The following is a 100,813-nucleotide window of genomic DNA, read 5'->3' as shown; positions in this document are numbered from 1 at the left end:
GAGTTTATATTTTCAATTATTGGGAAAAGGGACTTACTTTTTTAGTAATAAAATACTTTACTCTTGGCGGAATTTCGGCGTAAATAACCCGGTTCAGCGGTCCTTTATCAACCTTATTAGTTCTATTGATGTCCAAACAGCTAGATCATATTGTCTCAGAAGGGATACATATGAAATCTCGAATGAATCAATTCATATTAATATTCTGTTTTGTCTCTGTTGCTTTTGGGCATGATTCCTATAATAAAGGAGATATAGAAGATTACACCAAATTGAAATATAAAGCTGCCATAGCGACGCGTACGGAAGATCCACCGGAAATAGATGGTCGCATCGATGATGCAGCCTGGGAGAAAGCGATTCTAGTGGATGAATTTCTCCAGTTCGAGCCATACAATTTAGAAGCTCCAACAGTTCGGACAGAGTTCCGCGTATTGTACGATGATGAATATCTCTACGTTGCCTTTGATAATTTTGATCCTAATCCTGAAAAAATAATGGCCCGGATGGCTCGCCGTGATGATTGGGAAGAGGGATTTGAATTTAATTCGGATTGGGTTGGTTTTGGAATTGATTCAAGAAATGATGACAAAACAGGATACTGGTTCGCGGTAAATGCAGCCGAGGTTCAGGTGGATGTAGCTATATCGGGAGATGGTTATGACGGATTTGATGGAACATGGAATGCAGTTTGGGATAGTAAGGTTGCTCTGCATCAGCTAGGGTGGTCTGCGGAGATCAGGGTACCATTCAATGTGTTTCAATACAGCAAGGAGCGTATTCAGGAGTGGGGCGCTACTTTTCAAAGGGGTTACTATAATAACCAGGAAGAAATTAATTGGCCTGGAAGAGCAAAAGGTGTTCGGGGCATCGTCCCCCATTTTGGTGTTTTAAAAGGCATTGAGGATATTCCTCAACCAAGAAATATTGAACTTGTGCCCTACCTTTTATCAGGAAAAACGAAGAAAGATGCTACTGAGAGTATTGAGAATATTGGTTTAGATACTCGTTATAACCTTAATTCCAATACTACCCTGAATGTGACCTTTAACCCTGATTTTGGTCAAGTTCAAGCTGACCCGTCCGTGCTCAACCTATCGGCCTTTGAAACACGATTGGATGAACGGCGTCCATTTTTTGTTCAGGGAGCAAATTTCTTTAAAAGCAGGCTTAATCTATTTAACTCGCGGCGAATCGGTAGGAGACCAGATTATTATGCACCTGATTCAGGTACCATTATAGATCGGCCCAATGAGACCACAATTCTTGGTGCTGCGAAAATCTTGGGAGAAACTTCATCAGGATTGCGCTATGGTATTATCGATGCAGTCACAAATCGTGAATATGGTACGCGTGAGTATGAGGTTAATGGAAAAAATGAGAAAGACAACTTTTTACTGGAACCTTACACCAATTACTTTGTGGGTCGGGTTGAAAAACCTGTGATAAATGAGCTATCAACCATTGGAATTATGGGAACAGACCTGCGCCGTCAAGGTGAATCAGATAAAGCCAGCGTTCTGAATTTTGACTGGAGTTTAAAATTAATGGAAAATAAGTTATCATTTACAGGTCAAGCAGCCAATTCTATTACTTCTGATAAAGCAGGTTATGGTGGCCGTTTCATTCTGAGCTATCGTGATCCCGTATGGTGGGAGCTCAGTTCCTGGGGTAGCTTTACCGATAAAAACTTTAATGTGAATGATATGGGATATCAGCAACGAAATAATAACTGGCATGCAGGCTTGCGGGGATCAATTCGACGGGATTATCCTAAAAGTATTTTTCTTAAACAGTCTATCAATCTAAAACTGAGTCTGGGTGGCTTAGGTGATGGATTAATTACTCGACAAAACATCGAAATTGAACAAGACAATGATTTCTCAAATTATTGGGGGCTGGGTTGGCAAATTGAATACAATCCGGAAGTATTTGAAGATGATGACCTTTATCGAGATTCACGTGCGGTGATTATTAAGGATGAAGCCTGGCAATCCTTTAATATTTGGTTTCGAACGGATCGACGGAAAAAATTTATCGTGAGACCCAGGGTTGATTTTAATCGAGGATCAATCCGAGGAATGGGGACTCGTTATGCACTGGAGCTCAAACTGCGACCCACGGATAATATTAATTTGTCGGTGAACACGTCTAAAGAAAATTATCCAGGGTCCATGCAATGGGTTGGTATTGTTGAAGATCAAAGCGGAGTAAATATTATTTATGCCAATACACAACGAGAGGCATTAAATACTGAATTGCGGTTGAATATTGCATTCTCTCCAAAAATGACTTTTGAAGTTTATTATCAGCCATTTAAGGTTGAGATGGATTATGTGGATTACAATCGACTGGTGGAAGAAAAATCGCTAAATGTTTTCCCTTATCAATATAACGAAGATAAAGATTTTCGGATCAACAATCATGTTGGCACCTTTGTATTTCGATGGGAGTATTCACCGGGGAGCCTTATCTATGCTGTCTATAACCTGAATAATAACGGCTATTATTCTTTTGAAGACAAAGTCTGGGACAATTCACAATCAAATTCGTTATTCTTAAAACTTGATTATTTCTTCCAGATTTGATTTTCTGTTTACTCGATTAAATCTAAATAAATAGCCACAGGCAATCTAAGAGGGATAAAGTCAATGAATAACTGGATGAAGTACTTTGCAGTCTACTTATGGGATAGCTACATTTCTTAATGTGATTGATTTGTATGGAGTCTCAATTGGAAAAATTGGAAATTCGATAGAAAATGATATTATTTCATTTAGCTTTCAACCAATAATGCTAGATGATTTTGTTGACGCTTAGTTAAACACTTAGTGGTCGCTCAGGATAAGTACATAGAAGAATACCAAAGCGGCTCATAACCTGTTTGGTAATGTAATTTAATTGTAAATATGGCTACCCAGATATTTGACTCCATTATCACAATTTAATGTGACTATTCGTTTACCTGGTCCAATCTCTTTTGCAAGCTTGATTGCCGCTACTACATTCAATCCAGTAGATGCTCCACCGAAAATACCTTCTTCTTTAGCAAGGAGCTGACACATCTTGAAAGCTTGCTCCTGATCAATCGCTCGTATTTCTTTTAGCTTAGAGCGGTCTAGAAACGGTGGTTCAAACCCAACACCAATGCCTTCAACTCGATGTGGACCACCTTTTCCAGTTGTAAGGAAAGGGGATTGCAAAGGTTCAAACGCAATTATTTCTGCTTGTACATTTGATTTTACTAGTCCGTCAAAAGTTCCCATCAAAGCAGCTCCAGTTCCTACTGCAGCACAAAAAATATCAAGTTCTCCATCAAGCCTCTTGGCAATTTCTATACCTAAGGGTATATATCCAATTCGAACGTCCAGCGAACCAAATTGGTCGGCATAGTATGTTTTAGGTTTTTTCGCAAGCTCATAAGCCCGGTTTTTCATTCGTTGGATTAAATCTGGAGTGATAGTACCATCCTCACTTTTTTCAACCAGTACCTCGGCACCAAAAGCTTCCATTGCTTGTTGTTTGCTTTTTGAAAATGCATCAGAAAAGACCGCAATGAATTTTAGGCCAAGAACAGCTGAGATAAAGGCCAAAGCTGTCCCAGTGCTCCCACCTGTGTATTCGATGACAGTATCCCCGGGAGCTACATCTCCTCTTTCAACGGCACGCGTTAGAACAGATAATGCCATACGATCTTTGTATGATCCAGTGGGATTTCCTCCCTCAAGTTTTAGCCAAACTTCAGCTGAGTCCTTGGGAACAATTTTTTCTAATCGGACAAGGGGAGTGTTTCCTATTGCAACAAGAGCGTTTATTTTATCTTTCATTGTATCTTTATTTTATTAACATATGACGTATAGTAGATAATTATAATAGATATCGCAACATCAACCCCTCACTTATTAGCGGGGTATTTTGTTTAAAGGCATACCAAGCTTCATGTTCTCCAGCTAATTGACTTTACCGCTATCTCTCCTTAGTTTGGCTCCGGAGAGGTAGTTTTCCCATTATGCTTTCACATCAGCTTTCTCAACGACTTTCCCAACCTCAATCTAGAAAGTGATAGGGGTATGGTCAGGATGCAAGAGGGAGAGATATAGTTGGGTATTATTTTATGGCATTAAGAAGTTAATGAAGGGGTTAACTGAAAGGCTCGTTTATGAAAGAAAGTTATGATTTTGTGATTATTGGTGCAGGGTCTGCCGGCTGTGTTCTGGCCAACAGACTGAGTGCCGATGGTCAAAATAGCGTATTGATCTTGGAAGCCGGTCGTGATGATAAAAAGCAGGATATTCATATTCCTGCTGGTTTCCCGAAACTTTTCAAAACTGAATTTGACTACGGTTATATGACGACGCCCCAGGCAACCATGAATGAACGGGAACTGTATCTACCCCGCGGAAAAACCCTGGGGGGTTCCAGCAGCATAAATGCCATGATTTATATCCGTGGGAATCGACAGGATTATGACGAATGGAATTCCATGGGCAACGAAGGATGGTCCTACGATAAGGTTCTTCCATACTTCAAAAAAGCAGAAAACCAGGAAGTGATCCAAAATGAATACCATGGTGAGGGGGGTCCACTGAATGTGACCAACCGCAATTACACCAACCCGCTTTCAGAGATTTTTGTTAAAGCAGCTCAGGAATTAGGATATGAGCTCAATCCGGATTTTAATGGGGCCAAGCAAGAGGGATTTGGTTATTACCAGGTAACCCAAAAAAACGGTGCTCGCTGCAGTACGGCTGTGGCTTACCTGCACCCGGCTGCTGACCGCAAAAACTTAACTATTGTGGTCAATGCCCAGGTAGAGCGTATCGTGATGGAAAACGATCGGGTGACCGGAGTGATATACCACCAAAACGGACAAGCAGTCCAAGTAGACGTTAATAAAGAAGTAATCCTGAGTGCAGGAGCCTATAATAGCCCCCAGATCCTGATGTTATCTGGCATTGGTGATGGAGAAGAATTACAAAAGCATGGGATACCGGTATCTAAACATCTTCCTGGAGTGGGAAAGAACCTCCAGGACCATATGGTGTATTTCACAATTTTCAATTCGAGCTATAAGGGGTCTCTTGATTCGGCTGAGAACTTCCCCGTGGTATTCAAAAACCTGTTAACCTACCTGCTGTTCAAAAAAGGACCATTCAGCAGTAATATTGGCGAAGCAGGTGGGTTTATCCAGTCTTCCCCGGACCAACCTGCGGTTGACACCCAATTCCACTTTGGACCCGCTTATTACGTAGAACATGGTTTTAACAACCCTGAAAAAGGCAACGGGTTTTCTATTGGAGGTGAATTACTGAACCCCACCAGTAAGGGAACAGTTAGATTGTCATCCTCTGATTTCCAGGCTAACCCCATCATTGACCACAATTACCTAAGTACTGACGATGACGTAAAAAGATCTATTTGGGGATATAAGGTCACAGAGCAAATTGGGTTAACTGAGGCCTTCAAACCTTATCGATCCGGTTATTATATTCCGGAGAAACCCCTGACCGATGATAGCGCTATCGAAGATTTTATTCGGGAAACCGGAGAAACCCTTTACCATCCCACCAGTACCTGTAAAATGGGTATAGATGACATGGCAGTGGTTGATTCAGAGCTAAGGGTGCATGGCCTTACGGGATTACGGGTAGTTGATGCATCGGTAATGCCCAATGTAATTCGCGGCAATACCAATGCTCCCACCATCATGATAGCCGAGAAAGCTGCCGATATGATCCTGAATTAAGGATAATAAAAGATTAATAGCTATAGAATGACTACTTATAATATTAACTCATAGTATGGGTGGGTTAGTTATGATATCCAGTGATGATTATTCTGACATGGAAACAAATGTTGATGAGATATAAGCAACAAAATTCTTTTAGCTTAAGCCTGGGGAGGATGAGAGGAGAAAAACATTTATCATTATATTTATTTTACTTAATACCGCATGAGTCCTGAGCAGTCAATTGAATATCAACGGGAAATATTTGCTGCAATGCAGAAGAACACTTTTTGGGCCTGGTGGAATTTTTCCCGGTATTACAAGAAGTGGAGAAATACCTGCTCGGTCACCCATAAATTCTGATCAATTGATAAAAATAAAATATTTGCACAGACTTATTTCTCAAGACTCATGAAACCAATTTTTTTAACCCACCTGATTTTTTTACTGAGTGTTGTAGCTGCTCAACCGCCTAAAAGCACCAAAACTAACTTAATCATTGTTTATCCTGATCAAATGCGGGGTCAGGCCATGGGATTTGTTGAGCAGGAACCTGTTCAAACACCATATATAGATCAATTTGCTTCCCAAAGTTTAGTTCTCACTGAAGCGGTGAGTAATTATCCCATATGTAGTCCAACCAGGGCCAGCCTCATGACAGGGCAATATCCTCAAGGCCATGGAGTATGGGGTAATTGTAATACCATAACAGCGCCATTTGGTTATGAATTGGAAGAAGCTGCCCAAACCTGGTCTGATATCCTTAAAAACCAAGGCTATAGTATGGGCTACATAGGTAAATGGCATTTAGATAGCCCCTATGAACCTTATATCAATACTTCAAACAATGCTGGCAAAGTTAAATGGAATGAGTGGACGCCACCGTCTCGGCGGCATGGATTTGATTATTGGTATGCCTATGGTACTTATGATCAGCATAACAAACCCATGTATTGGACCACAAGTGCGAACAGAAATTCCTTTAATTATGTCAATCAATGGGGTCCTGAACATGAAACGGATCTTGCTATCAAATACATAAAAAATGAAAAGAAGAACTATAGAGATCCGAGTCAGCCTTTTGCTTTGATGGTATCTATGAATCCGCCCCATATGCCTTATGCTGCAGTGAAAGACCGATACAAAGCTATTTATGCAGATATTCCTCTGGAGGACTTAATTCAAAGACCTAATATCCCAGCAGAAGGGACCAAGTGGGGAGATTATTATAGAAAACATATTCGAAATTATTATGCCATGATAACTGGCGTGGATGAACAATTCGGTCGAATCCTCACTGTTTTGGAAGAAACGGGATTAGAGGACAATACGATTGTTCTTTTTTCTTCAGACCATGGGAACTGCTTGGGTATACACGACCAAATATCTAAGAACAACCATTACGAAGAATCAATGCGTATACCACTTATCATTCGCTGGCCAGGGAAAATAAGCGCTAGGCAGGATAATCTCTTAATTTCTACTCCGGATGTTTTCCCCAGTCTGCTTGGTCTGTTAGGTTTAACTGAAGAGATATCAAATGATATAGGTGGTACTGATTATTCACCAATATTTTTGACGGGGGAAGGTGAACGGCCGTCCTCGCAACTTTACATTTATTCACCACCTGGTAATAAAGATATGGGTAGAAGGGGAATAAGAACACACCGGTATACGTTCATGATGAGTAGAATTGAAGGCGAAACTGATCAAATTGAACTTTACGATAATCGTTCTGATATGTATCAACTCAGGAATATCAGCGATCAGAGGCAGGATATAATTGATGATCTATATGCTGAATTAAAAATGTGGCTGAAAAAAACCGATGATCCGTGGATTAAGCATATACAATAATCGATTTACGCTATAGTAGTATGTATTTATGAAACACAATTCAGGAGATTACATGAAGCCAAGAATAAGCATGATTACTTTGGGCGTAAGTGATCTGGATAAATCAATCAAGTTCTACAAAGAAGGTTTAGGCTTTCCCAGAATGGAGTCTTCACCAGAAATTGCTTTTTTTACGCTTAATGGTAGTTGGTTAAGTTTGTACATACGTGAATCTCTTGCCGAAGATGCAACTGTCTCACCGGAGGGAAGTGGATTTAACGGTTTCACTTTGTCTCATAATGTTGCATCGGAATCTGAGGTAGATCAAATAATTGAGCACTCAGTATCAGTGGGAGCAATACTAGTTAAAACACCACAAAAAGTATTTGGGGGGGGTTATTCTGGTTACTTCAAAGATCCAGATGGTTACCTATGGGAGGTTGCTCATAATCCCCACTTTTGGGTAGGACCTGAGGATGAACATGATTAACAAGTTGCTACGCTGGGTGGCAGTCCCATTATGTTTTTCAACCCAAATCTCTACCCGGGAAATGATGAGGGGATGGTCATGATGAGAGAGGTTCATACATTATTGAGTAATATATTAAATGTGTGGTAGGTACTCTCTCACAAATACTGACTATGTCAAAGAAAGCTATAACTTGGATGTGAAACCAAGATATAACATTGCACCTTCTCAAGAAATTCTCGCTGTCATTGATAAACCACAAATGCTGAAATGGTGTTATTCACCATCGTGGGCTAAAAAGCCAATGAACTTGATTAATGCTCGTTCGGAAACATTGAAAGAAAAACCATCATTTAGAGAAGCCAAAAGATGTGTGATTGTTGCTGATGGCTGGTATGAATGGAAGAAGGAGGCTCAGAGTAAAACACCCTTTTACCATCATTTAAATGGACAGGTATTTCATTTTGCAGGACTATATAATTCAGAAGGTTGTTTGATTGTTACAACAGAAGCTTGTTCAAAACTTTCACACGTACATCACAGAATGCCAGTTTTACTTGAAGATTTGGAAATTAGAGATTGGTTAGGAGGAAAAGATGTCTTTGCATCACCCCTTTCAAATCTTATACATACATATCCTGTCACAAAATATGTAAATAATCCAAGAAACGACGACGAGAATTGCAGCAAAGAGTTAACATAATCTGTGTAACCTATTTTCATTTCAACATTATGCTGTTCAACCTAATTCTCAATCTCCACATGGAAAGTGATGGAAGGATGGTCAGGATGAAAAAGGCAAACACATTATATCAAGTTGGTGGATAGCTGGTAGTTATGTTGTATACTTTTTTTACATCACTAAATAAGAGGAAACAATGAACAAAAAACGGTTATTCATTACATTACTTATAGCCATATCTTCTGCCTTACTCGGATCCGAAACTACTAAGTACGTTCGATATACATATCAAGGTCAAGAATCCTACGGAATCCTGGAAGGAGAAACTGTACGAGAGTTGGACGGGGATATTTTCTCTGCGTCGACTCCTAGTGGAAAAACCCTAAAACTCTCCGAAGTTCACCTTCTAGCACCCTGTAAACCGTCAAAGGTCATCGCTGTGGGCCTAAACTATCGCAGCCATATTGGTAACAGGCCAGTACCTGAGTATCCCGGTCTTTTTGCCAAGTACCCTTCCTCAATCATTGGGCATGAAGAAAGCATTATAATGCCTTCAGACGCCACAGACTTGCATTATGAAGGTGAACTGGTAATTGTGATTGGAAAGAAAGCGAAAAATATTTCTGTGTCTGAAGCACCTAACTACATATTTGGCGTCACAGCTGGGAACGACGTGAGCGAGCGGAAGTGGCAACAAGCTGATTTGCAGTGGTTGAGAGCAAAAGCTTCAGATACATTTGGTCCAGTAGGGCCTGCAATTGTCACAGGATTAAATTATAATGACCTACTGCTCCAAACACGCTTAAACGGTGACTTACGGCAGTCAGAGCGCACGAAAGACCTGGTTTACAATGTTGAAACAATTGTTAGTTACATCAGCCGTTACGTTACCCTCCACCCAGGGGATCTCATTTTTACAGGAACGCCTGGATCAACAAAACCGATGAAACCTAATGACATTGTAGAAATTGAATTGGAAGGTGTTGGAGTTCTCCGGAACAAAGTGGTTGTATCACAATAATAGCAAGTAGATCAAAATATAATTCTTAGGGGAAATTACATTTCAATAATACACATGCATAATTGGGTACTATACTAATGAATCCTATAATAAGAAGCGTAACCATGAAAAAACTAAAAACAATTGGCTTCATTCTTTGTTTGTTGGTGTCTGTTTTTCCTATTCAGGCACAGCAAACCTTGATCCGTGCTGGTCGGCTCATTGATACACACAAGAAATCGAGCAAAAAAAATGTAGATATTCTGGTGGAGGGAAACCGGATTATCAAAGTCGGGAAAACACTAAAATCTAATTCAGCCACCGTTATTGATTTGAGCGACAAGACAGTGTTGCCAGGACTAATTGATGGTCACACACACATCTGCTTAACCCCTGATTATAGTAGTAATCCACCAGTTCTTTATAAAACAAATACTTACCGCACCATGGAAGCCTATAAAGCGGCTAAACGAATACTGAATTCAGGTTTTACTACGATAAGAGATGTTGATAATGAGGGTGCAGATATGGCGGACATCGCTGTCCGTGATGCAATTAACGAAGGTATGTTTGTTGGGCCCCGGATATTTGTATCTGGCTGGGCCATCAGCATCACCGGCGGGCACATGAATCTTACCGGTTTGCGACCATCTATAGATAAGAAAGTCGAACAGTTAGCCATCATTGCCGATAATTCTGATGATATGGTCGCTGCGATTCGTGATCAGCGTAAATCTGGAGTGGACTTTATAAAAATATATGCCACAGGGACATTGAGGCATATCAATCGAGAAACCTTGGAACCCCTATCTCAGCTAAGCACAGAAGAAGTTGAGATTATGGTGAATGAAGCGCGCAGGTGGAATATGGATGTGGCCGCCCACGCCTATGGTGGTACCGGCGCATATCATGCTGTAAAAGGTGGCGTTCACAGTCTTGAGCACGGATTGTTTCTGGATGACAAAACAGTGGAACTTATGGTCCAAAACGGAACATTTTGGTGCCCGACTATGACTGTTTATTTCCCAGATGAAGACGCAAGTGAAGCGGATATTCGATTTCATAATCGTATTGTAGCCGAACATAAAAAATCCTTTAAGCTTGCCATGGATAAGGGAGTAAAAATTGCATTTGGTACGGATATTGGTTCCATGCCTCATGGAGAAGGTTGGCGCGAAATGGAACTCATGGTCGAGTATGGAATGTCACCCATGGATGTGATCCATTCTGCCACAGTAATGGGTGCCAAGTTGCTTCGAAAAAACCACGAGCTAGGTCAGATAAAAGAAGGCTATTTTGCTGATATTATTGCTGTTGATGGAAATCCGGATGACGATATTAAAAAATTTAGATCCGTAAATTTTGTGATGGTGAATGGTACTATTGTAAAAAATAATTAAAATCAATAACCACAAGACTTTCTATTTATCTCCAATATAGACAGGTTCAAATTTCTGCCTGGCCATAGAGCTGCTATCTTCTCAACCATCTATCTCAATTGGTGATTGAATAAACGGAATTATGCATAGGCACACTATTAAGATAACCGGAACGGTTGTAGGATTGGTCTTAAGGTTATTTTTTTTCTTTTGTTTGGGTTATAATCTTTTACCAGCACAGACGAGAGTCTTTAAACCTCATCTATATGGCTACTTGGGAACTGATGAAAGTTTAACAGCATCTGCGACTGTTGGCGATTTGGATGGGGACGGTGATCTGGACATTTTAATCGGGAACGGGCGGCACTGGGCCGAACAAAACTATATTTTCTATAACACCGGCCGGGGTTTTTTTCGTAGAGCCGTTCGACTGGGTGAGGAATTAAACACCACTTATGTAGTACCAATCGCCGATCTGGACAATGATGGTGATTTGGATGTGGTGGTGGGCAATGATCGCATTCAGAACATGGTTTTCAAGAATGACGGTAAAGGGCACATGGTGTTTGATCACTATTTTGGATATTCTGAATCAAATACACGAGGTTTATGCCTGGCAGATTTGAACAGTGACAATTTTGTTGATATAGCTGTAGCGAACCGCCGCTCTCAAAATTTCATCTATTTGAACAATAGGAAAGGAGAGTTTAGTTCTTCACAACCTTTTGGGTTGGCTGATGAAGCGACTATTGCTATTGCTTCGGCAGACATGAATAGGGATGGCCACCAAGATTTGATCCTGGCTAACCGAAACGCCCAGCCCAATAAAATATATTTTGGTCCTAAGTTTATTAATCATGGAACATATGGAACAGGTAAAGATGAAACACGGGATTTGGCAATCAGTGACATGAATGGGGATGGGCATATGGATATTGTAACCGCAAATATTGGACAGAAGAATGTTGTCTATTACGGCAATTCGAAAGGAGAATTTTTGAAATCCCGAAGTTTTGGGAGTGAATTAGATGCGACCTATTCTATAGACTTGGGCGACCTTGACCTAGATGGTGACATTGATATTGTGGTTGGTAATGCAGGGGGAATAAATCACTATTTTTTGAGTAATGGAACAAACTTTAATCAATATGAATTCGGCTCAATTGAAAATGTAACCTATGGGGTGTCCGTAGGAGATCTTAATGGGGATAACTACCCAGACATTGTTACTGCAAACTCAGGGAGTCAGAACATTATTTATCTTAACCAACCAGCAAACAATTTGGATCGATAGTTTATTAATTAGTCCAGTATCGGCGATTTCGTTGTTAATTTTCTGTCGGCAGCTTTCCTGGTAATATCTTAAAATGATTTATTGATTACAGTATGACAACTTTCCAAACAAGACATCTAGGCTCCAGTAATAACGAAGCAGCTGAAATGCTGGCGGTACTGGGATTTGAGAATAGAGAAAAATTTATTGAACAAGTTTTACCTCAATCCATCCGATGGAAAAACAAACTTACTGATCCAAGCCCCCTATCAGAGACCGAGGTATTGGAATTATTGGCTCAAATTGCTAGGGAAAACCGTCCAGGAAAATGCTACATTGGTCAGGGCTACTATAATTCTACCACGCCGCCGGTGATCCGGAGAAACATTCTGGAAAATCCTGCTTGGTATACAGCTTACACACCTTATCAGGCGGAGATCTCCCAGGGGCGGCTGGAGGCGCTCCTGAACTATCAGACCTGCGTCAGCGATCTCACCGGTCTGCCTTTGGCCAACGCTTCTCTTCTGGATGAAGCCACCGCCGCCGCAGAGGCTATGACCATGTTCCACCGTGCCCATAATAAAGGGTCTGTTTTTCTGGTGTCGGACAATTGCCATCCCCAGACTGTGGCAGTCATTAAGAGCCGGGCCGAACCACAAAACGTTGAAGTAAAAGTTTTACCCCACAGTGACTTCAGTTTTGATGAAACTGTTTTTGGGGCCCTCATACAGTACCCCGACACCTCCGGCGCCATCCACCATGTCAGCGATCTCTGTAAGTCAGCCCACGAGGCCGGCGTCTTTGTCTGTGCCGCCACAGACCTTATGGCGTTAACTCTTCTGAAACCGCCGGGAGAGTTCGGCGTCCACGCCGCCGTAGGGAACAGCCAGCGATTTGGCGTGCCTTTAGGTTACGGCGGGCCTCACGCCGCATTCTTTGCAACTTCAGAAAATTTCAAACGGCTCATGCCCGGCAGGATTATCGGTGTTACGGTGGACGCCCGGGGAAACCGCTCTCTCCGGATGGCCCTCCAGACACGGGAGCAGCATATCCGGAGAGACAAGGCCACCTCCAACATCTGCACTTCCCAGGTGCTCCTGGCTGTTATGGCCAGCATGTATGCTGTCTACCACGGTCCCGAGGGACTGAAACAGATTGCTGAAAAAATTCACAAAAATGCCGGAATCCTTTTCCATTCCTTGAAAAAGGCCGGTCTTGAGGTGACAGACAGACCGTTTTTTGATACCGTCCGGTTTGTGCCGAAAAAAGGGTGGGAGGCAAAGACCACAAAGAAGGGGATTTCCATCAGGGAATTCGATGACGGGTCCGTGGCCGTCTCGGTAGATGAGACCACAACGGGAGTAGATGTCGTCGATTTGCTGGAATGCTTCGGGGCGTCGCTCACGGAAACGGAGCCTGCTCCCCTCCCCGGTGATCTGACTCGGAAATCATCTTACATGGATCATCCGGTGTTTAACAGCTATCATACGGAAACGGAACTGCTGAGGTACATCCGCCATTTGGAGACCAAAGATTTTTCTCTAGTGGACGGTATGATCCCCCTGGGGTCGTGCACCATGAAGCTCAACGCCACCGCACAGATGGAGTCGCTGTCGCAGCCCGGTTTTGCCAACTTGCACCCTTTTGCCCCGGCTGAAGACGCCAGGGGTTATGCATCCCTCATAGGCGATCTTACAAACTGGCTTTGTGCTGCCACCGGCTATTACGATATTTCTTTTCAGCCCAACTCCGGCGCCCAAGGGGAATACACGGGGCTCCTGGTGATTCGGGCTGCTCACCAGGATAATGGCAATGACCAAAGAAAAGTCTGCCTCATTCCTTCCTCGGCCCACGGGACCAACCCCGCCAGCGCCATTATGGTTGGTATGGACGTGATCGTGGTGAATTGTGATGACAGTGGCAACATCGACAAAACAGACCTTACTACCAAGGCCGAAGAGGCTGGAGATAAGCTGGCCGCCTGCATGATTACCTACCCGTCCACTCATGGCGTTTTCGAGGAGGGGATCAAAGAAATTTGCGACGTCATTCACGCTCATGGTGGGCTGGTTTATCTGGATGGTGCTAACATGAACGCCATGATAGGGCTCAGTCGCCCGGCCGATCTCGGTGCCGATGTGTGTCACTTGAACCTCCACAAGACATTTGCCATTCCACATGGCGGTGGCGGACCGGGAATGGGCCCCATTGGCGTTACCGAAGAGTTGGCACCGTTCCTGCCAGGGCATCCGGTGGTAGAATGTGGCGGTGATAAAGCCATCGGCTCGGTGTCGGCATCTCCTTACGGCAGCGCTTCCATCCTTACCATCTCTTATGCCTACATGGCCCTGTTAGGGGCTGAAGGGTTGACCCGATCCACGGAAACTGCCATCCTCAACGCCAATTACATTGCCAAAGGGCTGGAGGAGTATTACCCTGTTCTGTACCGGGGTGCCAACGGACTGGTAGCCCATGAATTTATTCTGGACCTGAGGCCCTTTCGCAGGAGCGCCAACATCACGGAAGAGGATGTGGCCAAGCGCCTCATGGATTTCGGTTTTCACGCCCCAACCATGAGCTGGCCCGTCCCCGGCACCATGATGGTGGAACCGACGGAGAGTGAATCTAAGGCGGAGCTGGATCGATTTGTGGAAGCCATGATCACCATCCGCCGAGAGATCAGCGACATTGAATCAGGTAAGCTGGACAAAGAAGACAACCCCTTGAAAAACGCCCCTCACACCGTCCAGATGGTGACTGACGACGATTGGAGCCACCCCTACTCCAGGGGAAAGGCAGCCTATCCGGTGCCCGGATTAAAGCAGAGGAAATTTTGGCCCGCCGCCGCTCGCGTAGACAACGCCTATGGCGACCGGAACCTGGTCTGCACTTGCCCTCCTGTGACAGCGTATACTGAATTGTCCTAACAGTTTGTTCGATCCTGTTCTATGGAACTGATCTATTATCTCATCATCATCAGCGCCCTAGTGGGGGAATACCTGCTCTCCACCGTCAGCGCTGTCCTTAACATGAATAGTATCACCGATGAGGTGCCAGAAGAATTCAAAGGTGTTTACGATTCTGAACAATATGCCCGGTCCCAGGCCTACCTGAGAGCCAGGACCCGGTTTGGCCTTGTTTCCGGCACATTTAGTTTGCTGCTGTTGCTCATTGTGATCCATATTGGTCTATTCGGTTTTCTGGATGGTTTTGTCCGGGCTCAAACCACCCAGCCCCTCCTGGCGGGGCTCCTCTTTTTCGGTATCATTTTTATTATAATCGATCTCATCAATATTCCTTTTTCTCTTTACAGCACCTTTGTTATTGAAGAAAAATTTGACTTCAACCGAACCACGCCGAAGACTTATATCATAGATAAACTGAAAGGATATCTTCTCACCGCCGTTTTGGGTAGTGCTGTCGTGGCGCCTATCCTCTATTTCTTTGACGTCTTCGGGGCCAGCGGCTGGTGGATCGCCTGGATAGCAGTGACCCTATTTACCGTGGCCGTTCAGCCCCTGTTTGTTCACGTCATTGCTCCCATGTTCAACAAATTCACGCCTCTGGAAGCGGGGGAACTCCGTTCTGCCATCGAGGCTTATTCGGAAAAGGTGAACTTCCCCATCGCCCGCATCGACGTCATGGATGGAAGTCGCCGGTCAGCCCACTCCAACGCCTACTTCAGTGGCCTGGGGAAGAGCAAGCGGGTGGCCCTTTTTGACACTCTTCTGGAAAAGCACACTACGGAGGAGATCGTTTCCGTTGTGGCCCACGAGGTGGGACACTTCAAGAAAAAACATATCATCATGGGCACAACGCTCGGCGTGCTTCAGATGGGTATCATGCTCTTTATCTTTAACCTCATCATGAGCGATTCTGCTCTCTTCGCTGTCTTTGGTGTAAATCAGGTCTCTGTTCATGCCGGGATGGTCTTTTTCGCTATGCTCTATGCACCGGTGAGTCTGGTGACATCCATCTTTACCACGGCCCTGAGCCGCCGGAATGAGTTCCAGGCTGACGGCTATGCTTTAGAAACGACACGGAACCACGAGGCGCTGGTGAGTATGCTGAAAGGCCTTGCCATCAGCAACCTTTCTCACCTGACGCCTCATCCGCTCACTGTTTTCCTTTCTTACAGCCATCCGCCCGTGCTGAAACGCATTGCGGCCGTGTCTCCCGTATAAGAGAGAAGTCTTTTAACAGTTGGCCTGAAAAGGTTATACTTGTTAGAGGTAGCTCTCAATGAATCTGCATTATGACACATTCGGTCAGATTACTGTTGACGATCAGCTCTATCCTCACGACGTGGTTGTAGATAGGAAGTCCGTCGTAAAACGGCTGAAGAAAAACAGCAAGCACCTCCGGTCCCAGTACGGCCACACTCCTCTGGGTCCTGATGAAAATATTCCGTGGGAGTGTGAAGAACTGGTCATCGGCACAGGTTTCTATGGCAGTCTACCGGTCACCGATGAGGTGGTCCGGGCGGCTGAAAAGAAAAATGTAGAACTGAAGATGATGAAAACAGTGGAGGCGTGCCGTTATCTTATGGAGACTGATACCGATGCTAACGCTGTGCTGCACGTTACCTGCTGACCTGAGCACCGGGGAACGAGTACATCACCCACTATGAGGGAGGGTTTGCGCAATCTTAAGCCAATCTTTATAAACGGATTATTCTTTCTAAGACAATATGACTGATCCGGAAAAGCCGTCTCTGGAAAATCTTGTTGAAAGCGGTATTATTGATGTTGAATCCCTTCATCCCGGCGGTATGGTTGTCACCGAAGAACTGGCTGAATTGTGCTGCGTGAATGAAAACACCCTTTTGCTGGATGTGGCTTCCGGTACGGGGGAGAGTGCCTGTTTTCTGGCGGAAAAGTACGGCTGTACCATTACGGGGATCGATGCTTCAGAAGCTCTGGTTCAACATGCCACTGAGAAGGCTAGGGCACGGGGTTTCCGAATCGATTTTCGGGTGGGAGATGCGCACGATCTGCTTTTTGATGAGAACAGATTCGATGTGGTTATCTCTGAATGTACTACCTGTGTACTGGACAAAGAGCGGGCTATTGCCGAAATGGTGCGTGTAACAAAGCCCGGCGGCTATGTTGGCATACATGACATATGTTGGCAGGATGACACTCCTGAAAAAATGAAGATCAGGCTTGAGGAGATAGAAGGTGAAAAACCGGAGACACTGGAAAGTTGGGCGGACCTGTTCAGACAAGCGGGACTGGTGAATTGTGAAAGTATCGACAGATCTGCATTGATCCCTGTCTGGATAAGATCATCAAAAAAGAATTTAGGGTGGAAGGGTCAATGGAATATCGCAAAAACCGTTTACAGGAGATGGGGTTTAAACGGCCTCATGACAGTTTGGGCATCGCAACGTATATTTTCAAGCAGGCATACAGGGTATGGAATCACTGTAGGCCGTAAAGGGTGAGAGCAAAATTGAACTACATATCGTTAAACTCAATAACAGGAGTCTACAAGATGACAAATAAATCCTTTCCAATTCATCATTCACTTTCTCGATTATTTTTGTTGTTGGTAGCGTTATTGATTGCTGCCCCGGTTAAGGGTAAGGTCAAATGGACTGCCAACAAAAAAGCTGTTGTGGCTTCTGTCGAAAAACATAAAAAAGAACTAACCGGCATCAGTGACAATATCTGGTCTTATGCAGAATTGGCGTTGGTGGAGCATCAATCTTCCAGGGCACTTTCTGATTATGCTGAGAAAAATGGATTCAAAGTTGAGCGGGGCGTGGCTGGGATGCCCACTGCCTTTGTAGCTACTTACGGATCAGGGAAACCCCGCATTGGTATTCTTGGAGAGTTTGATGCCAACGCCGGGATCTCTCAAAAAGCACAGCCCACAAAGGAAGCACGGATTACAGGCGCACCAGGGCACGGTTGTGGTCACAATCTTTTCGGTACAGGCAGTCTGGGCGCCGCCATTGCCATTAAGGAGCTTATGGAAAAGAAAAAACTGAAAGGGACTGTTGTCTTTATTGGCACCCCTGCAGAGGAGACAATATTTGGGAAGACTTATATGGCTAGGGCGGGCCTTTTCGATGATCTGGATGTCTGCATGGATTGGCACCCCGGTGATAATCTGGAAGCCAGTACTCAAAGCAGTAAAGCGCTGGTGGACTTCAGAGTAAAGTTTTATGGAAAGGCGGCTCATGCCTCGGCGGACCCTTGGAATGGGTTTAGTGCAGTTGATGGCTTGGAACTCTATACCACCGGCATGAACTATTACAGAGAGCATATACGACCAACTGCAAGAATTCATTATCATATTGAAACTGCCGGCGATGTTGTCAATGTTGTACCTGAACATGCGCAGATCTGGACGCGAGTTCGGGAGAATGACAGGGGAAACCTGAACGTGGTATATGAACGGGTAAAGAAAATTGCTGAAGGTGCAGCCATGATGGCTGAAGTGGATTATTCTATTGAACTGATCTCAGGAATATATGAGATTCAACCCAACCGAACAGGAGCAGCGGCTTTACTGAAAAATATGGAGCTGTTGGGTCCCATCGACTACTCAAAGGATGAACTTAAGTATGCCAAGACGATCCAGCGGGAAACAGACAAACCGGAAGATGGAATGGACGCAGATATCGAACCCTTGCGAGAAACCTTGCCAGCGCAGGGTGGATCAACGGATGTAGGCGATGTGAGTCAGATCATTCCTGTTGTACGTGCCCGCGTTACCGCCGCCCCTAAAGATGTGCCGTGGCACTCCTGGGCGGTTGTGGCCTGCACTGGTATGTCAATCGGTCACAAGGGGATGCTTTTTGCAGCCAAATCTCTTAGCATGACCATGGTGGATCTCTTTGAAAATCCTCAGCTTGTTAAAGAGATAAAAGCTGAGTTCAAGGAAAGAAAAGGGGATAAGGTCTACAAGGCAATGATACCTGATGGTCCTCCTCCTGTTCCTCAGAATTGAGTTTGGTGCACTTTTCAATGACTGATATTGCCAGAAAAGTATCCCGGTTTAACCTTTTGGTGTTGTTGAGCATTTTTCTTGCTTGTACTCAATCGCCTGATTCGAGGCGGCTGGAAACAGTCTCAATGCTTGGAGCAGAACTCTATTCTGACAACGGCGGTGACAGTCTCTTGATGGGAATAGAAACCAGGCTGTCGGCGGAACCGAACAACCTCTCCACTCTCATGGAGAAAGGATCGGTGCTTGAAGGGTTAAGGCGGTACAGAGAAGCCGTAGAAGTTTACACACAATGTCTGTTGCTCAGTCCTGAATCGCCGGAAATTTTGAGACGACGGGGGCAGCGGTACATTACTCTTAGAAAACTGGACAGTGCCACTGCCGATCTGGAGCTGACAGCCAGGCGCCACACCTTTGTGAAGGCTGAAAATCTGAAGTACACGGAAAACCTCAACTGGGCCATTTGGTATTACCTTGCTTTGACCTACTACCTTAAAGCGGATTTCGAAAAAGCGTTGACAGCTTTTCAAAAAAGTTATGATTATTCTGCTGACAATGTATCTCTTCTTGCATCTGTGAACTGGGTCCACAATTGTCTCAGAAGATTAGGCCGATCGAATGAAGCCAGACAAGTGGTAGAGCCTATCAAAGAGGATATGGGGTATTCAGGGAATTACTATAAGTGCATCCTTGTCTACAACGGTACCAAAACAGAGTCAGAAACAATCAATTATAATATAGCTAAGGATTTTGAAATGTGTACTGTTGGATACGGCATGGCAAACTTCCATTGGGTGAATGGGGACAGAAAGACTGCCCTGGAAATTTTTAGGAAAATCGTGGCTGAGGAAACTTGGCAAGCGAATGGATTCTTGGCAGCCGAAGCTGAATTAAGCAAAATACAATAATCTTAGAGGGAAAAATGATGAAAAAAATCATAGCTGTCCAAATTATGCTGCTCATGCTGGGGACCGTCATATCCTGCAATAAGAGCAGTGATGTGAGTATCATGAACAGTCATTCCAGTCTTGTGGAGCTATACCATGACTGGCGTGCCTTTCAAGGAGATTTGTTCACAGACGGAGTCCCCGATTACAGTGATGAACGGATGAAAAAGCAGTATGATGAGTTTCCTGTATACAAGAACCGGTTGGCTAATTTTGATACCACCGGCTGGTCCATTCCCCACCGCATTGATTATCATCTAGTGCTGGCCGAAATGAATGGCCTGGATTTTGACCACAGGGTGATCAAGCCGTGGAAAAGGAGCCCTGCTTTTTATGGCATTATATGGGATTCCCAGAGTGATACACCAGCCCATGAAGGATCTGTCGCGCATGGCCTTGTTGAACTGTGGGAATATGATTATCCCCTGTCTGATGCCGATATAATAAAACTTACTCAAGGGTTACGAACAGTGTCTCCATTTCTGGTACAGGCAAAGATCAATCTCACAGGCAACGCCCGTGATCTGTGGCGCGGCGGCATTCATCGAATGGAATCACAGTCCAGAACATTGGCTGATCTTTTAGATAAAACTATGGATACCTCAGAAATATTAACAGCAGCCATCAATGATGCAAAAATTGCCACTGATGATTTTATCACTTGGCTGGAAACAAAACTGTCTTCCAAACAAGGCAAATCAGGAATTGGAATCGACAATTATAACTGGTATCTGAAAAACGTTCACTTGGTACCTTACAGCTGGAAAGAGATTGAGACTATGATGCGCCGAGAGCTGGTACGGGCCCACTCTTCTCTAAAACTGGAAGAGCACCGCAATCAAGATCTTCCCCCTTTGATTCCCATGACAAGTAAAGAAGAATATGACAAAAAAACGCATGCGTCCGTTACAGAATTTATTTCTCTGTTGGAAGATAGGGATATTGTCTCCATGGAAGATTATATGGACCAGGCCCTTAGGGAACGAATCAGTCCTTACAGCCCTATTGAACCCAGGGAATTTTTTTCTGAGGTGATATTTCACGACCCAATGGTCATGCGCACCCATTTTTACCACTGGTTCGATTTGGCACGTATGCGTGATGAACCTCATTCAAGCCCAATCAGAAGCAACCCGTTGTTATACAACATCTGGGATAGCCGATCTGAAGGGCTGGCGACTGGAATGGAAGAAATGATGATGCACGCGGGGCTGTTTGATCATCACCCTCGGGCACGAGAATTGTTCCATATTCTTCTGGCTCAGCGGGCTGCACGAGCGTTGGGTGATTTGATGATGCACGCCAACAAATGGGATATTAATCAGGCAGTGGACTTTACTTCCAGAAACACACCTAGAAACTGGCTTAGACAAGATGGTAGGACAGTGGTTTTTGAACAGCACCTGTATCTGCAGCAACCCTCTTATGGGACAACCTATCTTGTAGGAAAGATCCAAATCGAATCGCTGATGACCGACCGGGCAATAGAGTTAGGAGAAGCATTTACTTTAAAAGGATTCATGGATGAAATAAACCAGGTAGGACTCATACCCGCCTCCATGATGCGGTGGGAAATGACAGGCAGTGTTGAACATCTGCGCGGTATAAAGTGATGACAGCACGCTTTATTTCTTACGATAGTATTGAAGTAAGGACAGAGAATTTGGACATGCTATATAAAGCAGGGACATCTTTGTCTGTAATATTAGCGGCATTTATTGTTTCATGTTCTCCTTATCCTCTTCCGCCTGAAACTCGAGTCGATGATGTTGTTGAAGAAATGCATGGGCTATCAATTCCTGATCCCTATCATTGGCTGGAAGATCGTAAGACTCTTGAAACTCAAAATTGGATAAATAAACAGAACAAATATGCTGAGGAGGTTGTTGGTGATACTCCTCATCGTAATTACGTTGAAGAAAGGCTTCGAGAACTTATGGATATTGCAGTGACTCCATTGCCTAAAGAAGCAGGGAACTATGAATATTTTTCAATGCGCCGTCAGGGTGATGATTTGCCGATTATCTTCCGAAGACCATTGCCTGAAGATGAAGAAACACGAAAGATGCCTATTAATCCTTCGGAAGACTTCGAGATAGTGCTGGATCCACATGGTATGAGTCCTGAGAACACAACACGTTTCTCTATTGTCACCTTTAATAAAAAGGGCAATCTTATGATATATAACGAACGTGATGGTGGAGAAGATGAATTAAGAATACGTGTTCGAGATGTGGATTCAGGTGTCGATTTACCTGATAGCTTGCCACGATTTTTATATAGTACTATATCTTTCTCCCATGATCAAAGAGGCTTCTATTACGTTAAGCGATCACGAAAAATTGGTCCTAGAGTGATGTACCATGAGTTGGGGACAGAACATGCCAAAGATAAGCTGATTTTTGGAGAAGGTTACGGTCCGGAACAATTTATTAATGTTAAGCAGGTCGACGAGGGACGCTATCTTATCTTTACAGTACAGTACGGTTGGTCCAAATCGGATATTCTTTTTCAGGATATGGAAAAAAATGGGCCTATTAGAACTATAGTAGATGATATCAATGCCCGTTTTTATACAAGTTTCATAGATGGTGAACTATATATACGTACAAACTACAGGGCTGATAAGAATCGTTTGTTGGCAATTAATCTTGACGATCCTGATAAAATAAATTGGCGTGAGGTAATCCCAGAGGATAAAAATGTGATGGAAAACTTTGTAAAGATCGATGACAAGTTTTATGTCACTTATCTATACAATGGCAGTAATCAGATCAAAGTTTTCGAACAGGACGGCACTTTTTCCGGGGGAATTTTTGTTCCGGAGTTTCATCGCGCATCAATAAGAGCCGGAAAGGATAAAGACGCTTTTGTTACTATTGTATCCTTTACTACTCCGGAAACAACATACAGAATTGATCTGGACACTGGTGAAAGAATGATCTGGGATCAACACCAAATTGACTGGTCTCCTGAAAATATTGTCGTTGAACAAGTTTGGCGAAATTCTAAAGATGGCACACATGTGCCAATGTGGGTTGTGCATCACAAAGATGTGCAATTGAATGGGAAAAATCCCACATGGCTGTCCGGTTATGGTGGGTTCTATGTGGCTCGTAAACCGAGTTTTAGTCCCACTGTGGCATTGTGGTTAGAGTTGGGAGGGGTTTACGCATTAGCCACCCTTCGCGGTGGAAGTGAGTTTGGGGAATCTTGGCATCGTGACGGCATGTTGTTGAACAAGCAACACGTGTTTGATGATTTTATTTCAGCTGCTGAATTCCTTATAGATAAAGGTTATACCAACCCTGACAAACTTGTCATCCAGGGAGGAAGTAATGGTGGTCTTTTGGTCGGCGCTGCATTAACTCAGCGTCCCGAACTCTTCCGAGCGGTTTTATGTGACTTTCCTGACGTTGATATTTTGCGATTCCCGTGGTACACGATGAGTAATAATGCTCCAGCCCTCTTGGAATACGGTAATTCGAAGATACGGGAACAGTTCGAAGCGATTAGAAAATACTCACCTTATCAAAATGTTAGGACTAACACGGCGTATCCGGCGGTCATGTTCTCTACAGGGGATTTGGATACTCGGGTGCCTCCTTCGGCTGCTTTTAAAATGGCTGCTAGACTTCAGGCATATACAATATCTGGTTTCCCGATTATTCTTCGATATCATCATAAGGCTGGCCACGCTGCTGGCCGAGGATTGTCATTTAGCCGGAGGATTCTTGATACAGCTATGAAATTCACATTTGTAGTTCAACAACTTGATGTTCAAATGACCTTTGATTAGAAATCAATCCATGATCAATCTTTTTCAAGTTCTCAACCACACTATCGTTTATTATTAATCAATTTGGATGGAGGAGACCATTAATGAAGACTGTTAACTTTGTCCTCTCGATCTGTCTTTTATTACTCATTGTATTTCTATTTATTACTGATTATCACCTGAGTTCAAATTCGCCTAAGGATTTAACAGGAAATGATTATGCGCGGGCAGAGCAATTTCTTCCCTGGAATACATACAATATGGTTTCTGGAGATGAAGTTGTTCCTCGGTTCTTGGAAGATGGCCGATTTTGGTTCCGCAGTCATACGGAATCGGGACATGAGTTTGTTCTGGTGGATCCTGCAACAAAAAATCGAGAAGTTGCATTCGACCATGACCGTTTGGCTGCGGGTCTTTCAGCTTTAACGGATACTACTTATGAAGGCCACAAACTTCCGTTCAGAGAATTCAGATTCTTGGAAAGAGAGAATTCAATACAATTCTTTATATCTGATTCAATCCGTTGGACTTGCAACACTTCAAGTTACGAGTGTTTATCCCCCGACACAGTGCATAAGCGTCAAGTCTGGGAAAGGCCCTCACCTGATGGACAATGGTTGGTGTTTGAGAGAGATGAGAATCTTTGGACTCGCAATGTTATAAGTGGTAAAGAAAAACAACTTAGTTTGGATGGAGAAAATGATTATGGCTATGGTGTTGTTCCTGAGGGGTGTTGTCAGGAAATCACAAATCGTCGCCGTGGACGAAAATTGTCTCCAAGACTTAAATGGTCTCCAGATTCACGCCGAATTGTTGCTCATCGTTATGATGAGAGAAACGTTAAGCGGTTGCATCTATTAGAAGCGGCAGATGGACGCCCGATGCTTCATTCTTATGCTTATGCAATGCCCGGTGATTCAATTATTCCCACAGCTGAAGCTTGGATATTTGATATCCAAGCGGGAGTTTCAAGACAAGTAGATGTGGAACCTCAGCCTGGTGGTTTTACTAGCAATGACACAGTTTATAGTGTTGTACAGTGGACATCAGATTCAAAAAGACTTTTCTATACGACAAGGAGCAGAGATTATAAAACTTATCGTCTGTATAATGTAGATGCTCGGACTGGTCAAGCTACACAAGTTTTAGAAGAGGTTGGTTCAACCTATGTTGAGCTAAATCAATTTACTCGCTATCGCCCGGCCTGGCGTGTTATGGGCAACGGCTCAGAATTTATATGGTGGTCTGAGCGAGATGGCTGGGGGCATCTATATCTTTATGACGGATCTGGCAAACTCAATAATCGCATTACATCAGGAGCTTGGCTGGTTACGGATGTGATTCATGTTGATGAAGATGAACGTAAAGTCTATTTCACTGCGGTTGGTAAAGAAGAAGTTGGCAACCCATATTACCAGTATTTATACAAAATCAACTTGGATGGCTCAGATTTGCAATTACTTTCACTAGAAAATGCCGCCCACACAATCAAGCCGTTTCCTTCAGGAAAATTGTTTATTGATCAGTATTCCACACCGGATGCTCCTCCAATTGCTGTGGTTAGATCTTCAAATGGAGAAATAATTCTTGAATTTGAATCAGGCAATATATCACGGCTTGAAAAAGCTGGATGGAAACCACCTGTGACATTTAATGCAAAGGGCAGGGATGGTGTAACGGACGTTTATGGGTTACTTTGGTTTCCATCTGATTATGATGTCGCAAAAAGCTATCCCATTATTGATTATATCTACCCCGGGCCTCAAGTAGGCTCCGTGTCATTCTATACGTTTTCAGCAAATGGACGAGGCAATGCAAGAGCGCTAGCTGAATTGGGCTTTATTGTTTTTGCAGTGGATGCTTTTGGCACACCATTTAGGTCTAAATCATTTCATGATTTTTATTATGAAAATATGAGAGACAATGGACTGCCTGATCATATTTCGGCAATTAAACAGCTTGCCGCACGCTATCCTCAAATGGATTTGGATCGTGTGGGAATATTCGGTCATTCTGGAGGTGGTTTTTCATCGACAGATGCAATCTTTAGCTATCCAGACTTCTTTAAAGTGGCAGTATCCGGTGCTGGTAACCATGACAATCGCGGATATCACTTTGCATGGGGTGAAAAATATCAGGGTTTATTGGCGAAACGAGAAGATGATACGGACAGCTACGATAGTCAAGCGAACCAGAATATTGCCAATAATCTGCAAGGTAAATTGTTACTTCATTATGGTACTCTGGATGACAATGTTCATCCTAATATGACTCACAGAGTTATAGAAGAACTCATAGAAAACAACAAGGATTTTGACATGTTTGTTCTTCCTAATCGTAACCACTCATATGCTAATGAGCCATATGTTCTTCGAAGAACGTGGGATTATTTTGTTGAGCATTTGTTGGAGGTAGGTCCTCCTGAGGAATACCGACTATCCGAACCTTCTGAAGAATATAAACTTATGAGAAGTCGCCGATAGAGCGATCTCTTGAGTTTTGTTGTTCATGTTTGCTAAATACTTACATGATGTATCTTTGAATAACGGTCCTGTTCCAATACTATAAAAGGATTTGTGGATGAAATAAACCAGGAAGGGCTCATACCCGCTTCCATGATACTGTGGTAAATGACGAAGGACAATGTACACCTGCATGAATTACTTTATAATTAAAGGCCATATTGAAATGCCTCACTTAAGAAACTTCCTTATCAAAATCAGCATCATTTTTTTCATTGTCTTTTCAGACCTTCTCTTTAGCCAACAAGCTTATCCCGCTGCCAAAACTGGTGGGAACTATATGCATAACTTTTATCTTCCTCCGCCATCGCCCACCAGTCCTCGTTGGCCCGCATGGTCACCGGATGGGCAATCCCTTGCGTTTTCCATGCACGGTTCCGTCTGGCGGATGGCACTGGAAGGGTCTACAGCGATAGAACTGACGAATAATACAACATATGACTCCTCACCTGCCTGGTCCCCTGATGGTAAGTGGATCGCCTATACAGCGGAAAAAGATCATGAGACTATGGATCTCATGCTGTTGAATTTGAAAACTGGGAAATCTTTACCTCTAAAAACAGGTGAACATCTTTATCTGGACCCAGCTTGGTCTCCCGATGGTTCAAAGTTGGCCTACGTATCCACGGAGCCAAATGGATATTATAATATCTATGTTCAAAAGATTCGGAAGGGAAAACCTGTCGGACCCGCCCTTCAAATAACACAAGACAATGCCTATGGGGATAATCGACTCTACTTTGGGGACTACGATCTGCATATCGCGCCTACATGGTCACCAGATGGAAAAGAACTTCTGTTTGTCACTAACCGTGACACACCGCTCGGGTCGGGTGGCATTTGGCGTATGCCGGTGGAAAAAAATGGGATAAAAAAAGCACGACTTATTCATAACGAGCAGACACTCTTTCGTACAAGACCTCACTGGTCACCGGATGGAACAAGATTTCTTTACAGCTCCCATGTTGGAGGGCAGTTCAATCATCTATATTTGCTGCCGTCTGATGGTGGTGAACCCTACAAAATCACATTTGGTGATTGGGATAATTTTCATCCACGCTGGTCGCCTGATGGGACAAAGCTTGTTTATTTAAGTAACGAAGAAGGCCTACCTCAGTTGCACGTAATGAAAACAGTTGGAGGTAAAACAAAAAAGCTGGAAGTAAAAACTAAAGAATGGATTGAACCACACGGGATCCTTCAGGTGATTACAATAGATGGGGAAACAGAAAGTCCAACACCGGCTCGCATCTACCTACAGGCAAGTAACGGCAAGGCCTATGCTCCTGACGGCACCTATCACCGTGTAGGTCGCATGAAGGACCACCTGTTTCATACTGAAGGGACCTTCACAATAGAAGTTCCCCACGGGCCTCTGACAATAGAGGCGGTGAAAGGGTTTGAGTATTACTCAACTAAGGAAACAGTAGAGATTAAAGCTGGGGAAAGATCAAAAGTGACGCTCACCCTCTCACGAATGACCAATATGCCTGCCCGGGGCTGGTACAGTGGCAGTACACACGTCCACATGAATTATGCTGGGGACCTCCACAACACATTGGAGAATTTGATGTTCATGTCTGCCGCAGAAGATCAGTCAGTAGTTAATGAACTTGTGGCCAATAAAGACAACAGAATTCTGGATTACCAATTTTTCACCGGGGAAACTTCTCATCTGTCCACACCTGAACGGGTTTTATTTGTGAGCGAAGAATACAGACCTGCTTTTCACGGACACGTCTATTTTCTGGGTTTGACGGAACATCTTCTCTCCCCTTTTGCTTCAGGATATGAAGGGACGGCCATTTATAGTCTTTATCCGTCCAACACGGATATGCTGCGATTGGCAGGAGAACAAGGTGCCTTCAGGGGTTACGTGCATCCCTACTTTGGTGAAAATGATCCATTGTCAGGTAAGGAACCTTCTCTAGGTGGTGCAAAGTCTTTTCCTGTAGATGTTGCTTTGGGTACCGTGGAAGGGTTGGAAACTACCTATGCTAATCATGCTACCCTTTTGGTTTGGCATCATGTCCTAAACAACGATTTCAAAATTGTTCTGACAGGCGGTGAAGATTCCATCAGTAACCTTTACAGGAGCGCTGTTGTAGGTTCACAGAGATCCTATGTATACCTCGGTGATAAACCACTGACCTACAGCAATTGGTTAGAGGCCCTTCGAGAAGGACGTACTTTCGCCACCAATGGGCCGTTGTTAACATTTACTGTCAATGGTGCCATGCCCGGTGAAGATGTGAGACTACCTCAAAACGGTGGTACAGTAACTTTAAAGGGAGAGGTGCAAAGCATTGTGCCCCTTGATAAAGTGATGATAATGAATAATGGGGAAATTCTGAAAACAGTCCCACTCGATGAAACCGGCTCCAATGCGGTTTTCGAAATAACAGTTGATGTAGATGAGAGCGGTTGGTATACACTCCAGGCTGAAGGGAAAAGGAACACTCTCCCCATAAGCGATCTTTACCCCCAAGCAACCACTAATGCCATTCGTGTTTATGTCGGTGGTGACCCTATCCGTAATATAGAATCAGCTAATTATTTTGTGCGATGGATTGACAGGTTGCTTGCAATGGCTGAAGCGCATCCCGGCTGGCGCACAACAAAGGAGAAAGATCATGTATTGGGTCAGTTCAAGCAGGCACAGCAGGTTTATAAAGAATTGATGAAGTAGCATCCGATTTATGGAGAAAACATCTATGGAAATATCCCGGCGAAAATTTGTAAGAAACATGGGCTTGGGACTGGCCTCTCTAAGTTTGAATGCTAAAGCGCTAGCAAACAATGCGGCTGGAGGATCGGAAGCGCTCCTAATAAATGACAGGAATCATCCTAAACCGGCCCCGAAAGGTTACGACCGTCTTCCGCTGTCTTGGTATCAATCCAGAGTAGCGACACTAATGACAAACCTGCAGAAGGAACAGGTGGATGGAATTCTGTTGGAAAGGGATGTGAATAAAGTTTATTTCTCAGGATGTTTTCGGGGAAGCGGGGAACGGTCAACATGGGTGTTCTTTCCGGTTAAAGAGAAGAATGCTGCCTACTGGTACTCACCAGGGATTGACCGTGATTTGATCACCTCCTGGTGGTGTACTGAGAACGAATATTATTTTTGCTATCCTCATGCCGAAGGGGGATTCCCTAATAGGGGTGAGGTTATAAAAGGAAAAACAGTCAATCTTTTCGGATGGATGCTCAGCCGTCTGCGTCACCGGGGATTTGAAGGGAAAGTGATTGCTACTGATATGCGCTTCGGTGACCAGCAACTGAGAACCGTTTCCAGGGAACTGCCAAACGTCCGGTTCGTGAATATTGATGATGTCTGTCTTGGTATGCGGATAATAAAGACGGCTGAAGAGATTGCACTCACTCAGCGAGCATATCGTTATTTTGATAAGATTCATGCGTTTGCCCGGGATTTCATTCTTGAGAATGGAACAGACACCAACGATTTTGAGATTGGACAAGCGTTGCAGGCATACGGCATCAGTCTGCTCATGAATGATATTTCATACGACGGCAAACCCCACAGTGCTGTTGGGATGGAAGTCACTTCAGAATATGTAAGGGCGGGTGTTTCTACAGCCTATCCGCATCCAAACCAGCTGTTTTATAACCCAGTCAGAAGAGGGGAGCCAGTCTATGTAAATACGGACATTAAACTTGGCGGTTGTGGTGGTGAGGCTTATCGAAATTACCAGATTTACCCTGTATCCAAGCATCAGGAGAAAATATGGCAAATTGTGGCCGACTCTGTTCAGATAATGGTTGAAGAGACAAAACCGGGCACCCTTTGTTCAGACGTTGCCTACAAAGTGCACAAACATCAGGTAGCCAATGGAATGCAGGACTATATCTACCACCGACCTGGTCATGGAACGGGTCTTAATTTTGAAGGTCATCAGGCGCCCTTTCTTTCCCTCGGTGATCATTCACCTGTTGAAGAAGGGATGATGTTCAGTGTGGAACCGGGACTGTATGATTCAAAAAAAGGAGTCGGAGTTAACCCAAGCGATAATCTACTGGTAACAAAAAATGGTGCAGTCCTCATGAGTCGTGTACCGTTCTCAAAAGAGTGGAGTTTCCTTAAGATTTAATAGAACACCAACACCATGAAAAAGCTGTATTTACCCCCTACGGTTGTTTTTCTAAGCCTCTTTGCCTGCATGGATCAAAATGAAGATAAAGGAGACCTGATCATCGAGGATCTTGTTGTAGGGCAGGGGGTTGAAGCGAAAGAGGGAAATGTAATTAGAGTGAATTACACAGGTTGGCTTGAGAATGGAACTCAGTTCGACTCTTCGTTGTCTCCCGGCCGCGATCCTTTGGTTATCACACTTGGTGCTGGCCAGGTGATCCAGGGATGGGACGAAGGCATCCCCGGTATGAAGGTTGGCGGCAAACGCAGATTGACGATTCCACCTCATTTGGGTTATGGGAATCGGGCTGTTGGTGCAATACCGGCAAACTCTACCTTGATCTTTGAAGTTGACCTGCTTGGTGTAAATTAGAACAGCAATGATCAAAAAAAGTTTTTTAACATAAAGGAGAAAAAAATGAAAAATAAGTCCAACAGTTTTTCCAGAAGAGATATGCTAAAACTCACCACCTGTGCTGGTGTAGGCGTTGCTTTAGGGAAGATCCCTGTATTTGCTCAAGCATCAAAGTTGAAAGATATTATCCGGCGTCCTATACCTTCGTCGGGTGAAAAAATTCCCATCGTGGGGATCGGCACTGCTCGACGATACAATGTGGGGACGTCATCTAAGGAACGGGCGCCGTTGAAAGAAGTGCTTAAGCGTTTTGCCGATATGGGCGGCACAGTTGTGGATACTGCTCCATCATATGGTACGGCAGAAACAGTTGTGGGAGATCTGGTCGATGAACTAGGCTATCGGGACAAACTGTTTTTTGCCACAAAAGTGCGTAAGCCGGATGCTGAAAGTGGGACTCAAGAACTTGAAGAGTCGTTTAAGATACTGAAAACCAAAACAATAGACCTTCTTCAAATTCACAATATGATTGGTATCGACACGATGCTTCCTATAGTTAGAGAGTGGAAAGATGAAGGACGTATACGGTATGTGGGTGTAAGCACTTCACGAGGGCGTCAGTACCCCGATTTTATCAAGATGATGGAAAAAGAAGATCTCGATTTCATCCAGGTGAACTATTCACTGCAGGCTCGAACGTCAGCTGAGCGAATCCTTCCGTTGGCAAAAGACCGTGGTATGGCAGTGCTGATAAATGTTCCGTATGGTCGAGGACGTCTGTTTAGCAGGGTGGGCGATCGATCTCTTCCTGATTGGGCATCGGAAGCAGATATCAATAGCTGGGGTCATTTTTTTCTGAAATATATTCTATCCCATCCAGCCGTAACCTGCGTAATTCCCGGTACTGCAAAGCTGAAATACTTGACCGACAGTATGGGGGCAGCCCAGGGAAGGATGCCGGATAAAGCCATGAGGAAACAGATGGAAGAGTTTTTTGACGGGCTGCCCTCTTAAAGAGACTTTAGTTAGGCTATTAATTCCTGGGGAAAGAGGATAGTCTTGACGGATTCTCTGGTGCGCATCTTACGTATTAACCGGGCTGAACTTCCTCTGGTTTTCCTCTCAGCCCTCTATTTTTTTTGTGTCCTCTGTGGATATTTCTTTCTCAGGCCAGTAAGGGAGGCTATGGGTGTTTCCCGGGGGATGTCTGATCTGCGATGGCTTTTTACAGTTACATCTATCACATCCCTCCTGGCCGTACTGGCTTTTGGGGGTGTGGTGGCTAGGATGAATCGCCGCCGATTCATTCCCCTAGCTTACCTTTTTGTTATGGCATGTCTCCTTGTTTTCGCAGGATTACTGGTCACCGATATAGCAGCAGGGGGAGGTTTAATAGGATCGGATACAGAGACCGTTGTTTCCCGCCTGGTAGGGTATACTTTTTACGTATGGCTCAGTGTAATAAATCTTTTTGTCACCAGTATTTTCTGGGCCTTTATGGTCGATATATTCAACGTTGATCAATGTAAAAGAATTTTCCCCATTATTGGCATAGGTGGGACGCTGGGAGCCATCTCAGGCGGTTGGGCCACCAGTGTCATAAGTGGTATAACTGAATCGGCTTACCTGCCTGTGGGGCTCATGCTGACGGGAGCCACCTTTTTCGGGTTGGCAATTCTCATCATCCTGATGCTGGATCGTCTTGCAATTCGGTCATCTCATTCACAACTCACCATGGAGCAGGTGAAAAATAATAAGGAAGAAACTGAAAAGATCGGTGGCACATTTTGGGGTGGTGTGAGAGCAATTGCCACCTCTCCATATATTCTTGCGATTGGTGTTTACATCATACTCATGGCAATTTCTAACACAATGATTTATTTCACCCAGGCAAGCATTATCCTAAATAATACGGATACGCTCAGCCAAAGAGTTGCAGGATTTGCACAGTTCGATATGCTGGCCCAGATAGTCACACTGTTTACTCAGATGTTTATTACCACTCACCTTATTAAGAGAATAGGTATCGGGTGGACCCTGGCTATATTGCCAGCAGTGACTATGATCGGTTTCGCTGTCCTTTCCATTTGGACCCTTTACGGGGTGATGGCAATTTTCCAGGCAGTACACCGGGCGACACGGTATGCTGTTTCAAGACCAGCGAGAGAGACGTTGTTCAGTGTAGTTTCCACTTCAGAAAAATATAAAGCAAAACCTATTGTTGATGTATTTCTATATCGCGGCGGAGATGTGGCAGGCGCAGGGGTGGATGGTTTGTTTGCAGCTTTGGGGTTGTCACTCACGGCTGTTGCCACGGCCACCGTACCCCTGGCAGGTGTCTGGGGGCTGCTATCTCTGCGGTTGAGCCGAGCTCAATATGCAAGAAGCCAGGCAACAGAAAAGCCGCTTGTTGAGAACTAATATTTCAATTTCTTCTATGGTGAAATTGTTACGTACAGTTTTTTCTCTATTGAGTGCGGTCTTTTGGCTAACATGCTCTACTGCTCCCCAACCTATTAATCCTGACCTGTGGGCGCCGGTTCAAGGACCGGAGAAGGGGCACCTTGTCATTGCTGGTGGAGGCATGCTGGATGGAACAGGAATTCTAGAAAAATTTGTGGAACTGGCTGGAGGTGAAAGGGCGGAAATCGTTGTCATCCCTACCGCCGGGACTGACCTGTATATAGGATTTCCTGATAGAGAGAAAAAATTAAGGGCCATGTTCCTGGATCGTGGCGCTGCCATGGTTGAGGTTCTTCATACTCGGGATCCCAACGAAGCTGACAATACTGAATTTGCTATAGCTGTTATGACCGCCACAGGTGTCTGGTTCACCGGTGGCCGCCAGTGGCGGCTGGTGGATGCATACGCCAACACCGCAACGCTGGAAGCGATTCGGGGTGTTCTGGCTCGGGGTGGAGTCATTGGAGGCTCTTCCGCCGGGGCCACCATTCAGGGGGCATATTTGGTAAGGGGCGACACCAGTGGCAATACCATCATGATGGGAGATCACAAGGAAGGATTCTCCTTTATCACAAATTCTGCCATCGACCAGCACCTCTTGAGGCGCAACCGGCAGTTCGATATGTATTCCGTATTAGCCAAACATCCCAGTTTGTTAGGGATTGGCCTTGATGAGGGTACAGCCATTGTGGTGAATAACTATCAGTGTGAAGTGATAGGGAAGAGCTATGTAGCCATTTACAACGGTTCATTAAACAGTGAAGAATTCCCCATGCTGAGCCAGAACGATTTCCGGCCATTCCATCTGTTGCGGGAAGGGGATAGATTTGATCTGGCAAAGAGAACTATGATCAGGGAGGAGATAGAGTGAAAAGCAAATATGTTTGGGCGGTTGTCTCGGTCCTTGTCTTTACAAAGGGCTGTTCCACGCCGGAACGTGAAACTACGTCTCTCCTAAAATCACTGCCTCAAGTTTCACCACCAGTTTTGGATGAGGCGCGGGCTGTGGAGCTGGTGAAACTGTCCCTCAACTGTGTGGAACGGGAATTTCCCTACAAGATTGGTTACAGGTTCGATAGCGAAGAGTGGATCAAGCCGCACTATGAAGTGACCCCGTCATTCTACGGCTGCTGGGACTGGCACTCAGCAGTGCACGGACACTGGACTATGACAAAGATACTTAGGATGTTTCCGGAGATTTCTGTGGCGGACAGTATTCGTGCAAAACTTCGTAACAACCTCAGCGCCGAAAAACTGGAAGCCGAATTCCGTTTCTTTACTGACAATGAGTTCACTAAGGGTTTTGAGCGGACATACGGTTGGGCGTGGCTCATGAGACTGTACAGTGAGCTGTCCACATGGGATGATCCTGAAGGTCAGCGATGGGCTGCAAACATGCTGCCTCTTGTGGAACTGCTGTCAAAGAAAACAGTGGAGTATCTGGAAGTCCTCTCCTCACCGCTTCGGCCGGGAACGCACCGCAATTCGGCATTTTCTTTCGCTCTTATGTACGACTATGCGACAACCATTGGTGACACCGACTTATTGGAGGGCATACAGCGTTTCAGCGAGAGATATTTTGCGAATGATACCGATTGCCCTACAGCCTATGAACCCTCCGGTACCGATTTTCTATCGCCATGCCTGGCTGAAGCCGAATCCATGAGCAAAACAATGGAGAGAAACGCATTCCCGGCCTGGCTGGACACATTTCTCCCGCCAATGGCCGATGACCGGTTCGCACCTCTGAGAACACCGCCGGTGGTACTGGATCCGGAAGATCCGGGCATAGGCCACCTTATCGGCCTCATGTTTCACCGGGCATGGACCATGAACCAGTTGGCGTCCGTGTTACCTGAGTCCGATACACGACGGGAGCTCTTTTCGCGGCTGGCAGCCATCCATGCCCGAGAAGGATACAATATTATGTTCGACAGCGGCTACGGTGGGGAGCACTGGCTGGCCACTTTTGCCGTTTATATGATGTCAGAATACAGCCGGCTCAACGACACTTCTCAGACAGGATAAGGGGAAAATTGTAATGAAATATTTGGTCATCAGTTCCGGACTCCGTCAGCAAGGCAACAGCTGGGAAATGGCAAACCTCTGCTGTGAACGGCTGCGGGAAAGTGAGGAGAAAGCGGAAGTTCTCTGTCTCAGCGACCACGAGATGCCTTTCTGTGATGGGAAGGCTTATGTTGATCACCCCACCACACAACTGTTCAGAGACAAGGTCGAAGCGGCTCAGGGAATTATTCTGGCCACACCGGTATACAATTTCGACTCCAACTCAGCAGCAAAGAATTTCATCGAGATCACGGGACAGGTGTGGGAGAACAAAGTGGTGGGTTTTCTCTGTGCTGCAGGTGGAGACAGGAGCTATATGTCCATCATGACACTGGCCAATTCTCTCATGCTTGATTTCCGGTGTATCATTATCCCACGGTTCGTATACGCATCAGGCAGCGCCTTTTCTGATGGTGCCGTCATCGATGAAACTGTTGTGAACAGGATCAATAAACTTGCTGATGAATTGGTCCGTTTTACCACAAGTTTGAACAGAAGTTGACTCCAATCCCCTTTATTTTTCTTTGAATATACGCTTTTTGTATGATATACTCGTTCGCTGGTCAGATGGGACTGACGTGGCGGAGCCATAGCTGGCCACCCAATCACTTAATAAAATAATTGCTCATGTAGACATGGACTGTTTCTTCGTTGCTTTGGAGCGGCTGAAAAATCCGTCTCTGAAAGGTAAGCCCGTGGCTGTAGGAGGCGATCCTGAGGTTGGGCGTTCCGTAGTGACATCAGCATCCTATGAAGCGCGGAAGTTCGGTATCCATTCGGCTATGCCCATGGCAGTGGCTATCCGGCGGTGCCCCGAGCTGGTGGTCGTGCCCACAGATTTTGACCTATACGACCATTACCACTTCAGGGTGAAGGAGATATTCCAATCCTTTTCGCCGGTAGTGGAAATGACGTCCATTGATGAAGGATACATAGACCTTTCAGGAACGGAGCGGCTGTGGGGCGGTCCTATGGAAGCGGGGGAGCGGATGCGGTGGACCATTAAACAGTTGACGCAGCTTGACTGCACGGTGGGAGTGGCCAGTACCAAACTGACGGCCAAGATCGCTTCCGATAAGGCGAAACCCAACGGTCTGCTGTGGGTTCCGGTGGGGGCGGAGGCACATTTCTTGGCGCCGTTGCCGGTAGAGGCGATTCCTGGTGTGGGGGTCACAACTTCTGCACTGCTGAGGAGTTTTGGGCTGGAGCAGGTGGGGCAGCTCGCCGCGGTGGGGGAACTGCTCATGGAATCGACCTTGGGCGTCACCGGTCGATGGCTCTGGCACGCATCCACGGGAAACCATGAAAGCGAACTGATTCCTGAGTGGGAACGGAAATCCATCAGCAAAGAGACCACCTTTCGCACCGACACTACTGACCAGCAGTACATTACTGCCGTTCTCCATATGCTTACGGAGAAAGTGTGTTGGCGGTTGCGTAGGGAACAGAAGGCCGCCCGCACCGTGTCGGTAAAATTGCGGTATGAAGATTTTGAGACCATCCATCGCTCCCGGACATTGTCTAGGCCTGAGAACAGGGATCCCTCACTGTTCTCTGTGGCGAAGGAGCTGATGTGCTCCGCCATTACCCGCCGAGTAGGGGTTCGTCTAATTGGGATGGGACTATCGAACCTCACCGGCAGTGGCCGTCAGACGGATCTGTTTGATGAAGGAGAGTGGATAAAAGGGTGGCATCGGCTAGAGGCCATAGATAAGGCGCGGAGCCGGTTTGGGTTTAATGCAGTGTTGACTGGAGAAGCGATCCGTTTAGCCGCACAGCGATGAAATAAATTCCTTGATTTTCATGGTCAGGGATATGATATTTCTGTCGGAAGAGGGTAGTTAGTATAACAAGCAAAGGAAGGAGAAATCTAATGCAGAAAGGAAGCATAAATCGCGTCATCCTCGTAGGCCATCTGGGTGGAGATCCCGAAAGCCGATACACGCCGTCGGGTACGGCAGTGGCAAACTTTAACGTTGCCACAAACGAAAGCCGTAAAAACTCCGATGGTGATTTCGAGGACCATACCGAATGGCACCGGTGTGTACTGTTTGGCAAGCCTGCTGAAACTGCCACGCAGTATCTCAAGAAGGGTCAGATGGTGTACGTGGAGGGCAGATTGAGAACGCGCTCCTGGGAAGACAAGGAAGGGAATAAGCGTAACACTACAGAAGTACACGGCGATATGTTCACCATGCTTGGTCGGCGCAGTAGTAGCAACGACAGCGTCCCGGCTGAAAAGGAGAACGTTTCAGAAGAAGAAGAAGACCTCCCGTTCTAGATAGCGGTTGCTTATATAAAAAGCCGTGACAGCTGGGTTAATGTCCGGTTCGGCGGCTTTTTATTGTGCGCTATTTATACGCTATTTGTGCGTCATTCACCTCTCGTCATCTGTAAGAGTCACTACTCCTTTCTAAAGGGAGTCCATTCCGTTCCTGATCTTGTGACGTTCGCTTCCGATCACGGTTTGCGTCAGCTCTGTTTAGCGGATGAGAACGGTCTCTACGGTGCAATTGAATTTGCAACTGCATGCGGCAAAGCAAATATTACACCCCTTATTGGTGCTGAACTGACGGATGGGAAACGAAACGTTACGGTTATTGCCCGAAACAGAGATGGATATGTGCGACTATCTGAAATCATCACACAGCTCCAGCTCCATGAACCACCACTAACGGAAATTGTGGTTCCCGGCGGTGATGATCTCCTTCATTTCTGTGCCGATCCGGTATTACTTCAACGGTGGGTACGTCGAGGAGAAACAGGAGGTCTTTATGCAATACCGGTTGTATCGGACAGCTCCCGGTGTAGATCACTGCTCACTTTGGTATCCCGCCGGCCCGATCTGGCTCCCTCCCTTTCGGCAGTGCCGGTAATAGAGCTGAATCTTTTTTCAGGTGAAGATATAGCCCTGTACAAAGTTCTCCGAGCTATCAGCCGTAACTGCACGGTGGCGTCCTTGCCGACTGAAGAGACTATTCCTAAAGCCCCTTCTGCCAAACTATTCGGACAACTGATGGAGGAGCCGCTCCTTCCTTTCCAGACTGTCCTCTCCTCCGGCGATGTGGCGCGACTTTGCACCTTTCGGTTTGATTTTACTACACTTCATCTTCCAAGATATATTCACCGTGGCACTTAAAAATTTTAATATTAAGAGAAGTTTTACCTTAATTTTCACTATACCATGGATGAGAAAGATAAACTAATTCTTAGTCTTCTTCAGAAAGACGGGCGTATGACTGCCAGCGAAATGGCGGAAAAAGTGGATCTTTCCGTACCGGCTGTTACAGAACGGATTCGGAAACTGACGGAAGGTAGTGTTCTAAAAGAATTTCGTGCTGTAGTGGATGCCAAGAAGGTAGGCTACGATGTGACAGCATACATCCTCTTGGATATGTCTTCTTCTGATTCTTACGGTAATATGGTGGATCATGCACAGGATAATGATGAAGTATTGGAGTGCCATTCCATTACGGGAGAAGGGTCCCATATCCTCAAAGTCCGGACTCACGATACTTCATCCCTGGAGTCACTGTTGAGAGATATTCAGTCGTGGCCGGGGGTGATCCGGACTCATACCATGATCGTCATGTCCACATTCAAAGAAGCGACCAGCCTAAAACTGTAACCATGGATGTGGATTATAAGGTGGTCATTATAGGCGCCGGTGTTGTAGGTCTTGCCATAGCGCGGGCGCTGGCGACACGGGGAGAAACATCTGTGCTGATCGTGGAAAAAGAGATGGGCATTGGGCAAGGGATTTCGAGCCGGAACAGCGAAGTGATTCATTCCGGGATTTACTACCCCACAGATTCTCTCAAAGCGAAGTATTGCCTAGCCGGCCGGGACCGGCTCTATGCTTTCTGTCGTGAAAATGATGTCTGGAATAGTAAGTGCGGTAAGCTTGTGGTGGCACAGTCCGGCCAGGAGGCGCTGCTAGAAGCTTTATATGAGCAGGCTCAGTCTAATGGTATCACGGAGATTCATATGATGGATCGAGCGGAGATTCAGACACTGGAACCGGAAGTGTCAGCGGAATTGGCCATGTTTGTAGGGTGCACGGGGATTATTTCAGCTCACGAACTCATGTCAGCGTTTCACCGTGCTTCGGCTGATGCCGATCATGATCTGCTGCTCAAGGCCGTTATTGTCGGTGCGGAACCGAAGGGTGACATATACTCTCTCCAAGTTAAAGGGCCCGGGGAAGCATCCTATTCCGTAACCGCTCCTTGGGTGGTAAATGCGGCGGGGCTCCATAGTGATAAAACAGCTCAGTTTCTTTGGGGAACAAATGATAAATCCCATCCCACGCTGCGGTATTTAAAGGGATCCTATTTCAAACTTTCCGGGGAATGGCGGCATCGTATTGAATGTCTTGTCTATCCAATTCCTGATGCATTCCACGATTCACTGGGGATTCACCTCAGTTTCGATCAGGCTGGTGATATGAAACTGGGTCCCAGCGCCGAATGGATTGATGACCGGTCAGAAGATTATACCGTGAACGAAACTGAGGTGGACTTTTTTTATCGTGAAGCGAAAATATATCTGCCCGCCCTGGAGCGTAATGATTTGAGTCCTGACTATGCAGGAATCCGTCCAAAGTTGGCTGAAACGGTGAATGGACATTCTGATTTTTATATGAAACATGAGCCGGATTACCCCGGTTGGGTAAATCTTATCGGCATCGATTCGCCGGGGTTGACAGCTGCATTGGCTATTGGTGAAGATGTGGCCGGTTGGATTTCCACTTAAGTGATTTAAGAGCTAAAATATAGAATTATTTAGTTTATCACTTTATTTACCTAAATATTTCTTGTAATATTATTTATTATATTAATATTTTTAAGTATCAATTTTTTAAGGAGAATAGTACATGACCAAAGTAAAAGCTGAATACATTTGGATAGACGGACATAAACCGACAGCCAAACTCCGTTCCAAAACAAAAGTATTTGAGGGGCCCGTCAAAAGTTTAGATGATATTCCCATGTGGGGTTTTGATGGTTCAAGCACCATGCAGGCAGAAGGAAGCGATAGTGACTGTATGTTAAAACCGGTTTATTATTTGCCGGATCCTATTCGAGGCGGTGACGATATTTTGGTCATGAATGAAGTTCGCAAACCCGATGGATCGATTCATGAATCCAACACCCGGGCACGATTGGTTGAAATTGCTGAAAAGCATAAAGATGAAGATGCGTGGTTCGGAATTGAGCAGGAGTACACTTTTTTCAAAGGGCGTTCACCACTGGGCTGGCCGAATGGCGGCTACCCGGCACCCCAAGGCCCCTTTTATTGCGGCGTAGGCGCCGATGAAGTGTTCGGCCGTGACATTGTAGAAGATCATATGGACATATGTCTGCAAGCTGGGATTCAGATTTCAGGTGTCAATGCTGAAGTGATGCCCGGTCAGTGGGAGTTCCAGGTAGGTTCCTTGGGACCGTTGGAGGTGTCTGACCAGCTCTGGATTGCCCGGTGGATTCTTTACCGCATTGCGGAAAATTATGGTGTGAATGCAACCCTGCACCCCAAACCGGTTAAAGGTGACTGGAACGGCGCAGGCGCCCACGCCAATTTCAGTACAAAACTCATGCGTGAAAATGGTGGTCTGAAGATTATAGAGAGCGCCTGTGAAAAACTTGGAAGGAAGCACGAGGAACATATCGCTGTTTATGGTGCTCACAATGAAGAACGGCTGACCGGTCTTCATGAAACCTGTGCTCTTCATGAGTTTCGCTACGGTGTAAGCGATCGGGGTGCTTCCATCCGGATCCCTATGGACACTGCTAATAACGGCAAAGGTTACCTTGAGGACCGCCGGCCTTCTGCCAACATGGATCCATACCAGGTTTGCGCCGCGCTTATCGAAACTACCTGTGGTTAAACCCATAGCGCTACTTAGTCGTCGAATCATGATGACGTGTAGCAGACTCTTTCCCTTGAGTCTCTATTTAACTATTTTGGCATCTTGTGCCGTTCCTCCGGCTTCGGATAGTAATCCGAAAGCATCGCCAATCGTTGCTGAATACTCGGCTGTTGCTGACAAACTCATGACTACTGCCCTGGCCGATAGTTTTGCCTATAATCGTCTTGCCGAACTGACGGACACTTTTGGACCGCGTTTTAGCGGGACAAAGAATCTTGAGGACGCCATTGACTGGATTCTTGAAGAGATGAAGAAAGACGGATTCGAGAATGTCCATGGTGAAGAGGTCATGATCCCGAGATGGGTTCGCGGGGAAGAGTGGGTCCGTATGGAAGTGCCCTGGAAGAAAGAAATGGCTATGCTCGGCCTTGGCGGCAGTGTGGCAACACCTGGTGACGGAATTACGGCTGAAGTGCTGGTGGTTGATGATTTCGAAGAGCTGCAAAGACGTGCCGGCGAAGCGAAAGGTAAAATCGTTCTTTTTAATGCACCGTTCACAAACTACGGGAAAACGGTCCGTTACCGATATGATGGAGCCAGTGCCGCTGCTGAGGCAGGGGCACTGGCCAGTCTGATCCGTTCGGTGGGACCATACTCCATGAATACACCCCACACCGGCGCAATGGGATACAAAGAGGGCATTCCCAAAATTCCCCACGCCGCCATTACAGTGGAAGATGCCATGATGCTGGGCCGTCTGGCCGACAGGGGTGAGTCCGTTGTCCTGTCCCTCTACATGGAAGCCCATTTTGAGGATGATGTCCCTTCCAGAAATGTAGTGGGAGAGTTAAGAGGTAGTGAAAAACCGGAAGAGGTGGTTGTTCTTGGGGGACATATCGATTCTTGGGACGTGGGTCAGGGAGCTATGGACGATGCAGGTGGGTGTGTGGCAGCGTGGCAGGCCGTAAAGTTGATGAAAGATTTGGGTCTCCGTCCGCGCCGGACTGTCCGGGTGGTCATGTGGACCAATGAAGAAAATGGTCTCCGGGGCGGCAATGCCTATCATGATGCGCATCAGGATGAACTGAAAAATCACGTTCTCGCCATGGAGTCTGATAGCGGTGTTTTCAAACCGTCCGGTTTTGGTTTTACCGGATCGGACCGTGCCCGGGAGATCATTGAGCAGATTGCTTCGTTCTTGGACCCCATCGAGGCAGGTGAAATTCGCTCCAGTGGTGGAGGTGCTGACATCGGTCCCATCATGAAAGAAGGTGTCCCTGGTATGGGTCTGAATGTGAATGGCTCGAAATATTTCTGGTACCACCACACCAATGCCGACACCATGGACAAGTTGGATCCCCATGATGTGAACCTCTGCGTTGCTGCCATGGCCGTTATGGCCTATGTGGTAGCCGATCTGCCCGAGACACTTCCCCGATAACGGGTTATTTCTCGCCGCGATTCTTTCACGCCGCAATATTAAATTCTCCCTTCCATGCTTAGTCGACTTCGGGTTAAAAATTACGCTTTAATAGAAGATATGGACGTGACGTTTGGCGGGGGACTGAATATCCTCACCGGGCAGACAGGTGCCGGTAAGTCGATCCTCATCGGTTCACTACACCTTATAATTGGCGAAAAAGCTTCCACAGAGATGGTTCGTAGCGGGGAGGAAGAGGCGTTTGTGGAGGCCACCTTTGAACTCGTCGGAAAGGTTCCGGATTTGCTTGCCTTCTATGTATGCAAGGGAGAGCCTGTCCTTGTGAGGCGACAGGTGGTTCGCGGTGGCCGAAGCTATGCTTTTGTCAACGATCACCAGGTGACGGTGGCAAAGCTGAAGGAGATCGGTAATGTACTGGTGGATCTCTTGGGTCAGCATCATCACCAATCTCTGCTGAATGTGGATAATCATCGTGCCCTTCTTGACCGTTTTGCTGTTGACGGCACACTTGCTGAAAAATACAGCGATACCTTTAACGATCTCGAGGAGCGGCAGAAGACATTGAAATCGGCGGTCAACGCAGATCAGCTCACAAAGGAGCGCCAGGAACTTTACCATTTTCAGTTCCAGGAGATTGATGCAGCAAAACTGGAAACGGATGAGGAGAGATCTCTTGAGGAAAAGGTGACCATCTTACGCAATGCCCAAAAGTTGAAAGACACTACCCGAGAACTGAGTTATTCCCTTTCCGAAGATGAAGACTCAGCCCTTAATCGCCTCCGGGGTATGCTGAAAGTGTTTGAATCTTTAGCGGAGCTGGACAGTAGCCTGAAAGAGAAGGCCGTCCAGTGGAAAGAGGCCGTCTATTCTCTAGAAGATATTTCGCTGGAACTGTCGCGATACGGGGACACCATTGAAGCCGATCCTGAGCGGCTTACCTGGGTAAACGAAAGGCTTCAGTTGTACCGGGATTTTTCCAAGAAGTATGGCGAAGGGTATGATGGAATTATGGCTTACAGAGAAAAAATTGTCGGGGAACTGGACAGTCTGGAACACAGGGATGAAAAGATCAAATCTCTGGAAAAAGAGATCACCTCACTGAAATCTCAAGTCTATGATTTGGGAAGCAAGATTTCTGAGAAGCGGACAAATGGTGTAAAGGACCTCAAAAAGAAGATCAAGAAAGAATTGGCGGAACTTGGCATGAAAGGGACTCAATTTGATGTGGCGCTGACGCCTGTTTCTAAAAATGCCGGGGTGGCATTAACGAATGACGATGACCCCTGCCTCGCGGGAGAGTTCGGGCTTGAGGACATTGAATTTCTCATATCGCCTAACCCCGGCGAACCTTTAAAACCATTGGCGAAAATCGCCTCCGGTGGTGAGATGTCCCGCATCATGCTCGGGCTGAAAACAGTACTTGCCAAAGTGGACGCTATTCCTCTGTTGGTGTTTGATGAAATCGATGTGGGGATCGGTGGTAACATCGCCAACCTGGTGGGTAAGAAACTGAAAGCACTTGCCCAAAATCACCAGGTCATCTGTATCACTCATCTCCAGCAGATTGCATCTTTTGCGGACAGACACTTCCAGGTCCGTAAGGCTCAACGAGAGGATCGGACAGTGACTGAAGTAGCGGAGCTCAGCCAGGAAGAACGAGTGGCCGAGATCGCAAGAATGATTTCGGGAGAACAGATTACAGACTTGACACTGGAACACGCCCGGGAGTTCCTCAGGGGCGCAGCGGAAGCATAAATGAAACCTATTTATCAACTTTTTGCATTTACGACGGTTTTACTATTCTGTTCATGTACTGATGGACCATTTGATATTGTGATCAAAGGCGGACGGGTAATGGATCCTAATTCCGGGTTGGATGGTGTCCGAAATATTGGTATAAAGGGTGGTAAAATTGTGACAGTCACTCAAGACCAAATTACTGGGAAACGTGTCATCAATGCTGACGGTTTGGTGGTTTCACCCGGATTTATAGATCTTCACGATCACGGTCAGAATGAGGAAGCATTCCGTTTTAAAGCACTGGACGGTGTTACCTCCGCTTTTGAGCTGGAGGTTGGAACAGGAGATATTACCAAATGGTACGCCGAGCGGGACGAAAGTCAATTAATACACTACGGAGTCAGTATTGGGCATATTCCCGTCCGGATGATTGTGACAGGGGATGAAGGAGATTTCCTGCCAAGCGGCCCGGCGAAAACTGTTGTAGCCAGTGAATCGCAGATAGCTGAAATGACCCGACGGTTTGAGGAGGGGTTAAATCAAGGTGCAGTAGCTGTGGGTTTTGGAATTGCCTACACACCGGCGACCACGGTGGAAGAGTTTGAGACAATGTTGCGTGTGGCATCACAGTATAATGCTTCGGCACATATCCACGTTCGTGGCGGATTAGATGGCCTCCGGGAAGCAATTACAAGTGCAGCAAATACTGGAACGGCTCTTCATGTTGTTCATGCCAATTCTAGTGGTGCTGAACAGACGGCGGAGTTTCTGGCTATTATTGAAGAAGCCCGTGCCGCGGGGCAGGATGTAACAACAGAAGCGTATCCCTACAGTGCCAGCCAGACCTACATCGAATCAGCACTCTTTGATGATTGGCAGACATGGGAACCGGAGCGCTACCAAATTTTTCAGTGGGTTGATACAGGAGAGCGTTTGAATCGCCAGTCTTTTGCTCAATACCATGCTATGGGAGGAATAGTTATTATTCATCAAAGGACAGAGGCGATGACCCGTGCCGCCATTGAAAGTCCTCTTACCATGATTGCGAGCGATGGTCATATCGAAAACGGCAGAGGCCATCCCCGTGGATCCGGATCGTATGCTAGAGTGTTGGGCCGCTATGTACGGGACGAAGGGATCTTGGATATTATGGATGCTCTCCGAAGAATGACCATTGAGCCAGCCCGCCGGCTGGAAGCCAGAGTTCCAGCTATGCGAACAAAAGGACGTATTTATGCTGGTGCTGATGCAGACCTTACCGTTTTCGATCCGGAAACAGTCATTGATCGTGCCACCTACACGAATGGTGCGGTGCCGTCTGAAGGGTTTAGGTATGTACTGGTGAACGGTGTACCTATCGTAGATAATGGTCGGTTTGTTGAAGGTGTTCGGCCGGGCAGGCCCATAAGAGTAGGTAAACACTGATTCTTCATCAATAAAGGAAATGCTAGGAGAAATACCATGCCTAGAATAATGTCTATTTTGCTCAGTTTTGTAGTGGCTGTAGTGCCCCTGTCCGCGGGCAAGCTGAAGTTTGTCATAAATTATCCTACTGAGCAAGATGGTAACATTTTGGAAGGTCGGGTTTTGCTTATGTTGGCGAAAAGTGATGAAGCTGAACCCCGCTTTCAGATTACCTACCAAAACCATACGGGATTGATCTATGGCGTGGATGCACTGGGGCAAAAGCCAAAGGGGGGTGTTGTCATTGATGGCACTGCATTTGGCTATCCCATCGAATCCCTTGACAATATTCCAGCCGGAGAGTACTGGGTGCAGGGGCTGTTGCACACCTACGAAACATTCAAGCTGAAGACCGGTCACACGGTGAAACTTCCCATGGACAACGGAGAGGGCCAAAAATGGAACCGTTCTCCCGGAAATCTCTATTCAACACCTAAGAAGATATTTTTAGACCCTGGCAAGAAAAAATCTGTAAAGATTAGACTGGATCAGGTCATTCCACCCATCGAACCACCGGAAGACACCAAATATATTAAACATATACAGATGCAGAGTAAGTTGCTGACGGAGTTCTGGGGTCGCCCCATGTATCTCGGTGCTCATGTTTTGCTGCCGGAAGGCTTTGATGAACATCCTGAAGCGCAGTATCCTCTAATGATTTTTCACGGTCACTATCCTCATGATTTCGGCGGCTTCAGGACAGAACCGCCCGATCCTGATTTGGAGCCTAAGTACAGCGCCCGCTTTGATTGGGAAGGGTATAACAAGACTGTCCAGGAGTACGATTATCAATTCTATCAAGATTGGATAGGTGAAGATTTCCCTCGAGTGCTGGTCATCAAAATCCAGCACCAAAACCCGTACTATGATGATTCCTATGCGGTCAATTCGGCAAATATCGGTCCCTATGGTGACGCTATCACCTACGAACTGATACCGTACATTGAGGAGAAGTTTCGCGGTATCGGTGAAGGATGGGCAAGGTTTCTTTACGGCGGTTCTACTGGTGGATGGGAAGCACTGGCAGCGCAGATGTTCTACCCTGATGAATATAACGGCTGCTTTGCTGCCTGTCCCGACCCTATCGATTTCCGGGCATACTGCCTTGTGAATATTTATGAAGATAAGAATGCTTATTTCAAAGGCGGTCCCTTCAAAAAGGTTGAGACCCCGGCTCACAGGGATTACCTGGGTGAAGTGAACGCTACTATGGAGCAGATGAATCATGTGGAGTTGGCCATCGGCAGTCACAGCCGCTCGGGTGATCAATGGGATATCTGGCAAGCGGTCTACAGCCCCATGGCCTTGGACGGCTATCCCAAGCCGATCTGGGATAAAAAGTCAGGGAAGATTGATAAAGAAGTGGCTGACTATTGGAAAGAAAACTACGACCTCCGTTACGTTCTTGAGCGGGACTGGGCAAAAATCGGCCCGAAGTTGGAAGGTAAGATTCATGTCTACTGTGGTGACATGGACAATTATTATCTGAACAATGCTGTTTACCTTATGGAAGAATTCCTGGAAGGGACTACTGATCCCTATTACAACGGCGAAGTGGATTACGGCGATCGTGCGGAGCATTGCTGGAATGGTGACCAGACTCGCCCTAACGCCCTATCCCGATTACGGTATAATCAAATGTTCATTCCCAAAGCTGTAGAACGGATGGAAAAGACCGCACCTTCCGGAGCTGACCTGAAAAGTTGGAGGTATTAGTCCTTCGGCTATGATTGTCTACAACAGAACACAGTATAAAGAACTGACTCCGGGGAAATATCAGAAGGAAAAGCGCCGTCTGCAGATTGAACTGCTGAAACTGCAAGAGTGGGTCATGGATCAGGGTCAACGCATAGCCCTCCTGTTTGAAGGTCGAGACGCTGCCGGGAAAGGGGCTACCATCCGGCGGTTTATAGAAAGACTTATGCCAAAAAGTGTGAGGATGGAGGAACTGGGCGTCCCGTCACCAACGCAGAGAAAAAAGTGGTTGAAGACATATGAAAAGCTGTTGCCCAAACCGGGTGAAATTGTCTTTTTTGATAGATCCTGGTACTCCCGGGCACTTATTCAACCCACCATGGGTTACTGCACGGAGAAGCAGTACCACTACTTCATGAGCAAGGTCAATGATTGGGAGGAAGGTTTGGTGGATAGGGGACTAATCCTCATCAAATTCTACCTTTCTGTTTCGCAACACAGTCAGACGCTCCGGTTTCGTTTGCGAGAAGCGAGTCCGCTGAAATACTGGAAGCTTTCTTCGAATGATCTGGAGGCGGCCAGAGAGTGGGATCTGTTCACCTACTATAAAGAGCAGATGTTTCATAAAACCTCCACGGAAAAGAATCCCTGGGTAGCCATCAATTCAGAGAACAAGATGATCGCACGTTTGAACGCTATGCGTTATGTTCTTTCACACATTGACTACGCGGGAAAGAAAGACCTCAGGGCCAAAAAATGGACACGGGAGATTCCGGAATACCGCATCACCATAGACAGCGTGCTTTTTGACAATCTCACCAAAGAGCAGTATGAGTTTCTCTTCAGCCTACAAGGACATACCTAAAATGATAGATCGAATTAAGACTGTTGGTGAGTCTCCGATAATGAGTTGGAGTATATCTTCCCAACCGCCCACGAACGTATTATCTATCTTTTCGACTATCTAAAACAGCTGCCGATTTACAAGCGGCTGATGGACCACCAGGCCGTTCCGGCCTGATCTTGTTTTACCCCTATTTGTCCGTATAATCTCTCGGCAAGCGGAGTGCCGTCAATTCTCCCCGCCCTGCTTCAAGATCCGGCCACTTGTCAATATCCAAAGAAATGGTGGCAGCGGCGCATGTGGGGAATTTCTCTATGGTCGTGTTGGCAAGCTGCTCCACAAGGGAATGGAAGGTGGGATTGTGACCGAAGACAGCGGCGTGGTCTACTGAGTGCCCCAATCCCTTTAATATATCGACAATGGTATTTGGACTGGCACCGTAAAAACTCTGTTCTTCTCTGATCTGTTTTTCACCATAGCCCATTTCACCAGCCACGACCCGCGCCGTGGTGATTGCCCGGTTGGCTGAACTGCTGACAATCTGATCAAACTGGATTCCTTCGTCCCGGAGGATTTGACCCATCATGGGTGCATTCCGTTCACCGCGGGAATTGAGAGGACGTTCAAAATCACTCAAATGAGGATATTCCCAGCTGGACTTTGCATGACGTATGACAGTGAGTTGTTTAATAGTTAGATTTTAGCCGTTACATCTGAAAAGCTGGGGCATAGCTTCCTTAAAGCTACTGACACTTACAACACCCACATTCTTATCGTCATTCAAGGCACAAAATATACCATCAATGAACTTACCCATCGGTTTCTGCGTCAACCAGATTCCGTCCGTATTTGTGGTCTGGCTCATAGTGAAGGTCTCTAGGTATTTCAATGATTTACGATCGAAAAGGTGGAATCGGTTCCCATCGTGACTTTGATCTGTAAAAATCCAGACGCCATAATTATCACCACATTTATACAGGGCAATTCCTTCCGGATCCCCGGCAAAGCGCCCTTTGGCAAGAATGGTTCCGGTAAAGTCTCCATCCATAGTATATACCTTTATGACATTTTCCTGTTCGTCTGCTATCATAAGCCGGTTGTGTTGTCTGTCTGCAAAAATGGATTCCACTTCATAGAGCATACCGGGGCCGGTGATATCACCAAATGTATTGACAAGGGTATGAGAGATAGCATCCCCTTCTACAGTTAATTTCCAGTGACGAATTCGTCGGCCATGCACCTCGACCAGATCCCTGCCTTTTACATCTTCGCTATCCGTTACAAAAACGTCCAGTTGACCTTCTGAGTCGTGAAGTACGTTGATACCGTAAGGTTTAGCAAGCTCGGTTTCACCAATAAATCCAAGAGGTTCAAAATCAGGAAGTCTGAACAGTTGAAGACGATGGTTATCTCGTTCTACAATGATCATAAGATCATCTTCAATCCAAATGCCGTTGGGATAAGCGAATTGACTGAATCCATCCCCTTTACTTCCTATCACACGCACCTTTTTCCCACTGTTTGCGTCATACACAGACAGACGATCACCATCTTTACCGGTTACAACAATCCACGCTTCATCATTACCGTGATAGACGGCAGGAGAATCAAGCTCGTCGCCTGGTTGTATGGGTGTAAAATAGATTTCATTGAATGTGCTTGAGGGTTTCTCGCAAGAAGCAATCAAGGCTAAAAAAAAGAGTGAACAGAATAATCTGCTCACTCTTTTTAGGTAATACGTTTCACTGTTTGCAATACCGCCCGTTATTTGTTTTGTGTGAAGTATGTGGGGATACGGTAGGGAAAACGGGCTCCCATATGATAGGCTATAAGTCCACTTTGAGACTGACATTAAAATACATATTACACAATCCAAAAATTTTATCCTTATCGTTTTGAAAGAACGTGATTGGGACATGATAGTTATCCATTAGGACCGGATGAAAGACAGGTTAGGAATTGGTTAGAAGAGAGGTCTCAGATCTGTGTTAGCAGAATCAACGGAAGGGACCTGTTGCGCAACAACCAGTCCACATAACTGTTAAACCGTAGACCTTTAAGGTTATTCTATTATTACGTGCTTGATTCCGAAGATGATGCCTGTTCCAACTTTCTGATCCTATCAATCTGTTGCAGGTTCCACTTGTCACTGCTGTACGGTGTAGCGAACCAGACGTCCAAAATTTCTTTCAGTGTTGTATCATCCGTAGACTGAAGACTCAAAGCAAGAACGTTGGCGTGATTCCAGGTTCGGGCACCTTTCGCTGTTGCACTATCCCGGCAAAGGGCGGCCCTTACTCCTTTTATCTTGTTAGCAGTGATGGAGGCCCCTGTGCCGGTCCAGCACATGACAATACCTTCTTCAGCCTCACCGCTGGCCACAAGTTGAGCTGCCCGTTCAGTCACTACAGGCCAGTCCATTGACTCATCTCTCTCCGGACCGAAATAGGTGACATCGTGACCTCGTTCCTGCAGCTCGTGAAGAAGTGACTCCACAAGAGGTGTCCGTTCATCAGTACTGACGGCAATCTTCATGGGGCAAATTTATGGTAGAGAGCCACAGAGAGCACAAAGACTTTAAGTCTGTCCAATGAATCGAAGTTCAGCTGATCATCTGGTAAACATTTGCCACAAGGCGCTGCCGGAGAAGTATGACCCTATCACAACAAGGATACTGAAGCGACTGACCTATGAACTGGACATCATCATCGATATGGGCTACGCCGATTACTTCCTTATTGTTTGGGATATTGTTCAGTGGGCAAACAGGCAGGGCATTCCTACGGTAGGGCGTGGTTCGGCGGCAGGAAGTTTAGTGTCATATCTCTTGAACATCACTCCGGTTGATCCCATAGAACACAATCTCATCTTTGAGCGGTTTCTCAACCCTGACCGGGAGGAACCGCCAGATATCGATGTGGATCTCTGCTGGAAGCGCCGGGACGAAGTGCTGGAATATGTCTATGAGCAGTACGGGAGAGATCGAGTGGCTATGATTTCTACATTCAACACTTACCGACTCAGGGGAGCAGTGCGAGATGTGGCGCGGGCTATGGGGTTGTCGGAAAGAGAGATCAACCAAATGCCCCGTGAGCTGCCGCGGCGCTATGAAAAGGGAGCCGGCAAACAAATGATAGAGGATGACAAGTACAGAGGAATATTTGAGCTGGCGCAAAAACTGAAGGGACGACCGCGGCATATGGGGATCCACTGTGGTGGCATTGTCATATCACCTGAAAAGATTACCAACTATGTACCACTCCAGCGATCTACAAAAGGTCCGGTGGTAACCCAGTTTGATATGTATGGGATTGAAAAAACGGGGTTGGTGAAGATTGATCTGTTGGGGCAGCGGTCCCTCACGGTGGTGGCGGAAATGGCCGACACCTTGAAAGAAAAATATAACGTGAACTTCAATCGCCATACCGTGCTAGAGATGGATGAAAGAACAAAAGTGTTCGTCCAGGAGGGCCGCACCATGGGCGTGTTTCAGATCGAATCACCAGGGATGCGGGGACTGTTGAAAAAACTGAAAGCGGACTCTTTTGAAATGATCACCGCCGCCAGTTCGGTGATTCGTCCCGGGCCCGCCGATTCAGGGATGTTGAGACATTTCGTCAAACGACACCATGGTAAAGAAAAAGTGGAGGCAGTACACGCCTCTCTCACGGAACTGCTGAAAGACACTTACGGTGTCATGCTCTACCAGGAGGATGTGATCAAGATTGCCGAGGCTATTGCAGGATGGAGTCTGGCGGAATCAGACAGGCTGCGGCGGTCCATGAGCGGGAAGCGAGTGGATGAGCCATTCATGGAGCACCGGGATCGTTTTATCCGGGACGCGGTGAAACGGGGAGTGCATGTGGAGGCGGCTTTGGAGGTCTGGCGGCAGATGGAAGCTTTTTCCGGCTACGCTTTCTGTAAAGCACACTCCGCCGCCTATTCGGTTATTTCCGTCCAGTCAGCGTGGCTCAAGGCTCACTTTCCGGCGGAATTCTTGGCGGCGGTCATGTCCAACTACGGTGGCTTTTACCATACATCGTGCTACCTGGAAGAAGCCCGTCGGCTCGGGGTTACCATCCTCCCGCCGGATGTGAATGAATCGAAACTTCACTTTACGGCAAATGACAACGTACCGTGGCTCCGTATCGGTCTTTTGCAAATTAAGGGACTTACCCGGCAGACCCTCATTGTGCTACTGGAAAAACGGACAGAACGACCCTTCGAATCGCTGGAAGATTTTTGTGTCCGCGTAAAACCGACCTACCGGGAAGTGGAAACACTCATCCGGTGCGGTGCCTTTGATTCACTGGGCTACACCCGCCCCCAGCATTTGTGGCGGTTGAAGCTGTTCTATCATAAACTGAAAGCGAGCTGTGATGGGATGTTCCCCAGTGTGGTGAAGACATCTTCCAAAATCCCGTGGGTGGATTATCCTTTGGAGCAAAAGTTGAGAGACGAACTGGAACTGATGGAACTGACAGTGGAAAAGCATCCGCTCTGGATCTGGAAAAGAGCTCTTCAACAACATGTCAAGAAAGTGGGTAGATTGATTCACAGCCAGGAATTGACTCAATATGTGGGCAAAAAAGTTAAGCTGGTGGGTTGGATGCTCACCACCCGCCGGACAAAAACAAAGCCGGGAGAGATAATGCAGTTTCTCTCCTGCGAAGATTTAACAGCGACGTACGAAGCGGTACTTTTTCCTGGGGCATACCGTAAGTTTGGTCACCTCATCAGAAGTCGGGGGCCGTACATTATTGAAGGACAGGTAGAGAACGATTGGGGTCACACGCCGGTGACTGTAGAACAGTTGGCTGTACTGGCGGATAGTGAGACACCGATACCGAGCATGAAGCGATCATCGAACCGTGCGTGAGATCCGCTCCGTTATGCTGAGTCTCCTGATATGTCTAAATTTCTACAAGTATATGGTTGGTGTTACCAAGTGACTAATAAGATAAATAGAACAGTTATCGGAATCGGAACGGTCTTGTTACTGGGGTTTTCCACCTATCAATATTTGCACTCGTCATTGCCTCCTTATGAAGGTCATCTGAAAATAAGCGGACTGAAAGAAGAGGTTGAAGTTTTCTTCGACGACTACGCGGTACCTCACGTTTATGCCAAGAATGAGACTGACATGTTTTTTACGGCAGGATACCTCATGGCCCGAGAGCGACTTTTCCAGATGACAGTGAATGCTGCCACCTCTGAAGGGAGACTGTCGGAGCTATTCGGTGAAAGTCAGCTTAAAAGTGACATCTTTCTCAGGACGTGGGGCATCCCAAAAATTGCCGAGGAACTTGTGAATTATGTCCGTCCGGAATCGAGGAAAGTTCTGGAAACTTTTTGTAACGGGGTTAATGCATATATTGATGAAATAGGCAGTGATATTCCCGTGGAATTCAAACTGTTGCGGATAAAACCTATCCGTTGGGAGCCGAAGCATGTGACTGGCTATGCTAGGTTGATGGCCTATTCACTTTCCCAGTCGTGGTATCCGGAAATGATGCTGGGACAAGTGGCGTACATGTTTGGTGAGCAGAAGGCGCTGGAGCTTTGGCCCGTGGCTCCAGATGAGTCACCGGAGTCACTTCCCACAGTGGCTTTGGACCTGGCACCTGTGTGGGAGGCTATGTCTGTTGCTGATGAAAACATCCGCGGACTACTGGGGACAGCTGGTGGCCATCTCGGTTCAAACAGCTGGGTGGTCTCCGGCGCCAGAACAAAGTCCGGTAAACCCATTCTATCCAATGACCCACACCTGGGGATGACGCAACCCTCCATCTGGTACGAGATGCATCTTGTTGGAGGGAAATATGATGTGAGCGGCGTCTGCTTCCCCGGAACTCCTTTTGTGATTCTTGGGCAGAATCGGAACGCCGCTTGGGGATTCACAAATCTCATGGCGGACGACCTCGATTTCTATCTAGAAAAAGTGAACCCAGATAATCCCAATCAGTATTACCATGATGGTAAATGGAAAGATATGATGCTCCGGGAGGAAGCAATTTTCACAAAGGATGGCAAAAAGCACACTTTGCTGATTCGCGCAACTCACCGCGGTCCTGTCATTTCCGATCTTCATCCGTTAGCCAGAGAAGGAGAGAGAGTCATCTCTTTCCGCTGGACCGGTCACGACATGAGCGATGAAGTGGACGCATTTTTGCGTCTCAACACTATGAAAAACTGGCGCGATTTTTCAGAGGCCGTTGCCCGTTTCACCGTGCCGGGACAGAATATCATTTATGCCGATATAAAAGGGAACATTGGTTGGCGGCCGGCTGTCAGGATCCCCAAACGAAAGGGCGGGGAGACCCTTGTGCCGCTACCGGGGGAGACATCAGAATATGACTGGAAAGGCTTTATCAGATCATCGGCAATGCCTTGGCTCTTCAACCCTTCTGCCGGCGTCATCGCTACGGCGAACAACCGGACATTTTCTGATGACTTTCCTTATTATGTTTCAAGCCTTTGGCACGAAAAATCCCGTTATGACCGTATTTCTGAACTGCTTGAAGGCCGATCGGATCTAACCGTTGATGATATGGCAGCGATCCAGCAGGATGTAGTTTCTCCTTTTGGCCGGGACATTGCACCCTATTTCATTAAGGTGTTTGAGAATGAGACAGTTGAAAAGGGCAGTAACCTTCAGTATGCCATCAATGTTCTTGGAGAATGGGCCGGCGGATTTGAGTCTGAGTCTGTTGGCGGGCTCATTTACAGCACGGTTATGCTGGAACTTCTGGAGGCGATCTACGCAGATGAAATGGCTCTTATTGGAGACAACTTTTTTTCAGCATGGATAGGACCCGTGGGGGCGAGAGGAAATTGGGCAATTTCGCTCAGGAACCTGAGAGCTGTGTTGGAGCGCGGTGGCTCATCCTGGGTTGATGATGTGAACACCCCGGATCGGTTGGAGGATCTGGATGAAATCACTCGCAAGGCATTCCGCTCTGCTGTGGCCGAACTAGAAACGCGCCTTGGACCGTCGCCTGGCTACTGGTGGTGGGGACGGCTTCATACACTTACACATGTTCATACCATTGGTAGGGCGAAGCCGTTTCTGGACCGTCTATTTGGTTTTAATGTAGGACCCTTTGAAAGTGGTGGATCCAGTACCACCATTAATAATGGTGAGTATACACTCTCGGCCCCATTCCGCCGGGTGGTGGGCCCATCATTTCGGAGAATTGTAGACCTTTCAGATATGAATAGCTCACAAATTGTACTGCCTACTGGTCAGTCTGGTGTTCCCCGAAGTCCCCACTACGCTGATCAGGCACCCCTCTATATGTCCGGCCGTTATAGGACAACATTCATGGATGAAGCGACCGTTCGTAACACCGGTTTCCGAAAACTAGTGCTGAATCCAGCGGTTAAATAATATTCATGACATCCATCGCTTTTCTGCTGTTTATTGTTAGTGCGGTCATCGTCAAGCACCTTTTCTTCTGGCACCCTATGGATGTTAGTCATCTCTACCGTGACGGACCTCTTATGATGGGCCATCGCGGCTCTCCTAGGGTTGCACCCGAAAATACCATTCTTTCATTTCAGAGAGCTCTGGACGCCGGGCTTGGGGCTGTAGAAGTGGATGTACTCTGTACAAAAGACGGTGAAGTTGTCTGTTCACACAATCACGATCTGGAACGTGAAACAGATGGTTCCGGATACATCAATGAATCAGATTTTTCAGAGCTCAGAGGGATAAATGCCGGTATCAAATTTCCCAACCTGGGCGTCACTCCTATCCCTACGCTGGCCGAACTCATATCTGCACTTCCCCCAAATAGCATCTTTAATATCGAGATTAAGTCCATAAAATTGCTGGATTTGCATGCAGTGCAGAAAGTTGTGTCACTCATTAGAAAACATAAACTGCAAGGAAGAGTCATGATCTCTAGTTTTAATCCTCTTGTCATCGGTCGGGTCAAGATGATTGACCATACTATTCCCACCGCTTACCTCTGGAGCGATGAAAATGTACCATCCATTCTCACCAAGCCACGGTTTATCAACGTTGTTCACCCGGATATTCTTCACCCAACGGCCCATCTCATGAACGAGAATGTGATAAGCTTCGCAAAACGAAAAAGGCTTCGACTCAATGTTTGGACAGTAAACAACTTACCTGCCATGGATTGGCTTATGGCGCTTGGGGTGGACGGTCTCATTTCTGATTTTCCAACATTGATGTTGGAAACTTCTGGAAAGATGCCCTCAGCATCAGCCTAATCATTCTAGACACTTGTTAAGCAGGAAAATTTGACTTTCATGTTTGAAAGCATACGGGGGGAGAATAATTTACCGGGTTGGTCGCAATGGCTGGTTCAATTGACAAAATAATTGTTCGGGGCGCCCGGGTACACAACCTGAAAAATATCCATGTGGAGATTCCGCGTGATAAAATTGTGGTTCTAACCGGTCTTTCCGGGTCGGGTAAATCTTCTCTCGCTTTTGATACCATTTATGCGGAGGGCCAGCGCCGGTATGTTGAATCTCTTTCCGCCTACGCCCGCCAATTTCTTAGCCTTATGGAAAAGCCCGATGTGGATTATATTGAAGGCCTTTCCCCAGCTATTTCCATAGGACAGAAAGCTTCATCTCGGAACCCTCGTTCCACGGTAGGTACAGTTACTGAAATTCATGATTATCTCCGTTTACTCTACGCCCGAGTCGGTAAACCCCACTGTTGGAAATGTGGTGATCCGATCCAGAGGCAAACGGTTCAGCAAATCGTTGACGCGGTTATGAAGTTTCCTAAAGGGACCAGACTTCAGGTCCTTGGTTCGGTGGTCCGAGGCCGGAAAGGGCAATTCAAAGAAGTGTTTAGAGAGATCAGCCGGGAAGGTTTCGTTCGGGTAAGGGTGGATGGCAAGTTGCGGGACCTGGCCGGAAAAATTATTCTTCACCGCAACAAGAAGCACAACATTGAAGTGGTGGTGGACAGGATCATCCTTGAGAAGACTGTTAAGGAAAGACTTACCGAATCTGTAGAATTGGCGCTGAAAATTGGTTCAGGTCTGGTCATTGTCAACGTTTTACCGAAAAAGGAACACATCTTTAGTGAACATTTCGCCTGCCCAAAATGCGAGGTGAGCATGGAGGAAATTTCACCAAGAATGTTCTCTTTCAATTCACCTTACGGTGCCTGCAAAACCTGCGATGGACTCGGTTCTCGAATGGAGGTTGATCCGGAATTTCTTGTCCCGGACAAAAAGAAATCTCTGATTCAGGGTGCCATCCTGCCTCTGGGCGAACAGCCAAGGGGAAGCTGGTACAGTGCCATCCTGAAAAGTCTCGCACACCATTACAATTTTAAGTTTTCCACACCTTGGTACAAGCTTACTGAGCGGGCCCGGGAAGTACTTCTGTTTGGAACAGGCAGTGATCAAGTCAAGATGCAGTACAAATCGAAACGATTCTCCGGGGAGTATTCCGGTGGTTTTGAGGGCGTCGTCCGCAACCTGGAGCGGCGATACCGCCAGACGAAATCTGTAGGTATCCGGGAGTGGATTGAGAAGTTCATGAGTATGCGTCCCTGCCCCGAATGTAGTGGTGCCCGTCTCCGCAAACAGAGTCTTGCAGTGACTTTGGGTGGCCTCAATATTGGGCAATTATCAAAAAATACGATTTATGAAATGGCTCAGTTTTTTCAGAAATTGAAACTTACCAAGAGTGAAACCACCATTGCCAAACAGGTGCTGAAGGAAGTGAAACAGAGACTTCAGTTTCTTGAGAACGTGGGTCTGGATTATCTGACACTTGACCGGTCGGCAGCCACCCTTTCCGGCGGTGAAGCGCAGCGGATTCGGTTGGCCACGCAGATCGGATCTCAGCTGGTGGGAGTCCTTTATATACTTGATGAGCCATCCATCGGGCTTCACCAGCGTGATAACAAACGTCTTATCGCCACTTTGGAGAAACTGAGGGATCTGGGGAATACAGTTCTTGTGGTGGAACATGATCGGGAAACCATAGAGACAGCTGATTTTGTAGTGGATCTTGGGCCCGGAGCCGGGGAGACAGGTGGTAATGTGGTCTTCTCAGGTTCTCCCGGGGAACTTGCCAAAGCGGATAATTCAATCACGGGGCAATATCTGTCTGGAAAGAAAGAGATTAAAATCCCCTCTGAGAGGCGGAACGGTTTGGGAAAAAGTATTTTGCTATCGGGTGCTAGCGGGAATAATCTCAAGTCTCTTGATGTCTCTTTCCCGCTGGGGAGACTTATCTGTGTTACAGGTGTATCCGGTTCAGGTAAGAGTACGTTGGTTAATGAAACGCTCTACCCCATTATGGCCAGACAGTTCCACAACGCCAGGAAAACGCCCCTTTCTTACAACCATATGGAAGGTTTACTCTATCTGGATAAGGTTATCGACATCGATCAGTCTCCTATCGGTAGGACACCGAGATCGAATCCCGCCACCTACACGGGTATTTTTACACATATCCGTGAACTTTTTTCGAAATTACCCGAGTCAAAACTGCGAGGCTATAAACCAGGGCGCTTTTCCTTCAACGTGAAAGGTGGGCGGTGTGAGGCGTGCAAAGGTGATGGCATCATTAAGATAGAGATGCATTTCTTACCTGACGTCTATGTGCGGTGTGAGGAGTGTAAAGGGTCTCGATACAACCGCGAGACCTTGGAGATAAGCTTTAAGGGGAGGACAATCGCCGATGTTTTGGCAATGACAGTGGAAGAAGCACTCGGCTTTTTCAAGAACATTCCGCAGATTATGAGGCGGCTGGAAACCATTCGGGATGTCGGTCTTGGCTACATTCGCCTTGGCCAGCAGGCAACAACCCTCTCAGGGGGTGAGGCTCAGCGGGTAAAACTTTCCTCAGAACTTTCGCGCATCGGTACCGGCCGCACGCTCTACATTCTAGACGAGCCCACTACTGGGCTTCACTTTGAGGATGTTCGAATGTTGCTCAACGTTCTAACGCGGCTTGTGGAAAAGGGGAACAGTGTGATTGTCATTGAGCATAACCTCGACGTCATCAAGACTGCGGATTGGATCATCGATCTTGGTCCTGAGGGGGGTGATGAGGGTGGTACTATTGTTGCCGAGGGGACACCGGAACAAGTCATAAAAAATAAAAAATCATATACTGGACAATTCCTTAAGCCCATATTGCACGGTAAAGCTTGACGTCAAAAGAACTCGATACTCTTTCCATCAACATGCTCCGGTTTCTGGCTGCGGATGCGGTGCAGGCCGCCAATTCCGGTCATCCGGGACTGCCACTTGGTGCGGCCCCAATGGCTTACTTACTTTGGAACAGGTTCCTGAAGCACAATCCTTCAAATCCTCAATGGTTCAACAGGGATCGGTTTATCCTGTCCGCTGGACATGGTTCCGCACTGCTCTATGCCTTGCTCCACATGGCGGGTTATGATTTGTCTCTTCATGAGATAAAAAATTTTCGTCAGTGGGGAAGTAAAACACCTGGACATCCCGAGTTCGGTCTTACACCAGGTGTAGAGGCCACCACCGGTCCTCTTGGGCAGGGATTTGCTAACGGTGTTGGCATGGCCATGGCAGAAAAGTTTCTTGCGGACAAATTCAACCGGGACGGTTTGAACGTCATTAACCATTATACCTACGCCATCGTTTCCGATGGCGATCTAATGGAGGGGATCGCATCTGAAGCATCCTCCATTGCAGGCCATCTGGGTCTGGGTAAACTGATTTATCTCTATGACGACAACAGTATCACTATTGATGGTGGCACCGATCTTACGTTTACGGAGGACGTAGCGAAGCGTTTCGATGCCTACCGTTGGCATGTCCAGAACGTTGAAGACGGGAATGATCTGGAAGCTATCGACTCAGCCGTGAAAAACGGACAGGAAGATTCACGGCCGTCGATCATTATAGTTCGGACACACATTGGCTACGGCAGTCCAAAGCAGGACACCGCTGCGGCCCACGGCGAACCGCTGGGGAAAGATGCTCTTCTGGCTACAAAAGAAAAATTGGGCTGGCCCACCGAACCTCATTTTTTTGTTTCTGATGAAGCGAAAGATCATAGCAGTGCTATTGAGGTCGGAAAAGCTGCGGAAGAAGATTGGGATAATCTCATGTCCCGCTACGGCGAGACGTATCCTGAACTCTTGAAAGAATTGGAGATTTCTATAGCAGGAGACCTGCCTGAAAGGTGGTCAGAGGCTATCCCATTTTTCAGTGAAAGCGATGGACCATTAGCCACCCGTGCTGCCTCAGGGGCAGTAATGAATGCCTTGGCGTCAACAATTGATAATCTGGTAGGCGGTTCTGCTGACTTGGCGCCATCCAACAAAACTATCCAAAACGAAAAAAGTGTCTTTGGTCCGGAAAACGGTGCTGGTCACAATGTTCACTTTGGTGTTCGGGAGCACGCCATGGCAGGGATCGCAAACGGCATGGCACTCCACGGAGGCGTAATCCCTTATGTAGGTACCTTTCTCATATTCTCTGATTATATGCGGCCGTCCATACGGCTTTCGGCCCTCATGCAAACGAATGTGATCTACATTTTTACCCATGACAGTGTAGGGATTGGAGAGGATGGGCCTACACATCAACCTGTTGAACAGATCATGTCCCTTCGCCTCATTCCAGGGTTGACTGTCCTCCGGCCGGCGGACGCCAATGAAACGGCTGAGGCTTGGTCTACAGCGCTTTCATCAAAAGGTCCTGTAGCGATAGTTTTAACGCGCCAAAAACTGCCCGTCATGGACAAAAATCGTGTTACTATTACGGACGGTTTTAATCGAGGTGCCTATATACTCAGTGAGTCCAATGATGGTGCAGTGGATATTATCTTAGTTGCCACGGGATCAGAGGTTTCCCTTGCACTTCAAGTACAGCAGTCACTGTCTGAGGATAGTATTAATGCCCGTGTTGTTTCTATGCCCTCTTGGGAGCTATTTGAACAACAGCCAGAGGAATATCGCCAAACCGTTCTTCGGAAAAGTATACCGAAAGTGGCCTTGGAAGCAGGCACCACAATGGGTTGGCGTAGTTATGTAGGCAATGAAGGAGAAGTTGTAGGAATTGACAGATTTGGTGCTTCAGCGCCGGGGCAGACCGTTATGGACAAGCTGGGCATGAATTTAGAGAATGTCATGAACACGGTAAAAAATTTAGTGGCGGACAAGAGAAAGACAGAACAGTGAAGAACACATTGAAACCGATGGATGAGTTGAAGAATGAGTTCGTTCACTGGGAGGTGATAAAGGATCTTATAGATCAATGTATCGATCTAATGCTCAACTACAGGCAGAGCGGACATCCCGGCGGCTCCCGCTCCAAGGTATTCGCCATGGTTACCACCCTACTTTCAGGGGCAATGCGATGGGATATTCGTGAGCCGGGGAAGCGGTTTGGGGATCGGTTTTTACTCGTGGCTGGGCATACCAATCCAGTAGTCTATGCCACACTAGCTGTTTTCAATCAGGCCCTTAGAATAAAGCGTGGTCAGACGAAAGACGACTGTTATTTGGTGAATGGCGGTGAGGAAAGAACACTATTCTGGGAAGATTTGCTGACCCTGCGCCGTATTGGTGGTCTTCCGGGCCACGCCGAAATGGCCGGAAAAACACTATTCCTCAAATTTAATACTGGCCCCTCAGGACATGGCTCGCCTCCAGCTGTCGGTGAAGCGCTGGCACACAAACTAGCCGGGACAGACGAAGTGAAAGTTTTTGCCTTTGAGGGGGAGGGGGGTCTTACCACCGGCGCCAGTCATGAAGCCCGTCAATCGGCTTACGGCTTGGGTCTCGGGAATCTAGTTTACTTCATCGATTGGAATGATCACGGCATCGATTCGCGGCCGTACAGTGACGTTGTTCACGGTTCGCCAAAAGATTGGTTTGAACCGTACGGCTGGCATGTTGAAGGAACAGAGGATGGAGAAAATTGGGAGGAGATCATTTCCGCCTATCACCGTCTCTTCAAAGATGATGAGCCTAATGTACCGAAGATGATTTGGACCAAGAATAGAAAAGGACGGGGCTACGGTGTATACGACTTCAAGAGTCATGGCACACCTCACAAAAGACATTCGGAACTATTCTGGGAAACAAAACACCCGTTCGCTGAAAAATATGATGTTGAATTCGATGGTAGTAATAACCCTGCACCTGAGGACGAAAAAATGTTGAGAGAGCAGGCTGTGAGTCACCTGGAGACGGTCATGTCGGTTCTGGAACGGGACCAGGCTCTTGTTGATTACTTGTCCGGTCGACTAGTGGAACTGGGGAATTCAGTACCAGAAACGATAAAAGGATGTCGTGTTGGAAAATCCAACCCTTTCAACGATTCGGTTCTTACTGACTACGAATCCTATCCAGATGATCTTTTTGTGGAGCCGGGAACCAAAATCCCCAACAGGGTTGCCCTTGCCAAGTTTGGTTCCTGGCTCAACTGTTATGTCAAAGAAAAATATGGCCGGCCTATGGTAATTGCGGCGTCGGCTGATTTGGCTGATTCAACCAACATTTCTGGTTTTGGGAAGGGGTGGAATGGCCAGCCCGACTTTGGCTTTTACAATCGTCACACCAATCTGGATGGTACGGTCTTGCCGCAGGCCATTACAGAATTCGCCAATGCCGGTATTCTTGTCGGTATGGCGACAGTTAATTTCAGTGAAAAACCATATGAAGAGTTCAACGGCTTTATAGGCGCCTGCTCCACATACGCCTCGTTTTCTTATCTAAAGTACGGTCCCATTCGCCTCTTTAGTCAGGTAGCTCAAGATTCTGAACTGAAGGTGGGGAGGCTTCTGTGGGTGGCTGGCCATTCCGGGCCGGAAACCGCCGAAGACGCCAGGACTCATTTCGGTATATTTTCACCGGGCGTGACACAGCTGTTTCCTGACGGGCACGTTCTCAACCTCCACCCTTGGGAGCATAACGAGGTTGCACCTGTTCTTGGTGCCGCTTTGGGTACCGATGTTCCCATTATCATCCTTCACCTCACAAGACCGCCCATAGAAATTCCAGACAGGCAAGCACTCGGTATGGAATCGCACAAGGAAGCGGTAAAGGGGGCCTACATCATCAGGGATTACAGTGAAAATAAACCACACGAGGGGACTGTCATCATCCGGGGGACCAGTTGCACCTCGAACCTCATGAAGATTCTCCACGACCTCAATCAGGACGGCCCAAATGTGAAGATTGTTGCTGCAATATCTTGGGGACTTTTTCAGCGCCAGGTGATGGAATACCGGCAGTCCGTGCTGTCAGAGGAGGATATGCACGATGCCATGATCGTTACCAACGGTGGACTCCGCCTTATGTACAACTGGATTGCCAATCCTGTGGTGAAAGAGTATTCCCTCTCCTCAGACTGGGACAACAGGTGGCGGTCTGGAGGCAGTGTGGACGAGGTGGTGGAGGAAGCACACCTTTCCGCAGATTGGCTCAAGAAGGGAATTGAACGTTTCTCCTCGGAAAGAGACGCCCGCCTGTCCCGCTTGCGTAGCGCATTTCCCTCCTGCTGAAGACTCTTCAATTGCAATCGCTCCAACCTCATCTTAGATTTAGGACTGCGTATAGGCGCAGTAGACGCCGAGGTGCTCGGCGTGGATGTCTCTTTCCTGAATGACTGACCCGCATATAACCACCCCCGCTCCTCAGGAAGAAGATCTGGTCGCCGACCAGACTCTTCGGCCAACAACCTTCAGTGAATTTGTAGGCCAGTCTGATGTTGTTGAAAACCTAAAACTTTATATTGAAGCATCGCGAAAGCGGGGCGAGGCACTCGACCATGTTTTGCTTTTCGGCCCACCGGGATTGGGGAAGACAACGTTGGCTCACATAATATCCAAGGAACTGGATGTGAATCTTAAACAGACATCGGGCCCTGTTTTGGAACGGGCCGCTGATCTGGCGGGGCTTCTTACGAATCTCCGGGGCCGGGACGTGTTTTTTATCGATGAAGTTCACAGAATTAATAATGTTGTGGAAGAGTATCTTTATTCTGCCATGGAAGACTATGGCATCGATATCCTCATAGATAAGGGACCCAGCGCTCGAAGTGTCCGCCTGAATCTGGAACCTTTTACCCTTATCGGTGCCACCACGCGCCTCGGTAATCTCACCTCACCCATGCGAGACCGGTTTGGAGTGGTGCTGCGTGTGGACTTTTATGAAGTGGAAGATCTTGTTCAGATAATTCTTCGTTCGGCCAAAATTCTTACAGTAAAAATTGATAAAGAGGGTGCTTCCGAACTGGCATCCCGTTCCCGGGGAACACCCCGTGTTGCCAATCGTATTCTCCGGAGAACCCGTGACTATGCTGAGGTAAAAGAAAATGGGGAGATTACAAAAAAGGTAGCAATGAAATCTCTTGAAAAACTGGGAATTGACGGCCATGGCCTGGATGATATGGATCGGGCAATACTGTCGGCACTGGTGGAAAAATTTAGCGGTGGGCCTGTGGGTCTAAATTCCCTCAGTGTCGCCATCGGGGAGGATTCTCAGACGATTGAGGATGTTTATGAACCTTTTCTCATTAAGAAAGGTTTCATCCAGCGGACAGCTCGTGGTCGAGTGGCTGAAGAAAGGGCATTCAAATATCTCGGCATCGATAAACCGGAAAACCAACAGACACTTTTTAATTAGGAGAAATAAATGCTATTTGAAAAGCGAGTAAAACTCAGATTAACGGATTTTGATTACAATTTACCCAAAACTCGTATTGCTCAGGAACCGTGGCCCCGGCGGGAATACTCCAAGCTTATGGTGCTGCACAGAGAAACGCAGAGGATTGAGCACAAACGGTTTCATAATTTCATCGACTATCTCAAGAAGGATGATCTTGTCATCGTAAACCAGACGAAGGTGTTCCCCGCCCGCCTCTACGCGGTGAAAGACAGGACAGACGCCAGGGTAGAAGTCTTTCTTTTGAGGGAACTGGAGAATGATCTTTGGGAAGTGTTGGTGAAGCCTGCCAGGAAAGTCCGAATCGGTAATAAGCTCCACTTCACTGACAAGGTACACTGTGACGTCATTGACAATACCGTCTCGGGTGGTCGAGTGGTTCGCTTCGAGTACGATTCAGAAAATTTCTATGAAATTATTGACAGGATCGGTCATGCCCCCCTGCCGCCATATATTAGAAGGGCCGACACGCCCAAGGATAAAGAGCGTTATCAGACTGTTTTTGCTTCAAATAGAGGTGCCGTGGCAGCACCCACCGCTGGTCTTCACTTTACTGATGACCTGTTGAAAAAGATCAAAGCGAAAGGTGTTCGTGTGGCACCCATCGTCCTCCATATCGGTCTCGGGACATTTCGGCCGGTGCAGGTTGAAGACCTCACTCGCCACCAGATGGATTCTGAATATTTCGAAGTGCCGCCTGAAACAGCTATCGCAATCAACGAAACACGGGAACGCGAGAAACGCATCTTTTCGATCGGAACTTCTTCAGTGAGAGCATTGGAAACTGTCGTCGTTTCAGGTTTTCAGGTGACGCCGAAGCGAGGTTGGACGGACAAATTCATTTACCCCCCCTTCGATTTCAAGATGACTGATTCCATCGTCACCAACTTCCACCAGCCCAAATCGACGCTTCTCATGCTCCTTTGTGCTTTTACTGAGAGGGAATTTATTTTCAAGGCATATAAGGAAGCGTTAAAAAAGCAGTACCGATTCCTCAGTTATGGCGATGCCATGCTGATCCTCTGATTTGTTTTGCGGGTTGGGGCAATCATAGCCGCCGCAGGCGAAGGGAAACGATTCATTTCTGAGAGTGATAATTCAAAGAAACAATTCGCTGAGCTGGGCGGCGAGCCCCTTTTCCTAAGGTCTGCGATAATATTTCTTGAATCACCCATCATTGATGAAACCGTAGTGACAGTCCCTGCCTCCAACGTGGAAAAATGTAATCAGCTTTTGAGAAAATGTAGTGATGGTCACAACGTGCACGTAATTCCTGGGGGCGAGCAGAGACAGGAAAGTGTCTACAACGCTTTTTCTCAAATTAGAGAGAGGGTGGAAGTTGTGATAATTCATGACGCCGTCCGTCCTTTTCTCCAGACTGAATGGATCGAGAAAACTGTAGAACTTACGGACACTTACGACGGCGCGATTGTTGCGATCCCTGCCACAGATACGCTGAAGACTTCTGACAACGATATCATCAACAGAACCATGGATCGCTCCACAGTTTGGCAGGCCCAGACGCCCCAGACATTTGCTGTGGGCATCCTGGACAAGGCTTTTGAACACGCTCTGGCGCTGGGCATTGTGGGAACCGATGAAGCGCAACTGGTGGAAACTGTAGGAGGCCGAATTGCCATTGTGGAGGGAAGCTCTTTTAATATAAAGATCACCACCAAGAACGATCTTACCCTTGCTGAGGCTATTCTCTCTATGGGTCAATATGGTTAGGACAGGAATCGGCTATGACGTTCATCGGCTTTCAGCGGGCGAGACCCTGATTATCGGTGGCGTCACAATTCCGTCTGACAAGGGTTCCGTTGGTCACTCCGATGGGGATGTTTTGACACATGCTATTGTGGATGCGCTCCTGGGCGCCAATGCTTTGGGTGATATCGGTACCTACTTCCCCAGTAGCGATGATAGGTGGAAAGGGGTATCGAGCCTCACCTTTCTTTCACACGCTGTAGAACTGGTGAGCGAAGCAGGATTTGTGATTGGAAACGTGGACGGAACCGTCGTTCTTGAGTCTCCCCGGCTGAGAAAATATCTCCAGTCCATGCGGCAGACGCTTGCTTCAGAGATGAGTCTTGACACTCAGTCTGTATCGGTGAAGGCTACCACCTCAGACGGTCTGGGATTCACCGGTATCGGCGAAGGGATTGGCGCTATCGCAATCGTTACACTCAGGCGACCGGACGGCTGAGGTAAAAGATTCCTATCACTCTTTCTTCTCGAGCCAAAGTAAACATCGGTCTGAAAATCACGGACCGGCGGGACGACGGCTACCACACCATCGTGACCATTTTCCAGGAAATTTCATTGGCCGACGAAATTATTCTTGATGAAACCTCCGAAGGTTGCACGCTCACCTGTTCAGGACTGGCGCTTCCTACCAACCATACAAATCTTTGCGTAAAAGCTTATAATTCATTGAAAAAAGCTGTCCCCGGACTTGACGGCGTCTCCATTCATCTCGAAAAACGGATTCCCGTAGCGGGAGGATTAGGCGGAGGGTCAAGCAACGCCGCCACCGTTCTGACCGGAGTGAATGATCTTTTTGGGTTGGAGCTTAGCGATGGCCTTATTAAAGAGATGGCTGTAACATTGGGTGCCGATGTCCCTTTCTTTTTGAAAAGGGGAACACAGCTGGCAGAAGGTATCGGTGACCGGTTGACACCTGTCTCACTCCCGACAATGGAGTCGATACTTTTGGTTTGTCCATCAGTGGAGATATCGACGGCCTGGGCCTATGGAAAAGTCAAAAACTCCTTGTCCGGCAGATTTGAAGCTGGTAATTTCGCGGCCCTCATAGAAGAACACTCATCGTGGGAATCTCTGGGGAAGTTTTTTGAGAACGATTTTGAATCTCTGGTATTTCGAACATATCCAGAGATTGGTGACCTGAAGAAACGGCTTTTAGACGCCGGGGCGGGATTTGCCAGTCTGTCGGGTAGCGGCTCGACTGTGTTTGGAATCTTTGAGGACAACGATGTTGCTGAAAAAGCCCTGAAACAGTTCTCTTCCTTCCAAACCTTCATTACCCATCCCGTTACACGCTGACTTTGCCCCGTATCTTTTTGGGATGTGGTCTAACTGGCATGACGCCCGGCTGTTAACCGGGACGATGCAGGTTCGAATCCTGCCATCCCAGCCACATTTCAGATGTGGCGCGGTCCGCGAATCGAGTAAGTTTCCCGGACGTGCCTGTAATAGTTTTGCCGGGTCGTCCAACGGCAGGACCGCGGCCTTTGGAGCCGTTAATCTTGGTTCGAATCCAAGCCCGGCAACAGTGAGATGAGGAGATATAATGAAAGTCTTTAGTGGAAGATCAAACAAACCACTGACAGCGGAAATAGTGAAACATCTCGGTATCGAGATGGGCAAGATAAGTTTCCGTCAGTTTGCTGACGGAGAACTGTGGGTGAAGTATGAAGAGAACATTCGAGGACAGGATGTTTTCGTTGTTCAATCGACTCAACCACCGGCGGAGAATATCCTTGAACTCGTTTTTATGATCGATGCAGCTGTTCGAGCTTCAGCGGACCGTGTAACGGCTGTAATCCCTTACTATGGCTATGCCCGCCAAGACAGAAAGGATCAACCGAGAGTCCCAATCTCAGCCCGTGTGATTATGGATATGTTATCCAGTGTCGGAGCGGGACGTGTGCTCACCATGGATCTTCATTCACCGCAAATTCAGGGGTTTACTCATATCCCGTTCGATCACCTTTATGCCCGGCAGCTTGTTTTTAAAAGATTGCGTGAGTTTGACCTTCATCCCGATAAGACGGTCATTTTGGCGCCAGATGTGGGACGGGCACCCATGGCACAGGCTTATGCTAAGCGCCTAGGAGTCGGTTTCGGTCTCGTTGACAAACGACGCACTTCACCGAACCATGCGGAAGTGGTACACCTGATTGGAGATATGAAAGACAAAGAAGTTTTTGTTATGGATGACATGATCGATACTGGCGGTAGCATGATTAATTCAGCTGAAGCGGCTATTGCAAATGGGGCCACTTCGGTCTTTGCCTTGGCCACCCATGGGCTTTTTTCCGGCGAGGCTCCCCAAAGATTTATGGATTCATCTATCAAGAAAGTCATTGTGACTGACACCGCAAAATTGGATGATGACCGGCGATTCGATAAACTGGAAGTAATATCGGTTGCTTCTCTGTTTGCGAACGCTATCGCCAATATCCATAGCGGTGAGTCTGTCAGTGCACTTTTCAACGTTTAACCGGAGGTAGTTATGGCTCAAGAGTTCAAACTTGAACTTGATAAGCGGACAGAACTGGGAAATCAGACTGCGAAACAGATGAGAGATAAAGGTAAGATACCCGGTATATTTTACTCGGCTACGCATGATGCAGTCCCGTTTGTCATAGACAGGCGCCACCTCCACGATGCACTTCAATCCATGTCTCGGGTCTATGCCGTAACTGTGGGTGAAGAAAAACTTCACGTAATTTTTAAGGAAATTCAATACCACCCTGTCACTGAAGAGATTGTTCACGTGGATCTTTTTGGTGTGAGCCTTAAGGATACGATCACGCTCTCAATACCGGTGGTCTTGGACGGCGAAGCAGCTGGTGTTAAGACCGGTGGCATAATGACGCAGAATATTACAGAACTGGAGATTAGTTGTCCCGCCACAAAAGTGCCCGAGGCTGTACATCTAGATGTGGAAGAAATGGAAGTCGGTGACAGTGTCCATGTTTATGATCTTTCTATCGAAGATGGAGAAATCTTGACCAATCCTGACATTACGGTGGTTTCCGTCCAAGCTCCGAAAGAAGAGATTATTGAAGAGCCTGAGCTTGAAGAGGAAGAACTTGAAGGTGAGGAAGGTGAGGAAGGTGAAGGTGTCGAAGGTGAAGAAATACCCGCGGAAAAAGGTGAGGGCGAAGGTGCTGAAAAACCATCCGGTGATAGCGAGAAGGAGGAAGGTGCTTCAAAGTGATTGCGTTTATCGGTTTAGGCAATGTGGAAGCTCACTATGCCGGAACAAAACACAACTTTGGGTTTTGGGTAGTGGATGAGCTTGTTCGCCGCCGAAATCTCGTTTTTCGACCAGGAAACGATAACTACGTTTATGCTGGATCTGATGATCTTGTCTGGGTTAAACCGACATCGGGTATGAACAGAAGTGGTATTTCAGTGAAGAAAGTTCAGGCCCATTGGCAGATTGATCTGGCAGATCTGCACATCATCGTGGATGATGTAGACCTTTCACTGGGTACTATGCGGGTTCGGCCTGCCGGTGGCGACGGATGTCACCGCGGTCTGGAATCGATCATCTACCAACTGGGTAGCACCGACTTCCCGCGGATTCGCATGGGTATCGGCACGGAGGAGCAGATGCGACCGGCAGAAGATTATGTGCTAAAACCATTCCGGAAGGAAAATCAATCCTTGGCTGAAGAAATGATGATCCGAGGTGCCGATGCAGTGGAATCTATTTTGACCAGAGGTTTGGAAAAGACCATGGCTGAATTCAACAGATTACATACAGAGGAGTTAGCCGAGTAATGACCTTGTTTTATTTTATTCCACTGGCGGGTGTTTTGGCTTTGATTTATGCGCTTGTGAGATCTTCCTGGGTAAACAAGCAGGATCCTGGCAATGAGAAGATGATAGAAATCGGTACAGCTGTTCGGGAAGGTGCCATGGCATTTCTCGCTCGGGAGTATAAGGTCTTGGCGGTGTTTGTGGTTGCGGTAGCCGCCCTTCTTGCATGGGGTAATGCGTCACAAAACACCAGCATGGTGGCAGTAAGTTTTATTGTTGGTGCTCTTTGCAGTGGTTTTGCCGGATTCTTTGGTATGCGAGTAGCTACAGCGGCTAACAACCGTACAACGCAGGCTGCCAGAACCAGCCTCAATTCTGCCCTTGGTGTCGCTTTTGCAGGCGGATCTGTCATGGGTATGAGTGTTGTGGGCTTGGGTGTGATTGGTATCTCTTCGCTGTTTTATCTTTACGGCGGACTGAATGAAAGTGTTGATCTTCAACACGTGATGACACTCCTCTCGGGATTTGCCATGGGTGCATCATCCATAGCTCTTTTTGCTCGCGTTGGAGGTGGTATCTTCACGAAAGCAGCTGACGTGGGTGCTGACCTTGTGGGGAAACTGGAAGTGGGCATTCCGGAAGATGATCCTCGAAATCCTGCTACTATAGCTGATAACGTCGGTGATAATGTGGGTGATGTGGCCGGAATGGGTGCAGATCTGTTCGAATCTTACGTCGGTTCTATTATTGGAGCCATGGTTCTTGCGGCAGCGGCCGGTGCTACCAACTTGGTCATGTTGCCGCTTTATCTGGCAGGAGCAGGCATTTTTGTCTCCATCATCGGAACATTCTTTGTGAGAACCAAGGAGAGCGGCAACCCTCAGACCGCGCTCAATATCGGCACATATGGCTCCAGTGTTCTTATGTTGGCCGTCAGTTATTTTATCATTGATTATTTTGTCCCAGGCACAGCCATGCTGAATGACAAAGTTGTAAAGGCTGTAGATATATTTGGTGCTACCACTACCGGGTTGGTGGCGGGCATTCTGGTGGGGACGCTGACAGAATACTACACAGCTGAATCCCGCGGTCCGGCAAGGAGCATCTCCAAGTCGAGCGAAACCGGTCCGGCTACGAATATCATTTCCGGCTTGGCAAACGGAATGCAATCAACAGTGTTTCCGGTTCTCAGCATTGCCATAGCCATTATAGTAGCATACAATTTTTCGGGTCTTTATGGCATTGCAATTGCGGCGTTGGGGATGCTCTCTACTACGGGAATCCAATTGGCGGTGGATGCGTACGGTCCCATCGCAGATAACGCCGGGGGCTGTGCAGAAATGGCGAAACTACCATCAGAAGTTCGTGAAAGAACAGATAAACTGGATGCCGTGGGGAATACCACAGCCGCCATTGGTAAAGGATTTGCTATAGGATCCGCTGCATTGACAGCCTTGGCTCTTTTCGGTGCTTACCAGACAAAAGTAGGTCTTGATTCAATTGATATTATGAAACCCACAGTTATGGCGGGATTGCTGATTGGAGGTGCACTGCCTTTCCTGTTTTCGGCCTTCGCTATGCGGGCTGTTGGTGAGACTGCCTTTGAAATGATTGAGGAAGTCAGAAGGCAGTTTCGAGAAATAGAAGGCTTACTGGAAGGCAAAGCCAAGGCTGATCATGCCCGCTGTGTGGATATTGCCACGGCGGCGGCTATTAAGCGGATGATCGCTCCAGGATTGCTGGCAGTACTTACACCGGTGTTTTTCGGATTGGTACTGAAAAATCCTGAGATGCTAGGAGGTGTTCTAGCGGGAGTAACAGTAACCGGAGTGCTGCTTGCTATCTTTATGGCCAATGCCGGTGGTTCTTGGGACAATGCAAAAAAATATATTGAAAGTGGTGCTCACGGTGGCAAGGGAAGCGATGCTCACAAAGCCGCTGTGGTTGGAGACACAGTTGGCGATCCCTTTAAAGATACAGCGGGCCCGTCGCTGAACATTCTGATCAAACTAATGTCTGTGGTCTCACTGGTCATTGCACCACTGATTTCATAGAATTAAGGAGAAAGTATGAGATACTACGAAACGCTCTATATCGCACACCCTGATTATGAAGATGCGCGTTTAGATGAGCTCAAGAACAATGTAGATGAGCGGATTAAGAATCATGGTGCTGAGATCGTCAACTCTTACACTTGGGGTAAACGACGACTTGCTTATGAAGTGAACAAATTCAGATACGGTAACTATATGATGCTCCAATATTCTGTTCAGGAACCTTTCATTGATGAGTTGAACAGTTGGATGGAACTTCAGGAACCGATTTTGGCATATCTCACCACGCGTCTTGATGATGCACCTGTTATCAGGGAAGACTCAAACAGTGAAGCATCATTTGATAAAAAGGATGTTAAGGTTGAGACCAAGTTGGAAACGGAGGGCTAAGCTATGGCGTTTATGGGACGTGGGCGAGTATGCAAATTCTGTGAGGACCGTACCCTCACCATCGATTACAAGAACGTTAAACTGATTAGAAAGTTTGTGAATGAGCAGGGTAAAATCATCCCCGGACGTGTGACGGGCACTTGCTCCAGGCATCAGCGGCAGCTGACCGGTGCAATCAAGCGGGCGCGAAACATTGCGTTGCTTTCTTACACTGGCGATGAATTTAGCGGTTAGTCAGGAAAGGGTCTGTGACAATGGAAGTTATCCTCAAACAAAAGATTGACAAGCTTGGCGACGTGGGTGATGTGGTTAGGGTAAAAGATGGCTACGCCAGGAACTACCTTATGCCTCGAGGCTTAGTTGTAGAAGCAACGCCCGGGAATATGAGAGAAGTTGATGTACTCAAAAATCAGATTACCGCTAGGGACAAAAAAACCACAGGACACCACAGCGAGGTTGCTGAGCAGCTTTCCAAGCTGAAACTTTCCGCGCCGGTGAAGGTCGGCGAAGATGACCGGCTCTTTGGCTCAGTAACAGCTATCACAATTAGTGAGCTTCTCCAAGAGCAAGGTTTTGATGTGGATCGGAAAGCTATCCAGCTGGATGAGCCCATCAAATCGCTGGGTGTGCACAATGTTTCCATTAAGCTCCACACTGATGTGGAGACTGAAATAAAGGTATACGTGATTAAAGAATGAGGCGAAAGCCCTCATCTATTATCTGTAAAACCCCCGCTGTGGCGGGGGTTTTTTGTTGCAGATTCCTGACCTCCCATCTATCTTCGTTGCATGTACGCTGACGTCTCTTTCCCCATCTCAAGCTGGCGGGTCTTTACTTACCGGATACCGAAGCCGCTGGATGGAGTGATTAAGACAGGGATCCGCGTCAAGGCACCGCTGGGCCGGCGCAAGGCGGTTCAGGGTGTTGTTGTGGGCCTAGGAGACAAAGCTAAGTTTAAAGGTAAGATTCAACTCATTAGTGAAGTTGTGGATGACGTACCACTTTTGGACGATACGCTCTGGCGGCTCATTTCGTGGGTGAGCGATTACTATCTTACACCTCTGGGGCTAGTGATGCGGTCGGCGGTGCCGTCCGGTCTGTCGCAACAATATGAGCCGGCCCAGATTCTGGAAGTGAGTGCTGAAAAAATTTCTGCCGATCAGCTACAAGAGCTAAAGGAAAAAGCGCCCAAACAATACAAAGTTATCCAGGCAATATCTAACCGAGGCGGGAAACTTTTTGTAAAAGATCTTTCTGATGTATCTGACCGGGCTTCTGCCATCTGCCGGTCTCTTGAGAAAAAGGGGCTGGTGGCTGTTCGGGCCCTTACCAGGGAGCCGGAACTGGGCGGACTTAAAGTGACTTCTGTTCACAAAAAGATTGAACTGACAGCTGAGCAACAAGCGGTTGTTGACGAAATAATGAAGTCTATGAAGCAAGGTCTGTACAGTGCTTCATTACTTCATGGAGTTACAGGTAGTGGAAAGACGGAAGTGTACATTCATCTGGCACGAGCCGCGCAACAGCTCGGCAAGACATCCATCATTCTTTTGCCTGAAATTTCCCTTACGCCCCAGATTGCCGGACGGTTTTGGTCAGTGTTCGGTGAGGAGGTGGCCATCTGGCACAGCCGTATGACATCCTCTGAGAGAAGCTGGACATGGCGCCAGATCTGCGCCGGGAAGTACTCGGTTGTGGTGGGAGCCAGGAGCGCCATCTTTACCCCCATGAAAAATGTGGGCCTCATTGTTGTTGACGAAGAACAGGAGGGGAGTTTTAAGCAGGAGAGCCCCGCTCCGCGGTATCATGCCAGAGATGTAGCCCTTATGCGGGGGAAACTGAGCGATGCTATCACGCTGCTTGCCGGTGCCACACCGAGTATGGAATCATACTACAATCAGGCCACTAGCAAGCTGAACTATCTCAGGCTGACATCCCGGTATGGTGATGCGCTCTATCCCAGAGTCCATGTGGTGGACATGAATGAAGAACGTGCCGTTTTGGAGGATTATTCCATTGTTTTGTCAAGAGAACTGACTGAAAAAATTGCTGAGCGGATGGAACGTAAGGAACAGGTGATTTTACTTCAGAACAGGCGGGGTTTTGCAACGGTGGTCGCCTGTGTGGACTGTGGTGAGGTGGAGATGTGCAAGCACTGTCAGATCGTACTGACGTTTCATAAGTCAGATTCGTTACTGAAGTGCCACTACTGTAATTTTCAAAAACCAGTTCCTACGCTTTGTGCAAAGTGTGATGGTACACTAAGGCTTGGCGGAACGGGGACTCAAAAAGTGGAAGAAGTTCTAATTCGAAAATTCCCTGACATTCAGTATGTAAGGATGGATATGGATACCACCCGCCGGAAGGGGGCCTACACAAAAATTCTAAAGGAGTTTGGTGAAGGACGATACGATGTTCTTTTAGGAACTCAGATGATTGCCAAAGGCCTCGACTTTCCTAACGTCACGCTGGTGGGTGTTGTCAATGCTGACACAGGACTTTTTCTGCCCGATTTCAGAGCCGGGGAGAGGACTTTTCAGCTTATCTACCAAGTGGCGGGCCGCTCAGGCCGTGGCACCAAGCCTGGAGAAGCGGTTATACAGACCAGCCATCCTGACGATCCTGCTATAAAATCCGCGTCCCAGCTTGATATTGAAAAATACTACAATATCTGCCTGAATGAGCGTAGGGAACTGATGTATGCCCCTTTCAGTTGGATGGCAAGAGTGGAATTTTCCGGTCCGGATGAGAAAAAGGTTTGCTTAGCAGCAAAAAATCACCTGAAGAAGAACAGTGAAAAACCGAAATGGCTAGAGATTGTGGGGCCCGCGCCCTGTCCTGTGGAGCGTCTCCGTGGAAACTACCGGTATCAGATCATTTTTAAATCACCGAAACAGAAGGATAAAAACGGTGAACTTTTTCATACATTTCTGAAGCGACATTTCACCGGATCCGAGAAAAAGGGAAAGAAAGGAAATGTCAGGGTTACTATGGATGTTGATCCCATATCTCTCCTCTAAAATAATGCGGAAAACATTATTGATTTTTTTTCTCATTGGATCCGCCTGGGCGCAAACTTCTTACCAGTCTCTCGACATTGCCTATCACGTTCGCTCTCTCGGAATGTCCGGCAGCGGTGTAGCGGACGTTCTCGGGGCGGATGTTTCATCACTGAACCCCGCCCTTTTGTCAGGCAAAGAGAAAACATTGATTCTTTCGGCAGTACGCTATCCCGCCACGGTTCAATCTCAGTTAGCTGAGTGGCGAATGGCTGTGAAAGGCCTGTCTGTTGCTGCCACTTTCCGCAGTGTCAACTATGGCGCTTTCAAAGAACGCGACCGAGATGGCAACGACATGGGTTCGTTTTCAGCCGGTGATGCTTGGCTCAACGTAGCTGTGGCTAAAAGTCTGTCTTCACTAGCTGATGTGGGTGTATCGGTGGGGATGTTTCAAAGCAGTGTGGGGAATGTCACCGCTGTACTGGGCCTCGTTTCGTTGGGTGGTAGAGTGAGCATACCACAGCTTGAAACATCGCTGGGTGTTTCTATTCGCAACCTCGGTACCACTGTTAAGGAGTACACGTCACATATTGAAGTGATCCCTACATCTGTGGCTATAGGAGTCACAAGAAAAATGGAATATCTGCCGCTCACTCTTTCTGCCGATGCAGTCTGGTGGGAGAAGCGCAGTCTTTTCAGGCTGGGTGGTGAGTTTTCGCTGCCGAGAGGACTTTTTCTGCAACTTGGCACAAGTTCCTTCCGGTCCGATCTTCAGACAGGAAAACTGTGGCGAGATATCGCCTCCGGTTTTTCTCTCGGCTTTGGATATAGTCTGAAGCGGGTTTCAGTAGGTTTTGCCGTGGCAAACAGTGGTGTAGGCGGCATGAGCCTGGGTGTCGGTTTTTCACGCCGGTTTTAGTTACTTTGCAGGTGGCGAAAAAGATCATTTTATCCCTATTGAGTTCGAGTTAAACTTTACAATCTTTCCTGCGGAAAATGAGTCTGTTTGTATTTTCAATCAGGCTAAAATTCTAATTTGTTGACTTAGGAAATGGATATAAACAAAGACAAAGATTCCAGACTGGACCAGTTCACAGCCAACCCACGGCGCGCTTTGTGGACGCTGGCCATGCCCATGATGCTGGGTATGATGGTACAAACTATCTACACAATAGTGGATATGATATTCGTTGGCCGGGTGAGCGGCGACGCTCTAACGGCCCTGGCGTTTAATCTTCCACTCCTTTTCTTTGGCCTGGGCCTGGTATTTGGTCTTGGCTCCGGTGTCACAGCCGTCATCGCTCAATACATTGGTGCCAAAGATAAGCGAAATGCGGACAACTGTGCTGAGCACGCAGTTATTCTTGGTCTGTTGCTTGGACTGTTTCTGACAGTTATCGGATTGTTAAAAGGGAAAAAAATCTTGATATTGTTGGGAACACCGGCCTCAATCCTTCCTCTGGCATGGGACTACTTCAGTGTTATCGCTAGCGCCTATATTTTTCTTGTCCTTTCCATCTTTTTTCGATCTATTCTTTCTGGTGAAGGAGACATGAAAACGCCCATGATCATTCAGGGCGGAGGAACGATACTGAACATCATCCTCGATCCCATTTTCATTTTCGCCCTGGACATGGGCGTGAAAGGTGCAGCAGTTGCCACGGTGGTAAGCCAGGCTGTGGTTGCACTTATTTTTGCTTATCTCATGCTGGTAAAACAGCACAGTTACATCAACTTTGCCTTGAAGGATTTTTCCTTTTCGAGTACAATCCTCTCCAAGATTTTCAAGATTGGTCTGCCCGCCTCTTTCTCCATGATTATTATGGCTTTGGGTGGCGGGGCGTTTAACAGAATTCTTGTCATGTTTTCCAGCGAGGCTGTAGCGGGATACCAGATCGGTATCCGTATAGATCACGTTTTTCTCATGCCAGCAATTTCCGTTTCCTCCAGCCTTGTCACTTTGGTAGGCATGTTCTACGGAGCACAACGAACCGATTTGATAAGGTCCATCACAGGTCATGCAATCAAAAGTTGCGTACTCATCGCTGTGGTTATTGGAGCGATCTTTTTTATTTTTGCACCCAAAATGGTTACTGTCTTCAGTGATGAAGCGGCCATCCGGGCTGTGAGTTCTCAGTACCTGAGGTATTTTGTGTTCGGTTATCCTTTTGTTGCTATAAGTATGATCAGCGGCAGAGCGCTTCAAGGATTGGGTCAAGGGATACCTATGCTTGTAATTACCATTATGCGTGTACTACTGGTGAGTGTTTCCCTGGCGTCATATTTTGTTTTTGTTATGGGTAAGACCATCGAATGGGTGTGGATTGCCCAGGTCATATCCGTGATGGTATCTTCCTCTGTGGCAACTGTTTGGCTTTTGACTATATTTCGCAAATTGGAGCGTGGAGAACTGGTAGAGCCCGAACCCGCCGTCTCCATGAGTCTTGCCGGGAAGGTACAGGGTGCGTAATGTCACCGCAAGGTAACAGTCTTCAGGAAACATTAGCTCCGGATAACGTTTGTTTCGGCTGTGGACCTGCAAATGTAAAAGGGTTACGGATTCGCAGTTTTTTTAAGGGAGGTGAATATATTTGTGACTGGCAAGCCAGTAAGCATCATGAAGCATTTTCAGGTGTTTTGAATGGAGGTATCATCGGTGCCCTTATGGATTGCCATTCCAATTGGGCTGCTGCTCATTTTCTCATGAAAAAAAACGGTGAAGACCAAGTGCCGGCAACGGTCACTGCGGACTATTTCGTTAAAATGAAACGTCCCACACCTACTGACAAAGGTGCAATTCATCTCTCAGCCCGAGTTGTGAAATCAACAGAGGAGAGGGTCACTGTGGAAGCTGTATTGGAAGCCGGCGGAAAAATTTGCGCAACTTGCATTGGAACATTTGTTGCAGTTAAACTGGGGCATCCCGCCTACTATAGATGGTAAAAACTGTGTTTCGGTTTTGTTTTCCAATCTCTTTTTCAGGTTTACTTTTTATATCCTGTGCCTCTGTTCCCACCTGGCAAGCTCCGTCAGATTTGGGTGACCGTTTCGACGTAACTATCTATAGGGATACCTGGGGTGTCCCCCACATATACGGTAAAACCGATGCTGATGTGGCCTTTGGTCTGGCCTACGCCCACGCCGAAGATGACTTAGAGAATATGGAAGTTTCTCTTCTTGCCGCTCGGGGGATTCTCGCTTCCCATCAGGGAATTAAATCCGTCCCCATCGATTTTTTTGTCAAACTTTTTAAGCTGTATGAAACAGTGGAAGAAAAGTATGAAACGGACCTTTCCCCGGAAGTGAGAAAAGTTTGCGAAGCCTACGCCGATGGAATTAATTATTACATTACTCGCCACCCCGGTTCCGAAACAGCCGGTCTTTACCCTGTTTCCGGGAAGGACATAGTTACAGGTTTCTCTCTTAGAACCACCTTCTTTTTTGGACTGGATGGTGTTATTCGCAGGCTTATGCGAGATCAAAGGCCCGAAACTCTGGCTTCTTCCTCCGACGAAATGCATCTGACAGACACCTTCGGCGGAACCCCCGTGGGCTCCAACGGTTTTGGTGTATCACCTGAAAGGACAGCCGATGGGGGCACTTTTTTCCTCTCAAATACGCATCAGCCTTGGAACGGTCCCCTGGCCTGGTATGAGGCACACGTAAAAAGTGAAGAAGGGTGGCAGGTGTCCGGTGCTCTTTTCCCTGGCATGCCTGTTTTTGGCGTCGGCCACGATTTTAACAAAGGGTGGACCCATACGGTTAATGAGCCTGACCTCATTGATGTTTATGAACTTGTTATCAATCCTCGAAACAAAGACCAGTATCGCTATGATGGCAAGTGGCTGGAGTTCGAAAAGTTTAAGGTTCCCATTATTGTAAAGCTGTGGGGACCAATTAAATGGACGGTTCGCCGGGAAGGCTTATGGTCAATCCATGGCCCTGTCATCAGGCGTCCCTTCGGCACTTTTGCTGTTCGCCATTCCAGTTTGAAAGATATTCGAGCTGTTGATCAGTGGTACAGGATAAACAAAGCTAAAAACCTCGCTCAGTTTACGGAGGCCATGAAAATGGTGGCCATTCCCAGCTTCAATACGGTTTACGCTGACAGAGAGGGCAACATTTTCTATATCTATAATGGGCGGTTTCCGAAACGGGATGAAGCCTTCGATTGGCAAGACTATCTCCCGGGTGATACTTCCGCTGTGGTTTGGAACGAGTTTCTTCCGCTGTCAGAGATTCCTCAAGTGCTGAACCCGTCATCCGGTTTTGTCCAATCCTGTAACCACACACCGTTCATGTCTTCCGGGGAAGGCGACAACCCTGACCCCGCACTTTTTTCGCCCACCATGGGAATCGAAACTCATAAGACCAATCGTTCCCTCCGTGCCCAGGAAATTTTCACCAATAATGGCTCAATGACTTTTGACGAATTTCTTAAAGCGAAATTTGATCTTTCTTACTCCCAGCATTCTAAACATGTTCAGCTTATTGAAAAGTTAGTTTCTAAAGTAAAGAGTGATGATCCCCTTGTGAATAGGGCGTTGAAACTTATGGGTTCATGGGATCACCGAATGAATATTGATAACCGGCAGGCAGCAGTCAGTATTCTGACGCTCAGGGAATTCGATTCCTATTTATGGCGGGATCTTGATATGCATCCCGATGAAGAGTTGGAGAAAACGGTTCGAAAAAGTGCAGATTTTCTGATGAAACATTACGGCCGTTTGGATGTGACATGGGGGGAAGTACAAAGGCTTGTTCGAGGAAAAGAGAACCTCCCCATTGCCGGTGGCCCCGATGTTCTCAGAGCAGTTTACTCCCGTGGTGATGAAAAAGGTCAACAAGTGGCTGTTGCGGGAGACAGCTACATTCTTGCTGTGCGGTGGGATAAGGAAGGAAATATGGAATCTTTCAGCGGTCATCCCTTTGGCAGTGCCGCTGTTGATCAATCATCTCCCCATTTTGATGATCAGTCACCCCTGTTTGCCCAGCAGGAGCTGAAACCTGTCTGGCTTGATTTGGAAGATATCAAGGCAAATCTGGAGCGGGTTTATCGCCCAGGTGAAGAACAATGATAAAGGTAGCTGTCAACGATTTCGTCCGGCGGCAGGTAGAGGGGTCAGGCAAAACATACGCCACAGATCTTACTTTTGAAGAGATAGTGAACCACGCTTCAGTCCGCTTTGAAACAGGATATTTCAAGGAAGGGTATAGGGATGGAGTAGTGATTGTTGAAGCCGCAGATGAAATGACCAGCCATTTTGTCTGTCCTTATGTAAAAATTGATCAGGCCACAGAACTGAAGGCCGAATCTGTCCGACGTCGAGAAGGGGAGGAGCCTTACATTCAGATCCGTGCAGCCATGGGCTCACCACTGCCGGTGGAGAAAGTGGAGTTCATTCTGTATCGCCACGATATACTTAAGGAGAATGATGAGCATAGTAGTGATGCTGAATGGGAACTGATTTCAATCCAGGCTGTGCCTGAAGGGGTGGATCAACTGCCCATGGGGCCAGTTACCATGATGCGGAACCAGCTGGCACTCCCAGGCGGGACCAAAGCTCATTACAGTTCTGAAGAGTGGGCTGAAGCTGTGAGGTTCTGGCAGGAGTATGCGGCGCTTACTCCGGGAGAAAAGACTTAGTTTTTCCGTTCTTCCTGGTGGACCATGGGAACGAATCGGACGGGAATGATATTATTCCGTGCCATTTTGCCTGTCTCATCCTTTTCAATCACAAGCAGGTCTTGGCCCCACCACCGAGGTCCAACTGGCAAGACCATTCTGCCTCCCGGTTTGAGCTGCTCCACCAATTCCTGAGGCACTTCCTCAGGGGCCGCTGTAACGATGATCCGATCAAAGGGTTCCTCTTCAGGCCACCCTTTGTAGCCGTCTCCAACTCGGACGGAAATATTATTGTAACCAAGCCGCCTCAGAGTCACCTTTGCTTTGCGGCCAAGTTCAGGTACAATTTCTATGGTGTAGACGTGGTGAACCAACTTCGCCAACACAGCGGCCTGATAGCCTGAGCCGGTACCGATCTCCAGAACCACATGGTGACTGTCGGGCTGGAGCAATTCTGTCATGAATGCCACAATGTAAGGCTGGCTGATTGTCTGTCCGTAACCGATGGGAAGGGGGCCGTCAGAGTAGGCCGTGGGCCAGAGCGATTCATCGATAAAAAGGTGCCTAGGGACGCCCCGTATAGCGGACAGGACCTCTTCATTCTTTACACCACGGGATTCAATCTGCGTCTCGACCATAACTTCTCTTAACTTTTCATAATCTTTATCATCTTGGGCAAAAACTAGGGAGGCAAAAGTAAAACAGACAATCCCAATTATACTTCTGAAATACCGCACATCCATACTCTTTACCCTAATAAAGGAAAGTAGGTCGTAACGGTGATTTTCACAAGAGGGATAAGTAATTTGTATTTTGTTATTTCTTTCTTTGGCAAACTTTATCTTTATTTAAATTGATTATTAACGATGTGATGTCTTTGGAAAACATGCACTTCCCTGTTAATTTCGCGCCCTTGTTTAACATGATTAAATCAAGTTTATCATCGATCAATAATTCATGATTAAGATAGCTGTTATTAAGGAGATTTCTATCTGTGATTTCATGGTTGATCTCATGTCTAAGATGCGGAACGGCACGTGCCAGTGCTGATTCAGGATGGCTCAGCAGGATAATCAGATTGTAGGTATCGTTGGTGGCGCCGTGGCAGGTTCAGAGGCGGTATACCAGTTTACGGAGCGGGGTGTCCGTTGCATTGTGTTTGAACAGAATGACCTTCCTTATGGGAAAATAGAGGATGGTCTTCCCAAGTGGCATGTGAAGCAGCGGAAAAAAGAGATGGAACTCATTGATACTCGCATCGGTCATGAATTGGTGGATTTTCTGCCGAACACCCAAATGGGAAAAGATTTCACTATGGAAGAACTTCTAGCTATGGGTTGCAGTGCTGTGCTCATGGCAAACGGCGCTTGGAAGGACAGATCATTTCCTATCAAGGACATAGAACAATACGAGGGAGACGGATTTTACTATCAGAACCCGTTTGTCTATTGGTATAATCACAATGAACAGTCCAGCTATACAGGAGAACAGATAGGGGTAGAAGATAATGTTTTAGTTGTAGGTGGTGGATTAGCCTCCATTGATGTGGTGAAGATAATACAGGTGGAGCTTGTGTCGCGTGTTTTGAAGGAACGGGGGATCGAAATGGGTACTATCGATCTTGAGCATAAGGGGATCCCCGCTGCTCTAGAGGAATTTAATTTGACTTGGGATGACCTGGAACTTGAGGGCGCTTATCTCCTCTATCGTCGAAATGTGCGCAACATGCCGTTTACTGCAATACCGGTGGATGCAACTCCCGAAAAAGAGCAGAAAATCCGCGATACCCGTGTAAAGATATTGAAGAAAGCTCAGGACAAGTACCTCTTCCGTTTTAAAGGTCAGACACAGCCCATCGGAATCATTGAGGAAGAAGGTAAGCTGGTGGGACTTCGAATGATTGAAAACGATGTGGTCAATAATAAAGCTGTGCCGAAAGAAGGAACGGAGCACGACGTCTACGGTTCCATGGTAATCAGTTCCATCGGAAGTATTCCTGAACCGATAGAGGGTATTCCCATGGAGTGGAGCACTTACGATATCAAGGACGAAGAGACCGGGGAAGTCAACGGGCTTGATAACGTTTTTGGTGTCGGTAACGCCATTACAGGGAAGGGGAATATCCGCGTCTCGCGTGTTCACGCCAGGGAAGTAGCGGTTTATGTAGCTGATAAACGGCTTCCTGAAAATGGTGTGAACGTTGAGGCTGTTCGCAAAAAAGTCCGCTCTCTTCAAGATAGAGCAGGATACGACGGTGACTATCCGGCTTGGGTAAATGCTAAGGCAAGAGGATAATGATGTCCTCACTCACTTTTACATCTAAACCTTTCATCTGATCATCCAGGCCTGTGGTCCTCATTCAGTTATCTATATCGGGGCATAATCGCGACACTTCTTTCAGAAGAGGAAGGGAAGAGGTTTCTTGAACCCGACGGACAGGTAGACGTAGCGGACATTTCTTCTTTCTTCAGCCATATAGAATTCTTCCTCATAGCCTGCAATTACCAGCCAAGGATCACGTATCCAGACGTTCATTTCCGCTGAAATCTCGTAACGGCTCAAAGCTGTCTCTTCGGGAACAACGTCACTGATCTGATAGAAATATTCAAAATCGATGGCAAATGATGTGAGAGAAATGTCCAGATCCCAAAAAAGACCTCCTTTCAGATAGGAAGTTTTTCGGGTGTCATTGAGATAGTCCGACATATCGTAGGAAAGGGCTAGTTCAGAGGTGAGATTTGTAGAAGACTGATCGAAAAGAAAAGCACCGAAGCCTTGATTGTAGTGATACCGAATTCTCAAATCCGACGCTGAACTCTTGCGCAGAGAAGTAACAGTGAAGCGGTAAAACCGCGGAAATATATCAAATTTTCTGCTTGATTTGTATCTTGCAGTAGCCAGTGTATTGTCAGGAATGTACACTCCCAGAAGTCGCAGGTCGTGGAAGGAGTTCCCTTTGATCCGCTTCATGCGGTAGAAAGCGAGCCCACCCCAGTCGTTTAGCTGGCCCGCGCCACCTCTGCCGTACTGGGTCCACTTGGGCAAGTCTTCCGACGGTTCCTGTGAAAGGAGTAATGAGGCGAAAAGAGTGAGAACTAAATAGAGTGGGCGCCGCACCGCCGGGAGCAACCTAACTCTTGATGCGGTACCCTTTGTGGAACAGGAAGATACCGATTGAGGAGAAAAGCAACGTCATGACAATTGATGCTATCAGTGAGGTCGAGAAGGGTGTATCTCCTACTCCAAGGACAGATTGCCTCAGGCCATTGATTACGTAATAGATAGGATTGACGAGTGAGATGGTTCTCCAGAAGTCGGGGAGCATATTGATGGAATAGAACACACCGCCCAGGAAAATGAGAGGGGTGATAAAGAAATTGACCATTGAAGCAATGTTGTCCCATGTCTGGGCCATTATTCCAATGACCAATCCTATGCTTGAAAAGGCCCACGACACCAAGAAAATAATGAGAATCACTGAGAAGGGATTTTCTAACGGCATCCCTACAATAAAGATTCCGAGAAGCAGGACGAGGATTCCGTTAACAAATCCTCTCACAGCGCCACCGATGATGAAGGCGAGAGCCAGCTCCACATTGCTAAGAGGCGTGATAAGCATGTCCTGAATCTGCTGCAGCATTTTCATTTGTAGCATGCTGGAGGCAGTATTGTTGTAGGCGTTAGTGATAACATTCATCATGATGAGGCCGGGGAGGATGTAGACTGTGTAGGGGACACCATCAATGGATGAGATGCGGCGCTGGAGGGTGAGTCCGAAAATGATAATGTAGAGTCCCGAAGAGATCAGCCCGGGAATCACCGTCTGACGATAGACAGATAAGAAGCGGGTAATCTCACGCAAGACCAGAGTTCTGAATCCGATCCAGTTAATCATTGATGCCTCGTCCAGTCATGGCGACGAACACATCTTCCAGACTTGACTTGTTGATTTTTACTTCAAGAATGTGACATCCATTACTGCTGAGTGTCGCTACGATGTGGGTCAACTCTCTTTCTGGATTATCAACTGAGAAGATGAGGCGACCGCCGTCTGTCTCAGGTTCATAGACGAAGTCGAAATCGGATATTTGTGCTTCAAGAGAACCGTCCCATCCAGACAACGTCACTTCAATGCTGCCCTTGCCCAGAGATTTGATCAGTTCTCGAGGCGTTCCTTCAGACACTATCAATCCATCATTAATGATGGAAACGCGCTCGCACAACTGTTCGGCTTCTTCGATATAATGGGTGGTTAGAAGGATCGTCTTTCCCTGCTGGTGCAGCTCTCTGAGGAAATCCCAGAGCATGTGCCGCAACTCCACATCCACTCCCGCCGTCGGTTCATCGAGGATGAGTATGTCAGGATCGTTCACCAGCGCCTTAGCAATCTGAAATCTGCGCTTCATTCCACCGGAAAGCTTCCGCATCTTGGTTTCACTTTTTTCCGCCAGCCCAAATTTCTCTAGAAGCTCTTTTACTCTCGGCTGTGCTTCTTTCTTTGAAATTCCATAGTAACCAGCCTGGAAGATGAGAAGACGCTCGATGGGGAAAAACCAGTCTGACGTGAATTCCTGTGGCGACAATCCAATCTTAGAACGGGTGAAGCGGTAGTCCCGGATGACGTCTTTTCCGAATACGGAGATGGATCCTTTTTCCAGCCGTACAAGCCCCGTGATGAGACCGATTGTGGTTGTTTTCCCGGCACCATTAGGGCCCAGGAGGCCGTGGAATTCACCGGGTTGTATAGTGAGGTCGATTCCCTGAAGGGCGACTGTATCATCATAGGACTTACAGAGATCTCTGATTTCAATGGCGGCGGGCACAGCCGGAATTTACGTTCTATTAATCTGTGGGAAACAGAAAGAGATCAGGGCAGATAGGCCGCCCCAAAGACACCAGCCGAATCACCCATGGTATTTTTCACAATGGGGGTGGTGATATTGTCGTCGAAGCAGTAGCGACGGACGTAATCGGGCCCTTCGGTGTAAAGAAAGTTGACTTTAGAGACACCACCGCCCAGAACGATAATATGGGGATCGAGGATGTTAATGATGTTTGAGATAGCCATGCCGAAATTGTCTAGGAATTCTTCTTTCCACTCATTGGGTGGATTTTTCGCAATATCTGTAACGAGTGCTGTTTCACCTGTCATTTCGAGGTAGCGTTTTTCCAGCGCCGGGCCGGAGAGGTACTGTTCTACGCACCCCGACTTTCCACAATAGCACGGTTGCCCGCCAGGATAGAGGAGGGAGTGTCCCCATTCGCCAGCGATATACTGTCTTCCGTGGTAAGCACGGCCATCGATGGAAATGCCCCCCCCCCACGCCTGTTCCCAGGATGACGCCAAAAACAACTTTAGAACCCTTACCAGCTCCCAGTGAAGCCTCGGCCTGAGCGAAGCAGTTAGCGTCGTTGTCCAGTACAGGTGTGGCGCCGAAAATTGATTCAATATCATCTTTCAGCGGTTCGCCCACCAACGCTTGAGTATTGCCGTGCTTCAACCTGTCTCCTTCCGCGGTGAGAGGGCCCGGTACACAGACGCCGAACAGGAATTCATCGCTTAGTTGATCGCTCAGCTTTTTGTATAGTTTGGAGATTTGACCGAGAATGTGTTTGTAACCGTTATCACGCTCGGTGGGGACGCGCTCCCGAGCCAGAACATGACCATCACCATCGAGAACAGCACACTCAATCTTAGTACCGCCTATGTCAAGACCTACGCGCTTCATGAGGAGTGCAAAAGTACTTTTGGCATGGCGCTTTTCCAACCTTGGCTAAATTTCGATTGAATATGGGGGAAATATGATGAGTGTAGCATTGATAACAGGTTGTTCCAGCGGTTTTGGCATGCTTTCGGCAGCACGGTTGTCGGCGGCGGGGCACACCGTCTACGCCTCCATGCGAAATCTCCAAAAAAAAGAGGCATTGTTGGTAGAGGTAGAAAGTCGCGGCGGGGAAGTGAAGCTGCTTAAGCTTGATGTGACTGACAACACTACTATAGATGACGCCATTAACACAATCGAATCGGAGAGAGGCCGATTGGACATTCTTATCAACAATGCAGGGTACGGCCTGGGCGGTTTTTTCGAAGATATTTCGGAACGGGAATTCCGAGACCAGATGGAGACCAACTTTTTTGGCGTCCTGAAAATGACTCGAAGAGCACTGCCACTCATGCGAAGGAGTACCACCGATCACGGCAATGTCAAGATCATCAATATTTCCAGTGCTCAGGGGCGGGCTCCCATCCCCGGGTTGGGAGCCTACGGCACCTCCAAATGGGCGTTGGAGGGATTCAGTGAAGCGTTATATCACGAGCTGGCACCCTTTGGCATCCGTGTGGTGATTGTAGAGCCGGGCAGTTACAGAACTGAGATATTCACTTCCAACGCACATGTTGCCGAACAGGCTGAAAACCAAGTAAGTCCCTATGCCCGATTTTCCGTAGCATTAAGACGAAAGATTGAGACAATGACAAAAGGAGGATCAGTGGGGATGGGAGATAATCCGGAAGTGGTTGCTGAACTTATTGAAAAGATCGTGACAAGCAGATCTCCCAAACTCCGCTATGTGGTGGGGAGGCAGGCCCGGATCCGTATCTTGCTCAGAGCTGTTTTGCCGATGAATTGCTATTCAGGCCTATTGAGAAAAGCGCTGTTCGGATCCGTTGAGAGATCCTTCGAAACTTAGGAATCCCCTTTCTGATTTTACTTCTCATCAGCACGGAAGCCCACATGCCGCTCAAAAGGCGACGGAAAGTCGTAGCCTTCCCGGTTTGGGAAATGAACGAGGCTCGCAACATTTCGCCAAGGGATATAAACTGAAGCGTTGTGATGCTCCCGTTTCACTTTGTCTGGAGGAAGCGGTTTCCCTTCTTCATTCTCTGATATTATAACCTCGAAGTTTGGATGTTCAAGCCAGACCCCAAATTCATCATAGCCTACAACACGAGTATAGAACTGATCGATACCAATGCCAACCCGCTCAAACGGTGCTGAATCGTTCAAGATCACAAGAACAATATCGTTAACCGTATTTTCAATTTTCATCATATCCATGGCAGACTCCAAATTGTGGTTCTAAGGTAAGCCACAGTTTTGAAAGGGGCAAAGATCAACTCTCCGGTTCAGGTACAATTGTATCATAAAGAAAATGAAAACTGTATGTAAGGAACCGCTCCGGCACTGTCACCGCTCATTTTACCTAGTGCTAATCTTCCTGCCATCCATCCCAGGAGAGCACCTGCAACTGCGTCACTGAGGTAGTGATTTCCGACATAAACCTGACTCCAGGCAGATAGAACCACATAACTAGTCAGAAGTGGCGCTGACTCGGGAAAGTGATGAGCCGCCACAGTGGCCCAGGCCGAAGACGCGGCCACATGTCCCGATGGGAAAGAGGGTGTGATTCGCGTATTCCATAGGCGGGGTTGGTACTTTCGTACAGGGCGCTCGCGTCGAACGAAATACTTTGCCATTCCCACAGCGGCATAAGTCGTCAACAGACTAAAAGCACTAATCTCATAGAGATCATACTTTTCCAAGGAGTTATTTGTTTGCCATTGGTGAAAAACCCATCCCCACTCCACTGCCGGTGTAACAAGAGCGAAGGCCTCAAGTGAGACATCCAGCAGGGGTAACCGGTTGCTCCCTTCCAAGGAGGCAGAAATGCGCCGGTCGAGTTCAGAAAGTGAGTTTGCCGGCGCAAGTGACAGAAGTAGAAGAAAAAGGGCGAAACAACGAATCATCGATTGACCAGATCGAGAAACTCAGTTTCGGTGAGAATGGGGATACCCAACTTTTCCGCATTGGTTCTTTTTGAGCCGGCGCCAGGCCCCGCCACCAGATAGTCTGTTTTCTGACCTACAGAGCCGGCAGTCCGCCCGCCCAGACGCTCCACCATTTCCTTTGCCTCACTTCGGGTGAACTTTTCCAGGGAGCCGGTGAAGACAAATATTTTTTCTTCAAGGGGTAGCGATTCTGAAAGGGTCGGTGGATTCTCAAGCGTGACGCCGCCAGTGAGACACCGCTCGATGATTGCCCTGTTCGACTCACCGGAGAAAAAGACGTGAATGGAGGAGGCCACGATAGGCCCCACCTCATCGATCTCTTCAAACTCTTCCGGCGCGGCTGACATGAAAGCTTCCAAATCTCCAAATTGGGCCGCCAGCACCTGGGCAAGATGCTCCCCCACATTTCGGATGCCGAGGCCGTAGATAAACCGCCAGAGAGGTACAGCCTTGCTTGCTTCGATTGCGTTCATGATGTTTTCAGCCGATTTTTCGGCCATCCGCTCCAGGCCCGCCACGTCTTCTTTTTTTAGGGTGAAAATGTCAGAAAAATCCCGGAGGAGTCCTGTCTCCACCATCTTATCTATAAGTTTCGTACCAAGGCCGTCCACATCCATGGCCCGCTTACTGATAAAATGGTCGATCCGGGCCTTTACTTGCGCCGGACACGCCGCGTTCTGACACCGGGCCACCGCTTCACCTTCCGGTCTGCTAACCTCACCGCTACACTTGGGGCAACTGTCCGGAAGACTATAAGGCTTGGTACCTTTCGGACGTTTCTCTATGATTACTTTCACCACTTCCGGAATGACATCTCCGGCCCGCTGTATCAAAACCGTGTCACCGATTCGGACGTCCTTCCGGTCGATCTCATCCTGATTGTGCAGTGTGGCGTTGGAGACCGTTACACCGCCCACGGGGACGGCTTCCAGTTTTGCCACAGGGGTAATGGCACCGGTCCGGCCCACAGAGGCGGTGATATCCTCAACTACGGTAGTTACCTGCTGCGCCTTGAACTTGCCGGCGATGGCCCAGCGTGGCGACCGGCTTCTGACGCCCAGTGCTTCCCGCTGAGCCGAATCGTTTACTTTGATGACCACGCCATCAATCTCGTACGGTAGTGACTTCCTTTCTTCCTCCCACTGCTGAGAGAAGCTGACCGCTGTCTCCATGTTCCGACACAGCTCGATGTGACCGTTTACAGGGAAGCCCCAACTTTTCAGGTTCTCCAGTGTCTCCCAATGAGAAAGCTGGGTCGCTCCTGCCATTTCATATGCGAAAAACTTCAAGGGTCGTTTGGTGGTGATAGAAGAATCCAGCTGGCGAAGACTGCCGGCGGCAGCGTTGCGGGGGTTGGCAAAAGGGGGTTCACCTTCCTCTAATCTTTGTTTGTTCAGATGGACAAACCCCTGTTTATCCATGAACACTTCACCGCGGACCTCCAAAGCTGCCGGCCACTTTTGGTCCATGAGCTTCAACGGTATGGCCCGGACGGTCCGGAGGTTTTGCGTAATATCCTCGCCGGTAAACCCGTCACCCCGGGTGGATCCCCGGGCGAAGGTGCCGTTCTCGTAAACCAGCTCAACGGCCAGTCCGTCCATTTTCAGCTCGGCAACATATTCTATGCTTTCGTCAACACCCAGACCTTTTTTCACTCGTTCGTCGAAGGCGATCAGATCCTCGTCATTCATGGCGTTCTCCAGACTCAGCATTGGGAGACGGTGCGCCAAAGTGCCGAAAGCTTCCGGAGGCGGCGCACCTACCCGCTGAGTAGGGGAGTCGGGTGTGACCAGGTGGGGGTGATCCTGTTCCAGCTTCTGAAGTTCCCGAAGAAGAGTATCATACTGTTGGTCAGCCACCTCAGGATCGTCCAGGACGTAGTAGCAGTAGTTGTGGTGATCGAGCTGTTTCCGGAGAGCCCCGACCTTTTTCCTTACATCTCTACTCACTTCGGCGTGATACTTTCGTAATACTTGATGGGATCCACCGGCCGAACGCGGAAGGGGGCTAACTTTCCGTCACCATACACCGGGACAGCGTAGAGACCGGCGTTTTTCATGACAACCACAAAGAAATAAGTGATCTCATCTCCGGGGTAGAGTTTAGGATCGTACCTGAAACGGTACCTTCCCCGGTAGGGCTTCAGCGGCACCTCTCGGTATTCCAGAGTTTGGTCTGTCTTAAAAAAAAGTGACAGGGTTTCAACAGAATCTTTCGGCAGATCGGAGAAGAATTCCAAATTATAGGGACGCCCCTGAAAAAAAGGCCTCGGCGGATTATGAAGGAGTTTTGTTGAGAAGGAAAATTTTCGCTTTAACAGTGATTGAGCATCTATCCCCACCTCCTGGCCGAAGCCCGTAACGGCCATCAACAGAAGGGGGATGAACCAGTGTCTCATCTGCAGGCAGAGAAGTTATGAAAGAAGAGCCGAGATTGCATCTTCAACGGAGAACGTCTCAGTATGATCAAAATAAAAACTTTTGTGGACGTAGTTCTTACTGTTGTCAACTTCGTACTGGGACTGGTAATAATCTTTCCTTGAAGCAATATCTTTCACGGCGCTTATGAGAGTGGCCACATCTTCTTCAGTGGAGTAGAGGGCGAAACTGGCCCTCACCATCCCCCGTTTGAGGTGATAGACCTGCTCAATGTCTTCCATATCTACCGATTCCACGTAATCTAGTAGATCGTCCAAGATCATCTCTTTAACGTACGGATGAGCGCAGAAGCATTCATTTCGGACGGCGACGTTGAAGTAGTCGTTCAGCACAGCCGCCACCAGGCCGTGATCCAGCCCTGTGATGTTGAATGAGATGGATGCGACTCTATCGCACAGTTCTGTGTCTGTCTCGCCGTAGATGACGACACCGTCGATCTTCATGAGCTGATCCAGTGCTGAATTGATAAGTTGGGTCTCCTTGTCCCAGAGTAGTTTCATACTTATCCTGTCCAGAACGTCCACGGCGGCGGCCAGTCCAACTGCGCCGGGAATGTTAGGCGTGCCCGCCTCTTCCCTATCGGGAAAGACCTTCTTCACCTCATAACGGTCCACAAAAACATCTTCCACCATACCGCCGCCCACCTCTTCCGGCTCGATCTGTTCTAGAAGGTCTTTCCGAGCTATGACGGCGCCCGGTGATCCGGGGACGTAGGTCTTGTGACCGGAGAAGACGAGAGCGTCAATATTCTGCTCAGGATTTTCCGGCACGGACATCTTCACAGGCACATGGGATGCCAGCTGGGCGCCGTCCACGATGAAGAGGACGCCGTAGCGGTGAGCTACCTCCGCAGCTTCGTTGATGGGGTTTACAATACCGGTGACGTTGCTGACCCCAGTCATGGCAACATAATTGACGTGCCCCTCGTTCTTTTGCAATATTTTTTCCAGGCTCTCGAGACATACACAGCCGAGTTTGCCATTGCTGGATTTTAGCGGGATGTGGTCCACCTTTTTCATATGTTTCCGGTGAGGGAGGTCGTTGGAGTGATGCTCCATGATGGAGACGATGGCCACGTCTTTATCAGGACGGATGTCCCGTAGAATACGGGCGAGCCTGTTCATTCCAGTCGTAGTGCCGCTGCCGGTAAAGAAGCAGGTATATACTTCCGGGTCTGCTTTCACGAATGAGAGAATACGCCGGTGGGCCCAGTCGTATTCCCGGGTGGAAATCTTGGCACCGAAATGAAGGAGTGAGTGAGTGTTGGCGTAATGTTTGTAGAAATCTTCCATGACATCGTGGGCAACTTTCATCATGAGGGTGGTGGCAGAGGAGTCGAGATAAACCCGTGTGCTGGTCTTGCCGGTGGCAACCTTGTATTGTGTGTTGAGACCTATAAAGTCATTGCGGACTTTTTCGTACAGCTGCTGCCCTTTTGGAAGTCCATTATTCATAAGGGTAGACTCACGAACCGGCCAGCGTTTTTGGCTCTTCGAACCGGATGCACTTTGTGTACCATTCTTTATATGTGATAGTTTTTCTGATGTAGTGGTCTTTGGTGCACTTGGCGTTGCCGGAACAGATGATTGGTGGTGCGGACCGATTGTCGGAGTGAAGGACCGCCATGAAAACCTTCGGCTGCTTCTTGAAATATTGACTCATGGTGAGCATGACGTCAAAAGCGTAACCAAGTCCTTCTGTCTCTCGGTTACGGTCTACTTGCAGATGGACCTGGTAGATCTTCCCCTGTTCCGGGTGGCGGTACACTTTTGCCCCAACGTACTGAGGGGCGCCAGACAAACGCTTCAGGTAGCTGCCTGTCATGGCGACGATTTGCTGATCAGAAAACCGGCTTTTGGCACCTTGGCCCAAGCAGATCTCAGAGAACAACGGGACAATAATCAGAAAGAAAAAGATGCTAGGATATTTTCTCATAAAGCTTTTTGCTGACTAACAAACAGAGGGTCCCACTAAACGCCCCGGCAATAGTATCGATCGTATAATGAAAAGTACACACAACAGTAGAAATAAGGATCAGAAAAAGCCACAGAATGATGGGACGGCTGGCCCTCGGAAACATCTTGCAGCCGTACGCTGTAGCGACGACAGCCGCCGCCGCATGGGTGCTGGGGAAGGCAGACCCTCCGGTTTCCCCCACAGTATAAATGAGATTCATGAGGGGGATGAAAAAGATGCCTTCTGGTATTACCTGTGCACGGAGCGGAACCGGGCCGCTGGCGGGAAAAACGATCGTTAACCAGAACTGCACAAACATGACGACCATCATGACAAAGATATATTCGCTTACGAGAGGGCGTTGCTTGCGGTATGCAACCATGGCGGGAACCCAAAGAATCAGATAGAAGCTGAAATAGGCAGCATGGAAGAATTCCAGTGTGAAAACTGAAAGCGAAAGTGGGACGGTAAAATAATAGCGCTGTGGAAACAGTTCTGTCTCCATAATCAGCAATTCAGGGTCAAAGTCCCTGGGAAAGATAATGTGGCGGAGGAGTCCCGATTCAGGGTAAAACCAAAGAATTAATATTAAGGGATACCATAGTTTCACCCATTGATTGAAGCGTGTCTCTTTAATTCTGTTGTTCCATGAAATGAACAAAACCAACAGAATAATAATGAAATGACTGGCGGTGAAGTAATCCCAATTGTCCAGCTTGTTTTTGGCGGTAAGAATGAGTGGAATAAGGGAGAGGTTGTAAAGGACAACAGTCCAATCGGTTGGGTGGAGTTTCAGTTTCAGTGAGGTGCTTCCGGTTTGTGAAGTAATGAAAATTTAACTGAAATGAGCAGGGTCCCCACAAACAAAAAACCCCGCCCGGCGGGGTTTTTGTGAGATCAATTCCGAAATTGAATTAGAATGTTACTCTCAGGGAATTCTGCACAGAACGGATGATAAGCAGTGCGTCAGCGCCACCCACGCTCCCAACCGGATTAAACCCGCCTGTGACCAGATCGGCTTTCATGATACCACGCTCCGTACAAAGGGCCATGGCAGGATAAGCAAAATGAGAGCTGGAAACGTCCGAGAACCGGGAGGGATTTTCTCCAAAATATCTGGTCTCCAGGGTCTGGTCCCGTGTCACCATGGTTAAGATCTTGGCAACGGCACGAGCATAGCCGGCTCGCGTAACTGCCTCAGCAGGGTAAAAATTCCCATCAGGATCGGTCTCTACCACACCCAGCTTCATGGCCTCTTCGATCCACCCTTCGGCCCAGCTCCCACGTACATCGCCCGGCAGCAGTGTGCTGCCTTGTGACATCATTTGTGCCGGAGTCTGAAAACCGCCGCCGGTGGACTGGGGCATAAAGCGGTCAAATAGTTCAGTCAGTTTTAGCTCTTCAATAAAGAGGACGGTCATATCAGCCCGGCTGATCTTCGGTTTCAAGGCGATCCTCTTGCCGGCGGTGGTACCAGGCTGGGCCCGGACTATCTTTTGTGAAAGTGCCCACATATCATCGGCCCTACCGGCGTATTCTCCTTTCCGTTCCACAAGTGTCCTGAATTCGGCTTCGGCCAGAGAAAAATCGTAGTTCTGCATGTAGGCCATCCCTTTCCAGAAGATGGCGGGCTCGTGCCCTTTTTTCAGCTTGAGGGCAGTATTGAATTCGTCAACGGCCCGCTTCAGCCACCGTTTGTTATCGTCCTTGTGGGCAATCCAGAGCCGGCCAGACAGTACTCGGACGTCGGGATTCTTTTTCCCCCGGCCAAGAGCTGTGTCCATATGTTTGCGGCCTGTTTTAAGATCACCAATGAGTCCGTAGGAAAGGCCGAGGCCGCCCCACCCCAGTGCGAACTTTTTATCCAGGTCCACTGAGCGCTGGAATGACCGGATGGCCGATTGGTAATCTTCATTCTCAAGGTAGCGCATCCCTGCCCTGTAGTGGTATTCGGGCGTATCCACATCCGACTGGGATGTCGCTTTGGGGCCACACCCTGTAATAATAAGAAGCGTCGGAACAATAATAGCGGCGGCAGTCAATTTTTTCATCGTTACACTCTCCATAAGGTATAATAAAAATATAACCGCCTTCCGGCGCAAATAAAACATCTTTACTCATGTTATTGACCTGTATCACATTTTTATTTTACCTTTTTTGTTTAGTTTAGCTGTGCAACATCAGGCGATAATGATTGATAATGAGTAGTAAGTTGAATATATTTATTTTGACCTATGATCTTTAGACAAGGAAAGGGGTATTTAATGAGAGCCGCCGTTAGAATTCATGTCATTCTCTGTCTGCTGGCTGTTTCGCTGGTAGCTCAGGTATCATCTATCACTGCCGAGGGTTTCGGCATGACGGAAGATGCCGCCATCGAGCAGGCGAAACGCTCCGCCGTTGAGATCGGTATCGGTACCGTTATGTCCTCTGAGACGGTGGTGAAGAATTCCGTTCTCTTTTCAGACAACATTTACGCCAAGGCAAACGGTTTTGTAAAAACCTATACCGTGAAGGACAAGTTTCAGGACCCCGACGGCCTCTGGACCATAACCATTGAAGCGGTGGTGACGGAGATCCTCGATGAGGTGCTCAAGGATGAGATGGCGGTGCAGACGCTGCTGAACGCCATGAACCGTCCGAAGATAATCTTCATGGTGAGAGAGGAGAATCTTATCGATAACACCCCCACCGATTTTGCAGAAACTCAGCTGATCAAAATGTTTTATGACAAAGGATTTGATGTTGTGGACCGCCAACTGGTACAGGCCATGAAAGGCGAAGCCGACTTCACGCAGGCTCTGGCCGGAGATGTTACAGCCGCCGCAAAGATAGCGGGAATGTTGGGGGCTGACATTATCGTCATTGGTACAGCCAAGATCTCATCCGGAGGAGAAATCAAGGCTGGGAACTATACTATGACTTCAGGGCAGGCGGATGTGAACGGCAAGATTATCCGGGCGGACACAGGCGAAATTCTGGCCATTGTGCCCCAGGCCCGGGGAAAGAAACCCCACATTTCAGCAACCACTGCCGGTATCAGCGCCGTGAATATGGCGGCGAAGAAACTGGGAAGTGATATTATCACCCAGCTCATCAAGAAATGGAGTACCCAGCAGGCCAATGCTGTCAATGTTTTTCTCGTAGTTCAAAATGTCGATTTCATGACTTACATGGCGCTGGGTAACCACCTGAAGTCTCAGACCATTCCCGGCATTCAGAACGCCTTTGAGAAGGGGTTCAACGGAGGTGTGGCAGAATTCCAGATTCTTTATGAGGGGAAATCCCAGGACCTGGCCATGGCACTTATGCAAAATCAGGCCCAGGGTGCGGCACTTCAGGTTACAGGGCTTTCCGGCAACCGAATTTCAGCACAAATTGCTCAATAACGGGGGGCATAATGAAACGCACTTTAACACTTTTATCTTTTATTCTTTTTACTTCCGTGCAAGGGCAGGGTTGGGGCTGGGGTGCCAATGATGCAGTTCAGCAGGTTGCTAACGGTGCTATGAACTACTCCAACGGATTTGTGGTGGCCACGGGGATCGGTGCCATTTCACCTTTGGCTCAGAACCCGGGAATGGCCCGCGCTACGGCTATCCGGGCGGCAAAAGTGGACGCCATGCGCAATCTTTTGGAAGCGGTCATGGCCATTACTGTTTCTTCGGAGACAACGGTACGGGGCGCTGCCATCGAAAATGATGTTGTGAAAACATCAGTTGAAGGGATGGTGAGGGGTGCCCGCATGCGGGACATTGATGGAGATGGACGTGGCAGCAACAGCGATATCCGCTACCTCAGTGACACCTCCATTGAGATCGAGATGGAAGTCCATATGTCGGGCATTTCTGAAGTTATTTTACCATCGGCAGGGTTTGCCCCTGCCCCGGCGCCAACAGCAGGAGGAGCACCTGCACCCGCCGCTCCCGCCGCACCGCGGCCGGGAACGGTGACAGGCCTTATTATAGATGCCAGGGGTCTGGGACTCAGGCCAGCCATGTCACCAAAGGTTCTCGATCAGAACGGTGGTGTGGTTTATGGACCCGGGAACTTTACCCGGGAGTTCGCCGTGAAGTTCGGCGTAGCCGGTTACTCTAAGAATTTGGAACAGGCCCAGCAGGACCCTCGTGTAGTGGGTAACCCGCTGGTGGTGAAAGGCGTTAGTGTACAGGGTGCCAATAAGGCGGACCTTGTTTTGGCGGCTGGTGATGTATCCCGTGTGAAGAGTGCCGACAGTTCCGGTCAATTCCTGTCCAACTGCAAAGTGATGATCCTTATCGATTGATGAATTTGAAAAAAACTAGACAATTGGGGAATATACCTATGTTACGAAAAACAATTATCACTATCATGCTGGTGATAACGCCTGTTTACATTATTGCTCAAAAGGACAAAGAAGCGGCAAAGCCTGAAATCGTCGGGCTGCAGATCGGTGATGAGGCACCCAAGTTTGCCCTCCGTACCCTTGACGGAAAATATGAACTGCTGACCCGATGGACCGGTGAAAGGCTTTCCCGCCCTGCATCTCAGCCAGTCCGTCACGTGGTGCTGGTGAGCTTTTTCGCCACTTGGTGCCAACCTTGTATGAAAGAGCTGCCCCATCTGGAGAATCTGTGGCAGAAGTATCAGGAGCGGGAGGTCCGCATCTTTCTTGTGGACATCACGGACGCTACCCGATCCGTACCACAGTACGCCGACGCACCGGAGCCGGCACCGTTTCTGAAGGAGCGGGGTCTCACCATGCCACTTTTGCTGGACACCTACGGCATGGCCATGGAAAGGTATGTGCCAGACAAGATGCTTCCACGCCTGTTCGTGCTGGACAAGTACCGCACAATAAAACTCATCAAGCGCGGTTTCCACGAAGGGGAAGATTTTGAAGGAGAACTGTCAGCAATCATTGATGAACTGCTGAAGGATCCCGGCGAAAAGAAATCTGACTGATTTCACAGTCTTCTCTTTGAACTGGGCTATATGCGGGAATGTGGGTCACAAAATGCGGAATTATAGATGGATCACATTTTTCCCGTGTGTCCCCGCTCACACACTATTGGTTAACGTTACCTTACATTAGGAGAGAATCATGATTAAACCGTGGATGAAACCCATATCTGTCATCCTGAGTTGGACGATGCTCGTTTTTTCACTTCCTGTGCCGGCGGTTGCACAGCAGAATGTTCGCGAAGCGCAGGTAGACGGCCAGCTGATCCAGCAGAACGCCCAGGGTTCTGGTAAACTGGTCATCGCTATTATCGACCTGGAGGGGCGCGGAATCTCCTCCCTGGAAGCCCAGACGCTGACGGACAGGATGCGTTCTGAGCTGGTGTCTACCGGTGCTGTCACCATCGTAGAAAGGGGCCAGATGACGGAAATCCTGAGTGAGCAGGGATTCCAGCAGACAGGGTGTGTCTCGTCGGAATGCGCTGTAGAGGTGGGAAAACTTCTCGGTGTCTCCCAGATGGCCACCGGCTCCATCGGTAAGATCGGTGCCAGTTATACCATTGATGTGAGAATGTTCGCTGTTGAGGATGGTGCAATCGTCAGGTCAGTTAACCGCACATATAGCGGAGCTATTGACGGCCTTATTACTGAGATTGAAATAATTTCCTGGCAGCTCATCGGTATCACCCCGCCTCCGGGGCGCTTCCCCGGAATGGACCAACCAGTAGTGGCTGCCCAGCCTGTGGCAGAGGTCGCCGGTGCCCCCAAGAAGCGCAGCAAAGGTCTTTTATGGATCATCCTTCTGGCAGCAGTAGGTGGGGGTGGTTTTTATGCTTATGACTCCGGCATGCTGGATGACGTTCTCGGTTTGGGGCCGGAGCCGCTACCAGAACCGCCGGCCATGCCAGGGGGTTATTAGTCCCTGTTTTTTAAGGTTATTTGATCGAGAAAAATGACTAAACAGCATCCTTTGGTTTTAAAGTCAACAATTAGTGGACCTCAACAATGGCTTGCCATTCTTGTAATGGCAGCAACAGTACCTATGGGGCCCAGCCTTAAAGCTCAATCCCTGGGCCAGGGGGCATCGACATTCCACATTGTGGGCCTGCAGGCTAACGGTTTGGTATATGCCTGGGGTCACGGAAATAATGGCCAGCTGGGTAATGATGATAACGATAATAGTTCTACTCCGGTGAAGGTTGTGAAGGGTGAATATTCAGGCACAACCTACCTGGGTGATGATACGGACAATAAAATCACCGAAGTTGCGGTGGCATATTATCATTCAATTGCCCTTGCTTCTGATGGAATAGTCTATGCTTGGGGGTATAATGGTAATGGTCGGCTGGGCAACAATTCAACCTCGTCGAGTGATACCCCGGTAAAGGTCAAAAATGGAGACTATTCCGGTACCGATTATCTGGGAGATAACAGCAGCAACAAGATAATTTCCGTTGCGGCAGGTAGAAATCATTCTGTCGCCCTGGCTGCCGATGGTACGGTCTATACCTGGGGGTCTAGTGATTATGGACAGTTGGGTAATAATTCAACCGGAACTTCCAGTGATAAGTCTACTCCAGTAAAGGTTTTGAAAGGTGCTTATTCCGGCACCACCTACCTGGGAGATGATAGCGACAATAAGATTATTGCCATATCAGCTGGTTATTATCATTCTCTTGCCCTGGCTACCGATGGTACAGTTTTTGCCTGGGGTAGAGGGGATAATAGTCAGATGGGTAATGATAATTCTTCCCAGAATAATCCTATTCCCGTTAAGGTTG

The 100,813-nt window shown here is 47.5% G+C and carries 83 protein-coding genes, 2 tRNA genes and 1 pseudogene; 69 read left to right on the top strand and 17 right to left on the bottom strand.

The annotated features are described in order from the left end of the window. The first annotated feature begins 128 nt into the window (after positions 1-128). Positions 129-2,588, top strand: a complete 2,460-nt coding sequence (locus EYO21_03790) for a hypothetical protein (protein ID HIB02933.1) — start codon at positions 129-131, stop codon at positions 2,586-2,588. A 309-nt stretch (positions 2,589-2,897) separates the two neighbouring features. Here the strand turns inward: EYO21_03790 and EYO21_03785 are convergent, their stop codons facing one another. Beyond that, positions 2,898-3,827: a cysteine synthase family protein gene (locus tag EYO21_03785; protein ID HIB02932.1), complete on the bottom strand. Its 930-nt coding sequence runs from the start codon at positions 3,825-3,827 to the stop codon at positions 2,898-2,900. Between the two features lie 332 nt (positions 3,828-4,159). On the opposite strand from EYO21_03785, the gene EYO21_03780 reads away from it, so the two are divergent. The 35 genes from EYO21_03780 (at position 4,160) to EYO21_03610 (ending at position 48,683) form a co-directional block, all read left to right on the top strand. Continuing rightward, positions 4,160-5,746, top strand: coding sequence for an FAD-dependent oxidoreductase (locus EYO21_03780; GenBank protein ID HIB02931.1), 1,587 nt, complete (start codon positions 4,160-4,162; stop codon positions 5,744-5,746). A gap of 393 nt (positions 5,747-6,139) precedes the next feature. After that, a complete protein-coding gene (locus EYO21_03775) occupies positions 6,140-7,585 on the top strand; it encodes a DUF229 domain-containing protein (protein HIB02930.1) in 1,446 nt (481 codons plus the stop codon). 52 nt (positions 7,586-7,637) lie between these two features. Next, a complete protein-coding gene (locus EYO21_03770) occupies positions 7,638-8,054 on the top strand; it encodes a VOC family protein (GenBank protein ID HIB02929.1) in 417 nt (138 codons plus the stop codon). A gap of 118 nt (positions 8,055-8,172) precedes the next feature. Next, positions 8,173-8,736, top strand: a complete 564-nt coding sequence (locus EYO21_03765; GenBank protein ID HIB02928.1) for an SOS response-associated peptidase — start codon at positions 8,173-8,175, stop codon at positions 8,734-8,736. A gap of 175 nt (positions 8,737-8,911) precedes the next feature. Beyond that, positions 8,912-9,736: an FAA hydrolase family protein gene (locus tag EYO21_03760; GenBank protein HIB02927.1), complete on the top strand. Its 825-nt coding sequence runs from the start codon at positions 8,912-8,914 to the stop codon at positions 9,734-9,736. Positions 9,737-9,813: 77 nt separating this feature from the next. After that, the gene (locus EYO21_03755; protein HIB02926.1) at positions 9,814-11,115 is read left to right on the top strand and encodes an amidohydrolase family protein; all 1,302 of its coding nucleotides are present in this window, start codon (positions 9,814-9,816) and stop codon (positions 11,113-11,115) included. Between the two features lie 121 nt (positions 11,116-11,236). Further along, the gene (locus EYO21_03750; protein ID HIB02925.1) at positions 11,237-12,388 is read left to right on the top strand and encodes a VCBS repeat-containing protein; all 1,152 of its coding nucleotides are present in this window, start codon (positions 11,237-11,239) and stop codon (positions 12,386-12,388) included. 92 nt (positions 12,389-12,480) lie between these two features. Beyond that, positions 12,481-15,294: an aminomethyl-transferring glycine dehydrogenase gene (gene gcvP, locus EYO21_03745; protein ID HIB02924.1), complete on the top strand. Its 2,814-nt coding sequence runs from the start codon at positions 12,481-12,483 to the stop codon at positions 15,292-15,294. Positions 15,295-15,315: 21 nt separating this feature from the next. Then, positions 15,316-16,551, top strand: a complete 1,236-nt coding sequence (locus EYO21_03740) for a M48 family peptidase (protein HIB02923.1) — start codon at positions 15,316-15,318, stop codon at positions 16,549-16,551. 64 nt (positions 16,552-16,615) lie between these two features. Further along, complete coding sequence (locus EYO21_03735) at positions 16,616-16,960, top strand: hypothetical protein (GenBank protein ID HIB02922.1); 345 nt, start codon at positions 16,616-16,618, stop codon at positions 16,958-16,960. A gap of 97 nt (positions 16,961-17,057) precedes the next feature. Next, entirely contained in the window at positions 17,058-17,813 is a 756-nt protein-coding gene (locus EYO21_03730; GenBank protein HIB02921.1) for a class I SAM-dependent methyltransferase, read from the top strand. Between the two features lie 50 nt (positions 17,814-17,863). After that, positions 17,864-19,327: an amidohydrolase gene (locus EYO21_03725; protein HIB02920.1), complete on the top strand. Its 1,464-nt coding sequence runs from the start codon at positions 17,864-17,866 to the stop codon at positions 19,325-19,327. A gap of 17 nt (positions 19,328-19,344) precedes the next feature. Beyond that, entirely contained in the window at positions 19,345-20,232 is an 888-nt protein-coding gene (locus EYO21_03720) for a tetratricopeptide repeat protein (GenBank protein ID HIB02919.1), read from the top strand. 14 nt (positions 20,233-20,246) lie between these two features. Continuing rightward, on the top strand, positions 20,247-21,884 hold the full coding sequence (locus EYO21_03715; GenBank protein HIB02918.1) for a DUF885 family protein: 1,638 nt from the start codon (positions 20,247-20,249) through the stop codon (positions 21,882-21,884). Continuing rightward, the gene (locus EYO21_03710) at positions 21,884-24,070 is read left to right on the top strand and encodes a S9 family peptidase (GenBank protein ID HIB02917.1); all 2,187 of its coding nucleotides are present in this window, start codon (positions 21,884-21,886) and stop codon (positions 24,068-24,070) included. Before EYO21_03715 ends, EYO21_03710 begins: the two co-directional genes overlap by 1 nt. 83 nt (positions 24,071-24,153) lie before the next feature. After that, a complete protein-coding gene (locus EYO21_03705; GenBank protein HIB02916.1) occupies positions 24,154-26,532 on the top strand; it encodes a S9 family peptidase in 2,379 nt (792 codons plus the stop codon). Between the two features lie 160 nt (positions 26,533-26,692). Continuing rightward, the gene (locus EYO21_03700; GenBank protein ID HIB02915.1) at positions 26,693-29,260 is read left to right on the top strand and encodes a hypothetical protein; all 2,568 of its coding nucleotides are present in this window, start codon (positions 26,693-26,695) and stop codon (positions 29,258-29,260) included. 10 nt (positions 29,261-29,270) lie between these two features. Continuing rightward, positions 29,271-30,683 (top strand): aminopeptidase P family protein, encoded by a 1,413-nt coding sequence (locus tag EYO21_03695; GenBank protein ID HIB02914.1) that lies wholly within the window; start codon positions 29,271-29,273, stop codon positions 30,681-30,683. A gap of 69 nt (positions 30,684-30,752) precedes the next feature. Next, complete coding sequence (locus EYO21_03690) at positions 30,753-31,097, top strand: FKBP-type peptidyl-prolyl cis-trans isomerase (protein ID HIB02913.1); 345 nt, start codon at positions 30,753-30,755, stop codon at positions 31,095-31,097. A gap of 45 nt (positions 31,098-31,142) precedes the next feature. After that, positions 31,143-32,093 carry an aldo/keto reductase gene (locus EYO21_03685; protein ID HIB02912.1) on the top strand — a complete coding sequence of 317 codons (951 nt, stop codon included), beginning with the start codon at positions 31,143-31,145 and terminating at the stop codon, positions 32,091-32,093. A gap of 45 nt (positions 32,094-32,138) precedes the next feature. Continuing rightward, positions 32,139-33,500, top strand: coding sequence for an MFS transporter (locus EYO21_03680; GenBank protein ID HIB02911.1), 1,362 nt, complete (start codon positions 32,139-32,141; stop codon positions 33,498-33,500). Next, on the top strand, positions 33,457-34,413 hold the full coding sequence (locus tag EYO21_03675; GenBank protein HIB02910.1) for a peptidase S51: 957 nt from the start codon (positions 33,457-33,459) through the stop codon (positions 34,411-34,413). The genes EYO21_03680 and EYO21_03675 overlap by 44 nt, the downstream gene beginning before the upstream one ends. After that, on the top strand, positions 34,410-35,570 hold the full coding sequence (locus EYO21_03670) for a DUF2891 domain-containing protein (GenBank protein HIB02909.1): 1,161 nt from the start codon (positions 34,410-34,412) through the stop codon (positions 35,568-35,570). The genes EYO21_03675 and EYO21_03670 overlap by 4 nt, the downstream gene beginning before the upstream one ends. 13 nt (positions 35,571-35,583) lie before the next feature. Beyond that, the gene (locus EYO21_03665; protein ID HIB02908.1) at positions 35,584-36,111 is read left to right on the top strand and encodes an NADPH-dependent oxidoreductase; all 528 of its coding nucleotides are present in this window, start codon (positions 35,584-35,586) and stop codon (positions 36,109-36,111) included. A 133-nt stretch (positions 36,112-36,244) separates the two neighbouring features. Continuing rightward, complete coding sequence (gene dinB, locus EYO21_03660; protein HIB02907.1) at positions 36,245-37,393, top strand: DNA polymerase IV; 1,149 nt, start codon at positions 36,245-36,247, stop codon at positions 37,391-37,393. 89 nt (positions 37,394-37,482) lie between these two features. Beyond that, entirely contained in the window at positions 37,483-37,890 is a 408-nt protein-coding gene (locus EYO21_03655) for a single-stranded DNA-binding protein (GenBank protein ID HIB02906.1), read from the top strand. Then, on the top strand, positions 37,891-38,748 hold the full coding sequence (locus EYO21_03650; GenBank protein HIB02905.1) for a PHP domain-containing protein: 858 nt from the start codon (positions 37,891-37,893) through the stop codon (positions 38,746-38,748). Positions 38,749-38,793: 45 nt separating this feature from the next. Further along, positions 38,794-39,237 (top strand): Lrp/AsnC family transcriptional regulator, encoded by a 444-nt coding sequence (locus EYO21_03645; GenBank protein ID HIB02904.1) that lies wholly within the window; start codon positions 38,794-38,796, stop codon positions 39,235-39,237. A 2-nt stretch (positions 39,238-39,239) separates the two neighbouring features. Beyond that, a complete protein-coding gene (locus EYO21_03640) occupies positions 39,240-40,364 on the top strand; it encodes an NAD(P)/FAD-dependent oxidoreductase (GenBank protein ID HIB02903.1) in 1,125 nt (374 codons plus the stop codon). Between the two features lie 121 nt (positions 40,365-40,485). After that, positions 40,486-41,496, top strand: a complete 1,011-nt coding sequence (locus EYO21_03635; protein HIB02902.1) for a glutamine synthetase — start codon at positions 40,486-40,488, stop codon at positions 41,494-41,496. A gap of 31 nt (positions 41,497-41,527) precedes the next feature. Then, entirely contained in the window at positions 41,528-42,919 is a 1,392-nt protein-coding gene (locus tag EYO21_03630; protein ID HIB02901.1) for a peptidase M28 family protein, read from the top strand. A gap of 54 nt (positions 42,920-42,973) precedes the next feature. Further along, on the top strand, positions 42,974-44,674 hold the full coding sequence (gene recN, locus EYO21_03625; protein ID HIB02900.1) for a DNA repair protein RecN: 1,701 nt from the start codon (positions 42,974-42,976) through the stop codon (positions 44,672-44,674). Then, entirely contained in the window at positions 44,675-46,084 is a 1,410-nt protein-coding gene (locus EYO21_03620; GenBank protein HIB02899.1) for a D-glutamate deacylase, read from the top strand. It abuts the gene before it with no gap. A gap of 36 nt (positions 46,085-46,120) precedes the next feature. Further along, positions 46,121-47,839: a hypothetical protein gene (locus EYO21_03615; GenBank protein ID HIB02898.1), complete on the top strand. Its 1,719-nt coding sequence runs from the start codon at positions 46,121-46,123 to the stop codon at positions 47,837-47,839. A 10-nt stretch (positions 47,840-47,849) separates the two neighbouring features. Beyond that, positions 47,850-48,683: a polyphosphate kinase gene (locus tag EYO21_03610; protein ID HIB02897.1), complete on the top strand. Its 834-nt coding sequence runs from the start codon at positions 47,850-47,852 to the stop codon at positions 48,681-48,683. A gap of 169 nt (positions 48,684-48,852) precedes the next feature. Here EYO21_03610 and EYO21_03605 read toward each other — a convergent pair whose 3' ends face one another. The 3 genes from EYO21_03605 to EYO21_03595 all read right to left on the bottom strand — a co-directional run bounded on the left by EYO21_03605 (position 48,853) and on the right by EYO21_03595 (position 51,197). Then, positions 48,853-49,353 (bottom strand): histidine phosphatase family protein, encoded by a 501-nt coding sequence (locus tag EYO21_03605; protein ID HIB02896.1) that lies wholly within the window; start codon positions 49,351-49,353, stop codon positions 48,853-48,855. Positions 49,354-49,362: 9 nt separating this feature from the next. Continuing rightward, on the bottom strand, positions 49,363-50,580 hold the full coding sequence (locus EYO21_03600; GenBank protein ID HIB02895.1) for a phytase: 1,218 nt from the start codon (positions 50,578-50,580) through the stop codon (positions 49,363-49,365). Between the two features lie 155 nt (positions 50,581-50,735). Further along, entirely contained in the window at positions 50,736-51,197 is a 462-nt protein-coding gene (locus EYO21_03595) for an RpiB/LacA/LacB family sugar-phosphate isomerase (protein ID HIB02894.1), read from the bottom strand. 55 nt (positions 51,198-51,252) lie between these two features. Between EYO21_03595 and EYO21_03590 the strand changes: the two genes are divergently transcribed. The 26 genes from EYO21_03590 (at position 51,253) to EYO21_03465 (ending at position 81,929) form a co-directional block, all read left to right on the top strand. Next, positions 51,253-53,541 carry a DNA polymerase III subunit alpha gene (locus tag EYO21_03590; protein ID HIB02893.1) on the top strand — a complete coding sequence of 763 codons (2,289 nt, stop codon included), beginning with the start codon at positions 51,253-51,255 and terminating at the stop codon, positions 53,539-53,541. A 30-nt stretch (positions 53,542-53,571) separates the two neighbouring features. Then, positions 53,572-56,052, top strand: a complete 2,481-nt coding sequence (locus tag EYO21_03585) for a penicillin acylase family protein (GenBank protein HIB02892.1) — start codon at positions 53,572-53,574, stop codon at positions 56,050-56,052. A 5-nt stretch (positions 56,053-56,057) separates the two neighbouring features. Next, positions 56,058-56,903 carry a hypothetical protein gene (locus tag EYO21_03580; protein ID HIB02891.1) on the top strand — a complete coding sequence of 282 codons (846 nt, stop codon included), beginning with the start codon at positions 56,058-56,060 and terminating at the stop codon, positions 56,901-56,903. A gap of 86 nt (positions 56,904-56,989) precedes the next feature. Beyond that, positions 56,990-59,824: an excinuclease ABC subunit UvrA gene (gene uvrA / locus EYO21_03575; protein HIB02890.1), complete on the top strand. Its 2,835-nt coding sequence runs from the start codon at positions 56,990-56,992 to the stop codon at positions 59,822-59,824. Positions 59,825-59,856: 32 nt separating this feature from the next. After that, positions 59,857-61,833: a transketolase gene (gene tkt / locus EYO21_03570; protein HIB02889.1), complete on the top strand. Its 1,977-nt coding sequence runs from the start codon at positions 59,857-59,859 to the stop codon at positions 61,831-61,833. 26 nt (positions 61,834-61,859) lie between these two features. Then, complete coding sequence (locus EYO21_03565) at positions 61,860-64,163, top strand: transketolase (protein HIB02888.1); 2,304 nt, start codon at positions 61,860-61,862, stop codon at positions 64,161-64,163. Positions 64,164-64,263: 100 nt separating this feature from the next. Further along, positions 64,264-65,286: a Holliday junction branch migration DNA helicase RuvB gene (gene ruvB, locus EYO21_03560; GenBank protein HIB02887.1), complete on the top strand. Its 1,023-nt coding sequence runs from the start codon at positions 64,264-64,266 to the stop codon at positions 65,284-65,286. A gap of 9 nt (positions 65,287-65,295) precedes the next feature. Next, the gene (gene queA, locus EYO21_03555; protein ID HIB02886.1) at positions 65,296-66,351 is read left to right on the top strand and encodes a tRNA preQ1(34) S-adenosylmethionine ribosyltransferase-isomerase QueA; all 1,056 of its coding nucleotides are present in this window, start codon (positions 65,296-65,298) and stop codon (positions 66,349-66,351) included. Positions 66,352-66,357: 6 nt separating this feature from the next. Further along, a complete protein-coding gene (gene ispD / locus EYO21_03550) occupies positions 66,358-67,056 on the top strand; it encodes a 2-C-methyl-D-erythritol 4-phosphate cytidylyltransferase (protein ID HIB02885.1) in 699 nt (232 codons plus the stop codon). After that, positions 67,049-67,531, top strand: a complete 483-nt coding sequence (locus tag EYO21_03545; protein HIB02884.1) for a 2-C-methyl-D-erythritol 2,4-cyclodiphosphate synthase — start codon at positions 67,049-67,051, stop codon at positions 67,529-67,531. Before ispD ends, EYO21_03545 begins: the two co-directional genes overlap by 8 nt. Positions 67,532-67,539: 8 nt before the next feature. After that, positions 67,540-68,388, top strand: a complete 849-nt coding sequence (gene ispE / locus EYO21_03540) for a 4-(cytidine 5'-diphospho)-2-C-methyl-D-erythritol kinase (GenBank protein HIB02883.1) — start codon at positions 67,540-67,542, stop codon at positions 68,386-68,388. 18 nt (positions 68,389-68,406) lie between these two features. Continuing rightward, positions 68,407-68,482: transfer RNA gene (locus EYO21_03535), tRNA-Asn, on the top strand. 62 nt (positions 68,483-68,544) lie between these two features. Then, positions 68,545-68,615, top strand: a tRNA-Gln gene (locus EYO21_03530). A 20-nt stretch (positions 68,616-68,635) separates the two neighbouring features. Continuing rightward, entirely contained in the window at positions 68,636-69,568 is a 933-nt protein-coding gene (locus EYO21_03525; GenBank protein ID HIB02882.1) for a ribose-phosphate pyrophosphokinase, read from the top strand. Between the two features lie 12 nt (positions 69,569-69,580). After that, positions 69,581-70,291: a 50S ribosomal protein L25 gene (locus EYO21_03520; GenBank protein ID HIB02881.1), complete on the top strand. Its 711-nt coding sequence runs from the start codon at positions 69,581-69,583 to the stop codon at positions 70,289-70,291. Beyond that, the gene (locus EYO21_03515) at positions 70,288-70,860 is read left to right on the top strand and encodes an aminoacyl-tRNA hydrolase (protein HIB02880.1); all 573 of its coding nucleotides are present in this window, start codon (positions 70,288-70,290) and stop codon (positions 70,858-70,860) included. Before EYO21_03520 ends, EYO21_03515 begins: the two co-directional genes overlap by 4 nt. Then, a complete protein-coding gene (locus EYO21_03510) occupies positions 70,860-72,893 on the top strand; it encodes a sodium-translocating pyrophosphatase (protein HIB02879.1) in 2,034 nt (677 codons plus the stop codon). Before EYO21_03515 ends, EYO21_03510 begins: the two co-directional genes overlap by 1 nt. Positions 72,894-72,908: 15 nt before the next feature. Beyond that, positions 72,909-73,283, top strand: a complete 375-nt coding sequence (gene rpsF, locus EYO21_03505) for a 30S ribosomal protein S6 (GenBank protein ID HIB02878.1) — start codon at positions 72,909-72,911, stop codon at positions 73,281-73,283. Positions 73,284-73,295: 12 nt separating this feature from the next. Continuing rightward, positions 73,296-73,517 (top strand): 30S ribosomal protein S18, encoded by a 222-nt coding sequence (rpsR, locus tag EYO21_03500; GenBank protein ID HIB02877.1) that lies wholly within the window; start codon positions 73,296-73,298, stop codon positions 73,515-73,517. 20 nt (positions 73,518-73,537) lie between these two features. Then, positions 73,538-73,981 carry a 50S ribosomal protein L9 gene (locus EYO21_03495; protein ID HIB02876.1) on the top strand — a complete coding sequence of 148 codons (444 nt, stop codon included), beginning with the start codon at positions 73,538-73,540 and terminating at the stop codon, positions 73,979-73,981. A 90-nt stretch (positions 73,982-74,071) separates the two neighbouring features. After that, positions 74,072-76,303 (top strand): primosomal protein N', encoded by a 2,232-nt coding sequence (gene priA, locus EYO21_03490; protein HIB02875.1) that lies wholly within the window; start codon positions 74,072-74,074, stop codon positions 76,301-76,303. Positions 76,304-76,307: 4 nt separating this feature from the next. After that, a complete protein-coding gene (locus EYO21_03485) occupies positions 76,308-77,201 on the top strand; it encodes a hypothetical protein (protein ID HIB02874.1) in 894 nt (297 codons plus the stop codon). Between the two features lie 132 nt (positions 77,202-77,333). Continuing rightward, positions 77,334-78,752 carry an MATE family efflux transporter gene (locus tag EYO21_03480; protein HIB02873.1) on the top strand — a complete coding sequence of 473 codons (1,419 nt, stop codon included), beginning with the start codon at positions 77,334-77,336 and terminating at the stop codon, positions 78,750-78,752. Continuing rightward, entirely contained in the window at positions 78,752-79,225 is a 474-nt protein-coding gene (locus EYO21_03475) for a PaaI family thioesterase (protein HIB02872.1), read from the top strand. The genes EYO21_03480 and EYO21_03475 overlap by 1 nt, the downstream gene beginning before the upstream one ends. Continuing rightward, positions 79,219-81,360: an acylase gene (locus tag EYO21_03470; GenBank protein ID HIB02871.1), complete on the top strand. Its 2,142-nt coding sequence runs from the start codon at positions 79,219-79,221 to the stop codon at positions 81,358-81,360. Before EYO21_03475 ends, EYO21_03470 begins: the two co-directional genes overlap by 7 nt. After that, positions 81,357-81,929, top strand: coding sequence for a DUF3228 family protein (locus tag EYO21_03465; protein ID HIB02870.1), 573 nt, complete (start codon positions 81,357-81,359; stop codon positions 81,927-81,929). Before EYO21_03470 ends, EYO21_03465 begins: the two co-directional genes overlap by 4 nt. Here the strand turns inward: EYO21_03465 and EYO21_03460 are convergent. Next, positions 81,926-82,651 (bottom strand): protein-L-isoaspartate(D-aspartate) O-methyltransferase, encoded by a 726-nt coding sequence (locus EYO21_03460; protein HIB02869.1) that lies wholly within the window; start codon positions 82,649-82,651, stop codon positions 81,926-81,928. The genes EYO21_03465 and EYO21_03460 overlap by 4 nt on opposite strands. A 313-nt stretch (positions 82,652-82,964) precedes the next feature. Here EYO21_03460 and EYO21_03455 point away from each other — a divergent pair, with 313 nt between their 5' ends. Then, on the top strand, positions 82,965-84,203 hold the full coding sequence (locus EYO21_03455; protein HIB02868.1) for a hypothetical protein: 1,239 nt from the start codon (positions 82,965-82,967) through the stop codon (positions 84,201-84,203). A gap of 102 nt (positions 84,204-84,305) precedes the next feature. Here the strand turns inward: EYO21_03455 and EYO21_03450 are convergent, their stop codons facing one another. From EYO21_03450 to EYO21_03435, 4 genes and pseudogenes are all read right to left on the bottom strand, one after another. After that, positions 84,306-85,025 carry a hypothetical protein gene (locus EYO21_03450; GenBank protein HIB02867.1) on the bottom strand — a complete coding sequence of 240 codons (720 nt, stop codon included), beginning with the start codon at positions 85,023-85,025 and terminating at the stop codon, positions 84,306-84,308. A 13-nt stretch (positions 85,026-85,038) separates the two neighbouring features. Continuing rightward, entirely contained in the window at positions 85,039-85,803 is a 765-nt protein-coding gene (locus tag EYO21_03445) for an ABC transporter permease (GenBank protein ID HIB02866.1), read from the bottom strand. Then, on the bottom strand, positions 85,796-86,731 hold the full coding sequence (locus tag EYO21_03440) for an ABC transporter ATP-binding protein (protein HIB02865.1): 936 nt from the start codon (positions 86,729-86,731) through the stop codon (positions 85,796-85,798). The genes EYO21_03445 and EYO21_03440 overlap by 8 nt, the downstream gene beginning before the upstream one ends. Before the next feature lie 44 nt (positions 86,732-86,775). Then, a pseudogene (locus EYO21_03435) lies at positions 86,776-87,637 on the bottom strand (ROK family protein). Positions 87,638-87,710: 73 nt separating this feature from the next. Between EYO21_03435 and EYO21_03430 the strand changes: the two are divergent. Continuing rightward, a complete protein-coding gene (locus EYO21_03430; GenBank protein ID HIB02864.1) occupies positions 87,711-88,598 on the top strand; it encodes an SDR family oxidoreductase in 888 nt (295 codons plus the stop codon). A gap of 17 nt (positions 88,599-88,615) precedes the next feature. Here EYO21_03430 and EYO21_03425 read toward each other — a convergent pair whose 3' ends face one another. The 8 genes from EYO21_03425 to EYO21_03390 form a co-directional block, all read right to left on the bottom strand. Then, on the bottom strand, positions 88,616-88,966 hold the full coding sequence (locus tag EYO21_03425) for a hypothetical protein (GenBank protein HIB02863.1): 351 nt from the start codon (positions 88,964-88,966) through the stop codon (positions 88,616-88,618). A gap of 83 nt (positions 88,967-89,049) precedes the next feature. Further along, positions 89,050-89,655: a phosphatase PAP2 family protein gene (locus EYO21_03420; protein ID HIB02862.1), complete on the bottom strand. Its 606-nt coding sequence runs from the start codon at positions 89,653-89,655 to the stop codon at positions 89,050-89,052. Beyond that, the gene (gene ligA, locus EYO21_03415; protein ID HIB02861.1) at positions 89,652-91,646 is read right to left on the bottom strand and encodes an NAD-dependent DNA ligase LigA; all 1,995 of its coding nucleotides are present in this window, start codon (positions 91,644-91,646) and stop codon (positions 89,652-89,654) included. The genes EYO21_03420 and ligA overlap by 4 nt, the downstream gene beginning before the upstream one ends. Next, the gene (locus EYO21_03410) at positions 91,643-92,095 is read right to left on the bottom strand and encodes a hypothetical protein (protein ID HIB02860.1); all 453 of its coding nucleotides are present in this window, start codon (positions 92,093-92,095) and stop codon (positions 91,643-91,645) included. Before EYO21_03410 ends, ligA begins: the two co-directional genes overlap by 4 nt. A 15-nt stretch (positions 92,096-92,110) precedes the next feature. Beyond that, positions 92,111-93,589 (bottom strand): aminotransferase class V-fold PLP-dependent enzyme, encoded by a 1,479-nt coding sequence (locus tag EYO21_03405; GenBank protein ID HIB02859.1) that lies wholly within the window; start codon positions 93,587-93,589, stop codon positions 92,111-92,113. A 10-nt stretch (positions 93,590-93,599) separates the two neighbouring features. After that, entirely contained in the window at positions 93,600-94,070 is a 471-nt protein-coding gene (locus EYO21_03400; protein HIB02858.1) for a hypothetical protein, read from the bottom strand. Further along, the gene (locus tag EYO21_03395) at positions 94,054-94,596 is read right to left on the bottom strand and encodes a phosphatase PAP2 family protein (GenBank protein HIB02857.1); all 543 of its coding nucleotides are present in this window, start codon (positions 94,594-94,596) and stop codon (positions 94,054-94,056) included. Before EYO21_03395 ends, EYO21_03400 begins: the two co-directional genes overlap by 17 nt. A gap of 409 nt (positions 94,597-95,005) precedes the next feature. Further along, on the bottom strand, positions 95,006-96,202 hold the full coding sequence (locus tag EYO21_03390; GenBank protein ID HIB02856.1) for a hypothetical protein: 1,197 nt from the start codon (positions 96,200-96,202) through the stop codon (positions 95,006-95,008). A gap of 153 nt (positions 96,203-96,355) precedes the next feature. Between EYO21_03390 and EYO21_03385 the strand changes: the two genes are divergently transcribed. The 5 genes from EYO21_03385 to EYO21_03365 form a co-directional block, all read left to right on the top strand. Then, positions 96,356-97,480 carry a hypothetical protein gene (locus tag EYO21_03385; GenBank protein ID HIB02855.1) on the top strand — a complete coding sequence of 375 codons (1,125 nt, stop codon included), beginning with the start codon at positions 96,356-96,358 and terminating at the stop codon, positions 97,478-97,480. A gap of 11 nt (positions 97,481-97,491) precedes the next feature. Then, positions 97,492-98,376 (top strand): hypothetical protein, encoded by an 885-nt coding sequence (locus EYO21_03380; protein HIB02854.1) that lies wholly within the window; start codon positions 97,492-97,494, stop codon positions 98,374-98,376. Continuing rightward, a complete protein-coding gene (locus EYO21_03375; protein HIB02853.1) occupies positions 98,376-99,035 on the top strand; it encodes a TlpA family protein disulfide reductase in 660 nt (219 codons plus the stop codon). The genes EYO21_03380 and EYO21_03375 overlap by 1 nt, the downstream gene beginning before the upstream one ends. 139 nt (positions 99,036-99,174) lie before the next feature. Next, positions 99,175-99,951, top strand: a complete 777-nt coding sequence (locus EYO21_03370; protein ID HIB02852.1) for a hypothetical protein — start codon at positions 99,175-99,177, stop codon at positions 99,949-99,951. A 33-nt stretch (positions 99,952-99,984) separates the two neighbouring features. Next, the coding region (locus EYO21_03365; protein HIB02851.1) for a hypothetical protein at positions 99,985-100,813 on the top strand (829 nt) is incomplete at its 3' end.

The organism is Candidatus Neomarinimicrobiota bacterium, assembly GCA_012964825.1.
Taxonomy (GTDB): Bacteria; Fidelibacterota; Marinisomatia; order Marinisomatales; family S15-B10; genus UBA2125.
This window is presented reverse-complemented; position numbering and strand designations above follow the sequence as displayed.

Coding starts and splice junctions, on each gene's coding strand:
- EYO21_03375 (HIB02853.1), top strand. CDS start 98,376: ATGAATTTGAAAAAAACTAGACAATTGGGGAATATACCTATGTTACGA.
- EYO21_03645 (HIB02904.1), top strand. CDS start 38,794: ATGGATGAGAAAGATAAACTAATTCTTAGTCTTCTTCAGAAAGACGGG.
- EYO21_03370 (HIB02852.1), top strand. CDS start 99,175: ATGATTAAACCGTGGATGAAACCCATATCTGTCATCCTGAGTTGGACG.
- EYO21_03635 (HIB02902.1), top strand. CDS start 40,486: ATGACCAAAGTAAAAGCTGAATACATTTGGATAGACGGACATAAACCG.
- EYO21_03475 (HIB02872.1), top strand. CDS start 78,752: ATGTCACCGCAAGGTAACAGTCTTCAGGAAACATTAGCTCCGGATAAC.
- EYO21_03445 (HIB02866.1), bottom strand. CDS start 85,803: ATGATTAACTGGATCGGATTCAGAACTCTGGTCTTGCGTGAGATTACC.
- rpsR (HIB02877.1), top strand. CDS start 73,296: ATGGGACGTGGGCGAGTATGCAAATTCTGTGAGGACCGTACCCTCACC.
- EYO21_03725 (HIB02920.1), top strand. CDS start 17,864: ATGACAAATAAATCCTTTCCAATTCATCATTCACTTTCTCGATTATTT.
- EYO21_03380 (HIB02854.1), top strand. CDS start 97,492: ATGAAACGCACTTTAACACTTTTATCTTTTATTCTTTTTACTTCCGTG.
- EYO21_03615 (HIB02898.1), top strand. CDS start 46,121: ATGCCTAGAATAATGTCTATTTTGCTCAGTTTTGTAGTGGCTGTAGTG.
- EYO21_03495 (HIB02876.1), top strand. CDS start 73,538: ATGGAAGTTATCCTCAAACAAAAGATTGACAAGCTTGGCGACGTGGGT.
- EYO21_03665 (HIB02908.1), top strand. CDS start 35,584: ATGAAATATTTGGTCATCAGTTCCGGACTCCGTCAGCAAGGCAACAGC.
- EYO21_03455 (HIB02868.1), top strand. CDS start 82,965: ATGGCTCAGCAGGATAATCAGATTGTAGGTATCGTTGGTGGCGCCGTG.
- EYO21_03710 (HIB02917.1), top strand. CDS start 21,884: ATGACAGCACGCTTTATTTCTTACGATAGTATTGAAGTAAGGACAGAG.
- EYO21_03545 (HIB02884.1), top strand. CDS start 67,049: ATGGTTAGGACAGGAATCGGCTATGACGTTCATCGGCTTTCAGCGGGC.
- EYO21_03425 (HIB02863.1), bottom strand. CDS start 88,966: ATGGATATGATGAAAATTGAAAATACGGTTAACGATATTGTTCTTGTG.
- dinB (HIB02907.1), top strand. CDS start 36,245: ATGGACTGTTTCTTCGTTGCTTTGGAGCGGCTGAAAAATCCGTCTCTG.
- EYO21_03730 (HIB02921.1), top strand. CDS start 17,058: ATGACTGATCCGGAAAAGCCGTCTCTGGAAAATCTTGTTGAAAGCGGT.
- EYO21_03595 (HIB02894.1), bottom strand. CDS start 51,197: ATGAAGATTGCCGTCAGTACTGATGAACGGACACCTCTTGTGGAGTCA.
- queA (HIB02886.1), top strand. CDS start 65,296: ATGCTATTTGAAAAGCGAGTAAAACTCAGATTAACGGATTTTGATTAC.
- EYO21_03760 (HIB02927.1), top strand. CDS start 8,912: ATGAACAAAAAACGGTTATTCATTACATTACTTATAGCCATATCTTCT.
- EYO21_03640 (HIB02903.1), top strand. CDS start 39,240: ATGGATGTGGATTATAAGGTGGTCATTATAGGCGCCGGTGTTGTAGGT.
- EYO21_03790 (HIB02933.1), top strand. CDS start 129: ATGTCCAAACAGCTAGATCATATTGTCTCAGAAGGGATACATATGAAA.
- EYO21_03685 (HIB02912.1), top strand. CDS start 31,143: ATGAAAAATAAGTCCAACAGTTTTTCCAGAAGAGATATGCTAAAACTC.
- EYO21_03470 (HIB02871.1), top strand. CDS start 79,219: ATGGTAAAAACTGTGTTTCGGTTTTGTTTTCCAATCTCTTTTTCAGGT.
- EYO21_03385 (HIB02855.1), top strand. CDS start 96,356: ATGAGAGCCGCCGTTAGAATTCATGTCATTCTCTGTCTGCTGGCTGTT.
- EYO21_03405 (HIB02859.1), bottom strand. CDS start 93,589: ATGAATAATGGACTTCCAAAAGGGCAGCAGCTGTACGAAAAAGTCCGC.
- EYO21_03720 (HIB02919.1), top strand. CDS start 19,345: ATGACTGATATTGCCAGAAAAGTATCCCGGTTTAACCTTTTGGTGTTG.
- EYO21_03740 (HIB02923.1), top strand. CDS start 15,316: ATGGAACTGATCTATTATCTCATCATCATCAGCGCCCTAGTGGGGGAA.
- EYO21_03715 (HIB02918.1), top strand. CDS start 20,247: ATGATGAAAAAAATCATAGCTGTCCAAATTATGCTGCTCATGCTGGGG.
- EYO21_03525 (HIB02882.1), top strand. CDS start 68,636: ATGAAAGTCTTTAGTGGAAGATCAAACAAACCACTGACAGCGGAAATA.
- EYO21_03510 (HIB02879.1), top strand. CDS start 70,860: ATGACCTTGTTTTATTTTATTCCACTGGCGGGTGTTTTGGCTTTGATT.
- EYO21_03780 (HIB02931.1), top strand. CDS start 4,160: ATGAAAGAAAGTTATGATTTTGTGATTATTGGTGCAGGGTCTGCCGGC.
- ruvB (HIB02887.1), top strand. CDS start 64,264: ATGACTGACCCGCATATAACCACCCCCGCTCCTCAGGAAGAAGATCTG.
- uvrA (HIB02890.1), top strand. CDS start 56,990: ATGGCTGGTTCAATTGACAAAATAATTGTTCGGGGCGCCCGGGTACAC.
- EYO21_03460 (HIB02869.1), bottom strand. CDS start 82,651: ATGGATGTGCGGTATTTCAGAAGTATAATTGGGATTGTCTGTTTTACT.
- EYO21_03700 (HIB02915.1), top strand. CDS start 26,693: ATGTACACCTGCATGAATTACTTTATAATTAAAGGCCATATTGAAATG.
- EYO21_03785 (HIB02932.1), bottom strand. CDS start 3,827: ATGAAAGATAAAATAAACGCTCTTGTTGCAATAGGAAACACTCCCCTT.
- gcvP (HIB02924.1), top strand. CDS start 12,481: ATGACAACTTTCCAAACAAGACATCTAGGCTCCAGTAATAACGAAGCA.
- EYO21_03770 (HIB02929.1), top strand. CDS start 7,638: ATGAAGCCAAGAATAAGCATGATTACTTTGGGCGTAAGTGATCTGGAT.
- EYO21_03585 (HIB02892.1), top strand. CDS start 53,572: ATGTCTAAATTTCTACAAGTATATGGTTGGTGTTACCAAGTGACTAAT.
- EYO21_03430 (HIB02864.1), top strand. CDS start 87,711: ATGATGAGTGTAGCATTGATAACAGGTTGTTCCAGCGGTTTTGGCATG.
- EYO21_03395 (HIB02857.1), bottom strand. CDS start 94,596: ATGGAGACAGAACTGTTTCCACAGCGCTATTATTTTACCGTCCCACTT.
- EYO21_03420 (HIB02862.1), bottom strand. CDS start 89,655: ATGATTCGTTGTTTCGCCCTTTTTCTTCTACTTCTGTCACTTGCGCCG.
- EYO21_03610 (HIB02897.1), top strand. CDS start 47,850: ATGATTGTCTACAACAGAACACAGTATAAAGAACTGACTCCGGGGAAA.
- EYO21_03630 (HIB02901.1), top strand. CDS start 41,528: ATGACGTGTAGCAGACTCTTTCCCTTGAGTCTCTATTTAACTATTTTG.
- rpsF (HIB02878.1), top strand. CDS start 72,909: ATGAGATACTACGAAACGCTCTATATCGCACACCCTGATTATGAAGAT.
- EYO21_03600 (HIB02895.1), bottom strand. CDS start 50,580: ATGTCCCAATCACGTTCTTTCAAAACGATAAGGATAAAATTTTTGGAT.
- EYO21_03580 (HIB02891.1), top strand. CDS start 56,058: ATGACATCCATCGCTTTTCTGCTGTTTATTGTTAGTGCGGTCATCGTC.
- EYO21_03465 (HIB02870.1), top strand. CDS start 81,357: ATGATAAAGGTAGCTGTCAACGATTTCGTCCGGCGGCAGGTAGAGGGG.
- EYO21_03675 (HIB02910.1), top strand. CDS start 33,457: ATGCAAGAAGCCAGGCAACAGAAAAGCCGCTTGTTGAGAACTAATATT.
- EYO21_03390 (HIB02856.1), bottom strand. CDS start 96,202: ATGTTTTATTTGCGCCGGAAGGCGGTTATATTTTTATTATACCTTATG.
- EYO21_03705 (HIB02916.1), top strand. CDS start 24,154: ATGAAGACTGTTAACTTTGTCCTCTCGATCTGTCTTTTATTACTCATT.
- EYO21_03765 (HIB02928.1), top strand. CDS start 8,173: ATGTGTGGTAGGTACTCTCTCACAAATACTGACTATGTCAAAGAAAGC.
- priA (HIB02875.1), top strand. CDS start 74,072: ATGTACGCTGACGTCTCTTTCCCCATCTCAAGCTGGCGGGTCTTTACT.
- recN (HIB02900.1), top strand. CDS start 42,974: ATGCTTAGTCGACTTCGGGTTAAAAATTACGCTTTAATAGAAGATATG.
- EYO21_03400 (HIB02858.1), bottom strand. CDS start 94,070: ATGAGAAAATATCCTAGCATCTTTTTCTTTCTGATTATTGTCCCGTTG.
- EYO21_03690 (HIB02913.1), top strand. CDS start 30,753: ATGGATCAAAATGAAGATAAAGGAGACCTGATCATCGAGGATCTTGTT.
- EYO21_03775 (HIB02930.1), top strand. CDS start 6,140: ATGAAACCAATTTTTTTAACCCACCTGATTTTTTTACTGAGTGTTGTA.
- EYO21_03655 (HIB02906.1), top strand. CDS start 37,483: ATGCAGAAAGGAAGCATAAATCGCGTCATCCTCGTAGGCCATCTGGGT.
- EYO21_03485 (HIB02874.1), top strand. CDS start 76,308: ATGCGGAAAACATTATTGATTTTTTTTCTCATTGGATCCGCCTGGGCG.
- EYO21_03755 (HIB02926.1), top strand. CDS start 9,814: ATGAATCCTATAATAAGAAGCGTAACCATGAAAAAACTAAAAACAATT.
- EYO21_03520 (HIB02881.1), top strand. CDS start 69,581: ATGGCTCAAGAGTTCAAACTTGAACTTGATAAGCGGACAGAACTGGGA.
- EYO21_03750 (HIB02925.1), top strand. CDS start 11,237: ATGCATAGGCACACTATTAAGATAACCGGAACGGTTGTAGGATTGGTC.
- tkt (HIB02889.1), top strand. CDS start 59,857: ATGCTCCGGTTTCTGGCTGCGGATGCGGTGCAGGCCGCCAATTCCGGT.
- EYO21_03410 (HIB02860.1), bottom strand. CDS start 92,095: ATGAGACACTGGTTCATCCCCCTTCTGTTGATGGCCGTTACGGGCTTC.
- EYO21_03590 (HIB02893.1), top strand. CDS start 51,253: ATGAATCGAAGTTCAGCTGATCATCTGGTAAACATTTGCCACAAGGCG.
- EYO21_03480 (HIB02873.1), top strand. CDS start 77,334: ATGGATATAAACAAAGACAAAGATTCCAGACTGGACCAGTTCACAGCC.
- EYO21_03695 (HIB02914.1), top strand. CDS start 29,271: ATGGAGAAAACATCTATGGAAATATCCCGGCGAAAATTTGTAAGAAAC.
- EYO21_03620 (HIB02899.1), top strand. CDS start 44,675: ATGAAACCTATTTATCAACTTTTTGCATTTACGACGGTTTTACTATTC.